At 72.1% G+C, this 114248-nt stretch carries 99 protein-coding genes and 1 pseudogene (2 of these 100 cut by a window edge); 56 read left to right on the top strand and 44 right to left on the bottom strand.

The genetic code is table 11. The annotated features are described in order from the left end of the window. The 4 genes in view from WMF20_RS28445 to WMF20_RS28430 are tightly spaced (at most 10 nt apart) and all read left to right on the top strand, a layout consistent with a single transcriptional unit that may run on beyond the window. Positions 1-542, top strand: the 3' portion of a protein-coding gene (locus WMF20_RS28445; RefSeq protein ID WP_437605072.1) for a hypothetical protein. 337 nt of this gene lie to the left of the window's left edge; only the last 542 of its 879 coding nucleotides appear in the window; the start codon falls outside the window, past its left edge; it ends in the stop codon at positions 540-542. Continuing rightward, positions 539-1237 carry a hypothetical protein gene (locus WMF20_RS28440; RefSeq protein WP_437605071.1) on the top strand — a complete coding sequence of 233 codons (699 nt, stop codon included), beginning with the start codon at positions 539-541 and terminating at the stop codon, positions 1235-1237. The genes WMF20_RS28445 and WMF20_RS28440 overlap by 4 nt, the downstream gene beginning before the upstream one ends. Then, positions 1234-1926, top strand: coding sequence for a response regulator transcription factor (locus tag WMF20_RS28435; RefSeq protein ID WP_129577386.1), 693 nt, complete (start codon positions 1234-1236; stop codon positions 1924-1926). Before WMF20_RS28440 ends, WMF20_RS28435 begins: the two co-directional genes overlap by 4 nt. A gap of 10 nt (positions 1927-1936) precedes the next feature. Beyond that, positions 1937-3487 carry a sensor histidine kinase gene (locus WMF20_RS28430; protein ID WP_437605070.1) on the top strand — a complete coding sequence of 517 codons (1551 nt, stop codon included), beginning with the start codon at positions 1937-1939 and terminating at the stop codon, positions 3485-3487. A gap of 41 nt (positions 3488-3528) precedes the next feature. On the opposite strand, the gene WMF20_RS28425 is transcribed toward WMF20_RS28430, so the two are convergent. Further along, entirely contained in the window at positions 3529-4005 is a 477-nt protein-coding gene (locus tag WMF20_RS28425; protein WP_129577385.1) for a nucleotidyltransferase domain-containing protein, read from the bottom strand. A 690-nt stretch (positions 4006-4695) separates the two neighbouring features. On the opposite strand from WMF20_RS28425, the gene WMF20_RS28420 reads away from it, so the two are divergent. The 5 genes from WMF20_RS28420 to WMF20_RS28400 all read left to right on the top strand — a co-directional run bounded on the left by WMF20_RS28420 (position 4696) and on the right by WMF20_RS28400 (position 11231). Beyond that, a complete protein-coding gene (locus WMF20_RS28420) occupies positions 4696-6372 on the top strand; it encodes a serine/threonine protein kinase (protein ID WP_437605069.1) in 1677 nt (558 codons plus the stop codon). 443 nt (positions 6373-6815) lie between these two features. Beyond that, a complete protein-coding gene (locus WMF20_RS28415) occupies positions 6816-7718 on the top strand; it encodes an arabinan endo-1,5-alpha-L-arabinosidase (RefSeq protein WP_437605068.1) in 903 nt (300 codons plus the stop codon). A 150-nt stretch (positions 7719-7868) separates the two neighbouring features. After that, entirely contained in the window at positions 7869-8864 is a 996-nt protein-coding gene (locus WMF20_RS28410) for a LamG domain-containing protein (RefSeq protein ID WP_437605067.1), read from the top strand. A 101-nt stretch (positions 8865-8965) separates the two neighbouring features. Further along, the gene (locus WMF20_RS28405; RefSeq protein WP_437605066.1) at positions 8966-9898 is read left to right on the top strand and encodes a hypothetical protein; all 933 of its coding nucleotides are present in this window, start codon (positions 8966-8968) and stop codon (positions 9896-9898) included. Positions 9899-10058: 160 nt separating this feature from the next. Further along, positions 10059-11231 (top strand): LamG domain-containing protein, encoded by a 1173-nt coding sequence (locus WMF20_RS28400; protein ID WP_437605065.1) that lies wholly within the window; start codon positions 10059-10061, stop codon positions 11229-11231. 190 nt (positions 11232-11421) lie between these two features. On the opposite strand, the gene WMF20_RS28395 is transcribed toward WMF20_RS28400, so the two are convergent. Beyond that, positions 11422-12402, bottom strand: a complete 981-nt coding sequence (locus WMF20_RS28395) for an aldo/keto reductase (protein WP_437605064.1) — start codon at positions 12400-12402, stop codon at positions 11422-11424. Positions 12403-12452: 50 nt separating this feature from the next. On the opposite strand from WMF20_RS28395, the gene WMF20_RS28390 reads away from it, so the two are divergent. Next, the gene (locus WMF20_RS28390) at positions 12453-13064 is read left to right on the top strand and encodes a TetR/AcrR family transcriptional regulator (protein WP_437605063.1); all 612 of its coding nucleotides are present in this window, start codon (positions 12453-12455) and stop codon (positions 13062-13064) included. 220 nt (positions 13065-13284) lie between these two features. Here WMF20_RS28390 and WMF20_RS28385 read toward each other — a convergent pair whose 3' ends face one another. The 3 genes from WMF20_RS28385 to WMF20_RS28375 form a co-directional block, all read right to left on the bottom strand. Further along, positions 13285-13890, bottom strand: a complete 606-nt coding sequence (locus WMF20_RS28385; RefSeq protein WP_437605062.1) for a hypothetical protein — start codon at positions 13888-13890, stop codon at positions 13285-13287. Next, positions 13887-14606: a PD-(D/E)XK nuclease family protein gene (locus WMF20_RS28380; protein ID WP_437605061.1), complete on the bottom strand. Its 720-nt coding sequence runs from the start codon at positions 14604-14606 to the stop codon at positions 13887-13889. Before WMF20_RS28380 ends, WMF20_RS28385 begins: the two co-directional genes overlap by 4 nt. A gap of 414 nt (positions 14607-15020) precedes the next feature. Next, entirely contained in the window at positions 15021-15629 is a 609-nt protein-coding gene (locus tag WMF20_RS28375) for a DUF2267 domain-containing protein (RefSeq protein ID WP_437605060.1), read from the bottom strand. A 629-nt stretch (positions 15630-16258) separates the two neighbouring features. Between WMF20_RS28375 and WMF20_RS28370 the strand changes: the two genes are divergently transcribed. The 5 genes and pseudogenes from WMF20_RS28370 to WMF20_RS28350 all read left to right on the top strand — a co-directional run bounded on the left by WMF20_RS28370 (position 16259) and on the right by WMF20_RS28350 (position 20446). Then, entirely contained in the window at positions 16259-17074 is an 816-nt protein-coding gene (locus WMF20_RS28370) for a hypothetical protein (RefSeq protein WP_437605058.1), read from the top strand. 883 nt (positions 17075-17957) lie between these two features. After that, positions 17958-18590, top strand: a complete 633-nt coding sequence (locus WMF20_RS28365) for a hypothetical protein (protein WP_437605057.1) — start codon at positions 17958-17960, stop codon at positions 18588-18590. A gap of 283 nt (positions 18591-18873) precedes the next feature. Then, positions 18874-19596 (top strand): hypothetical protein, encoded by a 723-nt coding sequence (locus tag WMF20_RS28360; protein WP_437605056.1) that lies wholly within the window; start codon positions 18874-18876, stop codon positions 19594-19596. A 60-nt stretch (positions 19597-19656) separates the two neighbouring features. Further along, positions 19657-20052 (top strand): annotated as a pseudogene (locus WMF20_RS28355) (transposase); the annotation flags it as partial. A 142-nt stretch (positions 20053-20194) separates the two neighbouring features. Then, a complete protein-coding gene (locus WMF20_RS28350) occupies positions 20195-20446 on the top strand; it encodes a hypothetical protein (RefSeq protein WP_437605055.1) in 252 nt (83 codons plus the stop codon). A gap of 295 nt (positions 20447-20741) precedes the next feature. On the opposite strand, the gene WMF20_RS28345 is transcribed toward WMF20_RS28350, so the two are convergent. Further along, positions 20742-20909: a hypothetical protein gene (locus WMF20_RS28345; protein WP_437605054.1), complete on the bottom strand. Its 168-nt coding sequence runs from the start codon at positions 20907-20909 to the stop codon at positions 20742-20744. Between the two features lie 320 nt (positions 20910-21229). Beyond that, complete coding sequence (locus tag WMF20_RS28340; RefSeq protein ID WP_437605053.1) at positions 21230-21370, bottom strand: hypothetical protein; 141 nt, start codon at positions 21368-21370, stop codon at positions 21230-21232. Between the two features lie 83 nt (positions 21371-21453). On the opposite strand from WMF20_RS28340, the gene WMF20_RS28335 reads away from it, so the two are divergent. Next, the gene (locus WMF20_RS28335; protein ID WP_437605052.1) at positions 21454-21993 is read left to right on the top strand and encodes a hypothetical protein; all 540 of its coding nucleotides are present in this window, start codon (positions 21454-21456) and stop codon (positions 21991-21993) included. Positions 21994-22354: 361 nt separating this feature from the next. On the opposite strand, the gene WMF20_RS28330 is transcribed toward WMF20_RS28335, so the two are convergent. After that, on the bottom strand, positions 22355-22777 hold the full coding sequence (locus tag WMF20_RS28330) for a helix-turn-helix domain-containing protein (protein WP_437617177.1): 423 nt from the start codon (positions 22775-22777) through the stop codon (positions 22355-22357). 121 nt (positions 22778-22898) lie between these two features. Here WMF20_RS28330 and WMF20_RS28325 point away from each other — a divergent pair, with 121 nt between their 5' ends. Then, positions 22899-23744 carry a class I SAM-dependent methyltransferase gene (locus tag WMF20_RS28325; RefSeq protein ID WP_437605051.1) on the top strand — a complete coding sequence of 282 codons (846 nt, stop codon included), beginning with the start codon at positions 22899-22901 and terminating at the stop codon, positions 23742-23744. 217 nt (positions 23745-23961) lie between these two features. Here the strand turns inward: WMF20_RS28325 and WMF20_RS28320 are convergent, their stop codons facing one another. Next, positions 23962-24135 carry a hypothetical protein gene (locus WMF20_RS28320; protein WP_437605050.1) on the bottom strand — a complete coding sequence of 58 codons (174 nt, stop codon included), beginning with the start codon at positions 24133-24135 and terminating at the stop codon, positions 23962-23964. On the opposite strand from WMF20_RS28320, the gene WMF20_RS28315 reads away from it, so the two are divergent. Next, positions 24110-25156, top strand: a complete 1047-nt coding sequence (locus WMF20_RS28315; RefSeq protein WP_437605049.1) for a glycosyl hydrolase 53 family protein — start codon at positions 24110-24112, stop codon at positions 25154-25156. The two genes, WMF20_RS28320 and WMF20_RS28315, sit on opposite strands and share 26 nt — an antisense overlap. Positions 25157-25186: 30 nt before the next feature. On the opposite strand, the gene WMF20_RS28310 is transcribed toward WMF20_RS28315, so the two are convergent. Next, positions 25187-26581 (bottom strand): amidase, encoded by a 1395-nt coding sequence (locus tag WMF20_RS28310; protein WP_437605048.1) that lies wholly within the window; start codon positions 26579-26581, stop codon positions 25187-25189. A gap of 52 nt (positions 26582-26633) precedes the next feature. On the opposite strand from WMF20_RS28310, the gene WMF20_RS28305 reads away from it, so the two are divergent. The 5 genes from WMF20_RS28305 to WMF20_RS28285 all read left to right on the top strand — a co-directional run bounded on the left by WMF20_RS28305 (position 26634) and on the right by WMF20_RS28285 (position 31907). Then, positions 26634-28058 carry a hypothetical protein gene (locus tag WMF20_RS28305; RefSeq protein WP_437605047.1) on the top strand — a complete coding sequence of 475 codons (1425 nt, stop codon included), beginning with the start codon at positions 26634-26636 and terminating at the stop codon, positions 28056-28058. Positions 28059-28292: 234 nt separating this feature from the next. Beyond that, the gene (locus tag WMF20_RS28300) at positions 28293-29507 is read left to right on the top strand and encodes a serine hydrolase domain-containing protein (protein WP_437605046.1); all 1215 of its coding nucleotides are present in this window, start codon (positions 28293-28295) and stop codon (positions 29505-29507) included. A gap of 260 nt (positions 29508-29767) precedes the next feature. Next, the gene (locus tag WMF20_RS28295) at positions 29768-30271 is read left to right on the top strand and encodes a hypothetical protein (protein ID WP_437605044.1); all 504 of its coding nucleotides are present in this window, start codon (positions 29768-29770) and stop codon (positions 30269-30271) included. 104 nt (positions 30272-30375) lie between these two features. Beyond that, positions 30376-30927, top strand: coding sequence for a hypothetical protein (locus WMF20_RS28290; protein WP_437605043.1), 552 nt, complete (start codon positions 30376-30378; stop codon positions 30925-30927). After that, entirely contained in the window at positions 30924-31907 is a 984-nt protein-coding gene (locus WMF20_RS28285; protein ID WP_437605042.1) for an HTTM domain-containing protein, read from the top strand. Before WMF20_RS28290 ends, WMF20_RS28285 begins: the two co-directional genes overlap by 4 nt. Before the next feature lie 66 nt (positions 31908-31973). Here WMF20_RS28285 and WMF20_RS28280 read toward each other — a convergent pair whose 3' ends face one another. From WMF20_RS28280 to WMF20_RS28255, 6 genes are all read right to left on the bottom strand, one after another. Further along, positions 31974-33494 (bottom strand): cellulose binding domain-containing protein, encoded by a 1521-nt coding sequence (locus WMF20_RS28280; protein WP_437605041.1) that lies wholly within the window; start codon positions 33492-33494, stop codon positions 31974-31976. A gap of 287 nt (positions 33495-33781) precedes the next feature. Beyond that, positions 33782-34246 carry a cupin domain-containing protein gene (locus WMF20_RS28275; RefSeq protein ID WP_129577363.1) on the bottom strand — a complete coding sequence of 155 codons (465 nt, stop codon included), beginning with the start codon at positions 34244-34246 and terminating at the stop codon, positions 33782-33784. Positions 34247-34433: 187 nt separating this feature from the next. Then, on the bottom strand, positions 34434-35291 hold the full coding sequence (locus WMF20_RS28270) for a class I SAM-dependent methyltransferase (protein ID WP_437605040.1): 858 nt from the start codon (positions 35289-35291) through the stop codon (positions 34434-34436). A 14-nt stretch (positions 35292-35305) separates the two neighbouring features. Beyond that, a complete protein-coding gene (locus WMF20_RS28265; RefSeq protein WP_437605039.1) occupies positions 35306-35659 on the bottom strand; it encodes a VOC family protein in 354 nt (117 codons plus the stop codon). Next, entirely contained in the window at positions 35649-35816 is a 168-nt protein-coding gene (locus WMF20_RS28260) for a ribbon-helix-helix protein, CopG family (RefSeq protein ID WP_129581665.1), read from the bottom strand. Before WMF20_RS28260 ends, WMF20_RS28265 begins: the two co-directional genes overlap by 11 nt. Before the next feature lie 450 nt (positions 35817-36266). Then, the gene (locus WMF20_RS28255) at positions 36267-37754 is read right to left on the bottom strand and encodes a hypothetical protein (RefSeq protein WP_437605038.1); all 1488 of its coding nucleotides are present in this window, start codon (positions 37752-37754) and stop codon (positions 36267-36269) included. A 622-nt stretch (positions 37755-38376) separates the two neighbouring features. On the opposite strand from WMF20_RS28255, the gene WMF20_RS28250 reads away from it, so the two are divergent. Then, a complete protein-coding gene (locus tag WMF20_RS28250) occupies positions 38377-39888 on the top strand; it encodes a dockerin (RefSeq protein ID WP_437605037.1) in 1512 nt (503 codons plus the stop codon). A gap of 54 nt (positions 39889-39942) precedes the next feature. Here the strand turns inward: WMF20_RS28250 and WMF20_RS28245 are convergent, their stop codons facing one another. Beyond that, positions 39943-41334 carry a serine/threonine-protein kinase gene (locus tag WMF20_RS28245; protein ID WP_437605036.1) on the bottom strand — a complete coding sequence of 464 codons (1392 nt, stop codon included), beginning with the start codon at positions 41332-41334 and terminating at the stop codon, positions 39943-39945. A 460-nt stretch (positions 41335-41794) separates the two neighbouring features. On the opposite strand from WMF20_RS28245, the gene WMF20_RS28240 reads away from it, so the two are divergent. Then, on the top strand, positions 41795-42370 hold the full coding sequence (locus tag WMF20_RS28240) for a TetR/AcrR family transcriptional regulator (RefSeq protein ID WP_437605035.1): 576 nt from the start codon (positions 41795-41797) through the stop codon (positions 42368-42370). Beyond that, complete coding sequence (locus WMF20_RS28235) at positions 42367-43449, top strand: MBL fold metallo-hydrolase (protein ID WP_437605034.1); 1083 nt, start codon at positions 42367-42369, stop codon at positions 43447-43449. The genes WMF20_RS28240 and WMF20_RS28235 overlap by 4 nt, the downstream gene beginning before the upstream one ends. Positions 43450-43570: 121 nt before the next feature. On the opposite strand, the gene WMF20_RS28230 is transcribed toward WMF20_RS28235, so the two are convergent. Further along, a complete protein-coding gene (locus tag WMF20_RS28230; RefSeq protein WP_437605033.1) occupies positions 43571-43957 on the bottom strand; it encodes a hypothetical protein in 387 nt (128 codons plus the stop codon). Between the two features lie 407 nt (positions 43958-44364). Here WMF20_RS28230 and WMF20_RS28225 point away from each other — a divergent pair, with 407 nt between their 5' ends. From WMF20_RS28225 to WMF20_RS28205, 5 genes are all read left to right on the top strand, one after another. Continuing rightward, the gene (locus WMF20_RS28225) at positions 44365-44847 is read left to right on the top strand and encodes a DUF1348 family protein (RefSeq protein WP_129577356.1); all 483 of its coding nucleotides are present in this window, start codon (positions 44365-44367) and stop codon (positions 44845-44847) included. An 11-nt stretch (positions 44848-44858) separates the two neighbouring features. Then, entirely contained in the window at positions 44859-45530 is a 672-nt protein-coding gene (locus WMF20_RS28220) for a class I SAM-dependent methyltransferase (RefSeq protein ID WP_437605032.1), read from the top strand. Then, entirely contained in the window at positions 45446-45844 is a 399-nt protein-coding gene (locus WMF20_RS28215; protein ID WP_437605031.1) for a glutathione S-transferase C-terminal domain-containing protein, read from the top strand. The genes WMF20_RS28220 and WMF20_RS28215 overlap by 85 nt, the downstream gene beginning before the upstream one ends. A gap of 493 nt (positions 45845-46337) precedes the next feature. Next, complete coding sequence (gene gdhA / locus WMF20_RS28210; protein WP_437605030.1) at positions 46338-47687, top strand: NADP-specific glutamate dehydrogenase; 1350 nt, start codon at positions 46338-46340, stop codon at positions 47685-47687. 61 nt (positions 47688-47748) lie between these two features. Then, a complete protein-coding gene (locus WMF20_RS28205; protein WP_437605029.1) occupies positions 47749-48861 on the top strand; it encodes an ABC transporter substrate-binding protein in 1113 nt (370 codons plus the stop codon). A gap of 1 nt (position 48862) precedes the next feature. On the opposite strand, the gene WMF20_RS28200 is transcribed toward WMF20_RS28205, so the two are convergent. Beyond that, complete coding sequence (locus WMF20_RS28200; RefSeq protein ID WP_437605028.1) at positions 48863-50071, bottom strand: acyl-CoA dehydrogenase family protein; 1209 nt, start codon at positions 50069-50071, stop codon at positions 48863-48865. Positions 50072-50256: 185 nt separating this feature from the next. Here WMF20_RS28200 and WMF20_RS28195 point away from each other — a divergent pair, with 185 nt between their 5' ends. The 3 genes from WMF20_RS28195 (at position 50257) to WMF20_RS28185 (ending at position 52690) form a co-directional block, all read left to right on the top strand. Then, positions 50257-50940 (top strand): TetR/AcrR family transcriptional regulator, encoded by a 684-nt coding sequence (locus tag WMF20_RS28195; protein ID WP_237244182.1) that lies wholly within the window; start codon positions 50257-50259, stop codon positions 50938-50940. 29 nt (positions 50941-50969) lie between these two features. Further along, complete coding sequence (locus tag WMF20_RS28190) at positions 50970-51827, top strand: phosphatase PAP2 family protein (protein ID WP_437605027.1); 858 nt, start codon at positions 50970-50972, stop codon at positions 51825-51827. A 359-nt stretch (positions 51828-52186) separates the two neighbouring features. Beyond that, positions 52187-52690: a hypothetical protein gene (locus WMF20_RS28185; RefSeq protein WP_437605026.1), complete on the top strand. Its 504-nt coding sequence runs from the start codon at positions 52187-52189 to the stop codon at positions 52688-52690. Between the two features lie 104 nt (positions 52691-52794). On the opposite strand, the gene ribA is transcribed toward WMF20_RS28185, so the two are convergent. The 3 genes from ribA to WMF20_RS28170 form a co-directional block, all read right to left on the bottom strand. Further along, on the bottom strand, positions 52795-53553 hold the full coding sequence (gene ribA, locus WMF20_RS28180; RefSeq protein WP_437605025.1) for a GTP cyclohydrolase II: 759 nt from the start codon (positions 53551-53553) through the stop codon (positions 52795-52797). Positions 53554-53805: 252 nt separating this feature from the next. Then, positions 53806-55245: an NAD(P)/FAD-dependent oxidoreductase gene (locus WMF20_RS28175; protein WP_437605024.1), complete on the bottom strand. Its 1440-nt coding sequence runs from the start codon at positions 55243-55245 to the stop codon at positions 53806-53808. A gap of 696 nt (positions 55246-55941) precedes the next feature. Continuing rightward, the gene (locus WMF20_RS28170) at positions 55942-57876 is read right to left on the bottom strand and encodes a type VI secretion system contractile sheath domain-containing protein (protein ID WP_437605023.1); all 1935 of its coding nucleotides are present in this window, start codon (positions 57874-57876) and stop codon (positions 55942-55944) included. Positions 57877-57956: 80 nt separating this feature from the next. On the opposite strand from WMF20_RS28170, the gene WMF20_RS28165 reads away from it, so the two are divergent. From WMF20_RS28165 to WMF20_RS28145, 5 genes are all read left to right on the top strand, one after another. After that, positions 57957-59330 carry a homoserine dehydrogenase gene (locus tag WMF20_RS28165; protein WP_272826042.1) on the top strand — a complete coding sequence of 458 codons (1374 nt, stop codon included), beginning with the start codon at positions 57957-57959 and terminating at the stop codon, positions 59328-59330. Then, complete coding sequence (gene murI / locus WMF20_RS28160) at positions 59327-60247, top strand: glutamate racemase (protein WP_437605022.1); 921 nt, start codon at positions 59327-59329, stop codon at positions 60245-60247. The genes WMF20_RS28165 and murI overlap by 4 nt, the downstream gene beginning before the upstream one ends. A 52-nt stretch (positions 60248-60299) precedes the next feature. Further along, complete coding sequence (gene aroC, locus WMF20_RS28155) at positions 60300-61484, top strand: chorismate synthase (RefSeq protein WP_129577344.1); 1185 nt, start codon at positions 60300-60302, stop codon at positions 61482-61484. Positions 61485-61489: 5 nt separating this feature from the next. Further along, the gene (gene aroB / locus WMF20_RS28150; protein ID WP_437605021.1) at positions 61490-63100 is read left to right on the top strand and encodes a 3-dehydroquinate synthase; all 1611 of its coding nucleotides are present in this window, start codon (positions 61490-61492) and stop codon (positions 63098-63100) included. 284 nt (positions 63101-63384) lie between these two features. Beyond that, on the top strand, positions 63385-63738 hold the full coding sequence (locus tag WMF20_RS28145; RefSeq protein WP_129577342.1) for a response regulator transcription factor: 354 nt from the start codon (positions 63385-63387) through the stop codon (positions 63736-63738). Between the two features lie 489 nt (positions 63739-64227). Here WMF20_RS28145 and WMF20_RS28140 read toward each other — a convergent pair whose 3' ends face one another. Beyond that, complete coding sequence (locus tag WMF20_RS28140; RefSeq protein ID WP_129577341.1) at positions 64228-64974, bottom strand: TenA family transcriptional regulator; 747 nt, start codon at positions 64972-64974, stop codon at positions 64228-64230. Positions 64975-65278: 304 nt separating this feature from the next. Continuing rightward, positions 65279-65884, bottom strand: a complete 606-nt coding sequence (locus tag WMF20_RS28135) for a hypothetical protein (protein WP_237244180.1) — start codon at positions 65882-65884, stop codon at positions 65279-65281. Positions 65885-66398: 514 nt separating this feature from the next. On the opposite strand from WMF20_RS28135, the gene WMF20_RS28130 reads away from it, so the two are divergent. Next, entirely contained in the window at positions 66399-67175 is a 777-nt protein-coding gene (locus WMF20_RS28130; protein ID WP_437605020.1) for a chlorite dismutase family protein, read from the top strand. Between the two features lie 43 nt (positions 67176-67218). Here WMF20_RS28130 and WMF20_RS28125 read toward each other — a convergent pair whose 3' ends face one another. From WMF20_RS28125 to WMF20_RS28105, 5 genes are all read right to left on the bottom strand, one after another. Next, positions 67219-68997, bottom strand: coding sequence for a phospho-sugar mutase (locus tag WMF20_RS28125; RefSeq protein ID WP_437605019.1), 1779 nt, complete (start codon positions 68995-68997; stop codon positions 67219-67221). 116 nt (positions 68998-69113) lie between these two features. Then, positions 69114-70514 (bottom strand): acetyl-CoA carboxylase biotin carboxylase subunit, encoded by a 1401-nt coding sequence (locus WMF20_RS28120; RefSeq protein WP_437605018.1) that lies wholly within the window; start codon positions 70512-70514, stop codon positions 69114-69116. Between the two features lie 154 nt (positions 70515-70668). Next, positions 70669-71832 (bottom strand): 23S rRNA (adenine(2503)-C(2))-methyltransferase RlmN, encoded by a 1164-nt coding sequence (rlmN, locus tag WMF20_RS28115; RefSeq protein WP_437605016.1) that lies wholly within the window; start codon positions 71830-71832, stop codon positions 70669-70671. A 93-nt stretch (positions 71833-71925) separates the two neighbouring features. Next, positions 71926-73074: a CgeB family protein gene (locus WMF20_RS28110; RefSeq protein ID WP_437605015.1), complete on the bottom strand. Its 1149-nt coding sequence runs from the start codon at positions 73072-73074 to the stop codon at positions 71926-71928. Between the two features lie 951 nt (positions 73075-74025). Continuing rightward, the gene (locus tag WMF20_RS28105) at positions 74026-74916 is read right to left on the bottom strand and encodes a serine/threonine-protein kinase (protein WP_437605014.1); all 891 of its coding nucleotides are present in this window, start codon (positions 74914-74916) and stop codon (positions 74026-74028) included. A 541-nt stretch (positions 74917-75457) separates the two neighbouring features. On the opposite strand from WMF20_RS28105, the gene WMF20_RS28100 reads away from it, so the two are divergent. Further along, complete coding sequence (locus WMF20_RS28100) at positions 75458-79318, top strand: serine/threonine-protein kinase (RefSeq protein WP_437605013.1); 3861 nt, start codon at positions 75458-75460, stop codon at positions 79316-79318. A gap of 303 nt (positions 79319-79621) precedes the next feature. Here the strand turns inward: WMF20_RS28100 and WMF20_RS28095 are convergent, their stop codons facing one another. Then, entirely contained in the window at positions 79622-79903 is a 282-nt protein-coding gene (locus WMF20_RS28095) for a pyrimidine/purine nucleoside phosphorylase (RefSeq protein ID WP_437605012.1), read from the bottom strand. A gap of 694 nt (positions 79904-80597) precedes the next feature. On the opposite strand from WMF20_RS28095, the gene WMF20_RS28090 reads away from it, so the two are divergent. After that, a complete protein-coding gene (locus WMF20_RS28090) occupies positions 80598-80996 on the top strand; it encodes a hypothetical protein (RefSeq protein ID WP_437605011.1) in 399 nt (132 codons plus the stop codon). 117 nt (positions 80997-81113) lie between these two features. On the opposite strand, the gene WMF20_RS28085 is transcribed toward WMF20_RS28090, so the two are convergent. Then, positions 81114-83153, bottom strand: coding sequence for a membrane dipeptidase (locus tag WMF20_RS28085; RefSeq protein WP_437605010.1), 2040 nt, complete (start codon positions 83151-83153; stop codon positions 81114-81116). A gap of 265 nt (positions 83154-83418) precedes the next feature. Next, entirely contained in the window at positions 83419-84726 is a 1308-nt protein-coding gene (locus WMF20_RS28080; RefSeq protein WP_437605008.1) for a sensor histidine kinase, read from the bottom strand. A 46-nt stretch (positions 84727-84772) separates the two neighbouring features. Between WMF20_RS28080 and WMF20_RS28075 the strand changes: the two genes are divergently transcribed. Next, complete coding sequence (locus WMF20_RS28075) at positions 84773-85318, top strand: response regulator (protein WP_437605007.1); 546 nt, start codon at positions 84773-84775, stop codon at positions 85316-85318. Positions 85319-85427: 109 nt separating this feature from the next. Here the strand turns inward: WMF20_RS28075 and WMF20_RS28070 are convergent, their stop codons facing one another. From WMF20_RS28070 to WMF20_RS28040, 7 genes are all read right to left on the bottom strand, one after another. Then, a complete protein-coding gene (locus WMF20_RS28070; protein WP_437605006.1) occupies positions 85428-86282 on the bottom strand; it encodes a hypothetical protein in 855 nt (284 codons plus the stop codon). Between the two features lie 759 nt (positions 86283-87041). Then, a complete protein-coding gene (locus WMF20_RS28065) occupies positions 87042-87677 on the bottom strand; it encodes a hypothetical protein (protein WP_437605004.1) in 636 nt (211 codons plus the stop codon). Positions 87678-87815: 138 nt separating this feature from the next. Then, positions 87816-90113, bottom strand: a complete 2298-nt coding sequence (locus tag WMF20_RS28060; RefSeq protein ID WP_437605003.1) for a heavy metal translocating P-type ATPase — start codon at positions 90111-90113, stop codon at positions 87816-87818. 80 nt (positions 90114-90193) lie between these two features. Continuing rightward, positions 90194-90700 (bottom strand): DUF5132 domain-containing protein, encoded by a 507-nt coding sequence (locus WMF20_RS28055; RefSeq protein ID WP_437605001.1) that lies wholly within the window; start codon positions 90698-90700, stop codon positions 90194-90196. A 188-nt stretch (positions 90701-90888) separates the two neighbouring features. Further along, complete coding sequence (locus WMF20_RS28050) at positions 90889-92127, bottom strand: cytochrome P450 (protein ID WP_437605000.1); 1239 nt, start codon at positions 92125-92127, stop codon at positions 90889-90891. 262 nt (positions 92128-92389) lie between these two features. After that, positions 92390-93742: a sensor histidine kinase gene (locus tag WMF20_RS28045; protein ID WP_437604999.1), complete on the bottom strand. Its 1353-nt coding sequence runs from the start codon at positions 93740-93742 to the stop codon at positions 92390-92392. 52 nt (positions 93743-93794) lie between these two features. Then, positions 93795-94517, bottom strand: coding sequence for a response regulator transcription factor (locus WMF20_RS28040; protein ID WP_129577323.1), 723 nt, complete (start codon positions 94515-94517; stop codon positions 93795-93797). Positions 94518-94633: 116 nt separating this feature from the next. Between WMF20_RS28040 and WMF20_RS28035 the strand changes: the two genes are divergently transcribed. From WMF20_RS28035 to WMF20_RS28020, 4 genes are read left to right on the top strand one after another with little or no spacing between them, the layout of a single operon-like run. Continuing rightward, positions 94634-96139 (top strand): TolC family protein, encoded by a 1506-nt coding sequence (locus tag WMF20_RS28035; protein WP_437604998.1) that lies wholly within the window; start codon positions 94634-94636, stop codon positions 96137-96139. Then, a complete protein-coding gene (locus tag WMF20_RS28030) occupies positions 96136-97386 on the top strand; it encodes an efflux RND transporter periplasmic adaptor subunit (protein WP_437604997.1) in 1251 nt (416 codons plus the stop codon). Before WMF20_RS28035 ends, WMF20_RS28030 begins: the two co-directional genes overlap by 4 nt. Before the next feature lies 1 nt (position 97387). Next, positions 97388-98119, top strand: a complete 732-nt coding sequence (locus tag WMF20_RS28025; protein WP_437604996.1) for an ABC transporter ATP-binding protein — start codon at positions 97388-97390, stop codon at positions 98117-98119. Next, on the top strand, positions 98113-99315 hold the full coding sequence (locus WMF20_RS28020) for an ABC transporter permease (protein ID WP_437604995.1): 1203 nt from the start codon (positions 98113-98115) through the stop codon (positions 99313-99315). Before WMF20_RS28025 ends, WMF20_RS28020 begins: the two co-directional genes overlap by 7 nt. Positions 99316-99517: 202 nt before the next feature. On the opposite strand, the gene WMF20_RS28015 is transcribed toward WMF20_RS28020, so the two are convergent. Both WMF20_RS28015 and WMF20_RS28010 read right to left on the bottom strand, forming a co-directional pair. Then, positions 99518-100354, bottom strand: coding sequence for a helix-turn-helix domain-containing protein (locus WMF20_RS28015; protein ID WP_437604994.1), 837 nt, complete (start codon positions 100352-100354; stop codon positions 99518-99520). Between the two features lie 27 nt (positions 100355-100381). Beyond that, entirely contained in the window at positions 100382-101398 is a 1017-nt protein-coding gene (locus tag WMF20_RS28010) for an aldo/keto reductase (RefSeq protein ID WP_437604993.1), read from the bottom strand. Positions 101399-101662: 264 nt separating this feature from the next. Here WMF20_RS28010 and WMF20_RS28005 point away from each other — a divergent pair, with 264 nt between their 5' ends. The 6 genes from WMF20_RS28005 (at position 101663) to WMF20_RS27980 (ending at position 108552) form a co-directional block, all read left to right on the top strand. Then, positions 101663-102889, top strand: a complete 1227-nt coding sequence (locus tag WMF20_RS28005; protein ID WP_437604992.1) for a leucine-rich repeat domain-containing protein — start codon at positions 101663-101665, stop codon at positions 102887-102889. 186 nt (positions 102890-103075) lie between these two features. Beyond that, positions 103076-103615: a hypothetical protein gene (locus tag WMF20_RS28000; RefSeq protein ID WP_437604991.1), complete on the top strand. Its 540-nt coding sequence runs from the start codon at positions 103076-103078 to the stop codon at positions 103613-103615. Positions 103616-103665: 50 nt separating this feature from the next. Next, positions 103666-104379, top strand: coding sequence for a zf-TFIIB domain-containing protein (locus WMF20_RS27995; protein WP_437604990.1), 714 nt, complete (start codon positions 103666-103668; stop codon positions 104377-104379). A gap of 349 nt (positions 104380-104728) precedes the next feature. Continuing rightward, positions 104729-106273, top strand: coding sequence for a glycoside hydrolase family 26 protein (locus WMF20_RS27990; protein ID WP_437604989.1), 1545 nt, complete (start codon positions 104729-104731; stop codon positions 106271-106273). A gap of 48 nt (positions 106274-106321) precedes the next feature. After that, a complete protein-coding gene (locus WMF20_RS27985; protein WP_437604988.1) occupies positions 106322-107470 on the top strand; it encodes an STAS domain-containing protein in 1149 nt (382 codons plus the stop codon). Positions 107471-107502: 32 nt separating this feature from the next. Further along, positions 107503-108552, top strand: a complete 1050-nt coding sequence (locus WMF20_RS27980; protein ID WP_437604987.1) for an iron-containing alcohol dehydrogenase family protein — start codon at positions 107503-107505, stop codon at positions 108550-108552. A gap of 13 nt (positions 108553-108565) precedes the next feature. Here WMF20_RS27980 and WMF20_RS27975 read toward each other — a convergent pair whose 3' ends face one another. The 3 genes from WMF20_RS27975 to WMF20_RS27965 are packed head-to-tail and all read right to left on the bottom strand — an operon-like array spanning position 108566 to position 111218. Beyond that, positions 108566-109384 carry an ABC transporter ATP-binding protein gene (locus WMF20_RS27975; protein ID WP_129577313.1) on the bottom strand — a complete coding sequence of 273 codons (819 nt, stop codon included), beginning with the start codon at positions 109382-109384 and terminating at the stop codon, positions 108566-108568. Positions 109385-109386: 2 nt separating this feature from the next. After that, positions 109387-110181 carry an ABC transporter permease subunit gene (locus tag WMF20_RS27970; protein WP_129577312.1) on the bottom strand — a complete coding sequence of 265 codons (795 nt, stop codon included), beginning with the start codon at positions 110179-110181 and terminating at the stop codon, positions 109387-109389. After that, positions 110178-111218 carry a sulfonate ABC transporter substrate-binding protein gene (locus tag WMF20_RS27965; protein WP_437604986.1) on the bottom strand — a complete coding sequence of 347 codons (1041 nt, stop codon included), beginning with the start codon at positions 111216-111218 and terminating at the stop codon, positions 110178-110180. The genes WMF20_RS27970 and WMF20_RS27965 overlap by 4 nt, the downstream gene beginning before the upstream one ends. Positions 111219-111554: 336 nt before the next feature. Here WMF20_RS27965 and WMF20_RS27960 point away from each other — a divergent pair, with 336 nt between their 5' ends. The 3 genes from WMF20_RS27960 to WMF20_RS27950 form a co-directional block, all read left to right on the top strand. Continuing rightward, positions 111555-112262 carry an SDR family NAD(P)-dependent oxidoreductase gene (locus WMF20_RS27960; protein ID WP_437604985.1) on the top strand — a complete coding sequence of 236 codons (708 nt, stop codon included), beginning with the start codon at positions 111555-111557 and terminating at the stop codon, positions 112260-112262. Between the two features lie 206 nt (positions 112263-112468). Next, the gene (locus WMF20_RS27955; RefSeq protein WP_437617176.1) at positions 112469-113002 is read left to right on the top strand and encodes a hypothetical protein; all 534 of its coding nucleotides are present in this window, start codon (positions 112469-112471) and stop codon (positions 113000-113002) included. 397 nt (positions 113003-113399) lie between these two features. Further along, a protein-coding gene (locus WMF20_RS27950) for a pectate lyase family protein (RefSeq protein WP_437604983.1) crosses the window boundary here: on the top strand, positions 113400-114248 show its 5' portion. Its footprint extends 372 nt past the window's final position; the window shows 849 of its 1221 coding nt (coding positions 1-849); its start codon is at positions 113400-113402; the stop codon falls past the right edge of the window.

Here is a 114248-nt window from a genome sequence, read left to right as displayed (position 1 = left end):
TCGCGCCCGTGCTCTGGCTGCTCATCGACCTGGGGCTCGGCTACCACGCCTCCTCCGTCGCCGCGTGGCTCGCCTACGCCGGCGCGGGCCTCGCCGCGCTCGGCGTGCTCGTCCGCGGCATCGGCGCGGGCCAGGGCCGCGCCCTCACCGCGGTCGCCTTCATGGCCGTGTTCTTCGCGGTCGGCGGTCAGGCCGCGTGGATGCTCCGGCCGTACCTCGGCCGGCCGAGCCAGAAGGAAATCCCGTTCGTGCGCGCCCGCGAGGGGAGCTTCTCCGACGCGCTCGTCAAGAGCTGCCGCTCCGCGCTCGGGATCTACGACGAGGATCCGCGCTCGCTCGAGCGGCGCCACAAGCCCCGGAGCAGCTCGGATCCGCGCGGCGGGCGCCCGGCCGACGTCTCGACGCCGGTCGGCGTGGGCCCGGTCGACGTCGCGCCGCCGGCCGGCATGGCCCCGCGCGTCGCTCCGCCGCCGCAGGGCGCGTACCCGGACGGCGTCGATCCGGACGCCGCGCGCGTCGGCCCGACGGAGGCGGCGCGATGAGCCTCCGCGATCTCTCGATCCTGTACCTGCTCGCGGGCCTCGCGTGCGCCGTCGCGGTGTACCGCGCCTCGCGCGATCGCGGCGACGCGCGCCGCCGCGCCGCCCTCTCCGCGGCGCTCTGCGTGCCGCTCTGGCCCATCTGGGCCCCCGTCGCGCTCACCGCGGGCCGCGGGGCGGCCAGCGACCGGCCGGACGGCGGCGCCGGCACCGCCGCCGCCCGCGTCCAGGGCGCGCTGCGCGAGGGGGTCAGCGCCTGCGCCGGCACGTCGTTCGAGGCGCTCCTGTCGCGCGAGGCCGCCGCGCGCATCGAGGCCGAGGTGGCGCGCGCCGCCGCCCGCCACGCCGAGCTCGACGCGCTGCTCCGCCAGGGCGGCTTCGACGAGGCCGCCGCCGCCGCGCGCGTCGCCGAGATCGAGCGCGACGGCGCGGGGGGGCGCGCGCTGGCGACGGCGCACCTCCACCTCGAGAACATCCGGCGCCTCCGGGCGATGCGCGACCACGACGCCCGCGCCCTCGAGGAGCTCGCGGATCTCGTCCAGGCGCTGCGCACGCAGCTCGTCCTGGCGCGCTTCGCCGGATCCTCGGTCGAGGGCGTCGGTGGTATCGTGTCCGAGGTCTGGGCGCGCGTGGAGGGCCTCGGCGCGGCGATCGACGCGCACGGCGGCGCCGGATCAGAGGGACCGATCGCGACGTGAGCAAGCACATCCTGGTCGTCGACGATGAGGCGCGCATCCGCGAGGTCCTGCTCTACGCCCTGCAGAAGGAGGGCTACACCGTCACGGCGGTCGCCGACGGGCGCGCCGCGATCGAGGCGGCCGGGGCGGGGGACGTGGACCTCGTGGTGCTCGACGTGATGCTCCCCGAGCTCGACGGCCTGGAGGTGTGCCGGCGGCTGCGCGCCGCGAGCAGGACGCCGATCCTCTTCCTGTCGGCGCGCGGCGACGAGGTCGACCGGATCGTCGGCCTCGAGCTCGGCGGCGACGATTACCTCACCAAGCCGTTCTCGCCGCGCGAGCTCGTGGCGCGGGTGCGCGCGCTGCTCCGGCGGGCCGAGGCGCCGCCCCCCGCGCCGGCCGAGGCGCGCGCCGCGGTCCTCCGCCACGGCCCGATCGAGGTCGACATAGGCCGCCACGAGGCCCGCTACCTCGGGCAGCCCGTGTCGCTCACCGCGACCGAGCTCGGCGTGCTCGGCGCGCTGCTCGAGCGGCCGGGCGTCGTGCTCTCGCGCGGCCAGCTCATGCAGCGCGCCTACCGCTACGACAACCTCATCACGGAGCGCACCATCGACACCCACGTTCGCCGGATTCGCGCGAAGTTTCGCGTAGTTGGCGGCGATCCGATCGCGACCGTCCACGGCGTCGGCTACAAGGTGCAGGGCGCGTAGCCGGGCCGCGATGCCAGGCCGACCGATGCGCGCGATGATCGAGCGCCTGCGCCGGGAGCTCGGCCGGATCCGCGTCCGGCTGCTCGTCGTCAACCTGGTGGTGCTGCTCGTGCCGGCGGCGGGGCTCGAGTTCGCGCGGATCTACGAGCGGCAGCTGCTCGGCTCGCTCGAGCGCGACATGGCGAACCAGGCGGCCCTCGTGGCGGCGATGCTCGCGTCGGATCTCGACCGGGGGCTCGAGCTCGACGCGCCGGAGCACGGCGACGTGCTGACCCGGGCCGCGCGGCGCACGCGCACGCGCGTGCGGATCCTCGACGGGGCGGGCGCGGTGGTCGTCGACTCGCACGAGAACGGCCCGCCCGAGGGGCCGGAGCCGGCGGTGCCCGCGCTGCTCCCGGCGCGCGCCCGGGGCGGTTCGGGCGTCGGCCTCGGCGATCTTGCCGACGGGGTGCGGCCTTTCGGCAAGGACGCGCGCGAGCGCTGGCCCGAGGTCGCGGATCGCCCGGAGGTGCGCGACGCGCTCTCGGGGCGCCGCGGCGCGAGGACGCGGGTCCGGGAGCGGCAGCCTGCGGTCTTCCTGTTCCTGGCCGAGCCGATCCGCTGGGGCGGCGAGGTGCTGGGCGCCGTCTACGTGGTGCGCTCGACGCAGCCGGTGCTCGTGGAGCTGCACCGGATCCGGTCGGGCCTGATCCAGGTCCTCCTGAGCGCGAGCCTGTTCACGGGCCTCGTCACGCTGGCGCTCGCGTGGTCGATCTCGAGGCCGCTCGGCAAGCTCTCGCGCGCGGCCAAGCGCATCGCGGCCGGCGAGCGCGACATCGAGGTGCCGGTCTCGGGGAGCGGCGAGATCCGCGAGCTCGGCGCGTCGTTCGCGGCGATGAACGAGCGGCTGGGGGCGCGCCTGCGGTACACCTCGGATTTCGCGGCCGACGTGGCGCACGAGTTCAAGTCGCCGCTCACGTCGATCCGGGGGGCGGCCGAGCTGCTCGACGAGGGGGCGGCGGACGATCCCGAGGCGCGGCGGCGCTTCTTGCGGAACATCGAGCTCGACGTGGCGCGGCTCGATCGGCTCGTGTCGCGGCTGCTGGAGCTGAGCCGGATCGAGGCCTCGAGCGAGGCGATGACGGTGCTCGACCTGGAGGCGCTCGTGGCGCGGGTGGTGGAGCGGTGCAGGGCGCGCGAGAGGCCGGTGGTGCTGCGGTACGAGATGTCGAGGCGGCTGCTGCGGGCGCGGCAGACGGACCTGGAGACGGCGCTGCTGAACCTCTTGGACAACGCGGTGAGGTTCTCGCCGCCGGGGGAGGCGGTGGTGGTGACCGTGGAGGGCGAGGAGGGCGGGAGGACCGCGAGGATCTCGGTGCGCGACCGGGGGCCGGGGGTGCCGGCGCAGCATCGGGCGCGGATCTTCGACCGGTTCTTCACGACCGACGAGAGCCGGAACGGGACGGGGCTCGGGCTCGCCATCGTGAAGAGCGTGGTCGAGGCGCACGGCGGGGCGGTGAGCGTGGAGAGCGCGCCGGGGGAGGGGGCGACGTTCGTGGTGGAGCTGCCGGTGAGGCAGTAGGGCGGGGAGGGGAGGGCTGCTCGAGCGGCGCGATGTGCCGGTCAGGGCGCTCGGCGTTTTTCGTCGAGGGTCGCCTGGAGCAGAAAGAGCATCGCCCGATCCTTGGGCCTGGTCAGCTTCGCCTTGACCTCGATGAGCCGTTCCAGCGACAGAACGCGGACGAGCACGCCGGCTACCTCGAGCACCGTCGAGTCAGGCAAGAGATCGTCATAGGACGTCGATTCCTCGATCGTGGCCAGCACGTCGAGCAGACCGTGCTTCGTCTGGAGCAGCTTGTGCCCAGTCGATCGCAGGTGCGACTCGTTAGGAACGAGCCGTCGTGGGTCCGTGCGAAATACGGCTTCCAGCTCTGTCAGGGCAGCCATGAGCCGGGCGATGTTCTGCTCGGAGCGTGAGTACACGATATCGATGTCGAGCGTGTTCACAGGCGCGCCCTGCAACGCTGCAGCCATGCCTCCCACAACGATGAACTCGACGTGATGGTGTACCAGCGCGTGCAAGATATCAGCGAGCGCCATCGGAGGGCCCGCGCACGCTCATGATCAAATCGATCGAGCTCTGCAGCTGCGCCAGCCGATCCGTGGGTGATAGGCTGAGCATCCAGCGGACGAGGGAGCGGTCTACTCCGTTCTCATCGTAGGGGCTGTCGTCCCGCTCCCCAACGGGAGGCTCCAGAGGTTCGGCCATGCTCCGAGTCTAGCACAGGGGGGTCGGCAAGCCGCGGGCACGCTGTTTCGGGTCGACCCCCCGTCTTCAGCTGACCGGGATCGTCGAGGCCGGCCTGCGGAGCATTCTTCCTTTCGGAACGCCGTGGCGGTTCGGACGAGCTCGACCGGGCGGCGAAGGTGGCGACCCCGCCGTCCGGCAGGGGCCGGCTCGGGGCCGCGGGGGCATGCTCCGCGCCGCCGCACGTCGAGGACGCCCTTAAGGGCCCGATCTGGGCACATGCACAGCTCATGGGCGCGTGGCAAGCGGTTTCCGCCCATCGGCATGGGTCCGCCTGCCCGGTGGCCTCGACCTCGCGCCTCGCGCGGACGCCGGGGATCGAGCGTCCCTCATTTGTGCGACCATGCTGCGACACTATCGCACCCGCATTTCTGCGCAATTCGGCAGGGCAGGCGGAACCATGCAGTGCATTGCGGAAGAAGGCTCGAGATCCCCCTGAATCCGTCTGGTCGAGCTCGTTTTTTTCGTGCCATCATCGCCCAGTGAACGTGGGGACGTCCAGCACACCGACCGACCCGGGGCATCACCTCTTGCTCGAGCTCGGGCGCGGGGGAACTGCGCAGGTCTTCCTCGCCGTGCAGAGCGGCGCGGAGGGGGTGGACAAGCTCGTCGTCCTGAAGTTTCTCAGGCCCGACCTCCTCGACAACCTCGAGATGCGGGAGATGTTCATCAACGAGGCGCGGTTCTCCGCGCGCTTGAACCACGCGAACATCGTGCAGACGAGCGCGATCGTCCAGACGACGCGCGGGGCCGCCATCGTCATGGAGTACCTCGAGGGCCAGTCGCTCTCGATCGTCCGGTCGCGGGCGCGCACGAAGCTCCCGCTGGAGATGCACCTCCGGATCATCATCGACGCGCTCCGCGGCCTTCATTATGCCCACGAGCTCACCGGCTTCGACGGCGAGCCGCTCGACGTGGTGCACCGCGACGTCTCGCCGCACAACGTCTTCGTGACCTACGATGGCCAGGTCAAGCTCATCGATTTCGGCATCGCCAAGCTCACGGGCGGGAGCGTCGAGACGGCGACGGGGGTGATCAAGGGCAAGATCGGGTACATGCCGGCCGAGCAGATCGAGGGGGGCCAGCTCGATCGGCGCGCGGATCTGTACGCGGTGGGGGTCATGCTCTGGGAGGCCGCGACGGGCGAGCGGATGTGGAAGGGGATGACCGACATCGCGATCATGCATCGCGTGCTGAACGGGGAGCTCCCGAGGCCGCGCGACGTCAAGCCCGACGTGCCCGAGGAGCTCGAGCGCATCATCCTCAAGGCCCTCTCGCTCGCGCCGGAGCAGCGCTATGCCACCGCGGCGGAGCTCGAGGCCGATCTCGAGGCGTTCGTCGCGGGCTCGACGCCCGTGACGAACCGCGACGTCGGCAGGTTCGTCTCGCGCGAGTTCGAGGACGTGCGCGCGGAGACGAAGCGCATCATCGGCCGTGAGATGATGCGCCGGGGCGCGATGGCGCGCGCGTCCATGCCGGTCGACACCCTGTCGCCGCCGCCGCTGGATCAATCGCTCGCGCGCGCCGGCTACGGCACGATGACGGGCTCGGACTCGAAGCTCACGGACGAGCAGGAGCCGGCGCGGCGCCCGTGGCTGAAGCGGGCGTCCCGCTCGCTCCTCGCCACGGCCGTGCTGGGGATCGGCTGCGGCATCGTCCTGGCGGCCGCGACCATCCGGTCCCCGCGCTCCTCGCCTGCGTCCCTCGACGCCGCATCGTTGTCGGGGTCGCCGCAGCCGTCGCTCGCGCCGCTCGCGCCGCTCGCGCCTGCTGTCGTCCCGGCGTCCGGCGCGCCGTCGGGCTCCGGCTTCGCCGCGGCGGCCGCCGCGCCCGCTGCTGCGAGGTCGGGCGAGCCGTCGGCGGGGTCGGCGGAGCCCACCATCGAGCCGGCCGAGCTGCCCGAGGCGCTGGCCGAGTCGTCGGCAAAGCCGGCCGAGCGGTCCGCGAAGCAGCCCAGGTGGTCCGCGAAGCAGCCCAGGCCGTCGGCGAAGCAGCCCGAGCCGTCGGCAAAGGAGCCGGCCGAGCGCGGAGGCGACGCCGCGGCGCCGGCGGACAAGCCCACGCCCGCTGCGCCGGCCAGCCCGCCCAGCGCGAATTGCGACCCGCCGTACACCATCGACCCCGAGGGGATCAAACGATTCAAGGTCGAGTGCATGTGAGATCGCGTGTCGACACCACGTCGGGTACGGGAGCGCTCTCCGCGCTGGCCCTGGCCGTGATGGGCGGGTGCGGGACCTGCGGCGACACCGGAGCCCAGGGCGGCGCCGGCGGCCCGGCGACGTCGAGCGTGGCGTCCGGCTCCGCGGCGGGCACCGGAGGCGCGGAAACGGGCGTAGGCACCGGAGGGGCGGGCACCGGCGGAACGAGCACCGGCGCAGGCACCGGAGGGGCGGGCGCCGGCGGAGCGGGCTCCGGGGGAGCGGACGCTGGCGGAGCGGGCGCCGGGCAAACAGGCAATGGCGGAGGCTCCGGGGCACTGAGCGCGGGAGTGGGCTCCGGGGGAGCGAGCACGGGAGTGGGCTCCGGGGGAGCGAGCACCGGTGTGGGCTCCGGGGGAGCGAGCACGGGAGCGGGCACCGGCGGAGCGGGGGGTGGCGGCCCCGTGGAGCCGGAGCGTCCGGTCGCGCTCGACCTCAGCGGAGACGTCCAGGGAGTGCACGACCCGTCGATCATCCGGGCGGGGGATCTCTATTACGTCTTCTCCACGGGCCCCGGGATCGCGATCCGGACCTCATCCGACCTCGTGCGCTGGGACTCCGCCGGCTCCGTGTTCAGCGACAACCCCGACTGGGTCGCGAGCGCGGTGGGCGACGTCGACGCGCTCTGGGCCCCGGACATCTCCTACTGGGGCGGGCTCTATCATCTGTATTACGCGGCGTCGTTCTTCGGGACCAACCGCTCCTGTATCGGCCACGCGACCAGGGGCTCGCTGAGCGCCCCGGAGACCCGCTGGCTGGATCACGGCGCCGTCATCTGCAGCGAGGGCACCAATTACAACGCCATCGACCCGAGCGTCGTGCTCGACGAGCGGGGCACGCCCTGGCTCGTGTTCGGGAGCTTCTGGTCGGGGCTCAAGCTCATGCAGCTCGACCTCGCCGGCGCTCCCGTCGACGGGGCGCTCACGTCCATCGCCGCGCGGCCGAGCACCGCGATCGAGGCGCCGTTCGTCGTGCGGCGAGGCGATCATTATTACCTGTTCGCCTCGTTCGACACCTGCTGCGTCGGCGCGAGCAGCACGTACAAGATCATGGTCGGTCGGTCCCGGGCGCTCGCCGGTCCTTACGTGGACCGGCTCGGGAACCGCATGCTCGACGGCGGCGGCTCGCGCGTGCTGACCAGCAGCTCGAGGTGGCGAGGGCCTGGCAGCAACGCCTTGCTCCAGGCCGGTGAGTCCTGGTATCATGTCTACCATTCGTACGACGCCGACGCGGACGGCATGTTCGCCCTTCGCGTCGCCGAGCTGAGATGGAGCGCCGATGGCTGGCCGGAGTCCGGCGGGCCGTGAGCCGGCATGCACGGGTGTCCGCTGCGTCGGCTCGAGGCGGGGAGCCGGGCCCTTTCTTCTCTGTTCCCGTGGGGTCGTGGTCCTCGGGCCACGGCAGCGGCATCGCAGGCGTCCGCGGGGCGTCCATCGTGGTTGGGAGGTGACATGAACATGGCAGCTCGTGGAAGGGTGCTGGCCGGCCCTGCGTCGCTTCGTCCGGCGGCACGTGCGCTCCTGGCGCTCGCTCCCTTGTGCCTCGGGGCTTGTTCGCTCGAGGACCTGTCCTATCTCCAGGACGGCGCGACGGGCGCCGGCGGCGGCTCGGCGACGCAGAGCTCCAGCCAGAGCGGCGGCGGCTCTGGAGGCCGTGACGGCACCGGGGCCACCGGTGGTGGCGGCGGCGGCGGCGCCGGGGGCGCCGGGGGTGTCGGGGGCGACGGCGGCGCCGCCGGCGTCGGGGGCGCGGGCGGCGACGGGGGCGCGGGGGGCCGCGGTGGCGCCGGAGGCGGCGGGGGCGGTCCCCTCATCGACCTCGAGACGGGGCTGTTCTTGCACTACACGTTCGACGCGATCGAGGAAGGCATCGCGGTGGACGCCACCGGCGGCATGCGCGACGGGACGCTCCTCGGGGGGACGTCGGTGGAGGGGCGCATCGGCAAGGCGCTGTCCCTCTCGGGGGACGAGGAGTACGTGGAGCTCCCGCCCGGCGTCTTGCAGACGCTCAACGAGCTCACGGTGTCGTTCTGGATCTCCCTCGGCGAGCAGCAGTGGTGGCAGCGGATCTTCGACTTCGGATCCGGAGAGGTGGCGTGGCTCTACGTGTGCCCCAAGGCGGCGAATCCGACCGGCGTCCGCCTCTCGTTGAACTCCCCTGCGGGCGTCGAGGAATACACCATGAATGGAAGCTTGCCGCTCCAGGAGTGGACGCACCTCGCCGTGACGCTGAGCTACAACCCGAGCCGCTCGTCGATGTACATCAACGGGGCCGAGGTGGCGAGCAGCGATATGATCGCCACCCGGCCCTCGGATCTGGGGAACACGACGCAGAACTTCATCGGCCGCTCTCAGTTCGCGGTCGATCCCTACCTCGTCGGGATCGTGGACGATTTCAGGATCTACGATCGCGCGCTCTCGGCGGCCGAGGTGGCGGCCCTCGCGGCGCAATGAGGGGGGTGAGCCAGCCGCGGTCGGCCCGCGCGGCGGGCGGTCGGAAGTTTGCTCGACAGGCAGTCAGGTGCGAGTCTGCTGGACACGAGGAGCTCGGCGCGATGGCTGGAGAGACAGGGATGCTGCGAAGGGGGAAGCCTCTCGGAACGGGGCGTGGCGGGTGGGCGGCGCTCGCGCTGGCGGCGACCGCGCTCTGGCCGCTCTCGGCCTCGGCGGACGAGCCTGCGGCGCCGGCGGGCGGGCCTGCGGCGCCGGAGGCGGGAGCGGCCTCCGGGGTCAAGCAATGTATCGCCGCGCACGCCGAGGTGCAGCGGCTCCGGAAGGAGCACCAGCTGCTCGAGGCGGGCCGCGCGCTGAAGGGCTGCGCCCGGTCGGACTGCCCGGCTCCGGTCCTCCGCGATTGCGGGGCGTGGGTGGATGAGCTCGAGCGGGCGACGCCGTCGATCGTGTTCAACGTGACGAGCGGCGGCGAGCAGGTCACCGGATCGAGGATCCTTGTCGACGGCCAGCCGGTCGAGCTGTCGTCGAGCGGCGCGCCGCTCAAGCTCGATCCGGGGAAGCACACCTACCGTGTCGAACTCGCCGGTCACAAGCCGGTGTCCAAGGAGCTCATCCTCTTCGAGGGGCAGCGCTTCCGGCAGCTGAACGTCGCGCTCGAGCCCCTCGTGGAGGCCCCGGTCCCGCCGGCGCAGGCCAGCGTCACGGAGACCTACCGTCCGGTGCCGGCGCTCACCTACGTGCTGGCGGGCCTGGGGGTCGCGGGCGGGGCGAGCTTTGCTGTGTGGGGGCTCATGGGCCGGTCCGAGCGGGACCACCTGGAGCAGACCTGCAGTCCGAAGTGCGCCGACAGCGATCTGGACGCCGTGCGCACGCGGTACCTGATCGCCGACATCTCTCTCGGTGTAGGCGCGGCGGCGCTCGCGGGCGCGGCGCTGACGTATCTGCTGCGCCCCACGAAGGAGAGGCCGATCGCCGTGTCGGTGGAGCCGAGCCGGACCGGCGTGGTTGGTACGGTGTTGCTCCGCGGTATGTGAGATGATGTCATCGCTCGACCGGATGCTTGAATCTTGACGACGGCCGTCATCGCCGTCGGGATGTGCAGAACCCCAACAACCCCGTCGAGCACGGCCGGCGCGTTCCCGGATGCTCGATGTATTTGCCTTATTGGAGGATGCGATGAGAGAGGCTTCGATCTTGTCGGGTGGTCTCAGGGCTGCGTTGCTCACGGCCGCGATGCTGGGAACAGCGGCCAGCGGATGCGGCTCGAGCGGCGATGACGACGCGGGGGGCGGCGGCAGCGCGACGACGTCGACGTCGGCGTCGGGTGGAGGCTCGGCGACGAGCGGCTCCGGGGGCGACGGTGGGGGCGCGACGGGCACGGGCGGCGCGGGCGGCGATGGCGGCAGCGGCGCCGCGGGCGGCGCGGGCGGCGGCGGTGAAGGCGGCGGCGGCGGAGCGACCGGAAGCGGCGGTGCGGGCGGCGACGGCGGCAGCGGCGGAGCGACCGGCAGCGGCGGCGCGGGTGGCGACGGCGGCAGCGGCGGAGCGACCGGCAGCGGTGGAGCGACCGGCAGCGGCGGCGCGGGCGGCGATGGCGGCAGCGGTGGAGCGACCGGCAGCGGCGGTGCGACCGGCACCGGCGGAGCTGGCGGCACCGGCGGAGCTGGCGGCGACGGCGGTGCCGGCGGCGACGGCGGCGCGGGCGGCAGCGGCGGTGCCGGGCCGGAGCCGAGGCTCGTCGTGCACTACACGTTCGACGAGGAGAGCGGCCTCGTGGCCCACGACGCGTCGGGCAATGGGAACGACGCCACGCTCGTCGGGAGCGCCGGATGGCTCGCGGAGGGGCGAATCGGCGGCGCGCTCAACCTGCAGGGCGCCGACCCCTACGTCGATCTCCCCGACGGGCTCACCGACGAGCTCGACGATCTCACCATCGCGACCTGGGTCCAGCTGAAGAGGATCGACATCTGGTCTCGCATCTTCGATTTCGGCGGCAACGGGTTCATGTTCCTCACCCCGCTCGACGAGACCGGGGCCCTGCGTCTCTCGGTCTACACGCAGGTCGACATGGTGGGCAACGAGGCGATCGTGAGGGTCGCGAACCCGCTGACCGTCGATGTCTGGAAGCATGTGGCGGTCACGATCTCGAGCGGCACGTACCAGCTGTGGGTCGACGGCGTCTCCGTCGCATCGACCACGCCGGCGCCTCCGCACGACGTGACGCCGTCGCGGCTGGCGCCCACGGCGAGCAATTACATCGGCAAGTCGCAGTTCCCGGACGCCTTGCTCAAGGCGTATATCGACGACTTCCGGATCTACGACGGCGCGCTCTCGGCCGCGCAGATCGCGGCCCTCGCCGCGCCGTAGGAGAGGTGGCGCGCGCAGGCCGACCCGCCGCCTCGGCGTAAGCGCCCGGCCAAGGCCATCGGGACCCTCCCACCGCCCCGCGTCCAGCATCGTCGACCGTGGCGTCGATCGTAGAGCCTCTCACTGGGGGTTTCCCGACGGGTCGGGAGTTCGGTCAGGGTGTCCGGCGTGTGGTCGCGACCCGGGTCGCTCAGCGCGCTGCGTATTTCATGACGAACGGAGGGTACCGATCGCCGACGATCGCCCCCGGCGCGAACGCAGCGTCGAGCTGCGCGAGCTCGTCCGGGGAGACGCGCACGTCGAGCGCCGAGAGGTTCTCATCGAGCCGCGCGCGCCGGCTGATGCCGACGAGCGGCACGATGTCGTCCCCGCGTGCGCGCAGCCAGGCGATGGCCAGCTGGGCTGGCGTGCAGCGCTTCCGGGCGGCCATGTCGACGAGCGGGCGGGCGGCGCGGACATTCTGCTCCAGCGCGTCTCCTTCCATCCGCGGCGCCACGAAGTGCGCGCCGGGGCTCGGCGCCGTCGCGCCGCTGAGCAGCCCATCGGCGAGGACGCGGTAGGCGACGATGCCGATCCCGAGCTCGCGCGCCGTCGGCAAGATCTCTGCTTCGATGAAGCGGCACGCGAGCGAGTATTCGATCTCGAGCGCGGTGATGGGGTGCACGGCGTGCGCGCGGCGCAGGAGCTCTACGCCGACCTCGGACACGCCGACGTGACGGACTTTGCCCTCGCGCACGAGGTCGGCGATGGCGCCGATCGTCTCCTCGAAGGGCACGTCGGGGTCGGGTCGACCGGGCTGGTAGAGGTCGATCTCGTCGACGCCGAGGCGCTGGAGCGAGTAGGCCGCGAACGTCTTCACCGTGGCCGGGCGGCCGTCCATCCCGAGGAACTTCCCGCCCGGGCTACGCAGCATGCCGAACTTCACGCTCACGAAGGCCCGGTCGCGCCGGCCTTCGAGGGCGCGTCCGATGAGCGCCTCGTTGTGCCCCATGCCGTAGAAGTCGGCGGTGTTGAGCAGGCTCATCCCGGCGTCGAGCGCCGCCTGGATCGTGGCGATGCTCTCGGCGTCGCTGCCGGCGCCGCGGCTGGGCGACATCCCGCCGCAGCCGAGGCCCAGCGCGCCGACGAGCGGGCCGTTCTTGCCGAGATGCGTGCGCGGTATCATGGGCATCGTTCAACCTCCTCAATGTTAGAGCGAACGCTCTAACAATGGTTCGCTGCATGCGCACTGTCAACCCCGACCAGCACGAGAAGAAGCGTCGCGAGCTCCTCCGCGCGGCCCAGCGCCGCTTCGCCGCCGAGGGCGTGCAGGCCTCCATCGCGAGCATCTGCGCCGAGGCGGGCGTCAGCCCTGGGCACCTCTACCACTACTTCCCGAGCAAGGAGGCCATCCTCGAGGGCCTCTTCCAGCTCGTGCTCGACGAAGCGACCACGCACCTGTCGGGTGACGTGCGGGACGCGCGCGACCTCCCCGCGCTCGTGGCCGACCTCTACAGCGGCAAGGGGCCGTCCCTCCTCTTCGACCTGCTCGCCGAGTCGCAGCGCAACGCCGCGATCGCGGATCGGCTCCGGCGCCACAGCGTCGAGATGAAGCAGCTCCTCGCGAGCGTGATCGCGCGCGGACAGGCCGCCGGCCTCGTCGACGACACGTTGCCGGCGGCGGCCCTCGCGACCATGCTGCTCGCCGTGCTGGACGGCAGCAAGGCGATCCGACTGCGCGATCCAGCCGTCGACGGCGGCCACGCGCGCGAGATGCTGCTCGCGCTCGTGTCGCGCGTGCTCAGCAACCGGCCCACGTCGCTGACCGCAGGCCCCGCGACGGCAGATGATTGACCGCGCGCGACAGCGCTCGCGCAGCGCATCGCCGTGCGCGTACGCCTGCGCCCGCTAACGAGGGCGAGGCCGTGCTCTTCCTCGACAGGCACATGCGTCGAGCACGGCGCGAGCACCATCCTGTCCCGTTGCGCCTCTTGCGCCCTTGTGGTCTCTCTTCTTGCTACGTGCCGTGCTCTTCCGGCGGATCCGGCTTCAGCCCGTTCGTCGCCCTATGCGCTCAGGTCGCCAGCACTTCCCGGATCCGCGCCTCGAACTCCGTCCAGTGGAACCGCACCGACTGGATGAGGTGTGCGCGGTAGGGCTCGAGATCGTTCCAGTACTCCCCTGTCGCGGTCTCGTAGCGGTATGCGGGCCACCAAGGGCTGGAGGCGAGCTTGTGCTTCTTGAGGAGGCCGGCCTCTCCGAAGGCCGCGCGAAGCTTCCGCGACAGCTCCTTGCCGCCGGCGATGTCGACATCCACCCATACGCCCGTGAACGCGCAAGCAGGCGCGGTCGTGAAGTTCAGACGTCTCGACTTGTTCCATTCCAGGCCGACCCCGACCCTGGGGGCGACCTCGACCCCGCGGACGAGCTCGCCTCCGCTCGACGGGAACCATCCGGGCAAGACCAGCAGGATCTTCGGCCAGTCTTCGTCTTCCTCCAGGAATGTGAAGACCTCGACGTCTGGAGAGAGCTCGGAGGCAAGCTCGGCGATCCCGTCTGCGCACGAGCTCAAAAACGCGTGCGTGAGGTTGGCGACGGACTCGCCGAGGGTGGCCCACTCCTCGATGAGCGCCTGGTTCCGGAGGTAGAAGACGGCGCGCGGATCGTCGATGCGGTTCATCGGAACTCCCTCTCCAGGGTGGCGAGATAGTTGGAGGCGGCCTCGCGCCCATGCGCCGTCGTGCCCTTGCCCGGCGCCGAGGCGAGCGCGTCGCGGAGCATCCCCGCGAGCTCGGCGTAGCTCATCGGTGTGAACGCCTCCCGCGCGGCGCCCGTGGCCGTCACGGGCGCTCGTCCGGAGGGCGACAGGAAGACGAACAGCGCGCCTGGCTCTCGACAGAAACTGTCGTAGAGGCGATCGCATCGCAGGGGCTGTTCACGGGCATCGACCTTGTTCTCGATCACGAGGCAGAGCCCAGGCCCAGCGACGACGACATCGGCGCAGGCGTCGCCCAGGCTCACCTCGAGCGCGGGCCGGGCGCGGTTCAGCTCGGCCGTCGGCGGCTCGGCCGTGCAGCGGCGGAGCAACGCCTCGAGGAAGCCAGCGCCGAAGCCATGTCGACCCTGGGGATCGAGCAGCCATGCCAGCAGCGCGGAGTGATACCGCTCCTGCCGGCTCTGCCCGAGGATGCTCAGGAGATCGTCCGGTCCGCCGACCCAGTGGCCACGCCTCAGGAGCGCGTCCTGCTCGGCGCGGAGCTCGGCGAGCTTTGCATCCCACGCGGCGACCTGCGCCACGCGGTTCTCCTGCTCCCTTGCCACGATGGCGCGCCATTCCGCGGCGAGGCCGGCGAGCCGGGGCTCGTCTGCTTCAGGCGCTGACGCGATGACTGTCATCTACCTCGCTCCTCCTCGCTGTGCCCTCCACGGGCCGCTGGACGGCCTCATGGTCGGGTGGCCATGGTCGGCGGCGGCCGGTCGGCCTCCGGTGAGGGCAGGTTACGCCCGCACCGAATCAACAATCAACACCGAGCCTTCTCGTAATTCTGCACAGTTGCTGGAATTGTGGGGAGGGTGTCAGTACCTGGCGGCTGCCGGCCTACCTCGACGGCTGTCGCTTCGCTCGCGGGCTGTGCGGTGGCTTCCCGCGCGTCACCTCGGGCAGCGTGGCGCGGCGCAGCAGGACGCCGGGATCGACACCGAGCGCCTGCCGGACCTCGACTGCCGCCTCGCCGGCCGCTTCACCTCGGTCTTCCGGGCTGGCTCGTCCCGCTGGACCGTCCAGCTCCCCGGATCGCCTCCGTTCCGCCGTCAGCTCGCGCGCCGGACGGCGGGGGCGTCGCCGGACGAGGTCGCCGCCGTGCCGTCCGCGCCCACGTCGTCGCGGGGCTGGTCCGGCGCGGGCGTGTCCACGGACGCCCGCGGGGGAGGCTCGGCCAGCGACGTGTCCGCCGGCCGCTCCACGTGGGAGCTGCCCGCGAAGCGGTGGCGCCCCCAGAGGTCCTTCAGATCGGCCGGGAGCTGGCTCTCGATGTCCGTGACCTCCTTCATGGGGATCTCGCGCTCCACGGCGGCGAAGACCGCATGGGACACCGCGCTCGCCTGGTCGGTATCGATGTGCAGGTGCTCCGCGAGCGTCTCGAGGAACTCTCGACGACCGAAGACCTCCGGAGCCTCGTCGCGGTGCGTGGCGCACGGCTGGACGATCGCCTGGATCGTCGAGGGCAGGGCCGAGGCGAGGTCCCGCGCCTCTCCACCGCTCAGCCGGCGCGACAGCGTGCACAGCGCCGCGCCGACGGCCTCGGGCGCCCCCAGGTGCGGCGGCAGCGCGCCGCTCTGCTCGACCTGCCGGAAGATCTGCTCGGATGCATCATCGATCGACCGAGCGGCCGCGGTCGTCGTCTTCGCCTTGCTGCCCATTCGAATGCTCCTCTCGTGCGGGAATCGTGCGGGGTGGTGCGGGAATCCTGCGAGAATGGTGCGGTAATCGTGCGAGACCGCGCGCACCGCCATGGCAGAAGGCAAGCGCGGTGCCGCCCAGGGCGCTCAGCGAGAATCCGAATTTGCCTGATCTTCTGCCGCGGCCGAGCCCATCGCTCACGCCGCCCACGCCAGCGCGAGCAGCTCGGCCTGCTTCAACACCGTCTCGATCGCCTGCTCCGTCGTGTCGGGCGGGGAGCCGTGCTTCTTCAGCTTGCGCCGCCGGATCCGTGCGTCGAGCAGGCGCGATCACCATCCCCAGAACGTCGCCCCCGACGAAAGCAATCTTTCGACGGGCCCTCCCCAGGCCGGACAGCGCGCCTCCAGCGCCCCTCCTGGCCAGATCGGTGCCAACCCAGCTATCTCCTCAACATCCCTCATTCTTCTCGCCAATCTCTTTCCCCGCGCGCCCCCACGCACGGCAGGAATTCGACACCCGAGCTTCTTCTATAACTCATCTTATCATCCACTTCGCTCTGGACACCTCTCTTCGCTTCATGAATAAACGACGCCGGCCCGTCCGGCATAGCGGCGCAATCCCGCGCTCCTGCACGGACGAGGGTGATCTCATGAGCAAATACACCGCTTCTGAAGTTGTCCAGGTCCCCCGGTTCACCGCGGTCGGGGCCATGGCGCTGGGCGAGCAGCTCGTCACGGTGGCGAAGCCCGTGAAGAGGCAGCTCGCGAAGGGCATCGCGCGGGCGCTCGTCGCGCTCTCGTCGAGCCACGCCGAGCTCGCGTCGGCGCTGCGCGATCAGGTGTCGCTCTCCGAGGGAGGGGAGGCGAGCGAGGATACGGTCCAGCGCGACCGTGTCCTCGACGGGTGCTGGAGCGGTCTCCACGACTTCCTGACCGCGTTCACCAAGCTGCCGCCGGGCGCGCCCGAGGTCGCGGAGGCGAGCTCGCTGAAGTCGGCGATCTTCGTCGGAGGCCTCAAGTTCCTTCAGCTCACGTACGTCCTGGAATGGTCCGAGAGCGAGCTGCGGTTGCAGCGGATCCGCAAGAACGGCCTCGACGCCCGCATCGAGGCGCTCGGCGGCAAGCGCTTCCTCGCCGCCCTCGAGGCCGCGCACGCCGCGTACGGCAAGGCGCTCGGCGTCACGGCGCCCGCGGCCGCGTCCGCGGCGGCGCCGCCGAGCGTGCGCGAGGCGCTCGACGCCTTCACCGAGGCGCTGCGCGCGTACGTGATCAAGGTGATGGGCGCGGTGGAGCCCGACGAGCCGGAGACGCAGGAGCTCGCCGACAAGCTGCTCGCGCCGCTCGTAGGCTGGAGCGTCGGGCAGAGCGGCCGGGGCGCGCGGAAGAACGGCAAGCCCGAGGACGAGGCGGCAGCGCCGCCTCCGGCCGACGCGCCGATCGCCGAGCCGGTGCCCGCCGACCTCTGAGGCGCGCTCGCGCCGCGCGCGCCCGCCGGCGGCGCGCCGATCTCCCGCCGATCCGTCCTCCACCCGTCACCGCCCGCCCGGAGAGCATGCCCCCGGCATCCGCCGATGGCGGCCTCCGGCGCCGCGCGGCGAGCATCCCGGCGCCCGGGCCCGTTCTCCTCTGCCCGTCGCGAGCGCGCAGCGCCTCGTGACGGGGCGAGCCGCGCTCGTGGCGGAGCGAGCTCCCCACGCCCCGTACGATCTGTGCCAAGCCGCCTTGGCATGTGCCAGGTGAGGGGGGTCCGGCACCGGCACAAACGCAATGCATTGCGACACACCGGGGTCCGGACCCCTCGAGATCGCTCCGCGGAGCGTCTTTCTGGGCAGGATTGTGCCAGAAAACGCATTGTAAAGCGAGATTTTGTGCCAAAACCCCCGCAAAACCGCGTGATCTTGTGCCAGAAGGGGGGTCCGGACCCCTCCGGAGCGCAATGCAGAGCGCTCGGGCGGGGTCGGAAGCCCTCCGCAGCGCAAAGCAGAGCGCTCTCCTACCCCCCCCGGCGTGTCCGTCGGGCCGGGCTTCCAGGAGAACAGGTTGAGCTGGACCGGACCGGCCGGCGCCACCGGAGGAGGCGGCGGAGCAGCCTGGACCGGAGGCGCCGACGGCGGGGGTTCCGGAGCGCGCTGTGGACGCCGCTGCGCGGGCGTCGGCTCCGTCACGAGGCGCAGGAAGCCCCTGCCGCTCGGAAGCTTGCGCGCTGGCGCCCAGGGCTCGCGATGACGGAGCGGCTGTGCCTTCGGGGCCTCGCTGGCCGGCTCGGTCAGCTGCGCCTCCGCGAGCTCGTCCACGGTCCACACGCGGTCGGTGATGCCGGCCTGCATCGCCGGGGTCACGCGGAGCGTATTGACCACCCAGCACAGCCGTTTGCATGAAGTCGACGCTCGGGCCGAACTGCGCGCCCACGGTAGAGATGTGCGGCGCGAACCATCACTCGTGATCTGCGGCATCACGAGCAGCCTGGCGCGGACATCGGCCATGAAGGCGTCTGTCGTCTCCTGGCCGCGACGCCCGACGCGCCACGCGATCACCCGTCTAGACAACGTGTCGAACGGAACGGCGGAGCGCGAGAGCCGGCGTCCGCTGCGCTCGGCGAAACGGTCGCGTCTGTCCGCGGACGGCCGCGGCTGCGCCCAGGGGCCCCTCCGCGGCGAGCTCACCGCCAGTCAGCGCGCGCGCTCGGCCCGCACCGGCGAACGGCCGATCATGTCCGCGGGAACCCGACGGCGCAAGGTGGCGCCCGTCGGGCGGTTACGTGACATCATCGCCGCTACGCTGCCTGCCCTGGACGGTTTGACCCAGGTCAACCGTGGCGTTTCCCTCCTATTTCTGTTTGACGATGAATCCCATGGTCAGAAGAATGGTTCGCCTTCTCGCGCCCTCGGCTCGAATTTGTCAAGCTTCCGTCTTGTACATGATTGGACCGGGAGCATCAATGAAAGTCTGACCAAAACGAATCATGGGGGGAGAAGGCGGTGAGAACAACAGCGCGACGGGTCCTATGCGCGGCGAGATTGATCCTCTCGATCCTTGTTGTTTCGACGCAGGCTGCGGCATCCGAACTGAGCGCCGGTGTAAGCCTCGGGTGGCTCCGGGCTGGCACCGCTCCGCGCGTCGCTGTTGGTCCGCAAGTGGGGATGTCGTGTTGCAAGATAATGAAATCCAACCTGCGCATGCCGCAGGGGATCTACTGTATCAAATTCAAGGATGAAATGACGATAAGGATGCCCGAGGCCATTGGTGGTGCCAGGGTTACGAAGCCATGAGGCATTCGAACGAAGAATTGATCGAGGTGGTGTATCGCTACTATCCGCGTGGGGTCTCGCGTGAGGACCCGCGCTACAAGCGAACAGAGGAATATGGCCGGCTGGTGGACGCCCGTCGTCGAGCCGGAGCCGATCGTGATCGTTGGCAAGGCATGTTGCGTCGGATCGATAGTAAGTTTCGGGGCCGTGTCTCGATTGATCGTTCTATTCATCTTCCTACGGGGAACTACGATGCCTGCTACTCCGGTTACCTCTCTATCGGAGCGAGTTTTCCGGGTGAGCGTGATCGTGTGATAGGGTTCATGGTGAGTCTTTTGGTTCCTTATTACATTGTTTACGGTTTGCGCGTCGTTGATGATTTCGAAGAAATTGAGAGGAGAAAGGTGCTGAACGCGACGCCGTCTTGCCACGTAAGCATCTTCGTTCATGATACGCATTACGTCCTACCTGCCTGGGTGGGCAAGCTGGTCAGGTTGGTCAAACCCAAACTTCTTGAGCCACCACTGTCGCTAGAGGCAACACGTCGAATTCTCAGTTTCGATCTGTCGCCCGATGAGCAGCCGTACGCGGCTTGGATCGCACGAGACATCGAGCTAACCTGGGGATACGAACGTATGCCGCCACTCGTCGGAGAGCTCATCGTACCTGACGTGGCAACCGACAGCCGCTCCTTGGGAGAGGCCACGCTTTACGATTGTCTGTTTTCGGACAACTGGTAGGGACACCGTCGAAGCGGTCGGCGTGGCGCTCTCAACTCAGGCAAAAACAGCCACCACCAGATGACGCTCTCGCGCTGGCTCCGCGATGCTCGTAGCCTCGCGCCCATGTCCGACGATGCTCGCCGCTCCGCCCCTCCGGCCCCCGCCGCCGCGCGCCGCCCCGAGGACTGGACCCCGGAGCAGAAGCTGCGCGCGGTGACGGAGGCGGCCGCGCTCTCGGAGCGGGAGCTGGGCGAGTTCCTCCGCCGCGAGGGGCTGCACGAGGCGCAGATCGCCGAGTGGCGCAAGGCCGCGCTGGAGGCGCTGGGCGGGCCGGCAAAGCCCGGGCATGGCTCGGCCCCGTCGCGGCGCGTTCGGGAGCTGGAGAGGCAGCTGCGGCGCAAGGACAAGGCGTTGGCCGAGGCGGCGGCCATCCTGGTGCTTCAAGAAAAAGCCCAGGCCATCTGGGGGGACAGGGACGACGACACGGACCCGGAGACCGACAGGTGACGCTCGAGCTCGTCGACGAGGCCGTCCGTGGCGGGGCCACGCTCGCGGCGTAACCGGCCGACCATCGCGATGGGCGCTGGGCGGCGACGAGGCGTTCACCACCGACGAGATGGTCGACGTGGCGGCCCGCGTGCTCGGCCGGCGCCCGCCGTGGAAGCTGCACCTCCTGCCCTGGCTGCTGGCGCCGTTCGCCGGGCTCTTCGAGCGCCTGGCTGGCCTGCCCCGCGGCGCCTTCGCCGACCTGCTGCTGGGCGTGGACGCCGACCTCGTGGGCGATGTGGGGCCGATCCGCGCCATCATCCCGCTCACGCCCATGCCCTACGCGCAGGCCGTCGAACGGGCGCTCGCCCAGGCTCCCTGAGCTCCCGAGCGCCCTCCCTGGCGTGCTGGAACGCCGATTACGTTCGGCGAAAATCGATTCATGCGAAGAGGACCGCAAGGGCGCAAGGGACGCAGGGGGAAGAGAAGAATACAATTCCATCTCTGTTCCTTGCGCCTCTTGCGCCCTTGCGGTCTCTCCTCTTGCTGCATTCCGTGCTCTTCCAGCTTGCTCCTCGGCGGATCCGGCGGGTGCCGCAACCTGTTGAGTATCGCTGTCGGGTTATTACCCCAGTCCGCGCCAAACGACCCCACTTTGGGTGGCTGAAATGACGCCGTCATGCATTGGTTGGCTCGGTGGGCGGATCCCAGAACAACGACGACTGCATCGGGGTCCGCGGCTTCGGGCGCCAGGAGAACAGGTCGAGCTGGCCGGTCGGTTCGGCCGGGGCGGGCAGGCTCGATCCCGGGTAGGCCGTGAAGCCGCCCGAGGTGAGCGACGGCATGACGACGAGCCGCGCACGGAGGTCCGCGATGAACGCGTCGGCGCTCGCCTCGTCGCGCTTGCCGACGGTCCGCCATGATGCGATCCATCAACGACGCGGCTTTCGCTTCATCCTCTGTGAGTGGGTCCTGTTCCAGAAGCTTACGCTCTATGTCGTCTATCCGTCCCACACGCACCTCCGTTCGACGAGCCCCATGGGTACGTGAGAACCGGCCGACGCGTAACGCGTCACCCGTCCGGCGGCAGGCGTTCAGGACGTGGCTGTCGCGGGACGAGGGAGAGGCGGGAGCGATGAAGGCGAAGGAGACGTGGAGAGGCGGGTTACCCGCCGCCCTCAGCCTTCGCCGTGGCGGCGATCTCCCGCAGGACGGCGCTCGGGGCGCGCCCTTCGTTCTTGGCGATGGTCGCGATGGCCTCGGCCAACGGGACGAGCTCGACGACTTCACCCTGCCCTGAGCTCACGCGCGCGCTGGTTCATGCGGCCCTGGCATGCCGCTGGCAGCAAAGTCCCGCGCGCGACGGAATGCGTCGCGTGGAGGTGGTACGTGCACACCGGGATCACCGTAGCCGTGGCCGCGCTCATGGGAGCGCCGGCCTGCGGAGCAGCGGGCGAACCGAGCGCGGCGGGAGAGAAGGGCGGAGCGGAGGAGGCCGGCCTTTCGACGCGCCACTTCGAGCTGAGCCTCGACCCGGAGGAGCCCGCGATCCCGCAGATCGTGGCGGCCGGGCGGCACGAGCTCGCCGCGGCGTGCGCCGACCGTCCCGAAGCGGCGGTCCGCATCTTCGACCCGCTCGACCCGGGCGCCTACGCGGACGTGCCCTGCACCTCGGTGCTCGATGACGCCGCGGCGCAGGATGAGAACGCCATGCCCGTCTCCGAGGGCGACGAGCCGACCGGAGGAGTCCAGCAGGCCATCGGCCCGATCTGCCTCCTGATGTGCGGCCTTTACGCTGGCGGCTCTCTCTTGACGTTGCGCTACGCGGTGAGTCCGCGGGCCAGGACCGCGAGGGCGCGTCAGCAGTGCGACGACACCGGGCTCTGGGGCGGAGTCGCCATGGGCCTCCTGTGCGCCGTCCCGTTCTAGCGGAGCGGTCATGATTGTCCCCCAGCCACTCAGGACGATCGGCATCGTGGTCTGTGGCGTCGCGCTCGGAGCCCCGGCCGTTGTTTGCCACGACGCACATTCTCCCTCGCTAGGAAGGATCATAGACGTCGTGCGGACGCTCTTCCCGCTCTGGATCTACCTGATCGTGCAACTCAGCATGGATGAAGGTCGGGTCCGCGAGCGGCGCGCCCGTGGGGTGCCCGACCCCGACTAGGCACCCGGCCCGCTGACGACGCGGCGAGCTCGCCGGCCCACGAGCCGCCGGACGGCGCTCGCGCGGGGGAGCGCACGCACACCCCAGACGCTCTGATAGAGAAAGATCGCCTGGGCGCGTTTGGTGCTACCGGTGGCGAGCCTCCGCCGGCTGCCCGGACCGCCTCTTCCCCGGAGCTCTCCTCTCCGCCGGCTCGAGCCGACCAGCCCCGGCGAGCCGCACGATGCTGCGGAAGCGCGGGCACTCCATGTGGCTCGGCGCGGAGCACGCCGCCGCGTGGCGCAGGCCGTCGCGCATGGCGACCAGCCGCTGGATCGTCCGGTCCAGCTCCTCGGCCTTCGCCGTCAGCCGCTCGCGCTGGATGCGCAGCCCACCGTCGGGCGCGAACATCTCGGCGATCTCGTCCAGCGAGAACCCCGCCACCTGGCCGAGCGCGATCAGCGAGAGGCGCTCCAGCACCCCGGGGGCGAACAGGCGCCGCAAGCCCCGCCGCCCGGTGGAAGCGATGAGCCCCTTCTCTTCGTAGTACCGCAGGGTCGAGGCGGGCATGCCGGAGCGCCGGGCGACCTCGGTGATGTCCAGATCTTGATCTTTCACCCTTGACCTCAAGTCGACTTGAGGTTGCAGACTACGGGGCGTGATTGCCCATCGCAAGCGAAAGGAGACTCCGATGTCCGAAGCCGATCCGTCGAATCGCGACCAGGCCGCCCTGTGGAACGACGCCGGCGGGCCCATCTGGGTGGAGATGCAGGAAGTGCTCGACGCCATGCTGGCGCCGCTCGGGGCGCCGCTCCTCAAGGAAGCCTTCCCCGGCGAGGGCGGCCGCGTGCTCGACGTCGGCTGCGGCGCGGGCGCCACGGCCCTCGCGATGGCGCGGCGCCTCGGGCCGAAGGGCCTCTGTCTCGGCGTCGATATCTCCGGGCCGCTCGTGGCGGCCGCCAAGGCGCGCGCCGCCGCCGAGGGCCTGGCGTCCGCCGCCTTCGTCCAGGCCGACGCGCAGGCCCATCGCTTCGAGCCCGACCGTTTCGACGCGGTGATCTCGCGCTTCGGCGTGATGTTCTTCGCCGACCCCGCGGCGGCGTTCACCAATCTCCGGCGCGCCGCGCGGCGCGACGCCCGGCTCTCGTTCGTGGCCTGGCGCAGCCCCGCCGAGAACCCGTTCATGACCGAGGCCGCCCGCGCCGCCGCGCCGCTCTTGCCAGACCTGCCCGCCCCGCGCCCCGACGCGCCCGGCCCGTTCGCCTTCGCGGACAGAGACCGCGTGCAGCGGATCCTGGACGCGAGCGGCTGGACCGACGTCGCCATTCGCCCGATCGACGTTCCCACCGGCGTCGCGGAGAAAGACCTGCTCACCTACGGCATCAAGCTCGGACCGGTGGGCCTCGCGCTGCGGGACGCGGACGCGCCGACGCGCGCCCGCGCGGCCGAGGTGGTTCGCGCTGCCTTCGAGCCGTACGTCCGCGATGGCGCGGCCCGCTTCACCGCCGCCTGCTGGCTCGTGAGCGCGCGCTCCTGACCGCTCAGCCGGTGATCCCGCGCCGCCGCCTTCTCCTCCCGCCTCAGAAGAGCTCGCGCTCGACGCCCGCCTCCGCGAGGAGGTACTATGGTGGGATGATGTCCACACTTCGCTCCGCCGTACCCTCCTGTACCGCGCTTATCGCACTCTCCATGCCAATTTTTCTCTGTCACTGCACAGAGCCAAGCTCGGGTGGAGACGATGCCAGCAGCGCCGGTCAGGGGGGATCCGTCACGGGGGGAGGCGGCAGCAGCGCGACGTCCGGGAGCTCGAGCGGGGGAGGCGCGTCCGTCGCGACGAGCGCGTCCTCGTCCTCTTCCACGTCGGTGGGCGTGGGCGGCGCCGGAACGGGGGGAGCCGGCGGCATGCCGGCGTTCGAGCCGAGCTTCATCCTGGGCGCCGATATCTCCAGCGTCCAAGAGGCGGTCGACAATGGCGCGAGGTACACGGACACGGACGGCAACGAAAAAGGGATGCTCGAGCTGCTGAAGAACCATGGATTCAATTACATCCGGCTCCGGACGTTCGTGGACCCGAGCACCACCTACGGCTATGCGTTCGGGACCGGCGGCTCGTGCGCGAAGAAAGAGAGCTATTGCGACGAGGACCACACGATCGAGTTCGGCAAGCAGATCAAGGCCGCGGGCATGGGGTTCCTGCTCGACTTCCATTACAGCGACACCTGGGCCGATCCCGGCAAACAGATCATCCCCGAGGCCTGGCGGGACGCCCGGTCGATCGACGAGATGGCGGGCCTCCTGAAGGACTACACGAAGGAGGTCGTCGCGGCGCTCGTCGGCGCGGGCGCGCGCCCGGACATGGTGCAGATCGGCAACGAGATCACGCCGGGGATGCTCATCCACGTGCCGTCCGCCAACACGGACTGCTGGGGCAACGAGTCGGTCGTCAATCCGAGCGGCCTCACCGGGCGAGCGTCGAACCAGAACTGGGACAACCTGGCCGCCCTGCTCAAGGCAGGTATCGCCGGGGTCAAGGAGGTCGACGACACCATCAAGATCATGCTGCACGTCGAGAACACCGAGGACGTCGACGGCGTCACGTGGTGGGTCAACAGCGCCAAGACGCGAGGCGTCGCATTCGATGTCCTCGGGCTCTCCTGCTATACGGCATTTCAGGGGCAGCCCGCAGTGTGGCAGAACACCTTCAATACCCTGGCCGGGACATTCCCGGATCTGTCGTTCGCGATCGCGGAATACAACCCCGAACGCACGAAGGCCAATCAGATCATGCGCGATCTGCCGGACGGCAGGGGGCTCGGGACGTTCTTCTGGGAGCCGACGCAGAGCGGGTCCTGGGGCTCGTCCCTCTTCACGTCGCAGGGCGGCGTGACCAGGGCGAGCAGCGACGCTTTCGCGGAGTTCGACGCGATCAAGGCGAGCTTCGGCCTGTAGTCTGCGGGGTCGGCGGGCGCGCGCGCCCGCTCAGCGCCCTGTCAGCGGCGGCGCCCGGAGCGGGACGCCGGCGCCCTCGAAGGCGCGCGCGGCGCGCAGCACCAGCGCCTCCTCGAAGTGGCGCCCGACGATCTGGAGCCCGAGCGGCAGGCCGGCGCTCGTCAGGCCCATGGGCACGCTGATGGCCGGCTGGCGCGTCAGGCTGAAGGGGCCGGCGAACGACGCGGGGGGCGGGCCGCCGCCCTCGACGAGGGGAGCCGCCCCGGCCGAGGTGGGCGTCACGAGCAGGTCGAAGCGGCGGTGGAGCGCGGCCATGACCAGGGCCAGCTCCGCGCGGCGCCGCTCGGCCTCGAGGTACGCCACCGCGCCGAGCGCCTCTCCCTCGGCGGCCGCGCTCCGCACCGCGGGATCGAGCAGCGCGCGCTGCTCCGGCCCGAGCTCCCGCACGGTGTGCGCGGCGCGGGCGGCGAAGAGCGTCCGCAGCACGCTCGCCGCGTCGGCGAGCGGGGGATCCACCTCCTCCACCTCGGCGCCGAGCTCCCGCAGGGTCGCCGCCGCCGCGGCGAAGCGGGCCCGCGTCTCGCCGGCCGGCTCGATGGCGCCGAGCGTGGCGCTCACGCCGATGCGCACGCCCCGCAGCGCGCCCGCGGAGGGCGCGCCGTCGAGCGCGTCCGCCACGTCCCCGGGCGCCGGCGGGGCCCGGAACGGGTCGCGGTCGTCGGGACCGGAGAGGACCGCGAGGAGCAGCGCCGCGTCGCCGACCGCGCGCGCGATCGGCCCCACGTGCGGGGGCACGCCGACCACGCTCGCCGGGTGGGCCGGCACGCGGCCGAAGGTCGGCTTGAGCCCCACCACCCCGGAGAACGCGCTGGGGACGCGGATCGAGCCGCCGCCGTCGGTCCCCACCGCGATCGGGCCGAACCCCGCCGCCACCGCGGTGACGGCCCCGGCGCTGCTGCCGCCCGGCGTGCGCCGGGGGTCCCAGGCGTTGCGGGTGATCCCGGTCAGCGGGCTGTCGCCGGCGCCCTTCAGGCCGAACTCCGAGGTCGTCGTCTTCCCGAAGAGCACCGCCCCGTGCTCGCGCAGGCGCGCGACCGCGGGCGCGTCCTCGGTCCAGGGGCCGCTCGCGTCCACGGTGCGCGAGCCGCGCCGGGTCGGCCAGCCGGCCGTGAGCAAGAGGTCCTTCACCGAGACGGGCACCCCGTCGAGCCGCCCCGCCGGCGCGCCGCGGACCCACCGCGCCTCCGACGCGCGCGCGGCGTCGAGGGCGCGCTCCTCGTCGAGCAGCGCGAACGCGTTGAGCGGCGCGCCGTGGCGCTCCACCTGCGCGAGGACGGCCCGCAGCACCTCGACCGGCGAGGCGCTCCGGGCGCGGTAGAGGGCGAGGAGCTCGAGGGCGGTCGCTTGCACCAGCGAGGAGGTCATGGTGTTTCCACCATAGCGGACATGTCGTCCGCTGGGATAGAAGGCGCAGGTCATGGGGACCGAGGGATCCGAGCCGGTGTGCACCGGGGTGGCCGTCGCCGAGGCGCTCGCCGCGCAGCACCTCGAGCGCGACGCCGCCGAGAACCTCGACGCCGCGCTCGCCCTGGCGACCACGCTGCACGCGCCGGGGGAGCGCGAGCGCTACCGACGCCTGCTGGAGCGCGCGATCGAGCAGGCGGAGCGCGCGCTGGCCGCCGCCGAGCAGGAGTGCGCGCTGGCCGCCGCCGAGCAGGAGCGCGCCGCGCCCGAGGGACAGGAGCTCGCCGCTGGAGGAGAGCGGACCCTCGCGACGGGGATGGGCGCCCGTTCGACGCTGGCGAGGGCCCACGCGGCGCGCGCCGAGGACGCGCTCCACGGCGCGGGCCAGCTCTCGCTCAGCGCGCAGCGCGCGCCGACGCGCGAAGCGTGCGACGACGGCTGGCGGCGCGTGGAGGCGATCGTGACCGGCGCAGAGGCGGCGGCCCGCGCGGCCGCGGCCTGCGCCGCGGAGCTCGAGGCCGGCGCGCCTCGCTCGAAAGCCGCCCGCGCGGCGCGCGCGGCAGCGCACAAGGCCGAGGTCGCCGCCCGCGCGGCGCGCAGGATCGTCGAGGAGCGAAACCACGCGTACACGTTCCACACGGACAACGGCTTCTCGTTCGGCGAGGGGTGGCACGTCGCCGCGGCCGCCGTCCTCGCGGGCGCGGCCGTTCAAATCGAGCCAGGCAAGGCCGGAACACCGCAAGCCGAGGCGTTTCTTCGCGATGCGGGCCTGAGCGATCGCCTGCAGGCGTACCGCTCGCGCCCGCGCGCGATGAAGCAGACGACGGAGATCGTCGCGCGCGCCTTCGAGGCCGATCCGTCCTCCGCCCAGCGGAGGCTCCGCGCGGCGTTCCTCGGGGGCGCGCCGATCCCGGAGGCCGTGGCCGGCTGGGTCGATCGCAGGCTCGCGGGGGCGCGGGCCGGAGGGCCAACCCGGAAGAAGGTGCTGCTCTGGATCCGCGAGTGTGTCCACCACCCGCACCGAAACACGACGCTCGCCGAGCTCCTGGAGCTGACGGACCTGGTTCGACGCGCGGGGCTCGTGCCCGTGTTGACCGGCGACGCCCTTCGCGACGGACGCGTCCCCGAGGGCGCGGTCGATATGACCCTCTTCTGGAAGGACCCCACCTTTCGGCAGCTCGATATGCGTCGGGCGCAGCTGCAGTTCTTCGAGCACCTGAAGCGAGCGCACGGCCTCGCCGGCCAGGTCGGCGTCACGACCGCAGGCATGGATGGCCCCGCGCTCATGGGGATCCCCACGATGTACCTCACCGATACGCCGAACGTGCGCATGCGGGCGTGGGCCGGCGCGGTGCCTGGATACCAGGAGGTCGTGCGCGAGAGCGGTTATCTCGAGCGCGTCCGCCGTGGGTTGTCCGAATGGGCCGCGGCTCCGTAGGCGGCCCTGATCGCGGGCCCTGAGGTGGTGCGGCCTACCGCGGCGAAGCCGCTCGCGTCTGGCTTTGCTGTCATCGTGTCGGGGAGAGCACCGCTGTTGCTCGCGCGGGTTGACACGCTCGGACCAACTGCGCCTTGATGCGCGCCCTCCGCAGGGCCGCCTCGAGGCGCTCTCGGGAGCGGCGCGGCGGAGCGCAGCAGTGAGCTTCTCAGGGGAATCGTGGAGATCGGATCGATGAGCCGTGTTCTTCGGCGGACCGCTTTGTTCGCCTGCGCTGGGGTCGTTCTGCTCGCCGGGTGCGGCAGCTCCTCGCCCGCGCCGTTGCAGCCAGAGGCCAGCTCGAACGGTGAGGGCGGCGGGAGCGGTGGAATCGAGAGCGGTGACGCAGGCACCGCCGGCGCCGGAGGCGCGGGCGGCGGGGCGAGCGTCGATTGCGACGCGCTCTCGGCCGAGCTCCAGGCCGCGCTCGACGCGGCCGTGGAGGACCAGCGGCTCCCCGGCGCGGCCGCCGCCGTGAGCCTCGGGGCGTGCCGCTGGCGCGGCGCCTCCGGGGTGGCCGACGCAGAGGCGAAGGTCCCCCTGCGGCCCGATGATCTCTTCCGGGTAGGAAGCATCACAAAGACCTTCATGGCCACGCTGGCGCTGATGCTGCGCGCCGAAGGCCGCCTGTCGCTCGACGGTGCCGTCTCCGAGCACGTGGAGGGCGTCCCCGGCGGCGACAAGATCTCCGTCCGGCAGATCCTGAACCACACGAGCGGGCTCTACGACTTCACGCAGAGCGACGCGTTCTGGTCCGCGGCCCTCTCCGAGCCGGAGCGCGCGTGGGCGCCCCGGGAGCTCGTCGAGATCGCCGCGTCGCAGCCGCCGTATTTCGAGCCTGGGGAGGGCTTCGCGTACTCCAACACGAACTACATCATCGCCGGTCTGATCCTCGAAGCCGCGTCGGGAGAGCCCGTCGGCGAGCTGCTCCGCGCCCGGATCCTGGAGCCGGCTGGGCTCGCGCACACCTACCTCGACGGCGCCGAGGCGGCCGTGCCGGGCCTCGTGCACGGCTACGGGGTCGACCGGGGGAAGCTCGTCGACACGACCTCCGCGGCGGATCCGTCGGCGGCCGGCACGGCGGGCGCCCTGGTCTCGACGACCGATGACCTCACGCGCTTCTACCGCAAGGTGCTCGGCGGCGAGCTGCTCGGCCCCGCCGAGCTCGCGGAGATGACCACGTGGGTGGACGCGAGCCTGGGCGAGGTCACCGGATACGGGCTCGGGCTGTCCCGCCGTGAATCCCGGCTCGGCGCCCAGGTCGGGCATGACGGCGGTATCTGGGGCTTCACGTCCTCGTCCTATTACGCGATCGACAGCGACGCTTCTATCACCGTGCTCGTCAACCTCGAGGTCGGCGACGCGGGCAGGATCGTCGATGATCTGTCGGATGTCCTGATCATCCCCTGAGCCGAGCGGGGCGCGGTCGCCGCGAGCCCGACACCCGCGATCGTGCACGCCGGAGCCGCGAGCGCCGGGCGCTGACCGCCGCTTGCACACTCGAGCCTCCGCCGGCCGGGGCGCCCCGCGCGGCGCCGGCGTCGTCGAGCGTCGACGCCGCGGCGCGGAGCGCCGGCGCTACGCCGCGAACGGGCCTCACGCTTGCATCATCATGGACGCAGCCTGGATGGGGGGATGCCCATCAAGCCGCTCGCATTGCAAAGGAGTCCATGATGAAGCTGGTGAAAGCGCTCGGTGCGCTGGCCCTGTCCGGCGTCGCCCTCGGCACGACACATCTCGCAGCAGCGGAGACCACGACACCGATCCAGGATCTCGTGATCGTCGAGGAGACGGCGAGCCCGGATCTCGGCGAGCCCCGCATCGCCTTCGCACCGTATAGTGCTTACCGGCCGTACGGCCTTTATGGCTACCGGCCGTACAGCGCTTACGGCTACCGGCCGTACGGACTTTACGGCTACCGGCCGTACAGCGCTTACGGCTACCGGCCGTACGGCGTCTACGGCTACCGGCCGTACGGCGGTTACGGCTTCCGGCCGTATGGCGTCTACGGCTACCGGCCGTACGGCGGTTACGGCTACCGGCCGTACGGCTACCGGCCGGGTTTCCAGCCGTTCGGGTGGCATCGGCCGTGGCGCTCGCTCTCCTCGGGGGGTGATGCGGCTCCGGGAGGGGACATTCCCACGCCCGCGGTGAGCCTCCCCCACGCTCGCTGATGGCGCGCTGCTCGCAAGGCTGAGGCGCCGAGGCCCAGCCTCGGCGCCTCGGCGCCGCGCGGCCGCACAGGGCCTCCTGGCGCGTGAAATCGGAAGGGACCCTCATGGGTGGAAGAGCACGGAGTCGCGGGCGCACCGCCCTGATCGTGGTCGCCGCCGCGGCGCACCTCGGCTGCGTCGTCCTCGGGGCGCTCCACGTCGATCCGCGGAGGGCGGGGCGGCTCGGCGGGGTGATCGCCTATCATGGCGCGCTCTCCGGCGCCGACAGCGGCTACAACTTCTTCGCTCCCGCGGTCAGCGCGCTGCCCTGGGCCAGGTTCCAGGTCACGGACGCGAGCGGCGCGGCCCACGCCGACGTGCTGGAGTCCGGAGCCAACCACGAGGCGGATCTCCGCGTCCGGAGCATCCTCTCGCTGTTCTTGCAGGCGGAGGACGAGGCGCTGCGGCGGTCGCTCGTCGCGTCGTGGGCGGGCAAGATGTTCGCGAGGCACCCGGGGGCCGAGAGCGTGGTCGTCCGGCTGGAGATCTGCGATCTGCCCTCGATGCAGGAGTACCGCGAGGGCCGCCGGCCCGCGTGGAACCTCCTCTATCAGGCGAAGCTCGTCCAGCAGTCCAGAGGTCCGGCCGCCCGGCAGCGAAACGGCGGTGAGCCGTGATCGGGCCGATCTGGATCTCCTGCAGCGCGGGGCTCTCCCGCGCCGCCTCGCGCGTCGAGCGCTTCGCGCTCGCCCCTGCGTCCGCGGAGCCCCTCGCGGCGCTCCGCATCGGCCTCGCGACCGTGCTCCTCGTCCAGGCGGCGCTCGTCGCCCCCGCGCTCTTCGAGCTCTACGGTCCAGCGGGCATCCTCCAGGGCCCGCTGCGGGAGGCGTTCGCCCAGATCGAGCTGCCGGGGATCGGCTGGCTGGCCGGGCGGCTCGGCGCGCTCGGGGTCGGCGAGACATCGCTCCTCGGAGGCGTCGGAGCCGTCTACGTGCTCTCCCTCGCCTCGCTGCTCTGCGGGTTCCGGACGAGGACCTCCGCCCTGCTCGCGTGGATCACCCACAGGATGCTGATGGTGACGGCGGACGCCACCGTTTATGGAGCGGATATCTTCGCCAACATCTTTCTCTTCTATCTCGTCTGGGTCCCGTCGGGCGCCGCGCTGTCCATCGATCGATGGCTGCGCGGGCCGAGCGGCGCGGCCGCCGAGCCGACGCCGGCCGCGCGGCTCGGGCTGCGCGTCGTCCAGCTGCACCTCTGCATCGCGTACCTGGCCAGCGGGCTGGAGAAGGCGTCGGGCCCGTCGTGGTGGAACGGCGAGGCGATCTGGCGCTCGGTCATGCTCCCGGAGTACCGCCAGCTCGATTTCTCCTGGCTGGCCTGGCACCCGTGGATCGCGCAGGCCGCGGGGTGGGCGGTGCTCGGCGTGGAGATCGGCTACGCATTCCTCATCTGGCCGCGGCTCACCCGGCGCGCCGTCATCGTGGCCACGGCCCTCCTGCACCTCGGGATCGCGGCGTTCATGGGGCTCGGCGTGTTCGGCGCCATCATGCCTGTATTCACCCTCGCCGCCTTCGGCGTGCCGGCGGACCCCCGCGCCCCGTCGCCGTCGCGCGCGGCGCCGCTGCCGGACCTGCCGCGCGCGGCGGGCGGGTGAGCCCGCTGGCCGCGCCCCGTCACCGTCGCGCGCGGCCAGCGGCGCGCGGTGTGCTTCTCCCTCCCGCTACGGCGACAGGGTGAGCGAGCCCTCGTCGAGCGCGATTTCGTAGTAGCCGTGATCGTTCCACTGGAGCGTGCGGCCGCCCTGCTTGAGCGTTCCGCCGCTCACCTTGACGCGCAGGTACTTGCCCGGCGGGAAGTGGGCCGGCAGCGTCCATCGCCACGTCCTGTCGCTGCCCGACGTCGTGGGCGTGACCGAGGACAGCGTCTTCTGGCCGCGCCAGTAGGCGCCGATGTTGACCACGCTGTCGATCCACACGTCGCCGAGCGCCTTGGTGTGCTGGACGTGATCGAGGAAGGCCCGGAGCTGGACGGGCTGATAGGCTCCGTCGCTGCCGCCGGTGAAGCCGTGCACGAGCACGGTGCGCCACTTGTTGGCGGACCGCGCGCTCGTGACCTGATCGTCGAACATCGCCGTGGAGGCTCCGGTCGGGGGGATGTAGCACGGCAGGTTGAACGGATCGGTCGAGTCGTTCGGGCCGATCAGGGCGTTGGCCACGCCGCGATTGATGAGGAAGCGCGTCCGAGCGATGTTCCCGTACACCGACGAGCCGTTCGGGGCCGCCATCGTCCACACCTTGACGCCGAACTTGCTCTCGATGAACTGCGTGGCCGCGTCCGTGTCGGCGCCGCTGTCGTTGCTCGAGTGGCTCTTCGTGTGATTGCCGAGCTCGTGCCCGTCCGCCACCGCCCGCTGCCACACCGGGTTGTTCGATTCGCTCTTGCCGGTCTGGAGATAGAAGGTGAACGGCACGTCGAGCGCGTTCAGCTGGTCGTAGTTCTGGATCTGGCTCGAGTTCGAGTCGTCGAAGGTGTACGAGACGGCGCCCTGGAAGCCCGCCCAGTTGAGCACGACCAGGTTCCCGGGCGAGCCGGACGGCCTGGGCACGCCGCCGCCAGGCGGGACCGGGAGCCCCGAGCTCCCGCCCGGGGTACCGCCGCCGCCGCCCCCCGCGCCGCCGGAGCCCCCCGCGCCGCCCGCGCCGCCGGCGCCCCCCGCGCCGCCCGCGCCGGAGCTGGCCGAGGAGCTGCTGCTCGAAGCGCTGCTGCTGCTGCTGCTGGAGCTCGCCGACGTCGAGCCGCCGTTCCCGCTGGCGGTGACGGACACGAGCGACGGCGTGCCGGTGCCGTTCGCGCAGAAGCCCCAGTTCGTCGTCGCTCCCGGGGCCAGCGTGCCGTTGTAGCGCTCGTTCGTGGCGACGAGCTGCCCGCCCGACGGCGTCGTGCGCGCGCCCCACGCGTTGGTCACCGTGGAGCCGTTGAGCGCGATGGTCATGCCCCAGGCGGTGGTGGTCGTTCGGTTGGTCGTCGTGTTCGTCACGTTCGTCAAGGTCACGTTCGCGCAGTACCCCGTCGACCACTGCGACTGGAGCGCGATGTTCGCCTCTATCGAGGAGTCCGCGCTGCGGAGTTCGCCCTCCAGCGATTCCATCTCATCGCCCTCGCCGTACGGGTCCCCGCCACAAGCGAAAAGGAAGCAGGCGATCGAGACCGAACCGTAGCCCAGCAAGCTGGTAAGACGCATAAATTTCTCCTTGGAGCGGCCAGGTGAGCCGCAAGGTAATCGGCAAAGATGCTCAAGTAAGAATCTTACGTCAGTGTTTTACGCGCGGAGCGGGTAGCCCCGCGCATCGGGGAGTATGCCCGGAAAACGGGCCTTTGATCACGAGCTGCGATGGCTGGAGATATTCATGTATCCAGGACGCGCACCGAGGCTGCGATGGTCGCTGGGTGTGGCGAAGTGTCCCAGGCAGCGGCGATCCCCTGGGGCTCGTCTCGTCAGGGCACCGGTATCCCGAGCATCGCGCTGTGTCAGCGTACCCGCTGGGCGCCATACGGCGTCCCATCCTTGCGGACATAGCCGTCGGGCAGGGCTCGCAGGTCGATATCGGGGTACTCGGCCACATCGCCGGGGATGCTCGAGCCGATCTCCAGCAGCACGGCCTCGCGATCCGAGCGGTTCTGGAGGTGGTGTCCGTCGGGATCGCCCGCGCGGAACCCGGCGCAGTCGCCCGCGCGCAGCACCTCTTCGCCCCCGTCCGTGACCAGCACCACCTCGCCTTCCAGCACCATGACGAACTCGTCTTCTGAATGGTGCCAGTGACGCTGGCTCGACCACTGGCCGGGCGGCAGGCGAAGCAGGTTGACGCCGAACTGCGTCAGCCCCGCCGCCTTGCCGAGCCGCCACCGCGCCCGCTCGCGGCACGGGGCGTCGTACGGCGTCGGATACGCGGTGCCAAGGCGCGTCGGGGCCTGAGAGATGTCGATCTTCTTCATCGGGAGTAGCCTCCTTGTGGACCGGATTGGCGCGAAGCTTACCGAGGAAGAGCGATCGTCGCTACCGCCGAGGCGCTCCTCGGAGCTCCGCCGCCACGAGCTGAGCGAGCTCGACCATCCGGTTGGAGAAGCCCCACTCCACCTGGTGTATCTTCTGGATGCGCCGGGCCGGGCCGCGTCGGCGGAGCTACGTCGTCGCGACGAGCAGCTCCTCGCCGTTCACGGGGCGGAGGCCGTCGGCCCTCCCGGCGAAGTAGCGCTGGGCGAGGCTGGCCGCCGATACGTGCTGCGCGTCCTTGAAGCCGGCGTCGCGCGCGAGCGCCAGGATCTCGGGCGGCGTGAAGAAGCTGAGGAAGGGCGTGCCGGCCGCTCGCGCTCCCTTGTGCGCCCACTCGGTGGCGGGGCGCACCTCGGGCTCGACGAGCTCGAGGGGCAGCATGAACGTCAGGGCCAGCGTGGAGCCCGGGGCGAGCGCCGCGACCTGGCGCAGCGAGGCGAGGTTCGCGTCCCTGGTGAGGTACATGCTGACGCCGGCGGACGCCACGATCGCCGGCTGGGACGCGTCGAAGCCGGCGCTCGCCAGCTGCTCCCAGAGGGAGGAGCCCGCCTCGAAGTCGACCGGCACGAGCCGCAGCCAGTCCGGGACGCCGAAGCCGAGCTCGATGAGGCGCTGGCGCTTCCAGGCCTGAGGGCCAGGCCGGTCGACCTCGAAGACCCGGAGTCGAGAGGCGATCTCCGGCCGGCGCTGGGCGAACGTGTCGAGGCCGGCGCCGAGGATGACGTACTGGCCGACGCCGCGGCCAGCCTGCTCCACGACGAGGTCCTCGATGAAGCGAGCGCGGGCCACGATGGAGGCCCGGAAGCGGCTCGTGGCTCCTGGGTTCATGTCCGGACGCTGGCGCCAGCCGTCGTCCGGGGCCGCCAGCTTCAGGCCAACGTCGTCTTCGAGGACGTGCGGCGGCGCGTCGTTCTGGACGTGGATGGCTCGCCACAGGGCCACACGCACCGCCGTGGCATCTGCTCCCGTCATCGGCTTGTCAGGCATGATGTTCCTCTCGTCTACTCCGCCGCCTCGAGCGGCGCTTGCACGCTGATCGGACGACCGTCGGGATCGGCGAGCAGCATCTCGAGCACGGGCCAATGCTGCGGTTCGAACGGGCGAAGGACGGCGCCGGCGCTCGGCGGCGAGAACCGCGCGGGGTCGACGACGGCGACCACCGGCAGGACCTGCAGCGCGCGGTCGCTCGGCCGCTCCGCGAGGAAGATGTAGGGGCCGCCGCGGGGGTGGCGCAGGCGGCCCGAGTGGTGATCGGTCTCGAAATCGAGCTCGTAGCCGAGGCCCCGCCAGAACGCGACCGTCTTGCCCCAGTTGTGGGTCTCGATGAGCAGGCCTTCGATGCCCTCAGTCTCCATGCTTCCTCCGCTTGCGTCTCTGCTCGTCGAGGTAGGCGCGCAGCGCGGCGGCCACGATCGCCGAGAGCGACTGCTCCGTGTCGACCGCGTGATGCTTGACCTCGCGAATCAGCTCGGTCGGCAGATACACGTTGAACTGCTTCACGTCGTCCGCCATGTAGAACGCATGGTAGAATGCTAGCATGCTAACGTCAAGGCGATCCGAGGGCGCCTGGGCAGGCTCGACCGCCTCCGCGGCGATGCGCAGCAGCTGTCCGAGGATGAGCCGCTCGTGATTCCGAGGCTGAGGCTCGACCTGGAGGAGCGCTTCCGGGAGCTCGAGGGGCGGCCCCTGATCGGCGAGCAGCTGAGCGGGGTGTGCTTCGACGAGGCGAAGCAGCGGGTGCAGTTCCACCTGAACGAGGGCGGCGCCGGGGCGACGGCGGGGCGCCGCCGGGGTTCGGGGCGCCGCCGGGGTTCGGGGCGCCGCCGGCCGGGTGGGGGCCGCCCTCCGGCGCAACGTGAGCGCCACGTGGTGTCGCCCGCCGTCTGGCTGTCTACAAGGGATCCTCGCTCGTCGTCGAGAGGTCGGGCAGGGCGAGCCAGCGACGTCGCGGGGGGACCTGGGTCAATCGATCTCGAACCTGACGGCCTTCAGCGCGCCGCCCGCGCTCTTGGCCCGCGCGACCGCGCGGATGCGCGTCTTGCCCGAGCTGCCGATCGCCAGGTTGCCGGGATCGATGTAGTCGAATTGGAAGTTCACGTTGTCGACCGCGTAAGTCGGCGTGCAGGCGGCGTCGTAGGTGATGTCGCCTCCGCCGAGCCGCTCGTAAGCGACCTGGGGTTCGTTGTACCAGTAGTAGTCGACGTGCACCTGATCGCCGGCCTCGCACACGGTGGGTCGGATCGAGTGCGTGTGCCCGCTCGCCGTCTTCACGAGGTCGACCTCGGCGACGAAGCGCGGGCAGACGCTGCCGCCGGCGTACGACGCGTCCACGCTGTCCGCGAGGAACGTCGTCGGGTTGGCGGGGTCGCCGGGCGACTCGGACAGGACGTCGGGCGCGTCGAGCAGGCAGTCGTACACGGACTTGACGGCGCGCGCCACGGCGTCCCGGCGGGCCGGGACGCCGCCGATCTCGCTGAAGCGCTGCTCGATCTGCACCCCACGGGAACGGCGCGCCATCTTGTTGACGAAATTGTCCAGGCCGGCCCCTGCGTCGCACCCCCGCGACCACGTGACGGTCAGGCCCGACGCGACGCTGGCGAGCTCGTCGCGCACGATCTCCGCCATCCCCTGGCGAAAGGCGGCCTCCATGCGGCCGCCGACCCGGACGTGCGTGTTGACGCAGCTCGAGTCCGAGCTGGCGTGGAACGACACGGAATAGGGGAGCGGGTCGGTGATGAACGTGTTCATCCCGGGGAAGCTGAGCGGGCTGATCTGGGTCGAGGTGATATGATAGCTCTGCGTCGCCCCTGACTGCGAGTTCCCGTTGATCGCGACCGCCCACACGCCGTTCCGGGTCGTGTCGGACTCATGGATGAGCTTCACCTGGTCGAACGCACCCCGCTCCGTGGGGTGGGCGACCGCGTACACGACGCCCGCGCTCGGGCTCCGGTAGGTGTATTCCATGACTCCGTGGTTGGTCCACGAGGTCGCCTGCGCGTCGGCCATGCTGGTGGCGGGCGCGGCGATCGCGGGCGCGGCCCCGGTCGCGTACTCGTTCGACACCTCGATCTCCGGCAACGTCGTGTACGGCGGCGTCGGGTCGTCGTACAGCGCCCAGTAGACCCGATTGCCGTACGCGACCTCGTTCATCTCGAACACGGTGGGATCGCTGCTCGTCGTCGACTCGACCGTGCAGATGCCCATCAGGAGGCCGCGGCGCTTGATGGTGATCTGCGTGTTCGGAGCGAAGATGGGCACCTTGGGCGTCGCGCTCGGATCGACCGGCGGAACGCGGCACCTCTCCGACGGCGTCCCGCTGGAGAAGCTCACCGACCGGAATGTCTGGCCGGTCAGGGTCAGGCCGGATCTGGCCTCCTGGACGGGCTCGGCCTCCCCCGCGTCGACGGCCGAATAACAGCCAGACAGCAGCGCGAAGGCAGCGGACATCATGACAAGGACCGGCGCGCCTCGCGGCGAGCTACCTTCATGTGAATTCTTCATGTCACCTTTAAGAAGGGTGGAATGCTCAGCGTTGATTCAAGGAAATAGCGGGGGTGATCTGGTCAGGAGCTCGGGTGTGTACCGAGCCTGCGCGCAGTCAGGCAAGGCGTATGCCGCCTCGTGCGCGTGCTCCGCGACATGGACGAGCGCCGCGCCTTCGCGTCGCGGCGGCGCCGTCAGGCCGAAGAATGCGGCTGATCGCGCGTGCCTGGCCGGGTTGCTGGGCGGGGCGGCTGGGAGAGCGACCAGGAGTCGTCACGATCGAGGGCGTGACATGTCACGCTCGCACCGTGACATGTCACGCTCGCTGGCGCGCTCTCCCGCCGAGATCCTGCCGAGTTGCAGGCCGCTCCACAGAAAACTTGACAAACTGAACCGGTTCGGTTCTCTTACGCGCCTACCGCACACCACAGCCCGCGTCCTGCGCCGCGGCCCTGGATAACCTTGCCTGACGCCAGCTTGGATCGCCTTCGCAGCATCGCAGGCCCACCTTGATCGCGAGGATCGGTGAGCCACCCTCCCGGACGCGGGGACCGCGCGGCCCAGCTCGTGCGGCGACAAGGAGCCACTCATGCGAAAACCTTTGTTCTTGGGCCTCAGCTCATCAGGTATCCTCGCGCTTCTCCTGATGGGGCTCGGGTGCGATTCATCGAGCGGGTCCTCCTCCGGCGCTGGGGGCGACGGCGGCTCCGGCGGCCAGAGCGCGACGAGCAGCGGGAGCGGCGCCGGCGGCGCCAGCGCCTCGACCGGCTCCGGCGGCGCGGCGGACGGCGGGGGCGGCGCCGGCACCGGGGGCGACGCGGCGGGCACCGGCGGCTCGGGCGGCAGCGTGACGCCGGCGCCGGCCTGGGACTGGACCGGCATCGTCGGTACGGGACAGAGCCTGTCGGTCGGCGCCGAGGCGAACCCGCCCATCGGGACGCAGCAGCGCTTCGACAACCTCAAGCTGTCCCTCGGGAACGCGAGCGTGCCCCCGTTCGACCCGGAGAGCAGCGCCCTCTCCCTGGTGCCGCTCGTCGAGCCCATCCGCCCCTTCGCGACGACGTACCCGAGCGCCTACCCGAAGAACCTCTACGGCGAGACGCCGCACACGGCGATGGCCGATCAGATCTCGTCGCTGGCGAAGGCCGCGATGGTCGGCGACCACGTCACGGTGCACACCGTCGTCGGCGAGAGCGGGCAGCCGATGAGCGTCCTCCGGAAGGGCGCCACCGAGGTGGTCAGCGGCGACACGACCATGGGCCGCGCCTACGCGGCGACGCTGTTCGAGGCCGAGGCGGTCGCGAAGCTCGCCAGCAAGGCCGGCAAGACGTTCGGCGTCGGCGCCATCATCATCACGCACGGCGAGGCCGACGCCGGCAGCTCGACCTACGAGGGCGATCTGGTCAAGCTGTGGTCGGACTACAACCAGGATATCCCGCCGCTCACCGGGCAGACGCGGAGCATCCCGATGCTGGTGTCCCAGCAGCACTCGGTGCCCCTCGAGGCGGGCTCGCGGTCGACGTCGACCCTGGCGCAGTGGCACGTGGGCGTGAGCCACCCGGGCGACGTCCTCTGCTCGGGGCCGAAGTACCAGTATCCGTACGCGAACGATCATATCCACCTCAACGCGAACGGGTACCAGCAGCTCGGCGAGAAATACGGCCAGGTCTACTTCGAGAAGGTCGTCCTCGGGAAGGACTGGCAGCCGCTCCAGCCGACGCGGGTCGAGCGCAGCGGCAACGTCGTCACCGTGCACTTCCACGTCCCGGTGCCGCCGCTCGCGTGGGACACCGCGCTGCCGTCTCCCCACCAGACGGCGCTCACCGAGTGGGCGCAAGGCCGCGGCTTCGAGCTCTGGAGCGGCAACACCCGGATCGAGATCACCGGCGTCGAGATCGACGGCGACTCGGTCGAGATCACGGCGCGGAACCTCCCCGCCTCCGGCGTGATGGTCGGCTACGCGGCGACGACCGACGGCAGCGCGATGCCGGGCGGCACGACGCGCTGGGGTCAGCTGCGCGACTCGGATCCGTTCGTCGGCTCGGTCACGGGCAAGGCCCAGCCCAACTACGGCGTGGCGTTCGAGATGAGCGTCCCCTGAAGGTCGAGATCAGCGTCTCCTGAAGAAGCGCGCCGCCGCGCCAAGGCGAGCCGCTCAGAAGCCGATCCTGTCCACGGCGGCCCGCGCGCTCGTCGTCGCGGCGGGCCCCGGCTTCGGCGGAGCGGCTCGCCTGGCCGTCACGGGCGCAGGCAGGGCAGGGGACGGCGCGAGGGAGGCGGCCGGGCGCGGGGGCGGCGTCGAGGGCGGAGCGCTTGTCGGTGCTGGCTGGGGCTCCTCTGCGGGTCGTACGAGCGGCGGCTCGGGCGGCGCGATCTGGGCGGGCCGCGGCGGCTCGGATGGCGCGGCCTGGTGCCCGGGCGCCTCGAGCGCGGCCGAGCGTTCGGCGGCGGGCGAGCCCTGCGCCTGGAGGTCACCCTGCCTGAAGAAGACGGTGAGCCCGAGCGCCGCAGCCCCCGCGAGCGCGGCGCCCACCGCGAGCCGGAACCCGGCGCGGCCTCGTCCAGCGCGCGGGCGCGGCAGGACGAGCCCGCGGAACGTCCGCGCCTGGCCACCGCTGTGCGGCGGCCCCGCGCTGTCGGGGACCTGCGTGTGCGCCGCCCGCTCGGCCGGCGGGAACGGCGGCGGCCACTGCAGCGGCGTGGCGAGCGCGCCGGCCGCGAGCGTCGGAGCGAGCGCGAGGCTGAAGAGCGACTGATCGAGCGCGCCGGCCATCTCCCTGGCCGACCCGAACCGCGCCGCCGGATCGCGCTGCAGCGCCTTCGTGACCCAGGCGTCGAAGGCGTGCGGGACGTCCCGTCTCATGACGCTGGGGAGGGGGAACACGCCGGCGTGGATGGCCACGGAGAGCGCGCCCAGGGTCTCTCCTGCGAACGGCACCCGGCCGGTGATGGCATAGTACCCGACGACGCCGAGCGCCCACAGATCCGCGCGGGAGTCGACGTGCTTGGCGCTGAGGAGCTGCTCCGGGCTCATGTAAAGCGGCGTCCCGAACGAGCTCCCCGTCGACGTCATGCCCTGATCGCAGCTCACCGGCTGCTTGGCCACGCCGAAGTCCAGCACCTTGACGAAGAGCTCGCCCTCGTCCTCGAGGGCGGTGAGGAAGATGTTCTCCGGCTTGATGTCGCGGTGGACGATGCCGAGCTGGTGCGCGCGCCCCAGCGCCCTGGCGACCTGCCTCACGACGCACGCGAGCTCATGGAGCGACATCGGGCCGAGGCGATGGATACGGCTCTTCAGATCTTCGCCCTCGAGCAGCTCCATGACGATGTACGGCACCCCCGCCTCCGTCACGCCCTGATCGAACACCTGGGCGACATGGGGGCTCTTGAGCAGCGCCACCGTCATCGCCTCGCGCCGGAAGCGCTCGGCGAACCCGGCGCTATGCGCGATCTCCGGGGCCATGAACTTCACGGCGACCTGCGACCCGAGGGAGAGGTGGTCGGCGACCCAGACGCTCCCCATCCCTCCTTGTCCGAGCGGCCTCACGAGCCGAAGCTTGGGCGTAACCAGATGTCCGGAGTTCACGAGCCACCCCTCTGCGGGTCACGCGCCGCGTTTGATGATGGTGAACGAGCTCAGGTTAGGACGGCAAGACCGATAGTCAAGTTGTTCGGTCTATCGGCGCGCGCGAGCCGCGTTCCCGTGCGCGCGAGCTGCTTTTTGCTTGAACGTTCGAGTCGCAAGGCCGCCGTGGTCGCCGTCGTGAACAGCGATGTCGTGGACTCGAGGGCCATCGTGCTCTCGGCGAGCGAGCTCCTGATCGAGGTCGAGTGAGCCCGGAAGTGGCCGCGCGGCGGCGTCGCGGGCCCGGCCGGCGCCGCCGCGCCGGCACGCCGACGCGGCCCAGGACAGATCTCCGGCGCGCGCAGCCAGCGCTCTCGCCGACCGCGCGGGCCGGCGGTCATGCGCCCTTGACAAGACAGACCTGTCTGTCTTAATCAGGGGCGTGAGCGACGCCCGGAGCCACATCCTCGAGGTCGCGGAGCGCCTCTTCTACGCGGAGGGGTATCGCGCCGTCGGCGTCGATCGCTTGATCGCCGAGGCGGGCGTCGCCAAGGCCACCTTTTATCGCCACTTCCGGACCAAGGACGAGCTGCTCGTGGCGGTGCTCGACGCCCGCGACGCGCGCTTTCGCGCGTGGCTGGCCGGGCGCGTCGAGGCCCTCGCGAGCGACCCGCGGGACCGGCCGCTCGCGGTCTTCGACGCGCTCTCCGAGCGGTTCGCCGCGAACGACTTCCGCGGGTGCGCGTTCCTCAACACGATGGTCGAGGTCGCGAGCCGGAGCCACCCCGCCCACGAGGCGTCGCAGCGCCACAAGCAGCGGCTCATCGACTATCTCGAGGGGCTCCTGGGCGAGGCCGGCGTGCCGGACGCCGCCGCGCTGGCGCCGCAGCTCCTGCTTCTGATCGACGGCGCGACGGTGACCGCCGTCCGCGAGGGGGGACCGGGCGCGGCCGCGCGCGCGCGTTCCCTCGCCGAGGTGCTCCTCGTCACCGCGCGGCCAGGGAGGCGACGACGATGAACCAGACCCAGTGTGTCCCGAGCATGTTGGTGGGGCGTGCCGAGCAGCCCTCGAGCCCTCACCGCGCCGGCGCGGTGCCCCGCCCCGGCCAGCGGTCGGCGCGCCTCCCGCGGACGCCGCCGGCGCGCGCGGCGGCCCTCGCCGCGCCGCTGCTCGCGCTCTCGCTGGCCGCATGCGCGCCGGCGAACCGCGCCGACGCCAGCGCCCCGCCGGCCGCTGCGTCGGCCGGCGTCGAGCCGTCGGCCGGCGTGGCGGCCGACGCCGAGGCATCGAGCGGGCGCCTCCAGTGGCGCGGCGGTCCGACGGCGATCCTCGAGCGCGACGGGCTCCGGCTCCTCACCGATCCCGTCCTCGGGCCGCGCGGGCCTGCCGTGTTCGTCCTCCCGAAGCACCCGTCGACCGGCGTCGAGAACGCGCCGGTCGCCCGCTACACGGATCCTCCTGCGGAGCCGCTCGGGCGACTCGACGTCATCCTCCTCAGCCACAACCACGCCGATCACTTCGATGCGGTCGCGAGAGAGACCCTCCCGAAGGACGTCACCTTCGTCCTCCCGCCCGACGCGGCCGACGCCGCGCGCGCCGCGGGGTTCACCAGGCTGACGCCGCTCGACTGGGACGGCGAGACGATCATTCCGACCCGCGCCGGCCGCCTCCGGATCCTCGCCGTCCCGGCGAACCATTCCCACGATGCGGCGCTCGACGCGACGCTCGGAAAGGGCAACGGGTATGTGCTGCGCTGGGAGGGCGCGGCGCCTTATTCGATCTACTGGACCGGCGATTCGGTCTTCACCGATGCCATGCGCGCGGTGGCGGCCCGCTTTGCGCCCATCGACCTGTGGCTGCCGCACCTCGGCGCGGTGGGGGTCGACGGCGCGCGCGGCCTCCGCACGATGGACGCCGAGGAGGCCGTCGCCGCCGCGGCGCTCCTCCGCCCCCGCCACGTGATCCCGATCCACCACACCACCTTCGGCCATTACCGCGAGCCGGTCACGGCGTTCGTTCAGCGCGCCGCGACGAAGCGCCTGCCCGCGCACATCCACGTTCCGACCGACGGCGCGTGGATGCCCCTCCCGCGCTGAGCCAGCTTCGGCGCGCCGCCCCCGGCGCCCGCCGGGGGCCCGAAGGCCGCGAAGCCCGCAAGCCCGCCGGCCCCCCGGCTGAGCTCGCGCAGCCTCATACTGGCCCACATCCTCGAAGACGCTAGGAGGCGCTCCGCTTCCCTCGCGCGCCAGAGCTCGCCTCGTGCCGGGCGGTGGCCTCCGTCTCGAGGCGATGCAGGTGCTGCTCCTCGGCGCGGAGATCCGCGCGCATCGCGGCGACGTTCCTCGGGAGCCGGTCGAGCGGGGCCGGGACCTGCTCGTCGGGGCCGAGCCGGCGCAGCCGCTCCTCGGTCTCGTCGAGGTAGGCGCCGGCTCGCCGGTGCGCCGCGCGCGCGGCGGCGAGGAACTGAAAGCGCCACGAGGACGAGGACGCGGCGCGCTGGGCGCTGCCGAGCCACGCCTTCATCGCCGTGAGCTGGGCCGCGCCCCCGCGGATCGCCGCGAAGATCGCGTCGAGGTAGTCGGCGCCCGGCGGATCGGAGCTCACGGCCCCGCGCCCCGGGCGCGACGGCCCGCCAGCGCCGCGCCGTCCGGGCCGGCCACCTCCGGAGGAGCGGGCTCGCTGCGGCCGCGAGGCCGGCGGCCCGCGCCGTGGTCGTGTCGCCGAGGTGCATCCGGGAGGGTCATCGTGCCATCGAGCGCGCGGGCGTCTCCAAGCGCAGAGCAACTCTAACGAGTTCTCCTCGACCGCGCGAGCGTCAAGCCCCGCCGCGGCTCCTCCAGGGCGCCCGCACAGGGCGCCCGCACCGGGGCCTGCGGCGACGTTTCCCCGGGGCGGCGAGCCCGAGCGGCGGCCGCGCGTGTTGGCGGGAGGAGGGGAGCGGGAGAGCCCCCCGAGCGCGAAAAGGGGTTGCCCGGGACGGGCGATTCGACGAAGGTTCGCGCAGGTGCACCGTGAGCCAGGATCCTGCCGCGTCGCGTCCGCCGTTGCCGCCCTTCACCGCCGAGACCGCCGCCCGGAAAGCGCGGCTGGCCGAGGACGCCTGGAACAGCCGGGAGCCCGCGCGCGTGGCGCTGGCGTACACCGTCGATAGCCGCTGGCGGAATCGGGCCGAGTTCTTCCAGGGCAGGGAGGCGATCGAGGCGTTCCTGCACCGCAAGTGGCAGCGGGAGCTGGACTACCGCCTGATCAAGGAGGTCTGGGCGTTCACGGGCGACCGGATCGCGGTGCGCTTCGCGTACGAATGGCACGACGACAGCGGGAACTGGTACCGGTCCCATGGCAACGAGCAATGGGAGTTCGACGCGCACGGGTTGATGCGGCGGCGCGAGGCGAGCATCAATGACGCGCGCATCGCTGCGGAAGATCGGAAGTTCCACTGGCCGCTCGGCCGCCGTCCGGACGATCACCCGGGGCTGACCGAGCTCGGGTTGTAGGGAGGCCGCGGATGTCCACCTCTCCGGGCAAGCCCGAGATCGCCACCGCGTACGATCGCTGGTCCGCGACGTACGATGACGACCCCAACCGGACCCGCGAGCTCTCGGCCGCGGTCCTCCGGGCGCGGGGCCTGACGATCGCCGGCCGCGACGTGATCGAGATCGGCTGCGGCACGGGGCTCAACACGCAGTGGCTCGCCGAGCGCGCGGGGAGCGTCCTCGCGCTGGATTTCTCCGAAGGCATGCTGCGGCAGGCGAGGGCGCGCGTGGGCTCCCCCCGCGTCCGGTTCGTGCAGCACGACATCCGCTCTCCCTGGCCGGCCGCTCTCGGCTCGTCCGACGTGGTGATTGCCATGCTCGTGCTGGAGCACATCGAGCATGTCGACGCGATCTTCGCCGAGGCCGCGCGCGCCCTGCGCGCAGGCGGCGAGCTCTTCCTGTGCGAGCTGCACCCCATGCGGCAGATGCGCGGAGGTCAGGCCAACTTCGTCAACCGGGAGACGGGCGAGCCCGAGCGCGTGCCCGCGTTCCTGCACGATGTCTCCGAGTACGTGAATGCCGGCCTGTCGTCCGGGTACGAGCTCGTCCACCTGGGCGAGTGGCGCGACGCAGAGGCCGCCAGGAACGACCCGCCTCGGCTCCTGTCCGTGCACCTCCGGCTCCGAGCAACCTCTCCGTCCTGAGCGAACTCAACCCCTCGGGCCCGCGCTCACTGCATTGCGATCTCGCGCTGGCGTGCGCGATGAGCGATCACCTGATGAAGGTCGAGACGCTGCCGCAGCGGGGGTGGACGAATTTCGAGACGGCCATGGACGTCGTCGAGGGCGAGCTCGGGGACGGTCCGTACCTGTTCGGCGACTGGTTCACCGCGGCGGACGTGATGATCGGCTCGATGTTCATCTGGAAGCGCCTGTGGGGCGCGCCGCCGGGGCGGCCCAAGCTGGAGGCCTACGTGGACCGCTTGATGGCGCGTCCGCACATGAAGATCTTCAAGTAGCCGCGACACGGCGGTGCGGCACCTGCTGACGGCCGACGTGACGCGCCCCGTCAACAGGGGGACGCGCGCGCGTGCTTGAACGCTGTGCCGGCGGTGCTCACGCGCGCGCGAGCACACGAGCTCCTGGCGCTCGGGGGGGTGGCCAGGGCGAGGACTCACCCCAGTCTCCGTGAGTCCCTACGATGGTCCCCCCTTGCGTGCTGCCTGCGGCCTTCCGTCGCTGCGCCCTTCCTCGTTCGCCTGAGCGCAGTGAGCTCGGTTACCTGCGCCCCTTCGCGATGCTCAGCGCGATACGATGTCAAGGGCGAATCGCCACGCCCACGTCAGGGGACAGAAGGTGCCTCCCGCGGTCCGCTTTCCTCCTGAGAATTACATCGTATCAGCAATTTGATACTGATGCTGCTCTGATGAGCGGGCTGCAACCTCCGAACAATCGGGTTTGATGGCGAGGACGAATGCACAGCGCGCCTGGCCGGTGTATACCTCCCGCGACATGGTGCATTTGGACGAGAAAGTTGAGCCACTCTTCGAGCAGATCGTTCGCCGCAACCCCGGCGAATCGGAGTTCCACCAGGCCGTCCGTGAGGTCCTGGAGTCCCTCGGCCCGGTGCTCTCGAAGCACCCCGAGCTGACGCGGCAGAAGATCATCGAGCGCATCTGTGAGCCCGAGCGCCAGGTGATCTTCCGCGTGCCGTGGGTCGACGACCGCGGCGAGGTGCAGCTGAACCGCGGCTTCCGTGTGCAGGTGAACAGCGCGCTCGGCCCCTACAAGGGCGGCATCCGCTTCCACCCGACGGTCTACCTCGGGACCATCAAGTTCCTCGGCTTCGAGCAGGTCTTCAAGAACGCGCTCACCGGGATGCCGATCGGCGGCGCCAAGGGCGGCGCGGACTTCGACCCCAAGGGGAAGTCCGAAGGCGAGATCATGCGCTTCTGCCAGAGCTTCATGACCGAGCTCCACCGCCACCTCGGCGAGTACACCGACGTGCCGGCGGGCGACATCGGCGTGGGCGAGCGCGAGCTCGGGTACATGTTCGGGCAGTACAAGCGCCTCACGAACCGCTACGAGTCGGGCGTGCTCACCGGCAAGGGCCTCGCGTGGGGCGGCTCGCTGGTGCGCAAGGAGGCGACCGGCTACGGCGCCGTCTACTTCGTCGCCGACATGCTGCGGGCGCGCGGCGAGAAGCTCGCGGACAAGACGTGCGTGGTGTCGGGCTCGGGCAACGTCGCGATCTACGCGATCCAGAAGCTGGAGCAGCTCGGGGCCCACGTCATTGCGTGCTCGGACTCGAGCGGCTACGTGCACGACCCCGACGGCATCGATCTCGCGCTGCTCAAGCAGGTGAAGGAGGTCGAGCGCGCTCGCATCAGCGAGTACGCGACGCGGCGCGGCCGGCGCTCGCGCTTCGTGTCGGGCGGCAACGTCTGGGAGGTGCCGTGCCAGATCGCCCTCCCCTGCGCGACGCAGAACGAGCTGAACGCGCGCGACGCGGCGACGCTGGTGAAGAACGGGTGTCGCGCCGTCGCCGAGGGCGCGAACATGCCCACCACGCCCGAGGGCGTGCGCGTCTTCCTCGAGTCCGGGGTGGCGTTCGGCCCGGGCAAGGCGGCGAACGCCGGCGGCGTGGCGACCTCGGCGCTCGAGATGCAGCAGAACGCGAGCCGTGACTCGTGGTCGTTCGAGCACACCGAAAAGCGGCTCGCCGAGATCATGACGAACATCCATCGCACGTGCTACGACACGGCCGAGGAGCTCGGCGTGTCGGGCAACTATGTGATTGGCGCGAACGTCGCGGGGTTCCTGCGGGTCGCACGCGCCATGATCGCGCTCGGCGTGATCTGACGGCGGGCCGCGAGGGAAAGAAAACCGCGCACGGGCCGGCCAGGCGGGGAGACGCCAACGCATGAGTACGCCGCTGTCGCCACCTGGAGCGGAGCGGACCGACGGATCATCCGTCCAGATCGGCGCTCTCGTTCCGCTGACTCGGCCCGGCTGGGTCGAGGCAGGCCGGCACTTGCTCGCTGGACTCGAGCTTGCCGTTCGCGAAGCCAATGACGCCGGCGGGATCGTCGGAAGACCACTCGAGCTGGTGGTCCGAGACACCGCGGCTGATCCACAGAGGGCCGCGGCGGCCGTCGATGAATTGGCTCGCCTGGGCGTGGCTGCCTTGGCGGGGGAATATCACAGCGTCGCCGCTCGCGCCGCTGCCGCCAGGGCCGACGCCCTCGGCCTGCCGTTCCTCTGCTCGTCAGCGGTTCTCGACGCGCTCACCGAACAGCCAACGGAATGGGTCGCGCGCCTCGCCCCGGCGCAGTCCCACGGCTGGCGGATCTACGCGAGCTTCCTCCTCGGGGCGGGCCACAGGCGCATCGCCATAGCAGCCGATTCGAGCGTCTACTGGGCGTCTGGGGCCCGCATCCTGCGGGACTACCTAGCTCCACGCGGCGGCACCGTCATCGAGCTCGACATGCGCGCGCTCACCCCCGCGGCCGTGCGCGACGAGCTCGTCGACAATCGCGCGACAGCCCTCCTTCTTCTGGTCGGCTACCCGGAGCCGGCGGTGTCGATCGTCAAGTCGGTCCGCCGCGACCAGCGCCTCGCCGAGATCATGATGGGTGCTCCGGCCGGGCAACCGGAGTTCGCCGAATGGGCGAGGTTGCTGGGCGGCGACGGCGCCGCGATCCCGTTCCTGCGCTACCTGCCCGAGCGCCTCAGCCCGCTCGGTGCCCGAGTCGAGACGGCCCTGCGCGAGCGGCTGGCCGAAGCGCCCTCCTTCGTCGCCTTCGAGGGCTACGACACGGTCGCCGTCCTCGCCGATGTGCTGCGTTCTGGCGGCGCGGACCGGGCGCGCACCGCCGAAGCCTGGGCGCGCGTCGCGGTCGAAGGCACCCGCGGACAGATCCAGCTCTCCCGCACGCCAGGCATCAGCGTTTGGCAATGGGCTTGGCCGCCAGTCCAAGTCGTCGATCGAGATCCGGCGGAGCCCGATCGCCTTCGGATCCTTCACGCCGGCTGAGTCAGTTCCGATCGCCGCCCGCGGCCGCTCGCGGGGCGAGCAGCGGGTGCAGCTCGGCGATCCCGAGCCGCGCGCGCCCGGCGAACTCGTACGCGTCGTCGGTCGCGGCGATGTGCTGCGTCGCCGCGTGCATGTCGCGGAAGCAGCGCTGCAGCGGGCTCGCCGCGTATAGCGCGCTCCCGCCGCCAGCGCGGTAGGCGAAGCCCGCGACCTCCGCGGCGACCTCGGTCACGTACGTCTGGACCAGCCGGATCTCCGCCCAGTCCTCGATCGCGAGCGCCTCGCCCGCCCGCGCCCGGTCCCACATCCGCCCGAGCGCGTCGAACGCGTACGCGCGCGCCGCGGCGAGCTTCGCCTCCGCGCGCCCGAGGTCCATGTGGAAGGCCGCGTGGCCGCCCAGCGCGAGCTGCGGCCACGCCTTGATGCGCCGCGGGGCCACCGCGGCGATCTCGTCGAGCGCGCGCCGCCCGACGCCGAGCGCGAAGCCGACGTGGCCGGCCGCGAGCAGCGCGACGAGGGGGATCGCGTAGAGCGCGCCGCCGCGCCGCCGCGGGGCGCCCGGGAAGGCGCACGTAAGCGCCTCGGGCACGAATGCGCCCTCGATCCGGTAGTGATCGCTCCCGGTGCCGCGCAAGCCGGCGACGTCCCACGTATCCTCGACGACCACCTGCTCGATCGGGACGGCGAGGCTGAGCATCTCGGGCGGCCCCGCCGGAGGGGCCCCGCCTTCCGGCGCCACGATCGCGCCGGTGAACACCCAGCGCGCGTGCCGCACGCCGCTGCCGAACGCCCAGCGGCCCTCGAGGACGTACCCGCCGGCGACCCGCCGCGCGAGCCCGCTCGGGACCTGCAGCCCCGCGAAGGTGGGGAACGGCCCCGCGAACACCTGCCGCGCCCCCTCGTCGGCCAAGGTGCCCCCGGCGAGGGCGGCGAGCAGCGCGCTGATCATCAGCGACCACCCCGCGGACGTGTCCGCGCGCGCCATCGCCTCGAAGACCTCCAGCTGCGTCAGCGGATCGCTCTCCGCGCCGCCGACCGCGCGCGGTGCCGCCATCGCGAAGAGGCCGCTCGACTGCAGCGCATCGACGACCGCGGGCGCGAGCGTGCGCAGCCGCTCGGACGCCTCGGCGTGGGCGACGGCGACGCCGCGGACGCGCTCCACGGCGGCGAGGAGGCGTTCGCGCTCGGGGGATCGACGGGGCTCGGACATACGGGGCTCCTTTCCTGGACGGGGTGAAGTGGACGGGACGTGCCGCGCGACGCGCCCCCAGGGGCCGCCGCGCGCCCGATGATGACAGTGACAACATCCGGAAAGTTTCCGCCGTCTACATTTTCTTCGAGCCCGCCCCGCGGGCCCTCTGGCGGCCGGTCTTCGTGGTATCGTGCCCCTGCGCTGTGGCTCCCCCCGCAAGGCGCCGCCGTCCGCGCGCGCGCACCCCCCCTGCTCCCGCGTCGCGCTCCGTCGAGCGGCCCTATCACCACGGCGACCTCCGGCGCGCGGTGCTGGAGGAGGCGCTCGCGCTCATCGAGGAGCAGGGGAACGCGAGCTTCACGCTGCGCGAGGTCGCGCGGCGGATCGGCGTCTCGCACGCCGCGCCGTACCGCCACTTCGCGGACAAGCGCGCCCTGATGACGGAGCTCGCCGTGCAGGCGAGCACGGGGCTCGCCGCGCAGATCGCGGCCGCCCTCGAGCAGGCCGGGGGCGAGCTCCGGGCGCGCTTCCTGGCCGCCGGCTACGCGTATGTCCGCTTCGCGCTGGAGCACCCGGCTCCCTTCCACGTGATGTACTCCAGCGAGGTGGACGCCGACGACCCGCGGGTCGCGGCGGCCACCTCGCGGAGCCTCGGCCTGCTCCTCGGGTTCATCGAGGAGGCGCAGCGCGCCGGGGCGTTCCCGCCGGGCGATCCGATGGCGCTGGCGGTCCCGATCTGGGCGATGCACCACGGCCTCGCGACCCTCGCGGCGTCGGGGGCGCTGTCCAAGGCCGGTCCGGTGGAGCTCCGGCGCATGGTCGACGACGCCCACGCGCGCCTGCTCGACGGGTTGCTGCTCGCCGCGCCGGGGCCGTCGCGCGCCTGACCCGCCCAGAGTACGCTGCCGCCCCCTCCGTGCGTACCGCCGCGATCGCTCTGCCCGCCTTCCTCGTCGCCCTGTCGCCCGCCGCCGCCGCCGCCGAGCCGTCTCCCGAGCTCGCGTACCGGGCGGAGATCGATCTGCCCATCGCCGTCGTCGGCGGCGCCGCGTGGGTCGCCTCCGAGCTCGCGAAGAAGGGCCTCGCCCCCGAGCCGTGCCGCTGGTGCGCGGCGAACGCGCTCGACACGTCGGTCCGCGACGCGCTCGTGTGGAGGGGCAACCCGAACACCGCCCATGACCTCAGCAATGTGACGGTCCTCGCCGTCGCGCCCGTCGCCGCGCTGGGCCTCACCGCGCTCGCCGCGTGGTACGACGGGCGCTCCGAGAACATCGCCGCCGACCTCGTGATCGTCACCGAAGCGACGGTGGTGGCGATGGGCCTGAACCAGGTCACCAAGTACATCGTCGGCCGCGAGCGGCCCTATTCCCATTTCGACAACCCGGATGTGCACCGCCCCGGTGAGGGCCTCTCGGGCCCCCTCCCGAACGACGACCATCTCTCGTTCTTCTCCGGCCACGCCACGGCCACGTTCGCCCTCGCCGCCGCGAGCGGCACCGTGGCGTCGATGCGCGGATACCGCGCGGCGCCGTGGGTGTGGGCGAACGGCGTGGCGCTCGCCGCGCTCTCCGGCTACCTGCGCATCGCCGGCGATCGCCATTATTTCACCGATGTGCTCACGGGCGCCGTGCTCGGCTCCGCCACCGGCGTGCTGATTCCGGTTCTGTTTCACGGGCCGCGCCGGGGCATTTCCGGTCCCGACACGCACGGTTTCCGAATCTCGCTCGCACCCGCGAGGGGCGGCGTTGGCGCGGGCGTCGCCGGCACGTTTTAAGCACGTCTTGCGCGCGTTTTAAGCACGTCTTGCGCGCGTCATGGGCACGGTTTGGGCACGTTTTGAGCCAGAGGTGCTCAATGGGCCGACCGACGCCTTCGACAAGGCATCGCGCTGCTTTCCGACGATCGATGTAAGCAGAGTTGACAATCCCAACTTCAATTTTACACTACGCCCGTCAGCCATGGATGCTGGCGCTCGAGCCGGTGTTGCTGGAGCGCGAACCGAACACGTCGACCACGCCGTGCCGCCACCGCGGCATCGGCGACGGCGAGCTGCGGCCGGGAACGGGCATGCGCAACCGAGCGCGCCCGTGTCTGCGGAGATCCGCGAGCTCGGCCCATAAGGAGTCCGGCGACATGCACGTCGTTCACCATTCGTCACGCCATCGATGGATCGCGGGAGGCCTCGCCGCCGCGTTCCCCGTCCTCCTCGCAGGCTGCAGCGAGCAAGCGCTCGGAGCGCCTGTGCCGCTCGTGCCGGGCGAAGGGCCGCCGCCTCGGACCGCCGCGCCCGGGCAGCCGCCCCCGCGGGGCGCGGGCCAGGGCGGGGCCGCGCCTGGGCTGGCCGCGCCGCGGGCGGCCCTGCTGGAGCGCGACGAGCTGCTCCGGGAGGCCGGGCGGCTCGCCGAGATCAGGGCGGTGCTCGCGCGGTCGCCGGAGGCGCCGCTCGCCCTGCTCGACGAGCACCGGGCCGAGTTCCCGGACGGCCGGCTCGCGGCGGAGCGGGAGCTCGTCGCGATCGACGCGCTGCTGCGCAGCGGGCGCGCAGGCGGCGCGCGCGCCCGCGCCGAGGCGTTCCTCGCGCAGTTCCCGTCGAGCCCCCACGCGGGCCGGGTGCGCCGCCTCATCGACGCGCCCTGACACGATCGCGACAGCGCCGCGCGGCGCCCCGCGAAGCCCTGTCGACATCGACGAGGGCCGGCGGGCGCCGACGATGCTCGGCCCGGGCCCCCTCCCGCGGGCGCTCAGCTCGCGGGGGGCCGCTCGGAGTCGGGCGGCGACATCCCGTCGACCACCACCGGATCGCTCTGCTCGGTCAGGTGCGGCTTGCCCCACATGTCGATGAAATGGCCTGACCGCTTCGCCTTGGTCTCCAGATAAAAGCGGTTGTGATCGTTCGGCGGGATCACGTGCGGGATGCGCCCGGTCACGGACACCCCGTATTGCTTGAGCTGCTGGACCTTGTTCGGGTTGTTCGTGATGAGCTCGATCGATCTCACGTTCAGGCTGTGCAGCATGTGCGCCGCGACGGCGTAGTCGCGCTCGTCGTCGCGGAAGCCGAGGGCCAGGTTCGCCTCGACCGTGTCGAGCCCCTGGTCCTGCAGCGCATACGCGCGGATCTTGTTGATGAGCCCGATGCCGCGGCCCTCCTGGCGTAGATAGAGCAGGATGCCCCGCTCCATGCTCTGGATCTTCTTCAGCCCTTCGAGGAGCTGATCGCGGCAGTCGCAGCGCAGCGAGCCCATGACGTCGCCGGTGAGGCACTCGGAGTGCAGCCGTGTCGGCACGTTCGAGGCGCCGACGACGTCGCCGTGCACCATCGCGATGTGCTCCTTGGCGTCGCGGTTGTTCCAGAACGCGACGATGCGGAAATGTCCGGCGCGCGTCGGCAGCTCGGCGACGCCCACGACCCGCACGCAGACGTTCGCCTGGCCATACCCATCGCAGTCGTGCTCTCGATCGCGGGTGACGAGCTCCAGCAGCGGATTCATCGGTTCGGTCATGTCCTGCCTCCGCGAGGGGCCGCCTCGCGCGCCGAGCGGTGATGGGTAAAGGCGCGCAACTCTTACCAGAACACGACGGGCAGGCAACGCCCCGCCGCCGCGCGAGGCCGCGGGGAGGCGCTCGTCCAGAGGTCCTGCGGGTGTCGGGGGTCGGCGCCGCGAGAGGCTCGCTCGCGCCTGGCGGCGCCAGCCTCCACGCCGGTGGAGGCGCCCGCCGCCACGCGGCCGGAGCCGGGCGGCGGCCGCGGCCGCTCAGGCGCGGGCGGGCTGCCGGTGGGCCGGGGCCGCCGCGCGCGCGGAGGCTGACCGCCCCGCGCGCAGCACGCGCAGGATCAGGCCCGGATCCAGGAGCGCCTCGGGCCCGTCGAGCATGTGCATCGCGCGCACGAAGCGCACGTAGACCTCGCGATCGACCTGCGCAGCGCGGTGCAGCATGCCGGTGTACCAGCGCAGGATCGGCTGGAGCAGCGGCCGCCGGCCCTCGGTCTCGGGGTAGGCGAGGTCCTCGCCGGTGGACATCTGCCACGGCAGATCGACCGCCTTCGCCGCGGCCGCGTGGTAGCGGCGCGCGAGCCCCGCGATCGCGCCCGGGCCCGCGCGGCGGCGCTGCTCCGCGAGCGCGGCGTCGAGGGCGAGCGCCTGGAGGCAGGCCGACGTCATCCCCTGCCCGTAAACGGGGTTGAAGCTCGCGAGCGCGTCGCCCAGCACGGCGAACCCCTCGGGCAGCCGCGCCATGCGCTCGTAGTGCCGCCGGAGGTGCGCCGGGAACTTGTACGTGGCGACGTCCGTCAGCGGCTCGGCCGTGAGCAGCGCGCGGTAGACCGCGTCGTTCGGCAGGCCTCGCGCGAACTCCAGGAAGCCGTCGGGATCGGCGGGCGGGTGATCGTCGAACAGGCCCGCGAGCACCACGAGCCAGCGCCCGCCCTCGACCGGCGCGATGCTGCCGAAGCGCCGGCTGTCGGACGGCGAGCCGAGGACGTACAGCGACGTCCACGGGAGCGCGGCCGGATCCCGCGGCCGGTACTGCCGGCCGGCGTAGCCGACCCGGACCTGGATGGTCGACTCGGCGGGCCGCGCGTAGCCGAGCGCCTCGAGCCACGCCGGCGCGCGCGAGCCGCGGCCGCTGGCGTCCACCACGAGGTCCGCCGGCAGCTCCTCGACGCCGCCCGGCGCGTCGCGCCGCCGGACCACGACGCCGGTGATCCGGGAGCGATCGGGGGAGGCCGAGAGCTCGATCACCTCGCGCTGGTCCAGGCGCCGCACCCCGGGCAGCGCGAACGTGCGGCGGCGCACGTGCGCCTCGAGCAGCGGCCGGGTCATGCACACGGTCTGCACGCCGGTCTCGAAGCGCGGCTTCCACGCGCCGAGGTGGTGCCAGGCGAGGCCGACCCCGAAGTCGTAGGCGACGGCCCCGTCCCGGATCAGGTCCTCGGTGAACCCGGGGAAGAGGTCGTTCAGGATGAGCTCTCCCCGGGCGAGCAGGCCGTGGAGGTGGCGGGCCTGCGGCGCGCCCTTGCGGGCCTCGCGGAGGTCGTCGGGGATGCCGTCGCGTTCGATGACGTCCACCTCGTCGAAATGGTCGGCGAGCACGCGGGCTGCGACCAAGCCCGCGATGCTCCCACCGATCACCACAGCCCTGCGGCCGGCGAACGGGTGATTGGAGCGGAGGTTCTGCTGGGTGCGAGGCTTCATGCGCCGCGGAGATTGCAATCCGCGGGCCGTTCGCGACGAAGGAGGGCGGACGCAACCCCCGCTTCGTGGCGAGTCGATGGCGCGCGCCGCGCGAGCTGGGCAGTTCGCGCGCAACCGCGCGCCGCCGAGCTAATGAGCAACCGCGCGCCGCGGCGTCACCGAGCGCCTGAGCAACGGAGCGACTGCGCCGGCGGCTGCGTAGCAGCGCAATCCGATGCGCACCGTCGAGACGAGAGGGGCGAAAATTCCGTGCGCTGCGTCGTCACCGAAGGAGAAGCTCCGGCCGACCACCTCGGAAAGATCGCGTCGAGGTGGCGCCGCCGGACGGCGGGTGGCAATCCTGCGGTGCGTGTGGGTGCGCCGCGCAGGATTCGCTCTTTGGAGCTCCTCCGAGGTGGCCTTCGAGGTGGATTGAGCGATCTCGGGTCCTCCCGGGGCTCCTCCGCAGCACGACAGGCATGCTCCGCCCGAGGAGCTCTCGCTTGGCGGCGACAGGGGCAGCTGCTCCCCCCGGGAGCTGCAGAGTCGTCCTTCGCCGGCTACTTTTTGCGGCAGCCGCACTCAGTTGCCGGCGCCTGCGGGGCCGGCGGCCGCTGGCACGTCATCAAGAGGGTGCTCAGGACGGAGATGAGGATCGCGACGCGGAGCCGCATGCGGCGATTCTTCACCCGCCGACCGGGCGGCGTCAATCCTGCCTCAGCCGAGCGGCATCTCGAGCGACACCTCGTCGAGCCCGACGCCGAGGAAACGGCGCGGGCGCACCGTCACCGATACCTCGGCACCGCCCTGGCCGCGGCCGGCCTTCACCGCGAGCTCGATGCTGGCCGGCGGGGCGTTCTCGAACAGCGTCCACAGCGCCCCCTCGACGACCGGCTGGACCTCGGCGGGGTCGCTGTCCGCCGGCAGCTTCGCAGCGAGCGCGCGCAGGAATTGCACCACGCGCGCGACGAACAGCTGGTCGACGAGCGAGACGCGCTCGAGGCGCGCCTCGGGCTCGGCCGTGGAGCCGTCGTACGTGCGCTTCTCCGGAGGGACATAGGCCGTCGGCGCGGTGAGGACGTACACCGCGTCGCTGTTCGGGGCCGACGCGAGCAGGAGCACACCGCTCTTCGAGAGATCGCGCTGGGTGTCCGTCGACACGAACGCCTCGGTCGGGATCGCGACGCCCTCGTCGCCCTCGTACGCGCCCTTCACCTCGTGCACCGGCAGGTCCCCGAGCACCCCGCCGCCCTTCGCCCCCGCGATGCGGCACGGCCACGCCGTCTCGCGGAAGCTCGCCGCGATCAGCGCGCCGACGACGTACGCCGGCGAGATCCAGACGCGGCCGCCCTCGTCGCCCGGCTGCTCGACGATCGCCGCCTCCCGGATCCGCGAGGTCGACTTGTCGTAAGGCATGCGGCCGAGCACGCGGTTCATGGCGATCGCGACCCACCGCATGCACGGCCGCGCCGCCGCGGCGCGCCACGGCGCCCGGTGCGGCGCGCCGAACAGCGCGGCCTTGTTGTCGAGCCGCTCGACGCCGCCGAGGCCGTCGACCCCGAGCAGCCGCGGGTCGCCGTTCACCACGGCGGGGAGCGCGTGCGCCTCGGCGACGCGCGCCACCTCCTCGAGGCGCGCGAGCGCGGCGGCGCTGCCGTCGATCGCGACGTCCACGATCGCGACCGACGCCGGCGGCTCGGTGCTCGCCGTCTGCGCGAGCACCCGCGCGAGCGCGCTGGCCGCCTCGTCCGGCCGCGCGCTGACGACCTCGACCCGGACGCCCTCCGCCGCCTTCACGCGGTCCACGAGCAGGCTCAGCCCCCGCCACGCCTCCTCGAGGCGCCGCACCTCCGGGTGCTGCAGGATCGCGCCGAGCTGCGCGCCGAGCGCGCGCTCGAGCTGCGCGATCGCCTCGGCGGGGCGCGCGGGCTGCCCCGCGCGCGGGCGGGCGCTCGCCGCCACGGTCGCGATGAGCTCGGCGAACCGCCCCCCCTCCGCGGGCCTCGGATCGGGGCCGCCCGGCGCCGCCTCCGCGGGCGCCGCGCCGGCGTCCCCGCCGCCGAGGTCGACCATCGAGAGCAACGCGTCCACGTCGGAGGCCGGCGCGGGCGCCGGCGCGGCGGGCCGCTCCACCGCGGGCGCCGCGGGGCGGCCCGGCGGCGCGCCCGCGCCCGCGGCCGGGAGCAGGCCGAGGATGTCGCGCACGAGCGGGGAGCCGCCCCAGAGCCGATCGAGCTCGGCGCGCGCCTGCTCGAGCGTGGCCGAGCCGTCGCGCAGCCGATCGAGGACGCGCCGGCCGTCGAGGAGCGAGCGCAGGAGCGGCACCTCGGCGCAGAGCGCGTCGGGCCGGAAGCTCTTCAGGCCGGTGGGCGACAGGTCGACGCGCGCCGGCCGGCCGCCCGCGAGCACGCTCGGCACCTCGATCGCGATCCGCGGCCGGAGCGCCGCGAAGAGGTTGTCGAACCGGCCCGCGTCGACGCGGGCCGCGCCCGCGGGCGGGCTCGCCCCGGCGTTGTGCGGATCGCGCGGGGTGAGATCGGCGACCACGAGCACGCGCAGCGGGAGCAGCGGCCCCCGCTCCACGGCGCCCCCGTCCTCGCCCACGTGGAACCTGAACTCGTCGCCAAGAACGCCCTTGATCGTTTCCGCCATGGCCCTCGCAGCATAGGCGTCACCTCTCGGCGCGAGAAGCGCTAAGCTCCGCGCGCATGAAGACGGAAGGCGGCTCGCCCTTGAACTTGAACCCTGAACCCCACGCCGCCAGCGATCGCAGGCGCCTGCGCGGCGGCGCGCCGATCCAGATCGGGCTCCTCGGCTGTGGGACGGTCGGCGGCGGCGTCCTCCGCCTCCTCGCCGAGAACTCCGGCTACCTGGCGGAGCGCGCTGGCGTGCCCCTCGTGGTGAAGCGCGTGGTCGTCCGCGACCTCGAGAAGGAGCGCGTCTCGGCCCTGGATCGCGGCTTGCTATCCACGAACCCCGCCGACGTGGTCGACGACCCCGCGATCGACCTCGTCGTCGAGGTGATGGGCGGCGAGACGCCCGCGCGCGAGCTCATCGAGCGCGCCATCGATCGCGGCAAGGGCGTGGTCACCGCGAACAAGTTGCTGCTCGCCGCCCACGGCCCCGCGCTCCTCGCGCGGGCGGCGGCGCGCCAGGTCGACCTCGCGTTCGAGGGGGCGGTCGGCGGCGGCATTCCGATCATCCGCACGCTCCGGGACGCGTTCGCGAGCGACTGGGTCGAGCGCGTCACCGCGATCGTGAACGGCACCTGCAACTACATCCTCACGCGCATGCGCGACACGGGCGCGTCGTTCGACGCCGCGCTGCGCGAGGCGCAGGACCTCGGCTACGCCGAGAAGCCCGATCCGTCGCTCGACGTCGACGGCCACGACGCCGCGCACAAGCTGATCGTGCTGGCGATGCTCGCCTTCGGGGCGCAGGTCGACGCCGCCGACGTGCACACGTCCGGGATCCGCACCATCGAGGAGGCCGACCACCTCTACGCCGATCGGTTCGGCTACACGATCAAGCACCTCGCGATCGGCCGCGACCTCGGCGACGCCATCGAGCTGCGCGTGCACCCGACGCTGATCCCGAAGCAGAGCGTGCTCGCCAACGTCTCCGGCGTGCTCAACGCCGTGCTCCTCGAGGGGCGCGCCGTCGGCCCGTCGCTCGTCTACGGCCGCGGCGCCGGGGATCTGCCGACCGCGGTCAGCGTCGTCTCCGACGTCCTCGACGTCGCGCGCTCGATCGCCTCGGGCGTCGCCGGCATGCAGGGCCGCGGCATGTCGATCAAGCCCCGCCGGGTCCGCCCGCTCAGCGAGATCGTCTCGCGGTATTACCTGCGCTTCGCGGTCGAGGACCGCCCGGGCGTCATGGGGCGGATCGCCGGCGCGCTCGGCGACGCCGGCGTCAGCATCGAGCAGATCGTGCAGCAGGGGCCGACCAAGCGGAGCTCGGGCGCGGCGGCGCGCGAGCCCGCGGTCGACGTGGTGCTCATCACGCACGACGCGCAGGAGGGGCTCGTGCGGAGCGCGCTCGACGCCGTCGCGCGCGAGGAGTTCCTCCGCGAGCCGGTGCACCTCTTCCGCATCGAGGAGCCGTGACGTCCCACCGCGACGCGCCGCTCGGCGTGTTCGACTCGGGCCTGGGCGGCCTCACGGTCGTGCGCGCGCTCCGCGAGCGGTGCCCCGCGGAGGACATCGTCTACCTCGGTGACACGGCGCGCGTCCCGTACGGCACCCGGTCGCCCGAGACGGTGGTCCGCTACGCGCTCGGCTGCGCGCGCGTGCTCATCGGGCGCGGCGTCAAGGCGATCGTCGTCGCGTGCAACACGGTGAGCGCCGTCGCGATCGACATGCTCCGGGTCGAGCTCGATCTGCCCGTCCTCGGGGTCATCCTGCCCGGCGCGCGCGCCGGCGTCGCCGCCTCGCGGGGCGCCACGATCGGCGTGCTCGGGACGGCCGGGACGATCGCGTCGGGCGCCTACCCCCGCGCCGTGGCGTCGCTCAGCACCCGCACCGAGGTCGCCGGCCAGGCGGCCCCGCTGCTCGTCTCCCTGGCGGAGGAGGGCTGGGTCGAGGGCGAGGTCCCGCGGCTCGTCGCGCGGCGCTACCTGGAGCCGCTCATCGGCGCGGGCGCCCGCTCGGTCGTGCTCGGGTGCACGCACTTCCCGCTCCTCCGCGCGGCGATCGAGGCCGAGGCGGCGTCGCTGGCCGGCGGCCCCCTCCCGATCGTGGACAGCGCGTCCGCGACGGCGGAGGACGTGGCGTCGTTCCTCGCCGAGCGGGGGCTCGCCGCCTCCCGGACCGCGCCGGGCGGCCTCGCGCTGCTCGTCACCGATCTGCCGAAGAGCTTCGCCGCGGTGGCGACCCGGTTCCTGGGCGAGCCGGTCGTCGCGGACGGCGCCGGCCGGTCTCCCGCCGCCCCCGCGGCCCTCTCCGCTGCTTCCCCCGGAGCAGAAAAGGCCGGCGCGGGCCGTTCCGCCACCCAGGGCGTCGACGTGGAGCAGATCGACCTGTAATACGCAGCAGGCTTGGCCCGGGGTTCCGGGCGCAGAGGAGGTTTTCCACACGATGACGCAGCTCAGGTGGCTTTCGGCCGGCGAGTCGCACGGGCCGGAGCTCGTGGCGACCGTCGAGGGCATTCCGGCGGGCATGCCGCTCCTCGCGGAGGACATCGACGAGGATCTGGCGCGGCGCCAGCGCGGCTACGGGCGCGGCGGGCGGATGAAGATCGAGACCGATCGCGTCCGCCTCGTCGCCGGCGTGCGCGGCGGCGAGACGCTCGGCGGCCCCATCGCCATGGTGATCGAGAACCGCGATCACGCGAGCTGGGCGGGGCGGATGGGCCCGGAGCCGTTCCCTGAGCCGCCCGAGGCGCTGACCCGCCCGCGCCCCGGCCACGCGGACCTCGCCGGCGGCCTGAAGTACGCCCGCAAGGACCTGCGGGACGTGCTCGAGCGGGCGAGCGCGCGCGAGACCGCGGCGCGGGTCGCGGTGGGCGGCGTCTGCCGCAAGCTCCTCCGGTCGGTCGGCGTCGAGGTGTTCGCCCACGTCCTCTCGATCGGCCCCGTGCGGTCGACGATCTCCGCGGCCTCGGGCGCGGGCGATCTCCCGCTCGCCGAGCTCCGCGAGCGCGCCCGCGCCTCGGACCTCGCGTGCGTCGACGCCGAGGCGGCGCAGGCGATGCGCGACGCCATCCGCGAGGCCGCGCACCGCGGCGACACGCTCGGCGGCGTCTTCGAGGTGATCGCCACCGGCCTGCCGCCCGGGCTCGGCAGCCACGTGCAGTGGGATCGCAAGCTCGACGGCCGGCTCGCGCAGGCGCTGATGAGCATCCAGGCGATCAAGGGCGTCGAGATCGGCATCGGCTTCGAGGCCGCGCGCATCTCGGGCTCCGAGGTGCACGACCCGATCGCGTACGACCAGGGGGCGCACGCTTTCACCCGCCCGTCGAACCGCGCCGGCGGCCTCGAGGGCGGCATCACGAACGGCATGCCGCTCATCTGCCGCGCCGCCATGAAGCCGATCGCGACGCTGAAGCGCGCGCTCCCCTCGGTCGACGTGCGCACCAAGGAGCAGTTCGACGCCGCCTTCGAGCGGAGCGACGTCTGCGCCGTCGCGGCCGCCTCGGTCGTCGGCGAGGCGATGGTGGCGATCACGCTCGCCGCCGCCCTGCTCGAGAAGTTCGGCGGCGACAGCCTCACCGAGCTCTCGCGCAACGTCGACACCTATCTCCAGCAGGTCCGCTCGTACTGAAGGCCATGGAACTCCTCCCCGACGCTCCTCCGCTCCTGCTCACCGGCTTCATGGGGACCGGCAAGTCCACCGTGGGCCGCATCGCCGCCGCGCGCGCGGGACTCCCGTTCATCGACCTCGACGACGCCATCGCGGCCGAGGCCGGCGAGGGCGTCCCGTCGCTCTTCGCCACCCGCGGCGAGGCCGCCTTCCGCGCGCTCGAGGCGGCGGCCCTGCGCCGGCTCCTCGCCACGCGCGGCCCGCGCGTCATCGCCCTCGGCGGCGGCGCCCTGGTCGATCCCGCGCTCCGCCTCGAGGCGCTCGAGCGCGGCTGCGTCGTCGCGCTCAGCGCGACCCCGCGCACGATCGCCGCGCGCACGCCGAGCGGCGGCCGCCCGCTGCTCGACGGCGCGCCGGATCGGGAGGCGCGCGTCCGCGAGCTCCTCTCCGCGCGCGCCTCCGTCTACGCCGAGGCCCACGCGCGCGTCGTGACGGATGGCGTCTCCCCGGAGGACGTCGCCGCGCGCGTCCTCCGGGCCTACGCGGATCGCCCGCTCTTCGTGCCGCTCGGCGACAAGAGCTACGCCGTGCGCATCGCCGCCGACGGGGCGGCGTCCGCGGCCGACGCCGTCGCCGCGCTCTCGCCGTCGTCGGTCTTCGTCGTCACGGACGAGAACGTGAGCCGCCTCTGGGGCGCGCCGCTGCTCGACGCGCTGGCGGCGCACGCGAAGCCGGCCGCGGCGGTCACCGTGCTCACGCCCGGCGAGGAGCACAAGCGGCTCGCCGCCGTCGAGGCGGCGCTCACGGCGATGATCGACGCGGGCGCCGATCGCGACGCGGTGGTGCTCGCGCACGGCGGGGGCGTGGTGACCGACATCGGCGGCTTCGCCGCGTCCACGCTCCTGCGCGGCGTCCGCTGGGTCGCGGCGCCGACCACGCTCCTCTCGATGGTCGACGCCTCGGTCGGCGGCAAGACCGGGGTCGACCTCGGCCCCGCGAAGAACGCCGTCGGCACCTTCCACCAGCCGTCGGCGGTCGTCGCGAGCCCGGCGGCGCTCGCGACCGAGACCGACCGCGCCTTCCGGAGCGGGCTCGCCGAGGTGGTGAAGTCGGCCTGCATCGCCGATCCGGAGCTGCACGCGCTGCTCGAGCGCGAGGCCGACCGCGTCCTCGCGCGCGACCCCGGTCTCCTCGCCGAGCTCATCCGCCGCTCGATCGCCGTGAAGGCGGCCATCGTCGCCCGCGACGAGCGCGAGTCGGGCGACCGCGCCCTCCTGAACTTCGGCCACACGCTCGGGCACGCGCTTGAGGCCGAGGGCGGGTTCGTCCGGCTGGCGCACGGCGAGGCGGTGTCGCTCGGCATGGTGGCGATGCTCCGCGTCGGCTGCTCGCTCGGCGTGACCGACCGCGCGGCGGCCGACCGGGTGGTCCGCCTGCTCGCCCGGCTCGGGCTGCCCACGCGGCTCGAGGACGAGCCGGTCTCCGCCGCGCTGCGCTTCCTGTCGCTCGACAAGAAGCGCCGCGGCTCGTCGGTCCGGACGGTGCTGATGCGCGACATCGGCAGCACGTTCGTGGAGCCGATGCCGCTCGACCGCCTCTCGTCGCTCCTCGAGCGCGCGGCGGCCGGCGCGGCCTGACCCGAGCCGCTTCGCAGAGGGCGCGACGAGAGCGCTGCTGGCGCCGGCGGCGCTCGCGGCGTCGCGCGGCGCGCCCGGGACAGCCCAGCTCCTGGCAGGGCGGTGCGTCGCAGCGCGCCCTCGTCGCCGCGCGCCGCCGACGCGCGCGGCGGTTGCGCTGACGATGAAGAAAATCGCTCAGCGTTGAATCTCCTCGAAAAAAATCCCGGCACACGGCCCCCGTCGTCCGCTTCGCGCTATCTTTCCCGGCGCCAATGGTGCCCTCGACAAAAAAGAGAGTCTTGGTGGTGGAGGACGAGGAGGACACGGCGACGATGATCGCCCGGTTCCTCAGCGACGAGTTCGACACCGTGATCGCGACGAACGGGGTCGACGGTCTCGCGCTGGCCCAGCAGGAGCCGCGGCCGGATCTGGTGATCGTGGACATCATGATGCCGAAGCTCGACGGGGTGAGCATGACGAAGCGGCTCCGCGAGGACGATTCGATGCGGCGGGTGCCGATCATCTTCCTGACCGCCAAGTCGGATCCGATGGACGTCATCGCCGGCATCCAGGCCGGCGCGCGCCACTACATCACGAAGCCCTTCGTGCTCGACGACCTCAAGAAGAAGGTCCGCAAAGCCGTCTACGGCCGCTAGAGCGGGGCTCACCCGCTGCGGATACGGGCCCATCTCGGCGTTTTCGGTGCTCGGCGTACTGGAGTACGCCTGTGCGCCGAAAACGCCGATCTGGGCCCGTATCCGCAGCGGGTGAGCCCCGCTCTGGGTTCCAAGTCGCGAGGGGAGGGGAGCCGGCGGGGCGCGTGCGAGAGCGCGGGGTCGCGGCGGGATGCGCGGTGAAAGGGCGCTCCAGCGCTGGACGAGTGTGAAGAACGGTGAAGAAGATCGCTTGGGGCTCTCGGCGTCTGGGACGTTTCTCGGCGTGAGCTGATCGGTTTCTGCCGTGCCTCGGAGCGCCGCGAGCCAGGAATTCTGACGGTTTCTGCTGCCGTCGCGCAGCTGGAGTGTGCAGCGAATGCCTTGTTTCCTGATGGCTTGTCAGGAGAATTCTTAATCCCCGGCTCCGCAGGTCGGGCAGCCGCGCAGGGCGGCGACGGGGCGGGCGCGGGGAGCGGCGGGGGGACGGCGTCAGCTGCCGCCGCGGTGCGGGACGCTGCAGGCCTTCAGGGCGCGCTCGAACAGCTCGAGCGAGCGCGCGACGCTCGAATGCACCCGGCGGATCTCCTCGGCCGACGTCGTCGCGAGCTTCACGATCTCCAGCGCCTCGCGCGGGTGCGCGTCGTCGTAGTTCGCATGCGCCGCGAGCCACGTCAGCGACTTGCTCCCCTCGCCGTAGAGCTTCGTGAACGCCGGCAACACCACGCGCGACCACTCGCCCGTGATGCCCTCGATCGCATAATTGACCGCGCCGACCGCCTCCGCGAGCGAGCCGCGGTAGGACACCGACCAGAGCCACTCGAAGAGCGACGCGACCTCCGGCGTCGGACGGTGGCTCGTGATCTCCGAGGCGCTGATGCCGTGCCCCGCCGCCCAGTCGAGGTACCAGCGCACGTGCAGCGCCTCGACCCGGATGTTGCCGATGAGCCAGTCGCGCACCAGGAAATCGCGCGGCGTCTGGCCGTAGGTCGTCTTGGCAAGGCTGAGCCCCATGTACTTCGGGAACGCCTCGACCACACAGAAGAACTCCCGGATCAGCACGCTCCAGGTCTCGTGGTCGACAGGCTCCGTCAACGTCCGCGCAATCGGCGGCGTATAAACCGCCGCCTTCCACTGATCGGCCAGGGACTCGAGCATGTCCTCGACCCAGACCGGATGCGGCGTCGCCTTAAGGCTGTCCTTGACTTCCTTGTGCCGCTGCGAGCGAGGTGAGAGCATGAAATTACCTGGAGGGTTGCTGGGTCAATCTCCCTCGTGACTGCCCGCCGGTCTCCACCCCACCACATCCCCTCAGGCTGACCGGCCAGCGGCCGTCAGGAGACAAGTCGCGGCGCGGGCACGATGCTGACGCCCAGGCTCACTGGACGAACGAGCCAGCACGATGACCTCGCCATGAGAGGCTTCGTGTACATATGTGTCCCGCCTGCACCAGTCTGGATCGGGGCGGAGGAAGAAGTCAATAGACAAACGAGGGCGCCGGCGGGACGAAGCACGAAGCGAAGGCCGAGCCCCCGCAGGTCGTTCACCAGACCACCTCGGAGAGGCATTCGGTCGCCCCGCGGAACCGGCACCGCTGGTGCGTCACCTTCGGGGTGGACGCGCCGCACAAGAGCAGCGCCTGCTCGACCCAGCCGCAGACGCCGTCTCCGCAGTTCATCGCCGAGGGCCCCTCGTCGTCCCCGGTGGGGCCCGTGATGGTCAGCACCCACTCCCGCGGCTTCACCATCCGCGGGAAGACCTTGCCGGCGTCGAAGTAGCGCGACCAGAACATTCCAGTGCGGGCGACGATCGTGTCGGGCATCGCGATCGAGAGCGCGAACTTCAACACCGTATTGAGGTCGCGATCCGCGACGTAGCGGGCAAACCGCTTGATCTCGGCGGCCTGGTCGTTCGCTGTCCGCACGTGCGTTCGCAGGGCCCGGTTCCAGACGCCGATCGGGTACCAGCTGCTCGCCAGCAGCGGCTGATTCAGTACGTCCCGGTCTGACTTGGGCAGCGAGGTCACCAGCCGCTCCCAGGCCCCCGCGTCGCGGTTCGTCGTGACGAACGACCGGAGGTTGACCAGCAACGTCCCTTTGCATTTGCCGGGGGGGATCGAGGATTTGCTCTTCGTATCGTACGTCTTCATCGCGGCGAACCTACGGCGGGAAGCCCCGGCGACGCCGAGCCCCATCGCGGGCGCGGCGCGTGCAGTCTCGGGCGGGAAGCTCGTCCCGGGAGCACATCGTCGGGGCAACTCCAGGAGTCGTGGTTGTTCATTGCAGGGGAGCGTGAGTCGGGCTCGATGGCAAGAGATGATTACGCGGGAGCAGGCGCGCGACACGGGCCGCCGCGGCCCAGGGCAAGATCACGTCGTTGTCCAGCTCTCCTTTCGACCCGACACGCCATACCTCAGGGAGGCCGCGTCGGGATCCGTAGGTGGGTAGATGTGTAACGCGCATTACGCGACTTCGTGCGGCGGCAGGCGCCGGCGCGCCCTCCGGCGGTGCGCCGCGGCGCTGCGGGGGCGCGCGTCCGGACGAGCGGGCCGCGACCCGGGGGCGAGCGACGGCGCGGGCCCGCCGCGGAGGCCCCGCGCGCCGCGGCCGAGGTGATGCGCCTCGCAGTTGCCGTCCTCCGCGAACCTCGGTACGCCTACGCCCATGAGCGAATCCACGACGGGCCGGCCCGCCGCCGGCCACGCGGAGCCCGAGCTGCCGCACATCGACGTCGCCGAGCGGGGGGCGCCGCGCGACGGCCGGCCGCAGGTCATCGACCGCCGCCTGTTCATGCAGCTGCTCGTGTTCCGCTGCCCCAGCGCCGCCGATCCGGCGGAGCTGACCGCAGCGGCCGGCCAGGCGCTGTCCTCCCAGCGCGTGGGCGCGGTCATCTACGAGGACCTCAGCGATCCGCGCGGGATCGCGGTGCTCACGTGGGCCGAGGACCCGGCCGTCTTCGTCCAGACCGTCCGGCCGGCGCTCAACCGCGGCGAGCTCCGCGCGCTGGAGCTCCGCCCCGACTTCACGATGCTCGGGCGCACGTACTCGACCGGCTACGAGCAGGACCTCGACTACTGGCTGCTCCGGCGCCCGTTCGAGACCGTCCTCAACCCCGCCTGGCCGTGGGCGGTGTGGTACCCGCTGCGCCGCAGCGGCACGTTCGCCAAGCTCGACGGGCGCGAGCAGGGGAGCATCCTGCGCGAGCACGGCACCATCGGCCGCGCCTACGGCGCGCAGGACCTCGCGCACGACATCCGCCTCGCGTGCCACGGCCTCGACGCCCGCGACAACGAGTTCGTGATCGGGCTCGTCGGCAAGGAGCTCCACCCGCTCTCCCACATCGTCCAGGCGATGCGGAAGACCCGGCAGACCGCGGAGTTCATCAGCCAGATGGGCCCGTTCTTCGTCGGCCGCGCCGCCTTCCGCAGCCCCGGCGGCTGACGGGGGCCGTCAGCCCGTAAGCCCAGGCGGCTGACGGGGGCCGTCAGCCGACGCCGGCGAGGGCCGAGAACGCCCTCGCCAGCGCGTCGAGCCGCGCCGCGGCGCGGGCCTCGGCGTCCGCCAGCGGCTCGCCGGCGGCGACCTCCTCGCGCACGTCGAAGTAGAACTTGATCTTCGGCTCGGTGCCGCTCGGGCGCGCGATGATCCGGCTGCCGCCGTCGAGCTCGTACGCGAGCACGTTGCTCGGCGGCAGGACGAGCGGCTCGGCCCGGCCGTCGGCCGAGGTGCGCGTGCGCGCCTCGAAATCGCGCCACGCCGCCACGGGGACGCCGCCGATCTCGGCCGGCGGGCTCTTCCGGAGCGCGGCCATGATCGCCGCGATCTTCTCGACGCCGTCGACGCCGCGCAGCGTGTAGGAGCGCTGCCCGCTCACGTAGAGGCCGTGCTTGCGGTGGATCGCCTCGAGCTCGTCGAGCAGCGTCTTGCCCTCGGCCTTGCGCACCGCCGCGAGCTCCGCGAGCGCCACCGCGGCGCTGATGCCGTCCTTGTCGCGCACGGTCGAACCGATCGTGTAGCCGAGCGCCTCCTCGAAGCCGAACACGAAGCGGGCGCCGGTCGAGCGCTCGATATCCATCGCCCGGTTGGCGATCCACTTGAACCCGGTCAGCGTCTCCTCGTAATGCACCCCGAGCGACGCGGCGATCACGCCGAGCAGCGGGGTCGAGACGCACGAGGCCAGCACGAGGCGGCGCTCGTCCGCGGCGCCCCCGGCGCCCCCCTCGGTGAGCAGGTAATGGCCGAGCAGCACGCCGACCTGGTTGCCCGTGAGCTGCACGAGCTCGCCGTCCGGGCGCCGCACCGCCACGGCGAGCCGGTCGACGTCCGGATCGTTGGCGAGGACCAGATCGGCGCCCTCCTTCTTCGCGAGGGCGAACGCCAGGTCCATGGCGCCCTTCTCCTCGGGGTTCGGGAACGTGACCGTGGGGAACGCGCCGTCCGGCTCGGCCTGCTCGGGCACGCTCGTCACGCGCGTGAAGCCCGCCCGATCGAGCGCCTTGCGGACGAGGCGGTCGCCCACCCCGTGCAGCGGCGTGTAGACGATGCGCAGGCCGCGATCGCCGTCGCTCCGCGGCGAGGCGCCGAGGATCGCGCGGAGGTAGCGCTCCTCGAGGTCCTCGGGGAAGTCGCGCACGAGGCCCTTCTGCCGCGCCTCGTCGAAGGGCATGCGCGGGACCTGATCCGCCGGCGGCGCGGCGTCGATCGCCGTCGCGATGCCGGTGTCGTGCGGTGGGATGATCTGTGCGGCGTTGTCCCAGTAGACCTTGTAGCCGTTGTATTCGGGCGGGTTGTGGCTCGCGGTCACCATCACGCCGGCCGCCGCGCCGAGGTGGCCGACCGCGAACGCGGCGATCGGGGTGGGGCAGGGGACGGGCGAGAGGTGGCTCGGGATGCCCGCGGCGGCGAGGGCGCAGGCGGTGTCCTCGGCGAACTCGCGGCTCCTCCGGCGGGCGTCGTAGCCGACGACCACGCCGGCGCTCCGCGCCTTGTCGCCGAGCGTGGCGAGGAGATACCGGGCGAGCCCGGCGGTCGTCCGCAGGATGACGCCGCGGTTCATCCGGCTCTCGCCGGCGCCGAGGACGCCCCGGATGCCGGCGGTGCCGAACTCCAGGGGGCCGGCGAAGCGCTCGGCGAGCTCGGCGCGGACGCCTTCCTCGCCCGCCCTGGCCGCGTCGATGAGCCGGCGCAGCTCGCTCTGGGTCTCCGGATCGGGGTCGTGGGCGAGCCAGCGCTCGGCGGGCTCGAGGACGAAGTCGTGGCTCACGACATCATCTTTAATTCAAGCCGGCCGAGGTGTGCACCAGGCGCGCGCGATTCGGCGCGCGGCGCGCGGCGCGCCGGATCGCGGCGCGCCGCGCCGGGGCCGCCCGGGCCGGCGCGCTATCCGGCCTTCTTGCCGGCGGCGAGCGCCTCGGCGAAGCGCGTGTCGTACTGCCCGCCGCGAAAGTCGGCGTCCGCCAAGATCTGGCGGAGGAACGCGAGGTTCGTCGCGGCGGGGCCCGCCGGGCCGGCGAGCTCGATCGTCGTCTCGGCGAGCGCCCGGTCGAGGCGGGCGATCGCGTCGTCGCGCGTCGGCCCGTGGGCGACGATCTTGGCGAGCAGCGGATCGTAGAACGGCGTCACCTCGAGCCCCTCGGCGACGCCGGTCTCGATCCGCAGGTCGTCGCCCGCGGCCGGCCAGCGGAGCGCGGCGATGCGCCCGGGCTGGGGCGCGAACTTCTTCGCCGGATCCTCGGCGTAGAGCCGCGCCTCGATCGCGTGGCCGCGGTACGCGTGGTCCCGGACCTCCGGCGCGAGCGGCTCGCCCGAGGCGATGCGGATCTGGTGCTCGACAAGGTCGAGCCCGGTGCACATCTCGGTGACGCAGTGCTCGACCTGGAGCCGCGCGTTGACCTCGAGGAAGTAGAGCTCGCCGCTCTCCGCCGCGACGAACTCGACGGTGCCGGCGCCGACGTAGCCGGCGCCGGTCACGACCCGGAGGGCGCTCTCGTGGAGCGACCGCCGCCGGGCCTCGCCCGCCTCCCCCTGGAAGAACGCGGCGGGGGAGGGGGTCTCCTCGACGATCTTCTGGTGCCGGCGTTGCGCGCTGCACTCGCGCTCGCCGAGCGCGACCGCGCCGCCCTTCCCGTCGCAGAGCACCTGCACCTCGATGTGGCGCGGGCGCTCGATGTACCGCTCCATGTACACGCGCGGGTCGCCGAACGCGGAGCGGCCGCGATCCGAGCACGCGGTGAGGGCGCGGGCGAGCTTGCCCGGCTCGGCGACGATCTGCATGCCGATGCCGCCGCCGCCGCCCGCGGCCTTGACCAGGAGCGGGAAGCCGATGCTCTCGGCGGCGCGCTGGGCGGACTCGAGATCGGCGGGGTCGACCGGGCCGCCCGTGCCCGGCGGCGGGAACACGTCGGCGCCGCGCGCCTGCTCGCGCGCGAGGATCTTGTCGCCGAAGACGTGGAGCACCGCGGGCGGCGGGCCGATGAACGCGATGCCGGCGTCGAGGACCGCCGCGGCGAACGCCTCGTTCTCGCTGAGCAGCCCGTAGCCGGGGTGGATGCCGTCGGCGCCCGTCGCGCGGGCCGCCTCGACGATCGCGTGGATGACCAGGTAGCTGTCCTTGACCGGCGGCGGCCCGATGCGCACCGCCTCGTCGGCCATGGCGACGTGCGGCGCGCCCGCGTCCGCGTCCGAGTACACGGCGACCGTCGCGATCCCGAGCCGTTTGCAGGTCCGGAGGACGCGGCAGGCGATCTCTCCACGGTTGGCGACGAGGATCTTCTTCAACACGGCCGACAGCTACGCCCCCGCGCGGCGGGGCGTCAAGGCGCTCGCGGCGGCCGACGCTCCCCCCATGCGCCGCCCGACGGCGTCGTACGGCGGCGCCTGGCGAGCGCGCGCCCGGGCCCGCTCGGCTGAGCGCGCGGGCCTCGCGCCCGCGCGCTCAGCCGAGCGCGCGCCGCACCTTGGGCTTGGCCCCGAGCAGCACGAGCTGGCCGCAGGCCGCCGAGACGTCGTCGCCGCGCCGGCGGCGCACGAAGCACGAGTACCCCGCCTGGGTGAGCACCTCCTGGAACGCGGCCACGCGCTCCTGGGCCGGCGGGCCCAGCGAGGAGGCCTCGATCGGGTTCATCGGGATGAGGTTGATCTTCACCGGGAGCCCGCGCAGGAGCTTCGCCAGCCGGCGCGCCTCGGCCGGGTCGTCGTTCTGCCCGGCGACGAGCGTGTACTCGATGGTGATGCGCCGGCGCCGCGGCAGCGGGTAGGCGCGCAGCGCCGCGAGCAGCTCGTCGAGCGGGTACTTGCGGTTGATGGGCATCAGCGCCGAGCGGGTCTCGTCGTCCGCGGCGTGCAGCGAGATCGCCAGCGCGATCTGCCCGCCGAAATCCGCGCCGAGCCGCGCGATCTCCGGGACGAGGCCCGACGTGGACACCGTGACCCGCCGCGTCGAGAGGTTGATCCCCTCCGGGTGCGTGAGCAGGCGCAGCGAGCGCGCGGTGTTCTCGTAGTTGTGGAGCGGCTCGCCCATGCCCATGTAGACGACGTTGCGGAGGTCCTCGCCCTCCTCGAGCATCGCGCGCCCGAGCAGCACCTGGCCCGCGATCTCCTCGGCGCCGAGGTGGCGCTTGAGCCCCGCCACGCCGCTCGCGCAGAACCCGCACCCCATCGCGCAGCCGACCTGCGTGGAGATGCACTGGGTGACGCGGACGCGCGGCGCCGCGCCGGCCTCCGCCTCCGCGTCGTCGTCCTCGTCGTCGGCCGCCGCCGCGTCGGCGTCGAGCTGCGCCGGCGAGCCGGGCCCCGACACCGACGGGAGCAGGACCGTCTCGATCGTCGCGCCGTCGCGGAGGCGCAGGAGCAGCTTGCGCGTGCCGTCCTCGGAGCGGTGGACCCGCTCGGGCGTCAGCACCTCGCCGAGCCCCTCCGCGGCGAGGTGCTCGCGCAGCCGCGCCGGGAGGTTCGTCATCGCCGCCGGATCCAGGACGCCGCGGCGATGGATCCAGTGGAAGACCTGCTTCGCCGTGAACGCCCGCTCTCCGCGGGCAGCCAGCGAGGTCGACCATTCCTCGGGCAGGCGGGCGACGGGGTGAAGCGGGGTGGAGCGCACCACCGTGGCGTACTGCGCGCCGACCCGAGCGGCAAGGGCACGAGCGCGGCGCGGCCGCCAGCGCCGAGCGCGGGCGCCCGCGCCGGCCTCAGGTCAGCTCTGCGTCTCGGCGTGCGCCGCGGCGAGCTGCCCGTCGCGGTCGCGGCGCGCCCGCGTCCGGCTCGCGGCCTCGAGCGCCTCGCGGGTGTAGCGCTCGAGCGCCTCGGCCCGGTGCATCGCCGTGTGCTCGGCGAAGACGCGCTGCCGCGCCCGCTGGCCCACGGTGAGGCGCTTGTCCTCCTTCATTTCCCGGAGCTTCCGGAGCACGTCCTCCGGCGTGCGGACGAGGAGGATCTCCTCGCCGGGCTGGAAGAACGTCTCGATCCCGGGCCAGGTGTCGCTCAGGACCGGGGTCCCGCACGCGGCCGCCTCGAACAGGCGCGCGCTCGGCGACCACCCGGACTCGACCATGGCCCGGCGGGTCAGGTTCAGCGTGAAGCGCTGGGCGTTGTAGAAGATGCGGTGCTCGTCGGGCGGCAGGTGCTCCGTCCGGGTGACGTTCTCGGGCCACGCGAGCGAAGACGGGTATTGCGCGCCCGCCACCGCGAAGCGCCCGCGGCGCATGCGCCGCGCGGGCTCGAGCAGGAGCCGCTCGACCGCCGCCTGCCGGTCGTCGCTGTACGTGCCGAGGTAGCCGAGATCCCAGCGCATCGGCGTCGGCTGCGGGTAATACACGTCGGTGTCGGCCGCACAGTAGAGGGCCCGCGCGCGCACCGCGCCGTGGCTGCGCTCCAGCCGCTCCAGCGTCGGGCCGCCCGTCGCCGACAGGTAGAGGTCGTACCGCGGGATCAGCGCCGGCGTGAGGTACGCGTGGTCCCCGTGAGCGAGCCGGCCCAGCGTGACCGGCGTGTCGAGGTCGTAGAACGCGGCCTTGCCGCGGGCCTCCTCCGTGATCCACGCCCCGACGGTGGCCCCTTCCGGGACGAAGGAGCCGACCACCACGAGATCGGCTTCGCGCACCGCGCGTGAGAATCGATCGCGGAGCTCGGTAATGCTCGAGTACTGCTCGGTCGCGCCGTAAGGCGGGTTGGGCAGGTCGCGGTGCTGATCGTAGATGGAGAGGTTCCGCTCCAGAAAGAGCACGTGGTGGCCGCGCGACGCGAGGGCCCGGAGGAGCGCTCTGTACATCGTGGCGTGGCCGTTGCCCCACGAAGACGTGATGGAGAGTCCCAGGAAGACATAGCGGTAGGTAGGTGTCGTCATAACGTGGTGGCGGCGAGGGTTGAGAGATCCCGGAAGACGTGCCGGCCCGGAGTGGCCGGTCTCGAGACACACCGCGACGACGCCCGTGAGGCCGGAACCGGCCTCACGGGCGCGGCCAGGCGGCAGGCGGGCACGCTGAGCTGGACGAGGCTGGGCCACGTCGCCCGGTTCGGTAACGAGAGCAGCACGTCGATCCGGTTGCCCTGGCGCCGCGCGAGCGGGCGCGGCGACGAGCGAGCGAACCCCGGATTAACATGCGTGCTCACGCTCTGCAATCCTGCGAGATGCGGTTTCTCATCGGAAGAGGCGTATTCCCCGTCAGGACCTTAGGCGATAAGGCCCGGACTGATCTCGAGACGATTCACGGCGCAGAATCGTAAGATGCTGAGGGATAAAGCGGCTCGATCGCGCAAAGCACCCGCGGCGAGCGCGCGTCGCGCGTCGCGTGGCCGCGGCCGCGGCCGCGGCGAGGCAACCGGCCTGTGCGGCGAAGGGCAGATTCGAAGAGATGATGAGAAAACCGAGGGCGATATCGTAATGGTCGGCCGCGGCTGCTGGTCGAACGGAGCGCTGGCGGGAGCTCCCGCACGGGAACGCCGCGGCAGCGCGTGAGACGTCGCCGGCGCCCGCGCGGCCCGACGAGCGCGCCGCCGCGGGCCGCGGGGCGACGGACCTCTGCGCTGCCGGCCTCGCTGAAGGCGCAGCGGAGCGCGGGCGCGCAGGGGGCCGCCGTCCGGTCAGGCGCGCCGTCGGAGGGCCGGGCTCAGCCGGCGCCGTGGGGCGCGGTCACGCGCTGGGGCGCGGGGAGAAGTCGGCAGGGGCGCGGGAAGGCAGGAGGCGCCGCGGGCCGCCTTCCTGCTCAGAGAGGGCGTTGCCGTGGAGCGCGGCGCGATCGCCTGCGGGGTGTCCAGCCTGGAGCGGCGGGGCGCGGCGCGGATGCCGCCGCGACGTTCAGGTGGCGGGGCGCAGCCCCCGCCAGCCGTCGAGCACCTCGGCGATGTTGGCGAAGCGGCGGTCTGGGCTGTGAGCGAGGCCCCGGTTCACGAACACCTCGACATGTTTGTCGACCGGCGGCGGCATGAGGTTGCCGAGGCGGCGCGGCGGTGTCCTCGTCTTCAGGTCGGCGAGCATCATCAGGTTGCGCGCGGCGTAGGGGAGCTCGCCGGTGAGCGCCTGAAAGACCACCGTCATGGCCGCATAGAGGTCGGCCCGGTGATCCACCGTCTTGCCCTTCACGAGCTGCTCCGGCGGCGCGAACCTGAAGTCGCCGAGACACCGGCCCGGCAAGCTCACCGGCTCGTCGGAGAGCGCGGGCGGGAGCTTGCACGAGCCGAGATCCAGCAGCGTCAGCCGCTCGCCGTCCGGGCCCCGGTCGAGGAGCACGTTCGTGGAGCTGATGTCGCGGTGGATGATGCCAATCTCGTGCAGCTCGGCGATCGCCAGCCAGAGCTGCTCGACCAGCGGGTGCAGGGCGGCGAACGGGATCGGCCCCAGCCGGGCGAGGCGGTCGCTGAGGAGCTCGCCCTCGCGCAGCTCGAACACGAGGAGGGGGCCGTGCTCCGGGTCCTTGCCGCCGTCGATCGACGGCAGCGTGTGCGGGCCCCGCAGCCGCTGGCACGCCGCCGCCTCGCGCCGGAAGCGCGCTTCGGCCTCCTCCAGGGGCATGCGCTCCGGCGCGCTGAGCACGCCCCCCGGGTCCAGCCGCACCGGAGGCTCGCCGAGCACCTTCACCGCGACGCGGCGGCCAGCGCTCGCGTCCTCGGCGCTGAACACTTCACCGAGGCCTTCGCGGCGGAGATGACGCACCACGCGGTAGCGCTGGAGCAGTAGGGTTCCGGGCACGATTGACAAGAGCGGCCTCCTTCGCTTGACAAAGGGGGTCCAGCGCGTTCCGGTCGCCTCCCCCCAGTCCCCAGACAAGCTCATTTATCACGCGGGCGCGACAGAGGAAGCGCCGCGCGCGTCGCGGGGTGAAAAGGAGGCCGCGCCTACACCTGCCACGCCGCCTCGCCCGGCCGCTGCGCTCGAGGTCGCCTGGACGAAAAAGTATCGTGGCGTGGGCGAGGGGGGGCGAGCGCCGCCGGCCGGGCGCGCTGTCACGGCAGGGCGCGGCAGGGCGCGCCGGGGCGCGGCGTGGCGCGGCCGGACGCGAGGGCAGGGGCGCGCGGGGGCCTCTACGCCGTAGAGTTGCCCGTGCCCGCGCTCTCTGGCGACGATGCGTGCTGGAGCGCGGTAATCGGCGGTGATTGCATCGAGGAGGCGGGGCCTCGCGGCGCGCGGCTCCGGCGACTGGCCAGCACCCCCGAACCGCTGGCCATTCTCATGAACTTCGCGTAGCTCCCACACAGGACGGACGATCCGCGGGGGAGCGGCGGCAGGGGCAATGCGAGCGGGAAACGTCATCGACGGCCGGTTCGAGATCGTGGAGCTCGCGGGCGCCGGCGGGATGGGCCACGTCTTCCGCGCGTACGACCTCGCGACCGGCGAGACGGTCGCCCTCAAGGTCCTCCAGAACGCCGCCTCCCAGGACTCGAGCCGCCTCGCGCGCGAGGCGCAGGCGCTCGCCACGATCCGGGTGCCGGGGGTGGTGCGGTACATCGCCCACGGCGTCACCGAGCTCGGCCACCCGTACCTCGCCATGGAGTGGCTCACCGGCGAGACCCTCTCGCAGCGCCTCGCCCGGCAGGCGTTCACGCTGGACGAGAGCCTCAAGCTCGCCCGGCGCGTCGCGACCACCCTCGGGTCCGTGCACCGGCTCGGCGTCGTCCACCGCGACCTCAAGCCGAGCAACCTGCTCCTCGTCGGCGGCGCGATCGACCGCGTCACGCTCATCGACTTCGGCGTGGTCCGGATGTCCGGCATCGACCAGCAGCTCACCATGCCCGGCGCCATCCTCGGCACCCCCGGCTACATGGCGCCGGAGCAGGCGCGCGGCGAGGCCCAGGTCGACGCGCGCGCCGACGTCTTCGCGCTCGGCTGCGTGCTCTACAAGTGCGTCTCGGGGCGCGCCCCGTTCCGCGGCGCGCGCGGGCTCGCGGTGCTCGTCAAGGTGCTCCTCGAGGAGCCGCCGTCGCTCCGGTGGCTGCGCGAGGACGTGACCGAGGCGCTCGACGAGCTCGTCACGCGCATGCTGTCGAAGTCGCCCGAGGGGCGGCCGAGCGACGGCAACGCGGTCGCGGCCGAGCTCGCCGCGCTCATGGATCCCGCGGCGATCTCGGTCCGCCCGCCGGCCAGCTCCATCCGCCCGCCGGAGCTCACGACCGGCGAGCGCAAGGTGATGTGCCTCGTGCTCGCGCGCGACGGCCGCGCCCCCGCCGCCGAGGCGGCGCTCCCCGAGGTCGACGAGCAGGCGCGCGCCCAGGCGCTCTCGGCCATGGCGGCGCGTTACAGGGGCCAGCTCGAGCTCGTCGAGGCGCGGCTGCCGCTCGTCGTGCTCGCCGGCGCCGGCGCGACGACCGACCTCGCGGCCCGGGCGGCCCGCTGCGCGCTCGCCGTGCAGGCGCTGCTCGGCGGCGCGCCGGTCGCGGTCGTCACGGGCAGGGCCGAGATCGCCTCGCGCATGCCGATCGGCGACCTCATCGATCGCGTCGTCCAGCTGCTCCCCGAGCGCCGCGCCCCGCCCCGCGCGGCGGCGATCCGCATCGACGAGGTGACGGCGGGGCTGCTCGGGGCGCGCTTCGAGATCACCGCCGACGACGCCGGCCAGTGGCTCCACGGCGCGCGCGAGGAGCCGGACGAGGTGCCGCTGCTGCTCGGCAAGGCCACGTCGTGCGTCGGGCGCGAGCGCGAGCTGTCGCTCATCCGGGACGAGCTCGCCCGGTGCGTCGAGGAGTCGACCCCGAGCGTCGTGCTCGTCACCGGGCCGGCGGGCATCGGCAAATCGCGGCTCCGCCACGAGCTCGTCCGCGCGATCCGGGAGGACGGCGAGCCGGTCGAGGTGTGGCTCGGGCAGGTGGACCCGATGAGCGCCGGCTCGTCGTTCGGCCTGCTCGCGCACGCGCTCCGGCGGGCGATCGGCCTCGCGGAGACCGACGCCGTCGAGGAGCGGCGGCGCAAGGTGCGGGCGCGGGTCGAGCGGCACGCGTCGCTCGACGCGGCGCGGGTGGCGACGTTCCTCGGCGAGCTCGTCGGCGCGCCGTTCCCGGACGACGACGTCCAGCTCCGTGCGGCGCGGCGGAACCCGATGCTCATGGGCGACCAGCTGCGCCTCGCCTGGGAGGACTTCCTGCGCGCCGAGTGCGCGGTGCACCCGGTCCTGCTCGTGCTCGAGGACCTGCACTGGGGCGACCTGCCGACGCTCACGATGGTCGACGCCGCGCTCCGGAACCTGAAGGACCGGCCCTTCATGGTGATGGGGCTCGGCCGCCCGGAGGTGCACGAGCTCTTCCCGAAGCTGTGGGACGAGCGGCGCGGGCACAAGCTCCGCCTGGCGGGGATCTCGCGCCGATCGAGCGAGCGGCTGGTGCGCCAGGTGCTCGGCGAGGGCGAGAGCCCGGCGCTCGTGGCGACGCTGGTGGAGCGCGCGGACGGCAACGCGTTCTACCTCGAGGAGCAGATCCGCGCCGCGGCGGCGGGCAAGGGCGAGGACCTGCCGGAGACGGTGCTCTCGATGGTGCAGGCGGAGCTCGACGCGCTCGACGTCGGGGCGCGGCGGGCGCTGCGCGCCGGGGCGATCTTCGGCGAGCGCTTCTCGCGGAACGGGGTCGCCGCGCTGGTGGGCCGGGCGGAGGTCGACCGGCTGCTGGCCGAGCTCGAGGCGCGGGAGCTCATCGTCCGGCGCTCGGTGGAGGGCGCGCCGGAGGTGATCGAGTACCGGTTCCGGCACGCGCTCGTGCGCGAGGCGGCGTACGGGATGCTGACGGATCACGATCGCCGCCTGGGCCACCGGCTGGCCGGCGAGTGGCTGGAGCGGACGGGGGCGGCGGACGCGATGGCGCTGGCCGAGCATTTCGAGCGCGGCGGCGAGCCGGCGCGGGCGGCGACGGCGACCCTGCGGGCGGCCGAGCAGGCGCTGCTCGGCAGCGATCTCGGCGCGGCGATCGAGCGGGTGGAGCGCGGCATCGCGCGCGGCGCGTCGAAGGCGACGGCGGGGGCGCTGCGGCTCTGCCAGGCCGAGGCGCACCTCTGGCGCGGCGAGTTCGCGCTGGCGGAGCGGCGGGGGATGGAGGCGCTGGAGCGGCTCTCGCCCGGGTCGGCGCCGTGGTTCTCCGCGCTGACGCAGATGATCCTCGCGGCCTCGAAGCGCGGCAACTACGACCAGCTCGAGCGCCTCCTGCGCGTCGCGCAGAGCACGGAGCCGCGGCGCTCGGCGCGGACGGCGCGCAGCGTGTGCCTGTGCGCGGGCGCCGGGCGGCTCCTCTTCGGCGGGCGGTACCAGCTCGCGGACGAGCTGCTCGACGCGATCGAGCAGGACGCCGAGGAGACCGATCTGGAGGTCGAGGTGCTGGCGCGGCTCCACGAGGCGCGCGCGTACCGGGCGATGGCGGGCGGCGATCCGGGCGCCAGCTTCGCGGGCTTCGAGGCGGCGCTCGCGGCGTTCGAGCAGGCGGGCGATCGGCGCAACGCCTGCTGGGCGCGGAACAACCTCGGCTCCTGCCACGCGGATCTCGGCGATTTCGAGGGCGCCGAGGCGGCGCTGCGCGCGTCGCTTTCGGACGCGGAGCGGATGGGGCTGCCCGACGCGCGGCTCGGGGCGCTCCTTGGCCTCGGCCCGGTGCTGGCGCGGCTCGACCTCGTCGAGGAGGCGCGGCGGACGGCGGAGGAGGCGATCGCGACGTCGCAGGGGCTCGGCGACGCGCGCCGGGAGGGCGCCGCGCGGACGTGCCTCGCGAGGATCCTGCTCCAGTCCGGCGATCTCGGCGGCGCGGAGCGCGAGGCGCGCGCCGCGGTGGCGATCCTGTACGGCGCGCCGCCGCTGCGCGCGTTCGCGTACGCGGTGCTCGGGCGGGCGCTGCTCGACGCGGGGCAGGCGGTGGACGCGCTCGCGGCGACGACGGAGGCGTTCTGCCTGCTCGAGGCGGTGGGCGCCGAGGTGGGCGAGTCGCTGGTGCGGCTCGCGCATGCCGAGGCGCTCTCGGCGTGCGGCCACCGGCGGGAGGCGATGATGGCGATCGCGTCGGCGCGAGAGCGCTTGCTCGATCGGGCGAGGAAGATCGGGGATCCGGCGTGGCGGGCGAGGTTCCTGGGCAACGTGCCGGACAACGCGGCGACGCTCGAGATCGAGCGCAGGTGGCTCGGGGCGTAGGCCGGCGATACCGCCTTGCTCCAGCGGGAGAGGGGGTGTTGCCGAGCCGTCCGGCCCCCGGGGAGGGTGTCCGTCGCGCGGGGTGGGCTCGGGCCGAAGTGATGGAGAAGAATTTGAACCACGGAGGCACAGAGGGCACAGAGGGAAGAGAAGAGAGAAATATTTTATCTCCTCTCTTCTCTCTCCTCTGTGCCCTCTGTGCCTCTGTGGTTCCTTCTCTCTTCTCTGCTGTCTCTCGGCGTCTGCGTCCCGGCGGGTCCTCGGACCGCCGCCTTCGCTACGCGGCGCCGGCGGTCGCCCGGCTCAGAGGAACTCGCAGAGGTACCCGGCGGGCTGCGCGGCCTTGACGTCGAAGCCGCTCTTGCCGGCCACCTCGAACGACGTCCCCGCCGGGTACACGCGCCATTCCTGAGAGCCGTCGAAGCGGACGGCGAGCTCGCCCGCGACGACGGTCATCCGCTCCGGCGCCTCGGTCGAGAAATGGAACTCGCCGCTGTCGATGACTCCCACCGTCTGCCGGCGTCCGTGGCGCTCGAACCCGACGCTCTGGACGCCGCCGTTGAAGTAGCTGTTGTGCTTGAGCATGGTGCCCTCCTACCGCGTCCCGCGCCGAGAGGCCAGCCTGGACTCACCCGGTCGCCGCGCGGCCGCGGCCGCGAGCCGCCGCCGGGATCAGGCCGTCTGGGCGCGCCGGGCAGCCCCGGCGGCGAGGCTGAGCATCGCGTCGTCTTCCAGGCGCGGCGAGCCGCCCACGGCGTGAACGCAAGCGCCGCTTGGGCGCGCGGCGCGCATGCAGGTGGGGGCAAGAAGATTGGCCAGGTGGGGCAAGAAAATTTGCCCTTATCGTGCCTCTGACCATGCGTTACTACCGCGTTGCCAAGCACGGTCTCGCGCGAGCTCCGCGACGCAGCGACGCCCGGAGGGCCGCTCGTCATGGACAAAGTCACCTCGTGACAGGCCCTGCATTGGCTACAACCTGCATGAGAGAGACCACGACCGGTAGCTGACCCTGGCGGGGATCCCTGGCCTCTATGGTTCGGCGACACATCGGATCTCGGGGCCCGCGCGCGGGCAGCGCGTGACACCGACGAGACGCTCACCACGGCCACTCCGCTGGAGCGACAGATGCCGGAAGTATGAATGGAGGCAGCGCGTGACACACGATATCAAGGGCGAAGAAGGCACACTCCTCGGATCCCAGGATAACCTCACCGTGGCCCGGCCCGGAGATGACAGACGAGCCCGGTCGAGCGGGAAGGGTCGAGGCACGAGGTTCCTCATGAAGATGGTGATCGCCGTCCTCTCTTCCATGGCGCTCGCGGGCTGCGTCGCACAGGAGGCCGATGAGGCCCTGAGCGATGAGGCCCTGAGCGATGAAGCCCTGAGCGATGAGGGCGTGGGAGAGGCGGAGCAGGCGCTCCAGATCGCCCTCTCGTCGGTGACCTGCAATAGTGGTTGGCCTGGTACGCGGGGCTGCTTCACGCAGCTCGTCAGCGCGACGGACATCGTCCCCGGTACGATCACCGTGCAGATCGATGGCCACAACGGCGCTGTGGGGTATAGCGCATCCCAGTCCGGGGCCCGGACCATCAATTTCTCGGCGAGCATCCGCGAGGGCGACGCGTTCAACCCGGGGGCGAACACGACCAAGTTCATCGTGGCGTGGCTGCGCCAGTAGCGGCGGGACCCGGACCCTACCCGGGTTGGCGGCGAAACGGGATCCGACCCGACCCAGGGTCGCCCCACAGGCCAACCCCGGTCGGGTCGCTAGAGCTCCGGGACGGGCGTGGTCGGCTCAGGGGACGGAGCGGCCGACCGTCTCGGCCTTCGCCCACATCTGCGCGAAGCCTTCGGCTCCGTTGTAGAGCCGATCGATGAGCTGCTCTCCGCCCGGGAGCGCCTCGATGTGCTTGAGGAAGTCCGGGAAGAGCCCGATGTGGACGACCCCCTCCTCGTTGTAATCCCACGAGCGGCCCCCCATCTGGGCCTTGGGGAACCTGGAGTAATCGACGCACGCCTCGGCGGCCGGATCGACGCATCGGTACACGATCTCCATGGCCTGCGTACAGAACATGCGCGTCGCGGCCCGGACACCGGCGCGGCCGTATTCGTCGGGAGACGGCGCCTTGTAAGAGCAGGACGTCCTGGCGTTGCAGGCGCGGCCGACGAGGTCCGTGAGGTTGCCGCTGGTCTGGATGTCGAGGCAGCCGATGCGCGCGGAGCGCACGTCGATCTCGCCCCCCGTGCACCGGAGCTGCGCGGGCGGGTGGCTCCAGGCGTCGCCCGGCACCGCCACCACCTGGTCCCGGGGCGCCTGGCACTCGGGAGAGCGCGGCATGACGACCATCCCGTTGATGTCCGAGCCGAGGGTGATCTGGAGCGGCTTGCCGCCCGACGCGATCGCCGCCACGGCGGCTGCGTTCCGCAGGAAGCTCCGGGCGTCGGAGTCGCCGAATCCGACACCCGCGAGCCCGCCGCGCGCGGCGATCTCCATGTACTGCGCGTTGGTCCGGCCGTTCTCGTTGCCGCTCGATCCGCGGAGCCCGTTGTGCCCCGAGGCGAGCGGATACGCGCCGCCGGGCGTCGAGCGGGTGAACGCGAGCACGTCGCCCACCGTCTTCTGGGACATGTGATCGATGTCGATGACCATCCCGAGCTTCATCATCTCGTTGATGGCGACGCGGCCCATGGGCAAGAGCCCCAGCCGGTTCTTGTGGCCTTCACCCGGCTGACAGCTCGGGAGCGGGATGTGACCGCCGGCATCGCCGAGCTTCATCAGCTTGAACAGATCGTTCCCCGACCGGATGCGCTTCGTGATGCCCTCTCCGCGGGAGCACTCGAGGTCCCACCATTTCCCCGTCTGGAAGCGGTTGGCGCGCGCTACCTCGTCCTCGTAGGCGGCGGTGCCGCCGAAGAGGTTGTCGGTGAGGTGGACCGGGAACACGTAGCGCACGCCGAGGCCGTGCAGGCGCCTGATCTCCGCGCGGATCTGGGCCTCGGTCGGCGCCGTCTTGTTCCACACGAAGTTGCCGATGTCGTCCAGCTCGACACCGACGATCACCGCGAGCTTGTTCTTCTCCACGATGCGCCGGAGATCGCTGGATGAACGCGCGATCTCCATCCACGTGTCGTGCTTGCCCACGAAGCGGACGAGCTCGGCGATCTGGAGATTGCCCGACTCCCTGTCGTCGATGGGCGGGTTTGCTTCGATGCCGTGGGCGAGCGTGCGGCTGTTGACGGCCAGCGCGACCATCACCCGGAGGCCACCCTCCTTCGCGCGCCGGATCCAGTCGACCCACATCTGCTGGTGCAGGATATCGTTGTGCGCCGGGAAGTGCGCGAACGTCGGATAGCCCACGGGGCGCTCGACCTGGAACGAGCGGATGCCGTGGGATTTCGCCAGCTCCCCGAGCACGATCTGGCGGACGTGATTCCCGCACTTGTTCTTCAAGAAATCGTGACCTCGGTGCGTGCTGTAGCTGGTCCCCAGCGCCTCCGCGATGCTGGCGGCGCGCCGCATCGACCCGTTGCACGTGGCGCCCGACGTGCCTTGCCCGCTGGGGTCGTAGATTGTCCCCGGCGCCATGAGCACGTCGACGTCGGGAGCGCCGTGGAGCACGTGCCCCCCGAAGCCGAGGTGCGCCATCGGGTGGGTGTGGAGGTCGACGAACCCGCGCAGCGGTCGGCCGGGGGCGTTCAGCGCGGAGTCGAAGATCGGCGAGCGCCGCGCCTGCGCGCTCGCCGCGCCGGGGGCCGCGAGCGTCAGCGTGACCGCGGCGAGCGCGATCCAGGTTGTCGCCAGTGCAGGACCTGCCATCGGGCCGGTTCTCTTCATACCGAATCATCCTCCAGAGGGTTGCGAGCGGCGGAGCCCATGCGAGGATCCACGTTGGCGCCAGCAAGTACCGGAGGGCCAGCGGCACGATAAGGGCAAATTTTCTTGCCGCCCTGTATACGCATCGTGCGCCGGAGCGGCGCTCGCGCTCTCGCCCTGGACAGCCCGCCGCTCCTCCCGGGCAGCGTGATTCCCTCGCGCGCCCCCGCGCGTCCATCGGACCGTCGACTCCGCGGCTGCCGCCGCTCGCGGCCGCGCTCCGCCGTCACACCGGCGCTTCGAGCAGCTCGAGCGTGACCTTCGCGCCGCCTTCCGGCAGGTTGGCGCGCATGACGAGCCCACCGCTCGACTCCACCATGCCGACCACGAAGCCGAGCCCCTGTCCGGACCCGCCCGGCTTCGGGCTCGGCGTGTCGTGGAACCCCGGGCCGTCGTCCTTCACCTCGACGGCTACCCGTCCGCCGCCCAGCGGGCGCGCGTCCAGCGTCACGCTGGACGCGCCGCGCTCGCCGGTCCCCTCGCACGCGTTGACGAGGAGGTTCAGGAGCACGCGCTCCAGCACGTCGTGCCCCCCCGCGAAGAGGACCGCGGTGCGCTCCGCGCGAGCCGTGATGTCGATCTTCACCGCCTGGTAGCGCCGCCGGACGGCGCGGAGCGCGCCGCGCGCCGCCTCGCCGATCTCGGCGGGAGCCGTCGCGCGCAGCGCGTCGAGCTCGCGCATCGTCCGCTCGCGGATGTGCCCCATGGCCGAGGCGACCTCCTCGATGCTCTCGCGGAGCTGCTCCAGCCTCCGCAGCATGCGCTCGGCGCTCGCGGAGTCGCCCCGGGCGATCTCGCGCCGCAGGAGATCCGTGTCGATGAGGGCGGCGGAGAGCGAGGCCTTCACGTCGTGGTGCTCGTGCAGGACGAAGCTCAGGTTCCGCTGCGCGCGCTCGGCGCGCAGCGCGGAGCTCGCCCCCACCTCGACGACCCGGAGCGCGCGCGTCGTGACGAGGAGCGCCGCGCACACGGCGGCGAGGAGCAGGATCAGGAACAGCGAGGCCGCCGTCCAGTACCCGAAGCGGCCGCCGTTCAGCGCGAAATCGAGCGCGATGAGCACGAGCGCGGAGAGCACGTTCGCCGCCGCCGCGAGGAGCACGGCCCGGCGGACGAGCCGGAATGCGCTCGCGACAACCGTGAGCAAGAGCGCGGCGATGTCGGGGGTCTGCAAAATTCCCGGGTAGCCCTCCCACGGCCAGATGACGTTCGGCAGGAGGGCCACGAAGCACAGCAGCGCGTCGAGGCCGACCGAGACGAGGAGCAGGCGGGAGGGCGCGTCGATTCGCCGGCTCGTCAGCCATACGTACATCGAGGCGACCACCGCGCCGAGGAGCAGCGGCACCTCGATGACGGAGCGCGGGTAAAAGTCTGGCAGCGTCAGGCCGCCGAGGGCGACGAAGCGCGCGAGGAGGGCCGCGCAGAAGACGCTCCGCGCGATCGAGGCGGTGCGCTCGCCCCGCAGCGCCTCGCGCGTGATGAGGGCGTCGAGCTGAACGCCGGTCAGCGGCGCCGGGAGGCTCGCCTGCTCTGCCACTTTCGCGCTATGCGCCCCCATCGACGGGATGGCACGCTAGCACACGATGTCCCGCTGGCTGGTGGTCGAGGACGACGTGAGGCTCAGGCGCGCGCTGCGCGACGCCCTCGAGGCGCGCGGCGTCGAGGTCGTCGCCTGCGCGTCGGTGGCCGAGGCCCACGCCGCGCTCGCGGGCGGGGAATTTCAAGGGATCATCGCCGACGTGATGCTCCCCGACGGCAATGCCGTCGACGTCGTGGAGCGGGCCATGGCCTATCCGGTCGCGCCGACGATCGTGGCCATCAGCGGATCGGCGAGCCCGGCGGTGTCGTTTCGTCTCGCGCAGATGGGCGTGCGCTCGTTCCTCGCCAAGCCGCTGCGCCTGGAGGCGCTGGAGCGCTCCATCGATGACGCGCTCACTCGGCCCCCGGATCTCCGCCCCCAGGTGCGCGCGGCGGTGGGCCGGGCGTCGATCCAGGAGATCGAGGAGCAGGTCCGCGCCATCATGGTCGACGAGGCGCTCGCGCGCGCTGGCGGGAGCCGGCGAAAGGCGGCGCAGCTCCTGAGCATTTCCCGCCAGCTCCTCCAGCACATCCTCCGGCGTCGGTCGTAGCCGGCCGCGCTGGGCTCAGGGCTGCGACAACGGCTCAGGGCGGCGGGCTCCGAGGGGCGAATCCGCTCGTGCTGGGGGGCGCGACGGGATCCGACCCGAGGTCGATCGATCAGGGCAGCTCGCTGGCGCCGCCGACCTCGGCCGCGCCCGGCTCGGCCTCGCTCGGCCCGAGGGCGGAGCCTTGCGCCGCGTCGCCCAGCGGCGCCTCCTCGGGCGCGGCGCTCGGGTAGCGCTTGCCCGCGCGCTCCGAGGCCCGGAGCACGGGCCCGCGGATGATCTCGATATCTCGCGCCGGAGCGCGGGACACCTCGAGGTTGGAGAGCACGAGCGACACGACCTTGAACCACTGGCTGCGCGCGGCCTGGATGGTGGTCTTGCTGACGGGCGTGGTGGCCCGGGTCGCCTCGATCTCCGTGCGGGCGCGCTCGAGGGCCTGGAGCTCCCGGCCCTTGGCGAGCCAGCGCTTCACGACGTCGAGCAGCGACGCCCTGCCGCCGGCAGGGATGGACTTCAGGAAGTCGACGATCTCGGGCTCGTCCTCGAGGAGGCGGGCGATGCGGGTGGTATTGCCCGCCTCGGCGAGCGGCGAGGCGTTGAGGATGGCGAGGCCATTGGGAAACAGCTTCTTCTGCACGGCATCGCACTGCGCGGCGCGGGCGGCGTCGGCCGGCTCCTCGGCGAGGCAGAGCTCGCGGCGCGTGTCGATACCGTACGATACGGCCCTGGCGAGGTGGTCGTGGCACCGATCGACCTCGTTGCTCTCGTCCACCAGCGCGCGCAGCTTCGACGGCGCGCCGCCTCCGCCGCTCGGCTGGACCGCGACCACGGCCTCGTGGGCCTCCACGACCCGCGGGTGGAGCGCCGCGATCTCGGGGATCGACAGGAACAGCTTGCGCTGCCTGGGATCGTCGACCCAAGGGGAGAGGAGCGCGACCATCTCGTCGAGATTCAGATGCTTCAGCATGAGAGACACCTCCTGATGGGGTGATGCGGGCAATGCCCGAGGAGGCATTGCGGGTGAGCGGGCAAGGAAAGTCGTGCTGTCCAATGCGTCAAGACGGCGGCTGCGCTGGTTTCTTGCGATGCTCGCGCGTGCGCTGGACTCTTGCAGCCATGGTGAATCGCTTCCGATGAGGCGAGCGGGCTTGGGAGGGCGGCGTGGCGCGGTCGTCGGGTCGTCGCGTGCTGGCGTGGGCTGGGGAGGCTTGGGGGGCCGGTGCGGAACCGAGGCGCGCGGCCTCGGGAGGGGGCGCGGAGAGGTCGCGACGTGGCGGCGCCGCCTCGCGAGGGGGACCGGAGAGGTGCGGAACCGAAAAGGGGGGCCTCGGGAGGGGGCGCGGAGAGGTCGCGACGTGGCGGCGCGGCCTCGGAAGGGGGGGCGGGTCGGTTCGAGATCGAAGCGGGCGGCCTCGGGAGGGGGCGCGGAGAGGTCGCGACGTGGCGGCGCGGCCTCGGGAGGGGGGGTAGGTCGGTTCGAGATCGAAGCGGGCGGCCTCGCGAGGGGGGCGGGTCGGTTCGAGATCGAAGCCGGTGGCCTCGGAAGGGGGGCGGGTCGGTTCGAGATCGAAGCCGGTGGCCTCGGAAGGGGGGCGGGTCGGTTCGAGATCGAAGCCGGTGGCCTCGGAGGGGGGCGGGTCGGTTCGAGATCGCGGACACGCTGCGGTGCTCGTGAGCTCGATGACCTCCTCCTGCGTGACGCTACGAACCGCGGAGGCGCCTGCCGTCAGCCGTCCTGAGACTCGCAGCTCGGCGACCGGCGGTGGCCATGGAGGACGATCCGCAGCATCATGCCGAGCCCGATCGCGACGAGGCCGTTCAGCGGGGCTTCCGGCAGGTTCCTGAGCAGCGCCTGGCCTGCCAGAGCTCCGACCACGGTCGCAGCCGCGACGGCGGCGACGCGGTACAGCATGCGACGAAACCCGATCTCCGGCGTGAGCGTGGTCGCCAGGAACAGCCCCTCGCCCAGGCGATGAAGGACGAGGGCGCCGCCGAGCAATGCCGGTCCGGCGCCGCCGTCTGCGGCGAGGGCCAGCGCCAGGGTGCCTCCGTCTGACAGAGAGTGCACGATCAGCGCCGGCACGACGACGGCGTGGTCGGCGTGCTGATCCGCGTCGTGGTAGAGGCGCTCGACGAGCCCTAAACCCGCGCACCCCGCTGCTGCCAGAAGAAGGGCCCCGATCCCCATCTCCTCGTAGAGGTGAGGCAGCATCAACAGGAGTACGACGAGGGGGACGAGGATGCGCGTCAGCCGATCGACCGCAGCGCACATTATCGGCTGCCTGCGCCCCATCGCCACGAGCGCCGGGCCGAGGGCGAGCCCCACCAGAGACAGCGCGAGCGCAACTCCAAACAACAACATGCTCCGGCTCCACGATCTCGCCCGGAGTATCTGCGCCGGGCGTCCTTCGCGTTCAGCAGTCGTGCTCGGGAGCCGTTCCGGCGTCCGCGGCTTTCGGGATTTTCGGTCGCCTGCGTCCACGCGGGACGCGATCGGCGCTCAGGGGGTCGATGCGGCCGCGCCGCGAGCCGGGCGCGGGGCGCGGCGCTCGCCGTCCTGCGCACCGGGCGCGGGCCTCGCGCCGCCCCGCGTGGGCCGCGCCGACCGCGCGGCGGCTGCGCTCGCGCTGGCCGGCCGCTTCGGCTCGTAGCCGATGAGGCGAGCCGAGTTGAGCACGACGAGGATCGTGCTCAGGTTATGGAGCACCGCCGCGATGAACGGGTTGAGCGCCCCCATCGCGCCGATCATCAGGCCCCCTGCGTTGACGCCCAGCGCGACGCCATAGTTCTGGCGGATCACCTTGAGCGCCTGGCGGCTGAGGCGCAGCGTCGTGACGACGCCGGCGATGTCGTCGGCCGCCAGCGCGATGTCCGCGGCTTCCACGGCGACGTCGGAGCCGGCCGTGCCCATGGCGATGCCCACGTCGGCCAGCGCGAGCGCCGGCGCGTCATTGATGCCGTCGCCCACCATCGCGACGCGGAGGCCCGCGGCCTTCAGCTGCCGGATCCATTCGTACTTCTGCTCGGGCAGCAGCTGGGCTCGCCACTCCGTGATTCCCACGGCGCCGGCGACCGCGCGGGCCGACTCCTCCATGTCCCCGGTCAACATCGCGAGCCGGCGCACGCCTTCCCGGCGGAGCTGCGCCAGCGACGACGCCACGTCCGGGCGGACCTTGTCGCGCACGCCGATCAGCCCGATGAGGCGACCCTGGTGGGCCACGTACATCTCGGTCTCGCCCTCGGCCGCGTGCTTCGCGTGAAGGGCCTCGGCCTCGGCGGACACCGCGATGTCGAACTGCTGCATGAGCCGGCGATTGCCCACCAGCACGACGTTGTTCCGCCAGTCCGCGCGCATCCCGCGACCCACCAGGATTTCACACGCGTCGTGGGGCTGGACGACGAGCTCGCGCTCCTCCGCGTGGCCTACCACCGCCAGCGCCAGCGGATGCTGGGAGTGCAGCTCGCCGGTCGCCGCGAGCGAGAGGACCTGCTCGGCGGTGTAGTCGTCCACCAGCGAGAGCACCCGCTGCACCGTGGGAATTCCCTGTGTCAGGGTCCCCGTCTTGTCGAAGACGATCGCGTCAAGCCTCGCCGCGGCCTCGAGGTGGGTGCCGCCCTTGATGAGCACACCGCGCCGCGCGCCGTTCCCGATCGCCGCGCTCACGGCGGTGGGCGTGGCCAGCCCCGCCGCGCAAGGGCACGCGATGAGCAGCATGGTCAGCGCCCTGGTCGCGTCGCCCGTCAGGGCGAGGACAGCGATCGACAGGGCGAACGAGGCGGGGACGAAGCGCCTGGAGAACTCCTCGCCCACGGTATGGATAGGGGCCTGCAGCTCGCGCGCCTGCTCCACGCGCTGGATGAGGCGCCCGACGGCCGTATCGCTGCCGACCCGCTCCACACGCGCCCGCAGGCCGCCGGACAGCAGCACGGTCCCGGCATACACGATATCTCCGCTCATCTTCATCACGGGCATGCTCTCGCCGGTGATGGGGGCCTCGTTGATCGTCCCCTGGCCCTCCACGATGACGCCATCGACCGGGATGCGCTTGCCCGCGTAGACCGCGATCAGGTCTCCGGGCTGGAGCTCGGCCACCGGACGGCGCACCTCCTGCTCGCCGACGACCTGCCAGATCTCCTCGTCGGGCACGTCGAGGAGATCGCGGATCGCTCGCTCCGTGCGCTTCAGGGTCAACGCCTGCAGGTACTCGCCCAGGTTGAGGAGCCAGAGCACCGTCAGCGCGGTGACGTTCTCGCGCAGCAGGAGGCTGGCGATCGTGGCCGACCCGACGAGCGTGTCGGTGTTCATCCCGGTCTGGCCGGCGATCGAGCGCCACCATCCCTTCAGGAAGGAGTACCCCGAGATCAACGTCGCCGCGATGTTGACGCCGCCGATGATCGGGTTCGACGCCAGCGCGCCGGCGCCGAACGCGAGCCTCTTGACGCCGAGGCCCAGGAGGACCGAGCCGCCGAGGACCAGGTTGCGCACCTGCACGGAGACATCCCCGTGCTCGTGGCCCTCGTGTCCGCGATGCTCGCCTCCGTGCCGCGCCTCGCGCCCGACCTCCCGCTGCTCCCGCCATCGCCGGTATGCCTCGTGAGCCAGCGGAGGAGACGAGAGGGCGGCGCGGAGCTTCGCCTCGATGGCGATCCGGGGGAGCCCGCGGTCGTAGTGCAGGAGCAGCCGCCCCGTCACTGGATTGGCGTGGACCTCTCTGATTCCCGGCTCTCGCTCCAGCGCGCTCTCGACGGCGGCAGCATAGCGGGGATGGTCCTTCAGGCCGGACACATCCCACCGCATCCGCCCTCCGAGCGCCGAGCGCAGTCGCAAGCGAGCGCTCCGCCTCGTATCCGGAGGGCTCACGTCCGCACCCGAGGGACTCACGCGCCTGCCCGCTCGCGTGCGTGGGCGTGGTGAGAGGCGTGCGCCTCCTCGCCATCGGCCGACTCGGACAGATCACCGAGCTCGGCCTTTGCCTCGGCGACGATGTCCTGAAGCTCCTCGCGGAGTCCCTCGACGATGACCAGGAGCTCCCGTTGCGCGACAATGCCGCCTTTGACGATCAGACGTACCAGGGGACGCACCCCCCGCCCCACGAGAGGGGCGAAGAGCGCGCCGGCGGCCAAGCCCGACAGAGCGACCACTAGCTTCGATTGAGCGAATTGCAGCGACATCGAAGAGACCTTCCATCCGACGAAAAATCGTTCATCGAACGATCGTTGCTCTGGCAGAGTGAAGGGATAGCTGTCCCCGATTGCTCCGCAAGCCACGCATCGGCGGATATTGTTCTCATAGTCATCGCGCTCGGAATCATCCGGTTTATGCCTCCTGTCCAGCGCCTCGAGGCGTTGATGCAGGGGCCGGCGCGCCTGCCGAATCTCAACCATACGCGCGGATGACGGAACGCGTGAGCTGCGCTTCGGAGTGCGTCCGGAGAGGCGCGGAAGCGTTGCCGCGATGCTCGCCGTCGCGGTGCTCGCGATCTCCGTACTCGCCTGCTATCGGATGCTCCCCCGCTGCGGGCTCATCGCCGTCGATCCGTCCATCCTCGCGGAAGGACGTGGCGATGGAGCGCTCAGGACGTCGGCACGTCCCACGCGACGTTCAGCGCGGCCGGACCGCGGTGCACGAGGTTGGGCATGTACGAGAGCCGTGCGTCTGCGGCGAGGCGCGCGCCCCGCAGGCGCCGCGTCAGCTCCTCGAGCGCGATCGCGCCTTCCATGCGCGCGAGCTGCGCGCCGACGCAGAAGTGCGGGCCGCGACCGAACGCGAGGTTCGGCCCGGCCGCGCGCTCGAGCTCGAACCGCTCGGGGTCGTTCACGCCGGGCAGGTCCCGGTTCGCGGATCCGAACAGCACGAACACCCGCGCGCCGCGCGGCACGGCCACGCCGCGGATCCGGCAGTCCTCGGTCACGGTCCGCGTCATCCCCTGCACGGGCGCGTCGAAGCGCATGCCCTCCTCGAGCACGCCGGGGATCAGCGCCGGCCGGTCGCGCAGCGTCTGCCAGGCGCCGGGCGCGCGCAGGAGCGAGACGAGCGTGTTGCCGATCATGTTCGTCGTGGTCTGGTGCGCCGCGAAGATCAGCACGCACAGCATGCCCACGAGCTCCTGCGTGTCGAGCGGGCCCTCGCCCTCCGCGCGCGCCTCGATGAGCTCGGTCACCAGATCGGGGCGAGGGCTCGCCCGGTGATCCTCGACGAGCGCGCGCAGGAAATCGCGGTACGCGACGATGCTGCGCGCCAGCTCCGCGCGCTGCTCCTCGGGCAGAAGACCCATGAGGAACATGGTCTCGTCGTCGCACCACCGCTTGACCCGATCCATCTCCGAGAGCGGGATCCCGAAGAGCTGGCTGGTCACGCGGATCGGCAGCGGCGTGGCGAGGCGCGCCATCAGGTCCGCCTGCCCGTCCTTCTCGAACCCGCCCACGAGCTCGCCGGTGATCGCGCGGATGGACGGCTCCATCCTCGCCGCGAGGCGCGGCCCCGCGAACGCCTTGCTCACGAGGCTGCGTACGCGCGTGTGGACCGGCGGATCGCTCGACAGGAGCGGATACACGCCGCTCCGGTCCTTGCCCAGGATCGCGAGCACCGCGGGCGAGGGCTCCTGGAGCGGCGCGAGGACCTGGGCCGAGCTGAAGCGCACCGGATCCTTGACCACGGCCGCGACGTCGTCGTGGCGCGAGACGAACCACATCCCGAAGCTCGGGTTGAACACCACCGGCACCTCGCGCCGGAGCTCCTCGAAGAGGGGATAAGGGTCCTCCAGGTGCGGGGAAACGAGGTGGTTGAAGGCGCGGGTGGTCTCGATCGACATGCTCGCGATGCTCCGGGCAGAGGCGGCGGAAAGGCCGTTCTCCGAAAGCTTGATCGAATATCACCTTCCGAGGTTGCATTGGCATCGATCCCACAGAAGGATCGAGCCTGCCCGAGCCTGCCTTTCAGGATGGAAACCGCGGTCTCGAGGATCCGATCGACGAGACCACCCATCGTCCGCCATCGAGCCATATCGCCCTACGCCGGCGCCGGGGACGAGCAAGCGGCCTCCGTCCGGCCTGCGATCCCGCCCGCCCTGCGGCTCAGGCCCCCGCGCCGACCGGCAGCCGCAGCGCGACCTCGAGCCCGCCGCCCTCGGCGTTCCGCGCCTCGACCTCGCCGCCGTGCAGCAGCACCGCCCGCTGCGTGATCGCCAGCCCGATCCCCGTGCCGCCCGCGCCGCGCGCCCGGTGATCGTCGACCCGGTAGAACGGCTTGAAGATGTCCCCGAGCGCCGCCTCGGGCACGCCCGGCCCGCGATCGCGGACGCGCACCTCGGCGACCCCGCCCGAGCACGAGAGGTCGATGCGGACCGTGGTGCCCGCCTCGGTGAAGCGCACCGCGTTGCGCACCACGTTCTCGATCGCGCGCCGGAGCAGCTCCTCGTTCCCGTCCAGGGAGCACGCGTCGCGCGCCCCGAGCTCGACCGAGCACCCCTGCTGCTCCGCCTCGAGCGCGGCGTCGTCGACCAGCTGCTCCACCAGCGCCGTCAGGTCGAACCGCTCGGGCCGCTCCATGCCCCGGGCCGACTCCAGACGGCTCAGCGTGAGCAGCTCGCCGATCATCCCGTTGAGCCGCTCCGTCTCCCGCTCGATCCGGTCGAACGCCGGCTCCACGTCCGGCGGCGACCGGCGGCGGACGAGCTCGAGCGAGATGTTGAGCCGCGCGAGCGGCGACCGGAGCTCGTGCGAGACGTCGCGGAGCAGCCGGCGCTGCGTCTCCAGGAGCTCCTCGATGCGCTCGGCCATCCGGTCCATGTCCCGCCCGAGCGCCAGCGTCTCGCCGTCCGCGCCCGCGAGCCGCCGCGCGACGCGGACCGAGAGATCGCCCGCCGCCATCCGCTGCGTGGCGCCGCGCAGGATGTGGATCGGACGGGACAGGTAGCGCGCGAGGAACACCGCGACGAGCCCGGTCACGACCACGATCGCGAGGAGCCGGAGCGGCAACGTTTCCGGCACGATGAAGAACATCCACGGCGACCGGACCGGACCGGTCGCGACCGCCACGAAGGACGGGTCGCGGCGCAGGACGACCGCGACGAGCTCCCGCTCGCCCACCTCGACGGCGATGCCGTCCGCCGAGCGCCGCGCCCTCTCCTCGACGAGCGGCGCGCCCTCGATGGGCTCGCCGCTCACGAGCGCGCCGGACCGGTAGACCGCGACGCGCTGATCCCGCGGCTCGAGCGGCGCGAGGCGCTGCTCGCAGCCGGAGAGCCCGTCCCGCGCGCAGGAGAGCGCGCTCTCCGCCCGGAGCTCGACGCTGCGCGTGCTCAGGCGGCGGCGCAGCGAGCTCGACTCGGCGGAGAACGCCCAGCCGTGGATCACCGCGAACAGCCCGACGAGGAGCGCCATCGCGATCCACAGCGAGACCAGGAGGCGCAGGAAGAGGCTCTTCACGCGCGCCCTCCGGGGCCGAGGCGCCTCACGAGCGCCCTCCGGGGCAGGCGCCTCACGGGCGCTCCCGGGCCAGGATGTAGCCGGCGTTGCGGACCGTCTTGATGCGCTCGCCGCCGCTCGGCCCGGGGCCGAGCTTGCGGCGGAGGTTCGAGACGTGCATGTCGATGCCGCGGTCGTACGCCGCGAGGCGGCGGCCGAGGACGCGCCGCGCGAGGTCCTCGCGCGAGACCACCGTGCCCGCCTGCCGCACCAGGACCTCGAGCAGGTCGTACTCGGCCGTCGTGAGCCGGACCTCCTCGCCGCGGACCCGGACCCGCCGCGCCGCGGGGAACACCTCGAGATCGTCGACCGTGAGGACGCTCTGCGCCTCGGCGGCGCCAGGCCCCGCCGCGGCCGCGGCGGCGTGGGCGGCGCGGCGGTGGAGCGCGCGCACCCGGGCGACGAGCTCGCGCGGGTTGAACGGCTTCGGCAGGTAGTCGTCGGCGCCCATCTCCAGGCCGACGATGCGGTCGACGTCCTCGCCCCTGGCCGTCAGCATCAGGACCGGCACCCGGGAGCTCTGCCGGAGCCGCGTGAGCACCTCGAAGCCGTTGAGGCCGGGCAGCATCACGTCGAGCACCACGAGGGTGAACGGCTTCTCCTGCGCGCGCGCGAGGCCGGAGATGGCGTCGCGCGCGCTCTCCACCGCGTAACCCTCCTGACCGAGCAGCTCGGCCAGGAGCTCGCACAGCTCGGCGTCGTCGTCGATGACCAGGATCTGAGGCGGATCGGCCATGTCGGCGACTGTAGCGCGGCCGTCACGGCGCTGTGTAAGGCCTGGTCAAAAGGCTCTTGACGAATCTTTACACGAACTGGACACCTCTTGAGACACTGCTCTCTAGCCTGGGCCGCATGACGCTCACTCGCTCCGTTCCCTTGCCGTGGCTGGCGTCCCTCGCCGTCATCGCCACGTGCACGCTGAGCAGCGCGGCCAGCGCCGAGACGCTCACCGCCGAGCAGGCGGTCGGCCGCGCGGCCTCCCAGAACCCGGCCCTGCGCGCGGCCCTGCTCGAGGCCACCGCCGCGCGGCAGGCCGTCGCCGCCGAGCAAGGCGCCCGCAAGCCCACGCTGTCCGCCTCGGTGACCGGTCAATACACAGAGGACCTCGGGAACGGGGGCCGCGGGCTCTCGGGCACCACGACCGTCGGGTCGAACGTGGCCCTCCGGTACACGACCGACGTCGGGACCAGCCTCGAGGTGGGCGCGTCGGCGGACAAGTCGTGGGGCGGCGCGGCCCGCAGCCCGGCGGGGAACGGCGCCCTCAGGCCGACGACCACCGCGGAGGCGTACGTCTCCGCGCGGCAGCCGCTGCTCCGGGGCGCCGGGACCGACGCCGTGCTCGCGCCGATCGCGCAGGCGGAGGCGTCGGCGATCGCCGCGGAGCAGGAGCGCGACCTCGCGGCGAGCCAGACCGCGCTCGACGTGCTCGATGCGTACTGGGAGCTCTGGTACGCGGAGCAGGCGATCGCCGTGCAGGAGCAGGCGCTCGCGGCCGCGCAGCGGCAGCTGAACGACGCCAAGGCCCGCGCCGAGACGCTCGGCACCGGCACGCGGGTGGACGTCCTGCAGTTCTCGACCTCGGCCGGGTCGATCGCGGACGCGCTGTCGCAGGCCCGCGCGACGCGCTCGGCGCGGGCGATCGCGCTCGGCCGCGCGCTCGGCATGGCCCCGCGGGAGGCCGCGGCGCTCTCGCCGACCGGCGCGCCGCCCTCGCTCGGTCCGCTCCCGCCGATCGACGCGCTGACGCGCGCGGCGCGCGAGCGATCCCAGGAGCTCGCCGCCCTGCGCGCCGACCTCGAGGCGCAGCGCGCGCGGGTGGGCGCCGCGGAGGACGCCGACCAGGTCCGCCTCGACGTGTTCACGACCGCCTCGGTGAGGACCCCGTGGGCGGACGACGGCACGTCGGGGGTCTCGCTCCTGGGCGGGCGGCCGGCGTTCACCGTGCTCGGCGGGCTCGACCTGGAGCTGCCGTTCGGCGGGGGCCGGGCGTCGGCCGACGCGGCGCGCGCGCGCACGCAGCTCGCGGCCGCGGAGGCGCGTTACCAGACGCGCGCCGAGGCGATCGCGGCCGAGCTCACCTCGCTGCGCGTGACCCTCGAGGCGTCCGACGAGCAGGTCGCGCTCGCCACGGAGACCGCCCGCCTGGCCGGCGAGCTCGCCGAGGCGGAGCGGCAGCGGCTGCTGCTCGGGACGTCGACGTCGGCGGACGTGGTGAAGGCGGAGCAGACGCTGCGCGAGGCGGAGCTCCGGAAGCTGCGGGCCGTGGTCACGGCGCTCACCTCGCGCTTCCAGCTGGAGCACGCCGCGGGTGCGCTCCTCGATCGCTTCGCTTCGGTGCTCCCCAGGAGGTCGTCATGAACAGGAACAAGAAACGCTACCTGATGTCCGGCGTGGCCGCGGCGGCCATCGCGACGTTCGCGATCGGCGGGTACGCCTGGTATCAGACGCCCTCGAAGGCGCCCGCCGGGCCCACGGTCGAGATCCGCCGGGGGAGCCTGACCGAGACCGCCGCGGCGTCCGGGAAGATCGAGCCCGACGTGCAGGTCGAGGTGAAGTCGCGCGCCGCGGGCCAGGTCATCGAGGTGCTCGTGAAGGAGGGCGACCAGGTCGAGGCCGGGCAGCTCCTGGTCAAGCTGGATCCGATCGACGCGGAGCGCGCTCTCGCCGCGGCGCGCGTGGCGCGCGACCGGGTGAAGGCGGACCTCGCTGCGGCGCAGGCGTCGCTCGCGGCCGCCGACCTGGATCGCAAGAACAACGAGGTGAGCCAGCAGATCGCCGAGAAGAGCGCCGAGCTCGGCCTGGGCTCGACCGACGCGGCGCGCTCGGCCGCGCACTCGACGAAGGTGGCGGGCGCGAACATGACGCTCCGGCGCGCGCAGGTGACCTCGGCCCAGGCGCAGCTCAAGCAGGCCGAGCTCGCGGTGCAGGACGCGGAGACGCGCCTCAAGGAGATGCAGATCTACGCGCCGATCGCCGGCACGGTGCTCGACGTGGCGGTGGAGAAGGGGACGCTCGTGTCGTCGGCGCTCACCAACGTGAGCGGCGGCAGCGCCGTGATGACGCTCGCCGATCTGTCGGACCTGCGCATCGTCGGCGCCATCGACGAGGCGCAGATCGGCCGCGTCGCCCCCGGCCAGCGGGTCGAGATCCGCGTCGACGCCTACGGCGACCGGGTGTTCCAGGGCGTGGTCGACCGGGTGAGCCCGCTCGGCAAGGAGGTGTCGAGCGTCGTGACCTTCGACGTCGAGATCGTCGTCAACGACAAGGAGTCGTCGCTGCTCCGGTCGGGGATGAGCGCCGACGTGGAGATCGTGACGGCGGAGCAGAAGGACGTGCTGCTCGTGCCGCTCCTGGCGGTGCAGTCGGCGGGCAAGCGGCGGTTCGTGCGGCTCGCGAGCGGCGAGGAGCGGCCGATCAAGACCGGGGCGACCGACGGGACGAGCATGGTGGTGGTCGAGGGGCTGAGCGAGGGCGACGACGTCCTCGCGAGCGCGCCCGTCGTGAGCGCGCCGGGCGCGCAGCAGGGGCAGGGGCAGGGGCAGCGGGGCGGGCAGAACCCGATGCGCGGGATGGGCATGGGCATGGGCGCCCGGGGGGGCCGCTGAGATGGACGTCCCGGTCTTCGTGAGCGACCTCTCCAAGGTGTACCACGCCGATCGCGCGGACCTCGCGGTGCGGGCGGTCGACCGGATCGGGTTCGAGGTGCGGCGCGGCGAGTCGGTCGCGATCATCGGGCCGTCCGGGTGCGGGAAGTCGAGCCTGCTGAACATCCTCGGGTGCCTGGATCGGCCGACCGAGGGCACGTACCGGCTCGGGGGGCGCGACGTGGCGGAGCTCGACGACGACGAGCTCGCGGCGCTCAGGAACAAGCACATCGGGTTCGTGTTCCAGAGCTTCAACCTGCTGCCGCGGATGACGGCGGCGGAGAACGTCGAGCTGCCGCTGCTCTACGGGGCGGTGAAGAACAGCCGGGAGCTCGCGGAGAGCGCGCTCGCGCGCGTCGGGCTCGCGGCGCGCGCGCGGCACCTGCCGTCCGAGCTCTCGGGCGGGCAGCGGCAGCGCGTCGCGATCGCGCGGGCGATCGTGACGCGGCCGTCGATCCTCCTGTGCGACGAGCCGACGGGCGCGCTCGACAGCCGGACGGGGCGCGACGTGCTCGAGCTCTTGATGTCGCTGAACGCGGACGGGACGACGCTGGTGATGGTGACGCACGACCTCGGCGTGGCGCGGGCGCTCGCGCGCGCCATCCACATGAAGGACGGCCGCATCGTGGCGGACGGCCCGTCGAGCACCGTGGTGGCGGCGTTCCACGCGAGCGAGATGGAGGCGTCATGCTGATCAAGGAAACCGCGAAGAGCGCGTGGCGCTCGCTCGCCTCGAACCGGCTGCGGACGCTGCTGACGATGCTCGGCATGATCATCGGGACGGCGGCGGTCGTGGCGGTGCTCGGCATCGGCGAGGGCGCGCGCAGCAGCGTGGAGGGGCGGATCCGGTCGCTCGGCGCGAACCTGCTGATGGTGCGGCCGGGTTCGGCGTCGGCGAGCGGGGTGCGCTCGGGCACGGTGAAGACGCTGACCGAGGCGGACGCCGAGGCGCTGAAGGCGCTCGACGGCGTGGCGGCGGTGGCGCCGGAGCGGAGCGGCAGCGCGCAGCTCCGCTACATGGCGAGCAACCTGAACGCGTCCGTGACCGGGATCACGCCGGCGTACCTCGAGGTGCGGTCGCTGTCGGTGGCGAGCGGCGTCGGGTTCTCGGAGCTCGACGAGCAGCAGCGCGCGCGGGTGGTGATCCTCGGGGCGAACGTGGTGCGGCAGCTCTATCCGGGGGGGTCGCCGCTCGGCACGCGGCTCCAGATCAACGGGAGCGCGTTCCGGGTGGTCGGGGTGCTGGCGGAGAAGGGCTCCGGGATGGGGTCGCCGGACGACGGGGTGTTCGTGCCGATGTCGACGCACCGGTCGGTCCTGTTCGGGCAGGATCACCTGTCGACGATCTCGCTGCAGCTCGCGAGCGAGGACCGGTCGGAGGTGGTGATCGCGCAGCTCGAGCAGCTCTTGCGCCTGCGGCACCGGCTGCGCGCGGATCAGCCGAGCGATTTCGAGGTGCGGTCGCAGGCGGAGATGTTGGCGACGATGGGGCAGATCACGGGCACGTTCACGACGCTGCTCGGGAGCGTGGCGGCGGTGTCGCTGATCGTGGGCGGCATCGGGATCATGAACATCATGCTCGTGTCGGTGCGGGAGCGGACCCGCGAGATCGGCGTGCGGATGGCGGTCGGGGCGCGGCGGAAGGACATCCTGCGGCAGTTCCTGGTCGAGGCGGTGGTGGTGTCGCTCGCGGGCGGGGTGGCCGGCGTGGGCCTCGGGTACGGGGCGGCGGTGCTGCTGTCGCGGTTCGGGGAGTGGGCGACCATCGTGCCGCCGTACGCGGTGGGGCTGGCGCTCGGGGTGTCGATCCTGATCGGGATCACGTTCGGCGTGGGGCCGGCGCGGCGCGCGGCGCGGCTGGATCCGGTGGAGGCGCTGCGGTTCGAGTGAGGCGGGGGCGGGGCTGGGGGCGGCATGGGGCGCGCTTGATGGGTGCGCCGGGCTTGGGTGGAGCCGGAGGGCCCAGGCCCATCCGATTGTGCCTTCCGCTGCTGTCCATGAGCCCGGCGCAGGGCTCCCTCGAAGCCCACGCACTGGGCGATGCAGAGAAAGCCGTTGCCATGGCGATGACGGTCGCCGTGCCGAGCTCGAGCTACAGGACAGGCAGAGGAAACTCCGACGTGATCAGCTTCGGCTGAGTCATCCGGCCGCCCGCGCGTTTGGAGAACGCGCCCGGTGTGAGCCCGACGAGCTGACGGAAGTCGGCGATGAGGTGGGCTTGGTCATAATAGCCCGCGTCCGCGGCGATGCGTGCCCAGTCGCACGAGGTCGCTGCCATTCGCACCGCGCGTTGCAGGCGGACGGTCCGCGCGAACTCCTTCGGGCCGATGCCGACGTTCTCGGTGAAGGCGCGGCGAAGATGCCGCGCCGTGACGCCGAGCCGGTCGGCAACACCCTCCACCCGGATCTCGCCCTCTTCGAGCAAGCGAACCGCGCGACGAGCGAGCTTCGCCGATGCCGTCTCGAAGGGGTGGCCGGCACGAAGGGCGAGCGCCCGGGCGACGCGGTCCATCACGTCCGCGCGGCTCCTCGCGGCGAGGAGCTCACCGCCGAGCTCGCGCCCGGCGCGGCCCCACACGTCCTCCAGCGGAACCATCCGGTCCGTGAGCTCGCTCGCCGCCACGCCGAGCAGCGGAACCGACCAGCCTGGCCGGAACCGAAGCGTGACCGTCCGCGCGACGCCGGTCTTGGTCTTGAATAGCGCGCGCGTTCGGGGGCCCGCGACCCACACATCCCCCTCGCGCGCGCCCTCGAGCGCTCGAAAAACGAGGGTCGTTCTGCCGTCGGGAAGCCACTCGAGATCGAGCGCCTGACCGGGGGGCGGCGCGACCGCACGGACTTCCTCGACGAAGCGCGGGAGCGCGAGGGTGGGGAGATCCATCGCTGCGGCCACGTTCATCACTCTTACGCCTTTCGTGCGGCCGTTCAAGCCGACGCGGGGGCCCGCATCGATCGGCTACCGCTCGCTGTCGAGGACCTTCATTTGCTGCGCGGCGTAGCGCGCGCCGCCGATCGCGTCCGCCGGCACGATGCTCTCGAGCGCCGCGACGTCGCTCGCCGACAGCGGCTTGTCGAGGGCCACGAGGGCATCGTCGAGCTGGGCTCGCGTGCGGGCCCCGATGACCGGCACCAGCGTGGGCTGCTTCGCCAGCACCCACGCCAGCGCCACCTGAGCCGGCGTCATCCCGCGCTCGCCGGCGAAGGCGTGGAGCTTCTCGACGACGCTCGCGTTCTTTGCCCCTTGCTCGCCTGCGAACCGCGGCATGTACTGTCGGAAGTCCCCCTTTCCCGAAGGCTTGCTGCCGGTGAGCAGCCCCCGCGCAAAGACCCCGTAGAGCGTCGCGCTCATCCCGAGCTCCGCGAGGGCAGGGAAGATCGACGCCTCGGGCCCGCGCGTCGCGATCGCGTACTCGATCTGCAGGTCCACGATCGGGTGCACCGCGGTCGCGCGCCGAATCGTCTCGACCCCCACCTCGGACAGCCCGATATGCCGGACGAAGCCGGCCTTGATGAGGTCGGCGATGGCCCCGACGGTGTCCTCGATGGGCACCTGCGGGTCGAGGCGCGCGGGGCGGTACACATCGATGACCTCCACGCCCAGCCGTTGCAGGCTGTACGCCGCGAAGTTCTTCACGGCCGCCGGGCGGGTGTCGATGCCCACCATGGCGCCGTCCGGACCGCGCATCGCGCCGAACTTCACCGAGAGCTGGACCTTGTCGCGCACCCCCTCGATCGCGCGCCGGATGAGGAGCTCGTTGTGCCCGTTGCCGTAGAAGTCTCCGGTGTCGATCAGGGTGATCCCTCGCTCGATGGCGTGGCGGATCGTCGCCACGCTCTCGGCCTCTTCGGCCGGGCCGTAGGCGCCGGACATCGCCATGCAGCCGAGGCCGACGGGAAAGACGCTGGGCCCGGTCTTGCCCAGCGGAGTCGATCGGAGGGGGGAGCGGCTCATCGTGGCGTCAACGTGGGTCATGGGATGTTCATGGCACGCGCCCGCGGCCTTCGATTGGATAAACCGGACATCTCGACGGTCCGGGCGGACGACAACCACGTCATGCACCGGCTTGTGTGCGGCGAGCTGCTCATGACGAGATGTCCGGTCCTTCCCATCGGAGGCCGGCGGCAAGAGTGGCACAGCGGCGTGGCGCAGGTTGGCTCATCGGCCACGGCGATGCGCGAAATCCTCGAGAGCCGGCGGTATTCCGCGGCGGCACCGGGTTTGCTGAGGAGCCTCCGTATGCTCACCAGAACGCAGGGCTGCTTCGCCTTGGCCACGTGCCTTTCCCTCTTCGGCTGCGGCACCACGGTCGACGCCAGCCCGGCCCCGGAGGGCTGCGACGGCACCGTGGAAGTGCCGGATCCAGCGCTCGCCGCGGGTTTGCGAGAGCTGCTCGGCCTCGATGCCGACGAGCCGATTCCGGGGGCGGCGCTCGCCGTGCCTGAATCGCTCTCGCTCGACAACCTCGGCATCGAAAATCTGAGCGGCCTCGAGTGTGCCACGTCGGTCGAGCAGCTGTTCCTCGAGGGCAATCGGATCGAGGACATCTCGATCCTCATGCGTCTGCCGCGGCTCTACAACCTGCACCTGGACGCGAACCGGATCGTCTCGCTGGGGGCGCTCTCCGGGCATCAAGCGCTCATGACGCTGACCGCGAGAGACAACCTGGTGTCGTCGACGAGCGACCTGAACGATCTTCCGGAGCTTCAGAACCTGACCTTGTCGGGAAATCCGCTCGAGGCCCTAGAAGGGCTGGACGGCCTCGACGCCCTGTTCCATCTCTCGGTCGAACGGACCCTCGTCGCCGAGCTCTCGAGCCTCTCCAAGTTTCCGGCCCTGAACAACGCGTACTTCACTTACACCAAGGTGACGAGCCTCGCGACGCTGCCGAGCCACCACTCCCTGACGGCGCTCCACCTGGAGCGGGCCGAGGTCGAGGACGCGCGCATCGTGGCGTCTCTTCCGTTCCTCGAGGTCCTGATGCTCAGCGACAATCGCATCGCGTCGATTGCAGGGATCGAGCCCGCGAACGTGCCCCGCCTGAACAGCCTGGGGCTCGCCGGCAATCCGCTGACGGACACGTCCCCGCTCGCCAACCACCCGCAGCTCATGGTGGTTCAGATCGGCGACATCGGACCGAGCGGCGCGGATCTGAGCTGGGTCACGGGGCTCACGAACCTCATGTGGATCGAGGCGAGCTCCGACTCCATCACCGACCTCTCGCCGCTCGTGGGCGTACCGCGCGTCCACACGCTGGATCTGTCGGACAACCTGATCGAGGACGCGTCCCTGCTGAACGACATCGAGTTCGACCGCTGCGCGCGGGTCTCGATCGCGGGGAACCCCGGAGAAAGCTCCTTCGGCGACGTGCTGGACGCGCTCTGCGCGAATAACATCGTGGTCACGGGCTACTGCCTGCCCGCCGCGTGCGATCCCTGCGAGCACGGGGCTCATTGCGGCGAATGAGCGCGCCCGCCGAGGAGCGCAGCGCCAGCGCGCTGAGCTCCTGGTCCCCGGCGCCGTTCGGCCGAGTGAGGACGTCCCGGCGGTCGCTACAGATGAGCTCGCAAGGCTCCACGTTGCGGCAGCGGTGGATTGTGGTGCCTCAGCTTGACCACGGTGTGGCAGCCCAGTCCCCGCCGCCGCGCCTTCATGCCGCTAGAGCTTTTCAGTGCCAGCGCGCCGCCGGCCCGCTATCCTTTCCTGGGCATGGCGGTGCTGCTGCAGAACGACTTCCTGACGGTCTCGCTCGATCAGGAGCGCTCGATCGTCCGGAGCACCCGTTCCGAGCACACGTACGCGTCCCCCGACGAGTTCATCCGCATCCACACCGAGGCGCTCCAGGTCTATGAATCGCTCGATCGCCCGAGCCTCGGCCACCTCATCGACCTCCGCCGGCCCCCCATGAACAACGATCCGTCGTTCGAGGCCGCGACGATGCGCACCCGCAGCATGCTCGTCCAGGAGTTCGCCGCCGTCGCCATCGTCGTCCGGACCGCCGTGGGCGCCTTGCAGGTGAACCGGCTCCTGCGTGAGGAGAACAACGACAGCGTCGTCGTGCTCCACGACGAGGACGTCGCCCTGGGATACCTCGTCGAGGAGCTCCGCAAGGTGGTGCGCCGCTCCAGCACGCCGCCCGGCGGCCGAGACCGGAGCTCCCGCCCCTCGGCGCGCCCCCTCCGGGTGCGCTGAGCCCGCGGCGCCGCTTCTCGCGGGCGCGCCCTTCGCCTAGCATCGGGGCGATGCGCACGTGTCCGCGCTGCGGCCTCCTCATCAACGCCGAGGGGCGCTGCTATCCCGGGTGCACAGGCCCCCTCCTCGCCACCGTGCGCTGCGGCGGCTGCTACCAGCTGAACCTGCCCGACGCGGAGCGCTGCGACGGCTGCGGGCACGAGCTCGGCCTGGAGCCGATCGCAGAGCCCGACGCGCTCCTCTGCTCCGATTGCGGCGTGCCGTTCTCCGCGCTCCGCGCCCCCACAGGCCTCTTGCGCGACTGCGGCCGATGCGGCGGCCAGCTCGTCGACCACGCGCTCCTGCGCGACCTCCTGGAGCGCCGGGAGAGCTACGGCGCGGCCGCGCCGAGGCCGCCACGGCGGCCGGAGCACGTGGACGTCCGCGTGCGCTACGTCCGCTGCCCGGCGTGCGGCCAGCCGATGAACCGCAAGAACTTCGCCGGAAAGAGCGGCATCATCGTGGACATCTGCAGGGAACACGGCACCTGGTTCGACCGGGGCGAGCTCCCGCAGCTCCTCGCCTTCGCCGAGTCCGGCGGCACCGCGAGGGCGCGCCAGCAGCAGATCGAGGACGAGGAGCGCTCGCGCCGGCAGGCGGAGATCGCCAGGGAGACGGCGAGGCGGACGAGCGTCGCCACGATGGCCTCGTCCTGGGACGCCCGGAAAGCCCGGCTGGACGCGGTGAAGGAGCTGCTCGAGCTCCTGTCGCGGATCTCCGGCTGAGCGGAGCCCACGGCGCCCGACGATAGGCCGCCGGCGAAAGGCGGCGGACAACGGACGAGGCCCGCGCACGCCCGGAGCGCCGCCGGCGCGGCGGTTACAACTCTTCTCCAGATCATCACACTACTTAACAGTCCAGCGCGCGTGTGCGCATGTCGCAGGAGGCGCTGCGCGAAAGCCCCAGGGACCAGCGCGGCCAAGCGCGGTGAGCGCGATGTCCGACAAGGCATCCTATTGAGCTCTCCGCGTGCAGCGTGGCTGCAGAAGGCGCGAAATTCAATCAACGTCTTGCCCGTCGATCGATATGTGCTTTCTCTATCATCCTATGATGACTTCTCGGACCCGCTTTGCCTTGCTCGATGAGCGACTCCTCCTCTGCGCCGCGCCCGCGCTCCTCGCCGCCTGCAGCTCGGGAGAGCTCGCCGGAACGGAGCCGTCGGAACAGCTCGCGTCGGCCGTGGCCCAGACGGCGAGCCTCGTGCCGACGAGCGACGTCGCGCTCGACAAGATCTGGGGTGGGGGCGGCACGGCGCCCATCTTCCGGCTCGTCGACGACGGCACCTCGTTCGCGGCGAGCGACGGCGGCGGCACGTTCGCGCGGAGCGCGCCAGGCGCCGCGACGGCGTCGCTCACGCTCGGCTACGCGGGCGCCCCGGCGGGCGGCGCGCGCCAGGTCGTCGTCAACGTCCAGGCCTGGGCGATCAACGGCGGCGCGGGCACCGTGCGCGTCCACCTCTACGACGGCGACACCCTGCTCGGCTCCGGCCCGGCGCGCGCGCTCAGCGCGAGCCAGCAGAACCTGAGCGAGACGTTCGGCGGCCTCGCCGTGGCGAACGGCGACCGGCTGCGGACCGAGCTCGTCTTCCAGAACACCGCCGGCACAGGCTCGCTCGTCTCCTCGATCGTCTGGATCGACGTCACGACGCCGGACGACGACGGCGGCGGTTCGCCCCCGGACGAGGAGCCCGTCGTGTCGGACAAGCTCGTGCCGAGGAACGGCGCCTGGTGGGGCGCCTACAACTCGTCGAGGAACTATGGCTGGGACTGGGGCCTCGCGATCAAGGACTTCGAGGCGAAGGCCGGCCGCAAGCTCGATATCGTGTACCGCTACCACGACTGGGGGACCACCGATAACGGCGTCTTCCCGGACAGGTTCGAGACGGCGCAGATGAACGAAGGCACCATCGTCCACCTGTCGTGGGAGTCGCGCCGCTACTCGGCGGGCCAGAACGTCACGTGGACCGAGATCGCGAACGGCTCGCAGGACGCCGTCATCCGGGCGGCCGCGGAGCGCGCCAAGAACGCGCCCGGAAAATTCATGATCGCCTTCGACCACGAGATGGACAACACCGACGTCCACAGCGCCGACGGCCCGGACGCCGACTACGTCGCCGCGTACCGGCGCATCGTCGACATGTTCCGCGCGGCGGGCGCCACCAACGTGGTGTGGGTCTGGACCCCGATGGGCTGGAGCGGCACCCGCGCCCGGCTCCCCGCGCTCTACCCCGGAGACAGCTACGTCGACTGGATCGGGTACGATCCGTACAACTTCTACGAGTGCAACGGATCGGGGTGGAAAGATCCCGCGACGACGTTCGGGGGTCACTACGACTGGATGCACGCGCCCGCGCAGATGGCCTGGCACGGCGAAAAACCGTACATCCTGAGCGAGTTCTCCAGCCACGAGGACCCGGCCGACCCGAACCGCAAGGGCCAGTGGATGCGCGGCATCGTCGACGCCCTGAAGCGGTATCCCGACATCAAGGCGGTGCAATTCTACAACTCCAACGTGACCCACCGGAGCCCTTGCAAGCTGGCCGTCGACTCGAGCAGCCAGTCCGTGGCCGGCTATGCAGCGGCGGGGAGTGACCCGTACGTGAACCAGCCGCATTACTGATGCTGCGTGCAGGACGGTCGAGGGCGTCGTATGACGTGCCGCCACGACATGACGTCCCTCGACCAGCGCCTGTCGGCCCTCGAGCTGTCGATCCTGCCGACCTGGGTCTACGACCACGACCGATACCGCTTCCCCTGGGCCAACGCCAAGGCCCTCCAGTTCTGGCGCGCGGCGGATCGCGCCGAGCTGTACGCGCGCGATCTCTCGGACCTGTCGCCGGCCGTCCGCGCGCGGCTCGACGGCTACGTCCGCGTCGTCGCCGAGGGCGGCACCGTCGTGGAGGACTGGACGCTCTACCCGCGCGGGGCGCCCGCCACGGTGACGCTCCACGGCCAGGCGATCCGCCTCGACGACGGGCGGCTCGCCGTCCTGTTCCAGGCGCTGCCGCAGTCGTCCGACGTCGACGCCTCCATGGTGCGCGGCGTGGAGGCGGTGCGGCACTCGTCGGTGCTGGTCAGCCTCGTCGACCGCGCGGGGAAGGCGCTCTTCCACAACCCCGCGGCCCTGCGCGCCCTCGGCGACGCGCCGCAGATCGACGCGGTGTTCCCGGACGAGGACGCGGGCGCGGCGATCCGTGGGGCGATCGACGCCGAGGCGCCCTGGTCGGGGGAGCTCAAGGTCCTCACGACCGAGGGCGAGCGGTGGCACCGGGTGGAGGCGCGCCCCACGACCGATCCCGTGACCGGCGGCCGCGCGGTGCTCGTCCAGCAGCTCGACGTCACGGCGCAGCGGCGCGCCGAGGGGCGGATCGAGCAGCAGGGCCGGCTCATCGACGAGCTGAACCGCTCGCTCGCCCTCGTCGAGGAGCAGCGGCGGCAGATCCTCACGCTCTCGGCGCCGATCCTCGACGTCGGCCGGGGCACGCTCGCCGTGCCGCTCATCGGGCGCCTCGACGCCGAGCGCGCCGGCGAGCTCGGCGAGCGGCTCCTGCCCGCCATCGTGGCGCAGCGGGCGTCGTACGTGGTCCTCGACGTCACCGGCGCCGACGCGCTGGATCCGGACGGCGCCGCCGCACTGGAGCAGCTGGCGCGCGCGATCCAGCTGCTCGGCTCCCGGCCTATCCTGACCGGCGTTCGCCCGGAGGTCGCCCGCGCGCTCGCGGACGTCGACCTCGGCGAGGACCTGCTCGTCCTGAGCAGCCTCGGCCGCGGCCTGGAGGTCAGCCGCAGGCGCGCCGCGGCGCGGCGGCGGGCCTAGGCGCGGCGCGGCGGCGGGCCTAGGAGACGCGCATGCCCGCTGCCACCCAGATCGGCATCCCCACGCTGGTGCGCATCAAGCCCGGGGCGCTCCCGCGCAGCGGGCTCTACCTCGCGCGGGCGGGGCGCCGCCACGTCCTGCTGCTGGCGAGCGAAGGGACGCCGGCCGCCATCGAGGCGGCGATGCGCGAGGGCCTGGACGCGCAGGCGATCGAGGTCGTGGCCCGGCGCGAGGTCGGCTCCGCCAGCGTCGAGGAGGCCTCGGCGCTCCTGCCCGCGCTCCCCTCGCGGTGCGACGCGATCGTCGGGCTCGGCGGCGGCCGCGCCCTCGACACGGCCAAATACCTCGCGTCCCTCGCCCGCCTGCCGTTCCTCGCCGTGCCCACCTCGCTCTCGAACGACGGCTTTTGCAGCCCCTCGGCCAGCCTCACGGTGGGCGGCAGGCGCCGCTCGCTCCCTTGCGCGGTCCCGTTCGGCGTGGTGGTCGACACCGAGGTCTGCCTGCGCGCGCCGGAGGTGCTGTGGCTCTCCGGCGTGGGCGATCTCGTGGCCAAGGTGACCGCGGTCCACGACTGGAAGCTCGCGTTCCACGCGCGCGGCGAGCCGGTCAACGACTTCGCCGCCCTGCTCTCGGACGCGACCGTGTTCCAGTTCATGGCGCGCCCCCGGCGCGACCTCGAGGGCATGCGCCTGCTCGCGACGGCGCTCATGCTGAACGGCATCTCCATGGAGATCGCCGGGTCGTCCCGGCCGGCGAGCGGCAGCGAGCACCTCATCTCCCACGCGCTCGACCAGACCTCCGGCCGGCCGCGGCTCCACGGCCTCCAGGTCGGCACGGCCGCCTACGTGGTCAGCCAGCTCCAGGGGCGGGAGACGGATCACCTCGCCGCCGTCCTCGACGCGACCGGCTTCTGGGACGCGATCCGGGCAGACCCGTTCTCGCTCGACGAGTGGCTCGAGGCGGTCCGCGTCGCGCCGGAGATCAAGCCCGGCTACTACACGATCCTCTCGTCCCGCGACTGCGTGTCCGAGGTCGAGGCGATCCTCCGGACCGATCCGCGCCTGAAGGGGTGCTTCGCCTGATCCGCGGCCGCGCTCACTCCGCGCCGGCGAGGAGGGGCGCCGCCACGGGCGGCGGGAAGTCCGCCCGCGAGGGGGGCGGCGTGGGCGGGCCCTCGCCGGACGCGAGGATCGTCCGGAGCAGCGCGCCGGTGAGGCGACCGACCTCCGGGAGCTCCCGGGCGCGGGGCCGCGGCAGGTCGACGGCGACGCTCTCGGTGATGCGGCCCTCGTCGAACACGAGCACGCGGTCGCCGAGCAGGACCGCCTCCTGGACGTCGTGCGTCACCAGGATGGCGGTGAAGCCGTGCTGGGCCCACAGCGACTCGACGAGGCGCTGGGCGCCGATCCGCGTCAGGGCGTCGAGCGCCCCGAACGGCTCGTCGAGGAGCAGGACCTTGGGGTCGTGCACGAGCGCGCGCGCGAGGGCGACCCGCTGCCGCTGGCCGCCCGAGAGCACGCCGGGGTAGTCGTCCTGGCGGTCGAGCAGGCCGACCCGGGCGAGGACGTCGCGGGCGCGCTCGCGGCGCTCCTTCGGCAGGCCGATGCAGACGTTCTGGAGGACCGTGCGCCACGGCATCAGCCGCGGCTCCTGGAAGACGACGCGCACGGCCGCGCCGCCCGTGACGCCCCCCCGCGAAAGGACGCGCGCCGCGCCGCCCGTGGGCTGCTCGAGGCCGCACAGGATGCGGAGCAGGGTGCTCTTGCCCGAGCCGCTCCGCCCGACGATGGTCAGGAGCTCGCCAGGCTGGACGTCGAGCTCGATGCCCGAGAGGACAGGCTTGTCGTCGAACCGCTTCTCGAGCCGCTCGAGGAGGACCCGTGCGCCGCTGCGGTGATCCTTCGGCACGCTCATGTTCACCCCGCGTCCATCCGCTGCAATCGAGGCTGCCAGGGCAAGAGCCGGCGCTCGGCCCAGCGCGCCAGGGAGTCGGCCAGCTTGCCGAGGAGCGCCCAGAGCACGATCGTGAGCACGAGCAGGTCCATCTGCATGAACTCCCGCGCGTTCATCGCGACGTAGCCGAGGCCCTGCGTCGCGCCGATCGTCTCGGCGACGATCAGCACGAGCCACGAGAGCCCGAGCGCGAAGCGGAGGCCCACCAGGATCGACGGGAGCGCGCCGGGGAGGATGACCTCGCGGTAGAGCGCGAGCCCGCGGACGTCGTAGACGCGCGCCATCTCGATGATGTGCGGGTCCACGCTGCGGACGCCATGGAAGGTGTTGAGGTAGACGGGGAAGAGCACCGTCACCGCGACGATGAAGAGCTTGGCGGTCTCGCCCAGCCCGAACCACAGGATGACGAGCGGCACGAGCGCCAGCGCGGGGATGGCGCGCAGCATCTGGATGGGCCCGTCGACCACGAGCTGGAGCGCGCGGGAGAGCCCCGTGGCCAGGCCCAGCACGAGCCCGATGCCGGCGCCGATCGCGAGCCCGCCGAGCGCGCGCAGCGCGCTGACGCCGAGGTGCGCCGGGAGGCCGCCGCTCCGCGTGGCGTGCACCGCGGCGAGCACCACCTCCGAGGGCGAGGGCAGCAGGCTCTTCGGGATGACCTGCAGACGGGACAGGGCCTCCCAGACGAGCACCAGCGCGAGCGGGGCGATCCAGGGGGCCAGGCTCCGGCCGAGCGCGCCGGGCGCGCGGCCGGCCGTCATCGAGCGGCTCCGTACGCGGCCGCTGACAGGAAGGCGTCCTCCACGCGGATGTCGCGCGGGATGACCGCGAGCTTGTGGAGCGTGTCGGCGATGTCCTGCTGCTTCTTCAGGATCTCGGGCGTGATCGGCAGGAGGCCGAACGAGCGCCGGCGCTCGGAGGTGAGGAACGCCTCGTAGGCGACGCCCGACGACTTCGCGAGGATCTGCGCGGCCTCCTCCGTGTGCTCGCGCTCCCACGCGCTCAGGGCCTGGTACTCCTCGAGCACGATCCGCAGGAGCTCCGGGTGCTGCTCGGCGAACTCCCGCCGGGCGACGTAGAAGAGGTGGTTGTCGACGAGCCCCTCGCCGCTCTGGAGGATGCGCGCGCCGGCGAGCTCCGCCGCGACGAGGAACGGGTCCCAGATCACCCAGGCGTCGACCTGGCCGCTCTCGAACGCGCTGCGCGCGTCCGCCGGCGCGAGGAACGAGACCTGGAGATCGTCGAGCGTCAGGCCGGCGCCCTCGACGGCCCGGACCAGGAGGTAGTGCACGTTGGAGCCGCGGTTGACCGCGACGCGCTTGCCCTTGAGGCCCGCGACGCTGGTGATCGGGGAGCCCTTCGGCACGACGATCGCCTCGGCCTTCGGCGCCGGCGGGTCGGTGGCGACGTACACGAAGGGCACGCCGCCCGCCTGCGCGAAGACCGGGGGCGTCTCGCCGACGTGGCCGACGTCCACGGCGCCGGCGCGCATCGCCTCGAGCAGCGGAGGCCCGGCCGGGAACTCGACCCACTCGGCACGGGCGTTCTTCGCCTCGAGCGCCTGCTTCAGGCGGTCGGCGCGGTCCTTGAGGAGGTAGGGGGTGCCGATCTTCTGGTAACCGAGGCGGACGACCCCCGCCTCGCGCCGGTCCTGCGCCGGCGCCGGCGCGGCGGCGTCGGCCGCGAGCGTGGCGCCCGGCTCACCGCCGCCGCGATCGCAGCCGAACAGGGCGAACGCCAGCGCAGCGCAGCCGAGCAGCCCGGAGCGGATCCTCGTGAAGGGGGTGTGCCTGATCATGGGAGTTCTTCCGGACGCCTTCCGGCGCGCCTGGGACAGCGCTGGCCGATTCCAGGTGCCGAGGCGCCGGCGAGACGATCGCACCGGGATGCAACCGCAGGCCCCTGGCAGCCGCCGTGCCACGCAGGAAACCGTTGTCTTTCGCGCGGTTACAGGCCCATCGCCCCGGCGGAGGCCGGCGGGCGCTGCTGCTCCAGCAGCACGCGATCCGCAAAGAATGCTGCTGGAGCAGCACCGGAGGAGCGCCCGGCGCCCGGCCGCGCGGCCGCGGCGGGACGCCCGGCCGCCGTACTTTTGAGCTGCCAGGCGAGCTCTGCTCTGCCATAAGGCGCCGCCATGACGGTGGAAATTCGTGGAAAGTGGGCGCTGATCACCGGCGCGAGCCGGGGGATCGGGAAGCAGATCGCGCGGGGCCTGGCGGGCCTCGGCTGCAACCTCGTCCTGCACAGCCGCGACGCGGCGCACACGCGGGAGCTCGAGGGCGAGCTCGCCGGCAAGGGGATCCGGGTGAGCGCCGTCTCCGGGGAGCTGTCGGACCAGGCGGCGGTCGACCGGATGCTCGACGGCGCCATCGCCGCGTCGGGCGGGATCGACATCCTGTTCAACAACGCCGCCGTCATGACGCCTTTCCGCGTCTCGCCCACGGAGACGCCGGCGGAGGACTACCGGCTCAGCTTCGAGGTGAACGTCATCAGCCCGATCCGGATCACCTACCGGCTGCTGCCGACGATGCTGGAGCGCCGCTGGGGCCGCATCATCCAGGTGACCTCCGGGATCCAGGACCAGCCGGAGCTCATGGCCTATGCCGCGTCGAAGGCCGCGCTCGACAAGTTCGTGCGCGACACGGTCCCTTCGCTGCGCGGCACAGGCGTGCTGATGAACCTCCTCGACCCGGGCTGGCTGCGCACCGATCTCGGCGGGCCCAAGGCGCCGAACGACGTGGAGTCCGTCCTGCCCGGCGCGCTCGTGCCGGCGCTGGTCGACGGCGAGATCCACGGCGTGCTGTTCCGTGCGCAGGACTACGCGCGTCCCGCCGCGCGCTGAGGCGCCCTGAGCGCCCCGGCGCGAAAGATTGTGTCGCGCTCGCGGTACGTGTGTTGCTAAAGTCGTCGGAGGTGAAAGCGATCTCGGAGCCTCGGGCGGAGACGAGACGTCGTGCGGCCGGTGAAGCGGGGAGAGCTTCCCTGGCGCGCACGACGGTCGTCGACGCGTGTCCATCGCGGTGGCGACGCTGGGTTGCGCTCTTGCCGATGCTGGTCTGCGGCTGCTCGCTGGAGGGGCTGTCCGTGGCGTGGGACACATCGTCGTCCACCGGGGGCGGCGATGGCGGCTACCCCAGGATCAGGGTCGAGGCCGAGGACGACCCGCCATGCGAGCTCTCCGGCGGTTTCGAGCGCGTGGAAGATCCGCTGGCGAGCGGCGGGCAGTACGTCGCCGTCCCCGAGGTCGCGGGTTGCGGCGTCTCCCGGGTCGATTGCGAGTTCCCGATCAGCGAGGCCGGCACCTACCGGATCAGGGCCAGGGTCGCCGAGGGACCCACCGCGGGCGAGGACAACTCGTTCTGGATCAGCGTGGACGACAAGCCGGATTCCCCATACAGGTACGACTTCACCGGCGCAGAGTTCCACGAAGATTACGTGAGCCCGTCGAAAGACGACACAGGAGACGACACAGCGGCGCCGCTCAAGTTCGCGCTCGATCGCGGGACGCACATCGTCACGTTCGGGTGCCGCGAGGACGCGTCTAGGCTCGACTGGATCGAGCTCGTGCGAATCGGCCCCTGAGACCCTCGAGGAGCGCCGCAGCAGCGAGCCCGAGGGCGCACGAGGCGCCCGGCGCCACGGCGCATGTCAGCGCCGGGGCCGACGACGCGGTGCCTCACGTGTCCACCGTGTCAACCTGCGGTTGACAGGCTCGTTGCGGCGTTGCGGATGCCGCCGGAGAAGAGGAAGCGCGCTGCCGTCGTCTTGGCGGAAAAATGCCGAGAAGGGTCGCGATCCGTGCGGCGTCGAGCCGTCGTGGGCTGGTGGCACATGCGTTGCTGAGAAGCTCGCTCGAACGGCCCGTGCGCTGTCCGGCTTGTCCACCGCGTCGCGCGCGCTGCTTGGCTCATCACGGAAAGGTAACTTGCGCATGAAGTTCGATTCTCGAGTCGCTTGGGCTGCGATGATCGCGCTCGGTATGACTGGCCTCTCGGCGGCAGGGTGCGGCTCCGATGCGTCGGATCCGGAAGAGAACGACGGCCAGCCGACGAGCAGCGGGAGCGTCAGCTCCACCACCAGCGCCAGCGCCAGCTCCGGCGGGATCGGCGCGGGCAGCGGCACGGGCGGCTCCGGCAGCGGCGAGGGCGGCTCCGGCGGCGGCACGGGCGGCGCCGGCAGCGGCGAGGGCGGGTCCGGCAGCGGCGAGGGTGGCTCAGGCAGCGGTGAAGGCGGCGCGGGCAGCGGCGAGGGTGGCTCCGGCAGCGGCACCGGCGGCAGCAGCCCCGGCGGCGCGGACTTCAGGCTCTACGGCTACGCCACGACCGACGGTGGCACCACCGGCGGCAAGGGCGGAGCGGTCGTCTCCGTGAGCTCGCTCGACGCGCTCCGGACCGAGGCCGCGAAGGACGGGGCCCTGATCATCCAGATCACCGGCAAGATCAGCGGCAGCGGTGATGACGTGGACGTCGCCTCCAACAAGACCATCGTGGGGGTCGGGTCGAGCGGAGAGATGCAGGGGATCGGGCTCAACCTGAGGAGAGCCTCCAACATCATCATCCGCAACATGAAGATCCACCACGTGCTGGCCAGCAGCGGCAACGGCGACGCCATCCACCTGGACGAGAGCCACAACGTGTGGATCGACCACTGCGAGCTCTGGGCGGACTCGCCCGCCGTGAACTCCGACAAGGACAAGTACGACGGCCTCATCGACGCGACCCACGAGTCCTCGAACATCACGATCTCGTGGACCTACCTGCACGATCACTGGAAGGGCATGCTGGTCGGCTCGTCGGACAGCGACGACAGCGATCGCCGCATCACGTTC

The sequence above is a fragment of the Sorangium sp. So ce834 genome, from assembly GCF_051521425.1.
Lineage (GTDB): Bacteria > Myxococcota_A > Polyangia > Polyangiales > Polyangiaceae > Sorangium > Sorangium cellulosum_D.
Note: the sequence above shows the minus strand (reverse complement) of the source record. Positions and strands in the feature narration are given on the sequence as shown.

Coding starts and splice junctions, on each gene's coding strand:
- WMF20_RS28440 (WP_437605071.1), top strand. CDS start 539: ATGAGCCTCCGCGATCTCTCGATCCTGTACCTGCTCGCGGGCCTCGCG.
- WMF20_RS28430 (WP_437605070.1), top strand. CDS start 1,937: ATGCCAGGCCGACCGATGCGCGCGATGATCGAGCGCCTGCGCCGGGAG.
- WMF20_RS28425 (WP_129577385.1), bottom strand. CDS start 4,005: ATGGCGCTCGCTGATATCTTGCACGCGCTGGTACACCATCACGTCGAG.
- WMF20_RS28410 (WP_437605067.1), top strand. CDS start 7,869: ATGGCAGCTCGTGGAAGGGTGCTGGCCGGCCCTGCGTCGCTTCGTCCG.
- WMF20_RS28405 (WP_437605066.1), top strand. CDS start 8,966: ATGGCTGGAGAGACAGGGATGCTGCGAAGGGGGAAGCCTCTCGGAACG.
- WMF20_RS28395 (WP_437605064.1), bottom strand. CDS start 12,402: ATGCCCATGATACCGCGCACGCATCTCGGCAAGAACGGCCCGCTCGTC.
- WMF20_RS28390 (WP_437605063.1), top strand. CDS start 12,453: ATGCGCACTGTCAACCCCGACCAGCACGAGAAGAAGCGTCGCGAGCTC.
- WMF20_RS28385 (WP_437605062.1), bottom strand. CDS start 13,890: ATGAACCGCATCGACGATCCGCGCGCCGTCTTCTACCTCCGGAACCAG.
- WMF20_RS28380 (WP_437605061.1), bottom strand. CDS start 14,606: ATGACAGTCATCGCGTCAGCGCCTGAAGCAGACGAGCCCCGGCTCGCC.
- WMF20_RS28375 (WP_437605060.1), bottom strand. CDS start 15,629: ATGGGCAGCAAGGCGAAGACGACGACCGCGGCCGCTCGGTCGATCGAT.
- WMF20_RS28370 (WP_437605058.1), top strand. CDS start 16,259: ATGAGCAAATACACCGCTTCTGAAGTTGTCCAGGTCCCCCGGTTCACC.
- WMF20_RS28360 (WP_437605056.1), top strand. CDS start 18,874: ATGAGGCATTCGAACGAAGAATTGATCGAGGTGGTGTATCGCTACTAT.
- WMF20_RS28350 (WP_437605055.1), top strand. CDS start 20,195: ATGGTCGACGTGGCGGCCCGCGTGCTCGGCCGGCGCCCGCCGTGGAAG.
- WMF20_RS28345 (WP_437605054.1), bottom strand. CDS start 20,909: ATGCCGTCGCTCACCTCGGGCGGCTTCACGGCCTACCCGGGATCGAGC.
- WMF20_RS28330 (WP_437617177.1), bottom strand. CDS start 22,777: ATGCCCGCCTCGACCCTGCGGTACTACGAAGAGAAGGGGCTCATCGCT.
- WMF20_RS28325 (WP_437605051.1), top strand. CDS start 22,899: ATGTCCGAAGCCGATCCGTCGAATCGCGACCAGGCCGCCCTGTGGAAC.
- WMF20_RS28315 (WP_437605049.1), top strand. CDS start 24,110: ATGCCGGCGTTCGAGCCGAGCTTCATCCTGGGCGCCGATATCTCCAGC.
- WMF20_RS28320 (WP_437605050.1), bottom strand. CDS start 24,135: ATGAAGCTCGGCTCGAACGCCGGCATGCCGCCGGCTCCCCCCGTTCCG.
- WMF20_RS28310 (WP_437605048.1), bottom strand. CDS start 26,581: ATGACCTCCTCGCTGGTGCAAGCGACCGCCCTCGAGCTCCTCGCCCTC.
- WMF20_RS28305 (WP_437605047.1), top strand. CDS start 26,634: ATGGGGACCGAGGGATCCGAGCCGGTGTGCACCGGGGTGGCCGTCGCC.
- WMF20_RS28300 (WP_437605046.1), top strand. CDS start 28,293: ATGAGCCGTGTTCTTCGGCGGACCGCTTTGTTCGCCTGCGCTGGGGTC.
- WMF20_RS28295 (WP_437605044.1), top strand. CDS start 29,768: ATGATGAAGCTGGTGAAAGCGCTCGGTGCGCTGGCCCTGTCCGGCGTC.
- WMF20_RS28290 (WP_437605043.1), top strand. CDS start 30,376: ATGGGTGGAAGAGCACGGAGTCGCGGGCGCACCGCCCTGATCGTGGTC.
- WMF20_RS28280 (WP_437605041.1), bottom strand. CDS start 33,494: ATGCGTCTTACCAGCTTGCTGGGCTACGGTTCGGTCTCGATCGCCTGC.
- WMF20_RS28275 (WP_129577363.1), bottom strand. CDS start 34,246: ATGAAGAAGATCGACATCTCTCAGGCCCCGACGCGCCTTGGCACCGCG.
- WMF20_RS28270 (WP_437605040.1), bottom strand. CDS start 35,291: ATGCCTGACAAGCCGATGACGGGAGCAGATGCCACGGCGGTGCGTGTG.
- WMF20_RS28265 (WP_437605039.1), bottom strand. CDS start 35,659: ATGGAGACTGAGGGCATCGAAGGCCTGCTCATCGAGACCCACAACTGG.
- WMF20_RS28260 (WP_129581665.1), bottom strand. CDS start 35,816: ATGGCGGACGACGTGAAGCAGTTCAACGTGTATCTGCCGACCGAGCTG.
- WMF20_RS28255 (WP_437605038.1), bottom strand. CDS start 37,754: ATGATGTCCGCTGCCTTCGCGCTGCTGTCTGGCTGTTATTCGGCCGTC.
- WMF20_RS28250 (WP_437605037.1), top strand. CDS start 38,377: ATGCGAAAACCTTTGTTCTTGGGCCTCAGCTCATCAGGTATCCTCGCG.
- WMF20_RS28235 (WP_437605034.1), top strand. CDS start 42,367: ATGAACCAGACCCAGTGTGTCCCGAGCATGTTGGTGGGGCGTGCCGAG.
- WMF20_RS28220 (WP_437605032.1), top strand. CDS start 44,859: ATGTCCACCTCTCCGGGCAAGCCCGAGATCGCCACCGCGTACGATCGC.
- gdhA (WP_437605030.1), top strand. CDS start 46,338: ATGGTGCATTTGGACGAGAAAGTTGAGCCACTCTTCGAGCAGATCGTT.
- WMF20_RS28205 (WP_437605029.1), top strand. CDS start 47,749: ATGAGTACGCCGCTGTCGCCACCTGGAGCGGAGCGGACCGACGGATCA.
- WMF20_RS28200 (WP_437605028.1), bottom strand. CDS start 50,071: ATGTCCGAGCCCCGTCGATCCCCCGAGCGCGAACGCCTCCTCGCCGCC.
- WMF20_RS28185 (WP_437605026.1), top strand. CDS start 52,187: ATGCACGTCGTTCACCATTCGTCACGCCATCGATGGATCGCGGGAGGC.
- ribA (WP_437605025.1), bottom strand. CDS start 53,553: ATGACCGAACCGATGAATCCGCTGCTGGAGCTCGTCACCCGCGATCGA.
- WMF20_RS28175 (WP_437605024.1), bottom strand. CDS start 55,245: ATGAAGCCTCGCACCCAGCAGAACCTCCGCTCCAATCACCCGTTCGCC.
- WMF20_RS28170 (WP_437605023.1), bottom strand. CDS start 57,876: ATGGCGGAAACGATCAAGGGCGTTCTTGGCGACGAGTTCAGGTTCCAC.
- aroC (WP_129577344.1), top strand. CDS start 60,300: ATGACGCAGCTCAGGTGGCTTTCGGCCGGCGAGTCGCACGGGCCGGAG.
- aroB (WP_437605021.1), top strand. CDS start 61,490: ATGGAACTCCTCCCCGACGCTCCTCCGCTCCTGCTCACCGGCTTCATG.
- WMF20_RS28140 (WP_129577341.1), bottom strand. CDS start 64,974: ATGCTCTCACCTCGCTCGCAGCGGCACAAGGAAGTCAAGGACAGCCTT.
- WMF20_RS28135 (WP_237244180.1), bottom strand. CDS start 65,884: ATGAAGACGTACGATACGAAGAGCAAATCCTCGATCCCCCCCGGCAAA.
- WMF20_RS28130 (WP_437605020.1), top strand. CDS start 66,399: ATGAGCGAATCCACGACGGGCCGGCCCGCCGCCGGCCACGCGGAGCCC.
- WMF20_RS28110 (WP_437605015.1), bottom strand. CDS start 73,074: ATGACGACACCTACCTACCGCTATGTCTTCCTGGGACTCTCCATCACG.
- WMF20_RS28100 (WP_437605013.1), top strand. CDS start 75,458: ATGCGAGCGGGAAACGTCATCGACGGCCGGTTCGAGATCGTGGAGCTC.
- WMF20_RS28095 (WP_437605012.1), bottom strand. CDS start 79,903: ATGCTCAAGCACAACAGCTACTTCAACGGCGGCGTCCAGAGCGTCGGG.
- WMF20_RS28090 (WP_437605011.1), top strand. CDS start 80,598: ATGAAGATGGTGATCGCCGTCCTCTCTTCCATGGCGCTCGCGGGCTGC.
- WMF20_RS28085 (WP_437605010.1), bottom strand. CDS start 83,153: ATGAAGAGAACCGGCCCGATGGCAGGTCCTGCACTGGCGACAACCTGG.
- WMF20_RS28075 (WP_437605007.1), top strand. CDS start 84,773: ATGTCCCGCTGGCTGGTGGTCGAGGACGACGTGAGGCTCAGGCGCGCG.
- WMF20_RS28070 (WP_437605006.1), bottom strand. CDS start 86,282: ATGCTGAAGCATCTGAATCTCGACGAGATGGTCGCGCTCCTCTCCCCT.
- WMF20_RS28065 (WP_437605004.1), bottom strand. CDS start 87,677: ATGTTGTTGTTTGGAGTTGCGCTCGCGCTGTCTCTGGTGGGGCTCGCC.
- WMF20_RS28060 (WP_437605003.1), bottom strand. CDS start 90,113: ATGCGGTGGGATGTGTCCGGCCTGAAGGACCATCCCCGCTATGCTGCC.
- WMF20_RS28055 (WP_437605001.1), bottom strand. CDS start 90,700: ATGGTTGAGATTCGGCAGGCGCGCCGGCCCCTGCATCAACGCCTCGAG.
- WMF20_RS28050 (WP_437605000.1), bottom strand. CDS start 92,127: ATGTCGATCGAGACCACCCGCGCCTTCAACCACCTCGTTTCCCCGCAC.
- WMF20_RS28040 (WP_129577323.1), bottom strand. CDS start 94,517: ATGGCCGATCCGCCTCAGATCCTGGTCATCGACGACGACGCCGAGCTG.
- WMF20_RS28035 (WP_437604998.1), top strand. CDS start 94,634: ATGACGCTCACTCGCTCCGTTCCCTTGCCGTGGCTGGCGTCCCTCGCC.
- WMF20_RS28030 (WP_437604997.1), top strand. CDS start 96,136: ATGAACAGGAACAAGAAACGCTACCTGATGTCCGGCGTGGCCGCGGCG.
- WMF20_RS28025 (WP_437604996.1), top strand. CDS start 97,388: ATGGACGTCCCGGTCTTCGTGAGCGACCTCTCCAAGGTGTACCACGCC.
- WMF20_RS28020 (WP_437604995.1), top strand. CDS start 98,113: ATGCTGATCAAGGAAACCGCGAAGAGCGCGTGGCGCTCGCTCGCCTCG.
- WMF20_RS28010 (WP_437604993.1), bottom strand. CDS start 101,398: ATGACCCACGTTGACGCCACGATGAGCCGCTCCCCCCTCCGATCGACT.
- WMF20_RS28005 (WP_437604992.1), top strand. CDS start 101,663: ATGCTCACCAGAACGCAGGGCTGCTTCGCCTTGGCCACGTGCCTTTCC.
- WMF20_RS28000 (WP_437604991.1), top strand. CDS start 103,076: ATGCCGCTAGAGCTTTTCAGTGCCAGCGCGCCGCCGGCCCGCTATCCT.
- WMF20_RS27995 (WP_437604990.1), top strand. CDS start 103,666: ATGCGCACGTGTCCGCGCTGCGGCCTCCTCATCAACGCCGAGGGGCGC.
- WMF20_RS27985 (WP_437604988.1), top strand. CDS start 106,322: ATGACGTCCCTCGACCAGCGCCTGTCGGCCCTCGAGCTGTCGATCCTG.
- WMF20_RS27980 (WP_437604987.1), top strand. CDS start 107,503: ATGCCCGCTGCCACCCAGATCGGCATCCCCACGCTGGTGCGCATCAAG.
- WMF20_RS27975 (WP_129577313.1), bottom strand. CDS start 109,384: ATGAGCGTGCCGAAGGATCACCGCAGCGGCGCACGGGTCCTCCTCGAG.
- WMF20_RS27970 (WP_129577312.1), bottom strand. CDS start 110,181: ATGACGGCCGGCCGCGCGCCCGGCGCGCTCGGCCGGAGCCTGGCCCCC.
- WMF20_RS27965 (WP_437604986.1), bottom strand. CDS start 111,218: ATGATCAGGCACACCCCCTTCACGAGGATCCGCTCCGGGCTGCTCGGC.
- WMF20_RS27960 (WP_437604985.1), top strand. CDS start 111,555: ATGACGGTGGAAATTCGTGGAAAGTGGGCGCTGATCACCGGCGCGAGC.
- WMF20_RS27955 (WP_437617176.1), top strand. CDS start 112,469: ATGCTGGTCTGCGGCTGCTCGCTGGAGGGGCTGTCCGTGGCGTGGGAC.